Here is a 115,343-nt window from a genome sequence, read left to right as displayed (position 1 = left end):
AAACTTTCACGGGAGACTCTTCTCTGCGAGAAGGAACCAGTTTCAAAACTTGGTTGGATTCTTTGGAGGAAGTCAGAACACGAGTCGTTTCTTCCAACTCGTAAGATTGGTATTGAAAATCCAGATCTTCGAGAGGAGAAACAAACCGGTCGTCGACCAGATTTAGATTGATGAAAACCGCTAAAAGTAGGATGAACCCTGACTTCCAGAAGCGCCTAATTTTCACTGTTTTTTCCTATACTTGAGACCCAGGTTCAAGAATCGACCTGGAGACTCAAGTGAAAACCCCGGAAATATGAACTTTTTTCCATTTCCTTCTGATGACAAATACTTGTGTAGTTGCCAAAACACGAGAGTCAAACAAGACTATCCCTACCGATGAAAGACGAATCTATAGACACCATCATTAGCGACGACATTACGTTTCGCGGAACCCTCTCCTTTAACCAAACATTAAAAATCAAAGGTCAGTTCAAAGGCACGATCACATCCCAAGGCAAACTCATCATTGATGAAACAGGCGATGTAGAAGCCGATGTGGAAGTAGGAAGCCTAGTGGTTCAAGGAAATCTGAAAGGAAACGTTGACGCAAAAGAAAAGGTAGAACTTAAAAAAAATGGTAAGGTCGTTGGAGATATCAAAACACCGGGACTCGAAGTAGAATTCGGTTCCAAAATTATTGGCAATTGCATCATGTAACCAAGGTTCACTTCGGGCCATTACTTTCCGAAGTTCGAACCAAAGTTGATTCCAAACGCCCCCTCTTACGTTACTTAGTCGATAAAAGAGAGGGCCTTCGAAACATTCACCCCAAAGAACTGCTAAGTTCTGACTTTTCTTGTTTGCATTCTCCCTTCTCCCTTCCCGATCTTTCGATGGCAGTGGAACTTCTTCTTTCATTTGTAAAAGATGGAAAAAAAATCCTCCTCTATGGTGATAGGGATTCTGATGGAGTGAGTTCTACTTGTTTACTGGCATTCTTTTTAAAATCTCATCCGACCTTTTCTTCCATCAATTTAGAAGTGATGGTTTCCTCCGAAAGTGATCCTTACGGTCTTTGTAAAGAAGCACTAGTAAAAATCAAAAAAGCAAAACCTGACCTTCTTGTGACACTGGACTTTGGTTCAAGCCAAGCCGATGAAATCGAAGAACTTACGAATACAGGAATCAAGGTAATCGTTCTTGACCACCACGAAGTTCCAGTTCGTATCCCAACAAACTGTGCTTTGGTGAATCCGAGAAGGACAGACTCCCAATACCCTGAAAAAAAAATCTGCACGGCAGTGCTTTCCTTTAAATTAGTATCTGCCATTTTATTCCGACAAAGTGATGAATTTGGAAAAGTTTATAAAAAATTTGAGTTTAAAGAAGAAACCGGACAAAATCAAATCACTTACTTTCAGAATGGAATCAAACTGACAAATGAAACCTTCACCTCACTATCTTTAGATGACAAATCGATTTTCCCTTACCCTGAGGACTTTGTTACAGCGGTCCCAGTGGATGAAGAAAGAAAACTTTTCTTTTACCAATGTTCGAAGATCCCTGAGTTTTTTTCTGGATTAGAAGAAGAAACAGACCTTGCTGGGATTGGAACCATTACCGATATGATGCCTCTTGTTGGAGAAAACAGGCATTTTGTTAAACTTGCCTTAAACTCACTCACCAAACTCTATGTTGGTGATAAAAAAAGAAAAGGTTTATCGGAACTTTTAAAAGAACTAAAACTAAGCCCCCAAGGTGTTACGACAAAAGACTTAGGTTGGTCAATAGGTCCCGTCCTAAATTCGGCAGGCCGAATGGGAAAAACGGAAGAAGCTGTTTCATTATTATTATCGGAAACAACCACAGAGGCAAAAACAAAGGCCAAACAACTCCTGTCCATCAATGAAGAAAGAAAAGAAAGAACCAAACGCAATATGGACCGCGTCGAACGTTATTTTCTAAGAAAACCAGAAAGAACCTCCTACGAACTTGTGTTTTGTTATGAACCTGATATGGAACCAGGGGTCAGCGGAATTGTGGCCACAAGGATGGTGGATACTTACAAAAAACCTGCTATTTTCCTTGCACCTGACAATGGTGATGCGAGAGGAAGCATTCGTTCTTATGGTCCAGAAAATGTTTTAGAACTTTTAGAATCTCTCTCTGACCATTTCCTACACTTCGGTGGCCATCCAGAAGCGGGAGGATTTTCTATCAAAATTGATCAAATCCCTGCTTTTGAATCGGCATTGTATACGGCTGCTAAAAATTGGCTTTCCGTTGACAAAGAAAAACCCAAAGTCCATTCCATCGATACAGACTTTACTGTTCTCACCGAAGAAATCGGAGAGAGATTACTCAAAGAATGGAAAGACCTCGAACCCTTTGGCCAGGGGAATCCAGATATCAAATTAGCAATCAAAAATGCAAAGGCAATTCACCTAACACCACTCAGTGGAGGAAAACACGTTCGATTCCATTTGATTGGAAGTGGTTCTTTAAAGTATATGATTTGGAACAAGGGCGAAGAATTCCAAAAGTTTATGTCAGAACATGGAAGTTTTGATTTGGTAGGAAGTTTGGAAGAGAATTTTTACCAAGGACGGACCACTCTTCAATTTATCGTCGAGTGGTTTGGAATTACGGCAGAGAACACTGCCGTATCAAACTAAAAAAAGTATATTAAGCAAACGATTCGAAACTTTCGAGGTTTCTTTTTTCAAGTAGGAATCCCTTCAAAAAATGAAGAGATTCTTTTCTCCATCAAACGTTGATTAAAACTTTTGATTCATCGACATAAACAGGAGTCCATCCTGAATTGTCTTTGAAATAACGAACCGCTTTGATTCTTAAATTTTTGTCGAGGGTAAACCAGTGGTTGGTATTGGCAGGGATCGAAATGAAATCACCTTTACTCACATGGACTTCGAATCTTTCTCCATCAATGATGAATCCAAAAATCCCACTTCCATCAATGATATAACGCACTTCTTCATCCGTATGGATATGAAGTTTGTCAAATTTCGCTAACATGTCCTGAATCCCAGGAACTTCGTCATGTAGAACAACAAGATCATTGGCCTTATAACCATGTTCTTTCTTTAGTTGGTCAAATCGATATTCCAAGCCAGAAAGAACTTCTGCTTTTTCCGCATCATTTAAGCCCTTTTGAGCAAGGATGAGATCCAAAGTTTCAGGGGTTTTATAGAATTCATAAACGAGTCCCTTGGAACCAAGGAAATCTTTCATTGCTACGGGATCCTTTAGAGTGTCTGTCTTTCTTAGAATGGTTGCCATGCGAATTACCTACTTATGGACAAGCCTCTAGATCCCTTTGCATGAATCAATTCGTTTTTCGCTATCCTAGAAGTATTTCTGCTATAGCAGATTTACCGATCTATAACAGCGAGCCTGGTTGGAAAAAGACCCAACCCACCGTAAAAAACAAACTCAAAAGAAATACCAAAAATCCTAGGGTTGGCATAGTCGGAAGGTCACGAACACCTGCCACAGCTCCCGTTTCTTGTTTCATATAGGATTGGATGGTGATCTTCATGTAGTAGTAGAAGGCCACACAAGAGTTTGCCACTGCCCCAAAAAGAAGAATGCGATTGAATAATAAATCCGATTCAGCAATTTTTTGCAAAAGGAAAAGTTTGGTCCAAAATCCAATGAGGGGTGGAAATCCAGCAAATGCTAAAAAGATAATGGATAGAGAAAGTGCCGTTAACGGATGTTCTGCGCTCAAATGAGCAATCCCATTGACGGTCACTTCGTGTTTGCCCTGCTCCAAATAGGAAATGATAGCAAAAGCAGCCAAATTTAATAGAGAATAAGAAAATAAATAATACAAAGCTTCGAGGCCCGCGCCACAAGCAATCCCTGCAACTATATATCCAGCATGAGAAATAGAAGAGTAAGCTAACATTCGTTTGAGGTTTTCTTGTTTGAGAGCAACAATATTTCCCCAAGTCATGGAAACAAGGGCAATCACTCCCATTAACACTTTCCAAGTATCTCCCATCTCACCCACGGGGATATGATTGAATAAAACGATCATTAGCCCAAGTGCCGATGCTTTTCCTGCACTTGCCATAAAACCAGTGATGGGTGTTTGTGCACCTTCATACACATCAGGTGTCCAGGAATGAAATGGAACAAGAGCTGCCTTAAAAGACACTCCCACCAGAAATAAACCGAAACCTAACTTTGAAAAATTGGATTCATAACCTTTTAGAAACAACCCACGCAGTGCGCCGTCTAAATTGGTGGTTCCTGAACCACCATATAAAAAAGCAATTCCTAGCAACATAAACCCAGAACTAAAGGTTCCGAGTAAAAAATATTTCATAGCACTTTCTAAAGAAGACACAGAGGAACGAGCCATTCCAATCATCACATAGAGAGCAAGGGAAAGGATTTCTAATCCAACAAAGATTACAATGAAATCATATCCTGAAGTAAGAAACATCATCCCCGACAAACCAAAAAGAAGGAGGGGAAAAAACTCAGGAAACAATGTTTTGTGTTGTGCAAGAAATGGTGGTGCAATGAGTAAAGTGATAAGACCCGCAATCAAATAAATTCCACTGAGCCAAACGGTAAGGGGGCTAATTGAAATCTGTGATCCAAAAAATTTACCATACCCAGGAGATCCTGTTGTATGATACAAAGCATACATAGCACCAAGAATTCCCAAAACCGAAAGCACCCATAATGGTTTGGAATCATCCTCTTTCGGAACAAGAAATTGAACAACAAGGGAAAGTAAAGCCACTCCACATAAAATTAACATGGGAGAGATTGCTATTAAATCATTGGAAGAAGGAGTATATGACATGGGTTAGTTTCCTATTGTCTCTTTTTGGATTGGTTCCAAGTCAAAATCAGACTCAATGGACTTTTCTAAACTTTCCAAGTTTTCATTTAAATTCGGTTTGTTTTCTTTCACTGAAAGAAAAGTGGGAAGTGCATACTTCGATTGAAAAGATCCCAACCTTTCTTCAAAAGGCAAAGGTTCTTTTCCTAAACTTGTATAATCAGAAAATTGCCGACTTACATTTCCACCCAGGAAATCTTTTTGTATGTCCTTTCTTTCCGCTATGGATTGTACGGATGCTGAATTCAAATATACATTGGAGGAAGATTGTAAAATTTCTAAAAATGGTTTTGGATAAATTCCAATCCAGAAAATAAAGAAAACAAGGGGAGATAAAATTCCCACTTCTCTAAACGTTAGATCTTTATATGGTTTTGCTTGGATGGTTTTACTCACTCCAAATAGGAAACGTTTCACAAACCAGAGTAAATACAAGGCACCAAGAACCACACCCGTCGCAGCAATTCCACCAAGCCAAATATTGGATTTGATGGCTCCCATAAGGATGAGAAACTCACCCACAAATCCATTGGTTCCCGGAAGGCCTACAGAAGACAATACAGCAATGAGAAAAAAAGTAGAAAACACAGGCATCTGACCTGCAAGTCCACCAAACTCGGCAATGTTTCTTGTATGAGCTCTTTCATAAATCATCCCGATCATAAGAAAAATCATACCAGTGGATACACCGTGAGATACCATCTGCAACATCCCACCGACTACTCCTTCGTTTGTAAAAGAGAAGAGACCTAAGATACAAAATCCTAAATGAGAAAGGGAACTATAAGCAATGATCCGTTTGATATCAGTTTGGACAAGGGCTGCCATGGAACCGTACACTATGCCAATGACCGCAAGGATTTGGATCCAATTTTGAGAAAGTAAACTTGGTTCTGGGAAAAAAGGAATACAAAACCGAATGAAACCATAAGCCCCGATTTTGAGTAATACACCCGCCAAGTCCACCGAACCGACAGTAGGCGCTTGTGTATGAACATCCGGCATCCAGGTATGGAATGGGAAAAGTGGGATTTTGATAGCAAATGCTAAGAAAAAACTAAAAAACAAAAACCATTGCAGAGGTTCCGAATACATCCCTAGACTTGCTGTCGACAAAGATTCAATCGAGGTTTTCCCTGTTTTGAAATATAGGGTAAGAATACCACCTAACATAAACAAGGATCCAGCCATAGAGAATAAAAAGTATTTTAAAGCAGCTTTGGTTCTTTCTTCCCCACCCCAAATTCCAATCATCAGAACCATTGGTAATACCATAAGTTCCCAAAAAACATAATAGAGGACTAAGTTACCGGCAGCAAAAACCCCAAGGACTGCTGTTTCCAAAACAAGTAAACAAATATGGAATTCTTTGATTTTCTTTGGAATATTGGACCAAGAGGCAATACTCGAAAGAAAAAACATAAAGGCTGTTAAGGCAAATAAAAGAAGGGAAATTCCATCAAGTCCAACATGGTAGTCAACACTCAGTTTGCCAGAAAGAATCCAATCAGGAATCCAGTGGACAAATTGTAATCCCGACTTACTGGAATCAAAAAAGAAAAAGAGGCCCACAGAGAGGATGGTTGTAAAAGCAGACGAAAGCGCTGAGATGACAACAACTGCCCCTACTCGTTTTTGGAATACAATGAGTAAAGAGGAAAGAATTGGTAAAAAGATAATGATCGATAAAATTTGTTCCGGCACCTTACACCCCCCTCGTTAATAGATACACTAAAATACAAAATGTACCAATGACAACATACAAGGCGTAATCTCCAATAAATCCTGATTGGAGCCTTCGTAATCCATTGGCAATCACACCAAAACTTCCACCAATTCCCAAAAAGAATCGATCAAGGATCTTGGTATCAAAAAAGAAAGCGACCCCTCTTGATAAAAAGAGAAAGGGCCTCACAAAAAGGAAATCATAGATTTCATCGATATAGTATTTATGAAAAAGGATCTTTCGAAATCCTGTATGTTCTTCCAAAATCGGACTTGGTTTTCTTTGGTAGAGGAAAAAAGCGAGGATAAGACCAATTGTGGCAATACAGACAGAAAACCCAGCTAACGAAAGTTCTACGTCATGAACCAGACTCTTGTGTTCCGCTAAAGTTCCATGAAGAGAAGCCAATTCATACCCTTTTGACAAAACAGGAGCAAAAAATCTTTCTAAAGCATCAATATGTAAGAAAAAATGTGGGGTCTGTAAAAACCCGGCAACCACAGCACCGGTCGCAAGAATCACAAGTGGCAAGGTCATCGACCAAGGAGATTCATGAACTTTGTGATGTGAGTCCGTGTTGTCTTTTCCAAAGAATACAACAAAGACAAGTCGGAACATATAAAACGAAGTGAAAAAGGCAGCTACAATGCCCATTGTCCAAAGGATAGAACCAAACGCACCGTAGGTGTAGGCCTTTTCTAAAATTAAATCTTTTGAGAAAAATCCAGAGAAAGGAAAAAATCCTGCAATGGCAAGAGTTCCCAGTAAAAAAGTAAAAGAAGTAATTTTAATTTTTCCGAAAAGTCCACCCATATGTTTGATGTTTTGTTCGTGATGGAGGGCGTGAATCACTGAACCTGCACCAAGAAACAATAAGGCTTTAAAGAAGGCATGTGTCATTAAGTGGAAAAGTCCTGCCACATAACTCATGCTACCCATTGCAAGAAACATAAATCCAAGTTGTGAAACTGTCGAGTATGCTAGAATTTTTTTGATATCGTTTTGTAAAGTTCCAATGGTGGCTGCAAAAAGTGCGGTCACTGCCCCAATGATGGCGATGAAAAGAGAAGTTTCCGGTGCGAGTAAAAATACAAAGTTAAGCCTAGCAATGAGAAAAATTCCAGCTGTTACCATTGTTGCCGCATGGATGAGAGCAGAAACGGGAGTGGGACCTGCCATCGCATCAGGCAACCAAACATACAAAGGAATTTGAGCTGACTTTCCCATAGCCGCAACAAAGAAAAAAAGTGCTACAATGTTTGCATAATTTGCAAACTCGCCCATTTCACTTAAGTTGGTTTGGAGTTGTAAGTATTGCAAACTGCCACCTAACCAAAATAAAAAACCCGTGCCTAAAATAAAACCAACATCCCCAATTCGGTTTAGGATGAATGCTTTCATCCCCGCTTCAGCTGCCGAACTTTTATCGTAATCAAACCCAATCAGTAAATAAGAAGATAAACCCACTCCTTCCCAACCAAGAAAGGTAAGTACTAGGTTGTCACTTAAAACCAAGTTTAACATACAAAATATAAATAAATTCAAATAGGCAAAAAATCGATTATATCCCGCATTCCCTTTCATATAACCCATCGAATACAAATGGATGAGAGATCCAATGCCTGTAATGATAAGAGTCATATAAAGAGAGAGTTGGTCGATTTGGTAACCAAAAGAAGATTTAAAATTACCAACGACGATCCAGTCAAAAACAGGAACCAAATGTGGTGCCGTTCTTTCCATTGGTCGGAATTCGTTAAACGCACCTAAGGTGATGAGAAAAGGAATGAACACAGCCAAGGTCCCAATGGCACCGGCAAACCGATGAGGGATCCGATCTTTTAAAAGACCGTTGTGTAAAAAACCAAGGAGAGGAAGAAGGACAACTAACGGGAATAAATCTAACATAGGATTACCATCTCATCGATTGGAGTTCATCCACATTGGTGGATTTTTTATGCCGGAAAATGGCAATCACAAGCGCCAGTCCCACAGCCGCTTCTGCCGCAGCAATTGCCATCACAAAGAAAACAATGGTTTCCCCAGAGATATGGGATAGGGCTTTGGAAAACGTAACAAAAACTAAATTCACTGAATTTAAAATCAATTCCACTGACATAAAGATGATGACGATGTTTCTTCGGATGAGAACTCCAAGAACACCAATGGAAAATAAAATTCCAGCAAGACCTAATATGTATGCAACAGGAATCCCACTAATGAATTGGTTCATAACACGTTGTCCTTGGTTTGTTCTACTTCCGTAAGTCTTTTTTTAGCAAGGATCACTGCCCCAAGAACTGCCACTAGAAGTAAGATAGATATCATTTCAAAAGGAAGTAAGTAGTCCAAATAAGTCGAAGCACCGACAGTGGCAACATTCCCCTTTGCATTTATTGTTCCTGTCCCTTGGATGGGAAAGGAATACTCTGTAAGTTCATAACCTTTTCCTTTTTGGTCTGAATGAGGAACTCCTGTTGTGAGCGCGCTATACAACAAAAAGAAAAAACCTAAGGCAAACACAGAAAGTAAAACCAAACGGATTGGATGTTTTCTATACCGAGACAAAGTTTCTGCTCTTTGTGAAAGTAACATCAAAACAAAAACAATGAGAACCATAATGGCTCCGGCATATACTAACACTTGCATGGTGGCAATAAACAAGGCTCCCATAATTCCATAAATTCCAGCGAGTGCAAAGAAAGTAAAAACAAGAGATACTGCCGATACTACTGGATTTTTCTGGAAAATGACACTAAGGGCAGTCACCACAGTCACTGTTCCAAAAAAGATAAATAATAAAAAGGAAGGAGAAGATTCTATGTTCATATAAATAATTTCATCCATCCTTCTTTCCAATAAACCGTGTAAATGGCCGCAAACATCACAGCAAAAAGACCCCAAGGGATCATTTTTTTCCAACCCAGTTTCATCAGTTGGTCATAACGAAAACGAGGGAGGGTCCAACGAACCCAAATAAACAAAAAGGCAAAGAATAGAACTTTTAAAATGAAAAACCCTAGTCCATAAAATGCTTGGTAGGGAGAACCGGCTCCCAATTGAAACGGAACATTGTATCCACCAAAAAAGAGTAAGGTGGTAAGACAAGACATGGTAATCATATTCATGTATTCAGCTAAAAAGAAGAGTGCGAACTTAAATGCCCCATACTCAGTATGAAAACCCACAACAAGCTCCGATTCTGCCTCTGCGAGGTCAAAGGGAAGTCGATTGGTTTCGGCAAACATCGCAGTCACATAAATAAAAAAGGCAACAAATCCAGGGGGAGATAAAATATTCCACATTTCTTTTTGGGAATCGCTAATGTCAGTTAGTTTGAGTGATCCAGTCATAATCACAATCACAACAATGGAAAGTCCCATAGGAAGTTCGTAACTAATCATCTGAGCCGTAGAACGAACCCCACCGAGTAATGAGTATTTGTTGTTACTGGACCAACCTGCAATCATAATTCCATACACAGAAAGTGAAGAGATGGCAAGCATGTATAAAACCCCTGAATCGGGATTGGCAATTTGTAAATCAATGGTTGTGACACCAGTAAGAGCGGCAAGCCACTCCGGTGCCGGAAGACTTCCCCCAAAAGGAATCACAGCCCAGGCCATAATGGCACAAGTCATGGAGATGGTGGGAGCCAAAAGATACATCCCTTTGGAAACGTTTTTTGGAAAAATTTCTTCTTTTGCGATGAATTTGATTCCGTCAGCAAGAGGTTGGAAAAGTCCAAAAATTCCGGCACGGTTGGGGCCCGGACGATCCTGGATAAAACCAGCAAACTTACGTTCGGCGAGCGTGTAATAGGCTACACCCGTTAAAATGATAAAAAACAATGAGAGGATTTTAATTCCCCAAGCAAGTATTAGAGCCCAGTCCATAATGTTTCGATGACCTTTAGTGAGAGATGCTCACTTCCTTTTTCAATCGAGCCGAGAACTCTCCTTTAAACTTTGTCATCGTTGGACGGACCGCCATAACACAAGCATCCGCTAACGGACAGATGGTGGTTCCACCTTCCATATTCCTAGACAAAGAAAAAATGAGTTCTACATCTTTTTCTGTTCCTTCTCCGATTTTAATTTTATGGAGAAGATCTTTTACCCAATGTGTACCTTCACGACAAGGTGTACATTGACCACAGGATTCATGTGAATAAAACTCTGCCAATCGGTATGTGGTTTCCACAAGATCTGCAGATTCGGAAAGAATGATGACCGCCCCGGAACCTAACATGGATTTGAGAGAAGCAATCGATTCATAATCCATAGTTGCCGTCATGGCCTCTTCTGCTGTGAGAATAGGAGAAGAACTTCCTCCCGGAATCACTGCTTTGAGGGTCCCATCATTTTTTATCCCACCACAGATATCGTAAATGAGTTCTTTCATGGGAGTTCCCATTTCGACTTCATAAATCCCTGGTTTTTTCACATGTCCGCTGACAGCAAAAAGTCTTGTTCCCGGTGATTTTTCTGTTCCGATTTTTTTGTATTCTTCTCCCGTCATACGAATGATATGCGGAACATTACAAAATGTTTCCACATTGTTCACAACGGTAGGACATGCATAAAGACCAGATACAGCTGGAAAAGGAGGTTTTAATCTTGGATGGCCCCTCCTTCCCTCAAGGGAATTGATGAGTGCCGATTCTTCCCCGCAGATATAAGCACCTGCTCCAGAATACACAGCCAAATCAAAATCATAACCAAGGCCTAAGATATTTTTTCCAAGAAGGCCTGCTTTGTATGCTTCCTCAACAGCCGCTTCCACAATCCGAATTCCTTTATGGAACTCACCTCGAATGTAAATATAACCTTGATGGGAGTCGATTGCTTTGGCAGCAATGACCATCCCTTCAATGAGCATATGTGGGAATTTTTCGATTAAAAGTCGGTCCTTAAAAGTTCCCGGTTCCCCTTCGTCCCCATTACAAATTAAGTATTTGGGTTTGTCAGTTTTTGGAATAAAGCCCCATTTGTTTCCGGTAGGAAAACCGGCACCACCGCGACCACGAAGGCCTGAGTTTTTCACATCGTTTACGATTTGTTCGGCGGTCATTTCAGTTAGAGCCTTTTTTTGGCTTTCGTATCCGCCGACAGACCGGTAATGGTTTAATGTATGGGAATCAGCGGCACCAATATGTGTTGTGAGAAGAGTTTTTAATCCCATTTTATACCTGCTTTTCCAATTCGGAAAGAATGGCTTCGATAGATTCCGGTGTTAGGTTTTCATAATATTTGTCGTTGATTTGGGCCACGGGACCAAACCCACAAGCACCGAGGCACTGCACTTCATCTACCGTGAATTTTTTATCACTTGTGGTTTCACCCGGCTCAATCCCTAACTTCGAACATACATGTTCTGTGATGGAATCGGAACCAGCAAGGTAACAAGAGATATTTCCACAAATTTGAATGTGCAACTTTCCCACCGGTTTTTTGTTGTACATGGTGTAAAAAGTCGCAACCCCATGCACATGAGCAAGGGATACCGGATCACCAATCCGATCTGCAATGTATTGCATCCCTTCCTGGTCCACAAAACCTTTGTCAGCTTGTAACAAAAAAAGACATGGCAAAATTAACGAACGTTTGCTCGGAAACTGAGGAATTAACCTCTGGAATCGTTTTTCTGAATCTTGTGAAAATTGATAAGCCATTAACAATCCAACTCCCCTGCAATGACATTGAGTGAAGACATGGTGGCAATGGTATCCGCAAGTAAGCCCCCTTTGACAAGTTCAGGGAATGCTTGGTAATACCAAAAACAAGGACGTCTGACATGCACTCTCCAAGGAGATTTTTCACCTTCCGATACTACATAAAAACCTAGTTCACCGTTGGCTGCCTCGGTCGACATATAGTATTCTCCCGGAGGAACCTTCACTCCGTGCATAATGATTTTAAAATGGTAAATGAGTTCTTCCATATTGTGATACACACGATCTTTCGGCGGAAGGAAAGTGTGAGGAACATCAGCATGGTATGGTCCTTCTGGAATTCCATCGATTAGTTGTTCGATGATGCGCATAGACTGACGCATTTCTTCCATACGAACAAGAGTCCTGTCGAGTGCCGATCCATCTTCTCCCACAGGAATATCAAAATCGACTTTATCATAAAACATATAAGGATCATCTTTTCTTACGTCCCAAGGAACACCGGCCGCACGAAGGTTCGGACCAGAAAATCCATAAGCAATGGCACGTTCTGCAGAGAGACCGCCAATCCCAGCCGTCCTTTCATTAAAAATTTTATTTCGAATGAGAAGGTCTTGGAATTCATCCAAGGCAGGTTTTAAACCTTTGATGATGGTTTTGATTTCGGATTGGAACTCGGGATAAATATCACGCTCCATTCCACCCACACGACAAAAGGTAGTTGTGAGCCTAGCGCCCGTTAGCTTTTCTAAAATTTGATAAATATTTTCTCTATGATGAAATAAATGGAGTAATCCAGAAAATGCACCAAGGTCCACACCCATAATTCCATTGCAGATGATATGATCCATGATCCGAGAAAGTTCAGAGATGATCATTCTTACATAAGTAACACGATCGGGAACTTGGATCTGCATCATTTTTTCAACGGTTAGGATCCAACCAATATTATTGAGTGGAGTGGATACATAGTTCATACGATCAGTACAAACTAAGAACTGATTGTAATCGTAACGTTCTCCTAGTTTTTCAAAACAACGATGGACGTAACCAATGACGGATTCAGTGTCCACAACTCGTTCTCCATCAATTTGGATTACGTTTTGTAAAATTCCATGTGTTGCAGGGTGACTGGGTCCTAAGTTAACCAGTAAATGGCCTTCCGGTAGGTCTTTGAATTTTTGACCAAAGTGTTCGGCTGTTTTTTCGTACATTACCATAATGATTTCCTACCGCCTAACTGGCAATATCCTCGTTCACATGAATGGTGAGTAAATCTTCAATGAGATAATCTTGTCCTGGACCTTCCAGAGGATAATCTTTACGAAGTGGATGTCCAATAAAGTTATCAGGCATAATGAGCCTTTCCAACTGCGGATGGTTGGAAAACGGAATCCCCATTAGGTCATACACTTCTCTCTCAGGCCAATTGGCTGCAGGAAAAATACTGACAAGGCTTGGAACCTCTTCCCCTTCCCCCACTGGTACTCGGAGTTGCAAACGGAAATGTTTGTTTTTGGGAGAACGAAGCAAATAAACCACTTCGAACCTTGGTTCCCTTTTTCCAAGCCAGTCGACGGAGGTAAGATCATTCAAATAAGTGAATGCAAATTCCGGATGATCCTTTAACGCCTGTACGACGGTTTGAAGGGATTCCTTTTTAATCGTAAAATAAAGTAAATTGGTGTTTATGTCCCTTTGCGGGAGTAAAACTTCAGGAAACCGCGAGTTTAAGTATTCGGTAATTGTTTCTTTCATGCCACTACGAGAGGTTTGTTGCGTTCGTTGATTTCTTGGATTTTTCGCATGACTTCTTGGCGTCTCGCTTCTAATCCTTGGTTTTGTACTTTCTTTTGGAGTTTGACTAGGGCATCAAGGAGAGCTTCTGGACGCGGAGGGCAACCAGGAACATAAACATCCACAGGAAGGATTCGATCAACACCTTGTAACACACCGTAGGTGTGAAACATGCCACCAGAAGAAGCACAAGCACCTACAGAAATTACAAATTTCGGTTCTGCCAATTGGTCGTATATCTGACGTAAGACGGGAGCCATTTTATAAGTGATGGTTCCAAGAACCAAAATCATATCGGCTTGGCGTGGTGAAAAAGACGGACGTTCCGCTCCGAAACGAGCAATGTCATAATCGGCACAAGATGTACTCATGTATTCGATTCCACAACAAGCAGTGGCAAAAGGATAAGGCCATAGAGAAAAACTTTGTCCCCATTGGACTACATTGTCCAAAGTAGCAACTTGGAACATATCGCCAAACATCTCACCCGGTTTGGATAGTGTTTCTGTTAATCCCATTCCAGAGCTCCCTTTTTCCATATATAGTATAGACCCACAACGAGTATGAGTAAAAAGAAAAACATCTCCACTAGGAAGAAAGTTCCAAGACCTGCTTCTTTAAAACTAATTAAGTTTACTGCCCAAGGATAAAGGAAGACAGCTTCAATATCGAAGAGAATAAAAAGAACGGCCACAAGATAGAACTTAATATTAAAAAGTCCTCTTGCATCACCATAATATGTAACCCCACATTCAAATGTATCTTGAGGTTTCGATTTTTTCTTCGGATTGATGAGGAAGGCAAGGGTCAGGATCAGAGCGGAGAAACCGACTCCGAGCAAAAGTTGTAGAAGGATTGGCGCAAAACTATCTGGTGCAGAACCCATGTATGAAAATGCTCTCACGACTAGGTTCGCTTGTCAAGATGAGAATGAATTTCCCCTTTGTTTTCGTGTTAATTTCGACCGGTTGTAATTTTTGTGGCCGATTTGAGATAAATTCTCAATACCGGTCTCCCCAGAGACGTTTCAATTGTTCCCTTAAATTCTTTTCCATTCCCTGGTTGGTCGGTTCAAAGAACTGTGGAATCTCCGGATAAAAATTGGTTGGGAAATAACGTTCTTTCAGGAAGTGATCAGGGAAATCATGAGGGTATTTGTAATCTTTCCCTGCCCCTTCCTTCTTATGGGTGGCTGTGGGAGCATTTCGCAAGTGATTTGGAATTTGGAACTCTCGTTTCCTTTCCCGAACTAGTTGTAAGGCTTTATCAATTGCCAAATAACTAGCATTAGACTTAGGGGCAGAGGCAAGAAAAGTGGTACATTGCCCGAGGGGAATGCGGCCTTCCGGCATCCCAACACGCTCCACGGCCTGCCAAGTGGCAATCGCAAGCGGAAGGGCATGAACACTGGCGTTTCCCACATCCTCACTGGCAAAAATCACAAGCCTCCTTGCGATAAATAGTGGATCCTCTCCCCCTTCGATCATAAGAGCCAAATAAAAAAGAGCCGCATCGGGATCACTCCCACGAAGGGATTTGATAAAAGCAGAAATGATATCATAATGACTTTCACTGTTTTTATCATAAAAAATTACATTTTCGCCTAAAATTTCAGCTAACTTAGATTCGTCGATACTTCCCGTGTCTTCAGTAAAACTTAAAATTCGTTCCAGATACCCAAGGAGTTTTCTGGCATCTCCTGAACTTCTACGAAAGAGTTCTTTTTTTAAGTCCTGAGGAAAATTTCCTTTGTGATTTAGTTTCGTAAGGCAAGTTTCAAAAATTGAATTTTCTTCTTCTTCCGATAAAGTAGTGAGTCTATACACAAGCATCCGAGAAAGGAGAGCTTTGTTAACCCGAAAACTTGGATTTTCTGTTGTGGCAGCAATTAATATAATTTCACCTTCCTCCACAGCGGAAAGAAGGGCATCTTGTTGGGAGGAAGAAAAACGATGGATCTCATCTAAAAATAAGACTATGGTACCTTGTCGTTTGGCTTCATCCAAAACCTCTCGCACTTCTTTCACACCACTCGTTACACAACTCAAATAACGTTTTTGCATACTCCAACCTTGGCTTAAAAGATGTGCCAGAGTTGTTTTTCCAGTACCTGGAGGTCCATATAACAAAATAGAGGTGGGTTTTGAAATTGCCCTAAGTGATTGCACCACTTGGGTTTGTCCTACAAATTCAGACCAGTTTTTCGGTCGAACGGCATGGGCCAAAGGAACTTGTTTGTTTTGCGAAAAAAGAGAGTCCAATTTAAGTATTTTCCAATTCTTTTTTTACTGCCATATAACAATTGTATATGGTCTCATTACAAACATCACATCCTGAATTACAACAAATCAGAGACCTTTCTGATACTTTCCCTTCTACCAAATTTTTAACAAAGGCCGCAGTCCGGTCTGGCAAAAAGAAAAACCTTATCTTTTCTAAAATGACTTCATCCACTGTTTTTGGGAACAAACGTTCGTCTGACATCTATCCTCCCGTGATCCATCCAAGATACATGGCATAAAAGTAAACAGTGACCCTAACAAATCGAAAAAGAGAACCGAGTAAAAATAGCGAATAACGCATCTTAAAAGTTCCCACCGTATATGCCATCCAAGAATAGGGAATGGGAGTTAAAGCACTTAAAACAACAGCACCAAAACCATATTTACGAAGATAAGGAAGGAGTTTGTCTTCATAGTGCAAAACCATTTGCCGACCTAAATGAAACTTAGGGATTAGATACAATCCAACAAAGTATGCTAAGGATCCACCAATGATACTCCCAAAAGACATAGAGAGAATGGTTTTTAAAGGATCCATTTCTCCCGTGATGGCAAGCATTAGAAATGCATCGGGAGGAACAAAAGCAGGCAAACTATCGGATAGAATCATTCCCACAAAAAGGCCTAAATAACCAAAGATACGGACAAAGTGTTCGCTAAATCCGAGTAGTTCCTTTCGAAAGAAAAATGCAAGTCCAAATACAATCGTCAGCACAATCACAATCGATAGAATGGTTTGGAAGATAAGGCTACGAAGGTTTATAGAAGTTTCTTTGTCTTTTGTCATAAAATGTGATCTCTGGTATATTCACCATGTTTTGTTAAGAGTGAACCACCTAACCTCCATTTTCTTTTCGGATTAAATTGCGATTGGTTTTGACCCAATCTTCAATTTTAGTAACTGATTCTTTGATGAGTGCATCTAAACCGTTTTTCTCTTCGGAATTAAAATTTTGTAAAACAAAATCAGCAACTTCCATGCCACCTTTTTCTGGTTTGCCAACTCCAAACCGTAACCGGTGGAATTCTTGCGAACCTAGTTTTGCGACGATATCTTTTAGTCCGTTGTGGCCAGCCGTTCCGCCGCCAATTTTATTTTTTATCTTACCAAAAGGTAGGTCCACTTCATCCTGAACGACTAAAATTTGGGAGGGAGGAATTTTATACAAATTGGCAAGAGTTTGGGTGGCTTTTCCAGAAAGATTCATAAACTCCAATGGTTTCAAAAGATGGACTTTGTCTCCGTCCAGAGTATGAGTTGATTCCATATATTTTTTGGAATCTTTGAAAGAAACACTGAAACTACTCGCAAGAGCATCCAAGATCATAAAACCAATGTTATGGCGAGTGTTTTTATATTTATCCCCTGGATTCCCAAGGCCCACAATGAGAAAATGAATCATACGTTTCCGAGTAAAATATGTAACAATCGTTCTGTGGCTTTCACAGCTGCCACTTGTTGGTCAGAGTCAATGCCAATAGTGCGAATGGGATGAGTTTCACCTTCCACTTTCCAAGTAATGACAGTTTCAACTAAAGCATTGGTATTTCCTCCGGGAGGAATCCGAACTTCATAGTCATAGAGTTTTGGAATTTGGATTTTTAATTCTTTTAAAATTTTACCAAGGGCATTCATAAAAGCATCGTAACCACCGTCCCCTTCTCCCTTTGCCGCATAATCCTTCCCTTGGAAATTCACCTTTACATCGGCCTTTGGTTTGACTCCGATTCCACTCGTTACGGTGCAAGTCTCAATACGAAAACTTGCTTCCAAATTTTCGCCAGTGATATCAGAGATGATATAGGGAAGGTCTTCCTTGGTGACGGTTTTGTTCTGGTCACCAAGTTCAATCACTCGTTCCAAAACTTTTTTTTCAATTTCGGGGGAAAGAACCATACCCAACTGTTTTAAATTTTCTGTAATGCTTGCTTTACCAGCTAACTTTCCTAATGCGTAAACTCTAGATCGTCCAAACCTTTCTGGCAAAATGGGGTTGGCATATAAATTTCCTTTTTTGTCACCATCTGCATGAACACCGGCAGTTTGTGTGAATACATCCTCACCAACAATCGGTCGGTTATCCGAAATGCGTTTCCCAGAAAAAACCGCCACAAGCCTTGAGGCATTGGTGATTTCTTTTTCCACTATGGAAGTTTTAAATTTTGTTTTGTCATGGATTGCGGTGACAACAGCTTCTAAAGGAGAATTTCCGGCACGTTCCCCAAGTCCATTCACAGCCACATGAAGCCCACGAACACCAGCACTCACCGCTTCCAAACAGTTAGCAACTGCTAAATCATAATCATTATGTCCGTGGAATTCAAACCATAGTTTTGGGAATTCTTTTACAAGATCGGTAATGGCTGTTCGAACTTCGAAGGGAGACAGAACACCCAGAGTATCAGCCAAATAAAATTTTTGAATCGGAAACTTTGATACAACGCTTAAGTATTCCAACACATAATCCCTGGAATGGGTGTATCCATTTGACCAGTCTTCTAAATAAACGTTTACGGCGATTCCAGAAGCAGATGCAAATTCGACAGTTTTCTGGATGTCTAAAAAATGTTCTCTTGGGGTCTTTCGAAGTTGGTTTGTTAGGTGATTGAGTGATCCCTTTGTGAGAAGATTAAGAACCCGAACCCCTGTTCCCTTCATCCATTCGACAGTTTTATCGTAATCAACAAATCCTAAAATTTCAATTCGATCGTGTAGGCCTTCGGACTTGGCCCATTCCACAATTTTTTTGACTGCTTCGAATTCACCTGGAGAAACACGAGCGCTTGCGATTTCCACTCGGTCTGTTTTCAGATCCATTAACAGGTGTTTTGTGATATTTAGCTTTTGTTGCCAAGAAAATGAAACACCGTTGGTTTGTTCCCCATCTCGCAATGTTACGTCGAGGATTTCTATACTAGAGTTTGGTTCGGTCATGATTTCAATCGGTTGATGTATTCTTTGGAGGGGGCAAGAATTTCCACAATCGTTGCACCCGGGTTTGACCGAAACATCGGATCGGTCTCCACTAGTTTCAGAAAACCGCAAGACTCTACGTAGTCAATCGCCATTCGCCGAAGAATTCCCTCTCCAATCCCATGTAAAATTTCCACATAGGTCTCCCCGTCCATAAAGGCATCATGGAGTTCTCGTTCTAACTTGATACGAGCTTCTTCAAATCGGAGTTTGCGGATGTAGATGGTACGCACCTTACGTCCAGAAAAATGGACTTAGGTCAAATTGCAACAGAAACGAACTGCATCTAGCAATTCTCTAGTATTCCATGGTTTGGAAAAAATGGCGTAGGTTTTTGCTTCTTCTTTTACACGGTTGATGGCATCACGATCCGCATGGCCTGAAATCAGAATGGATTTGATATGTGGGTATTTTTGGTGGACTTGGATGAGAAATTCGTCTCCTCGCATTCCTGGCATCAGCCAATCGGAAAGGATGAGAATGACTTCCACTCCAGAACTGCAAAGGTCATCGATCACTTCCATGGCCTCTTCGGGATTTTGTGCCGTTTCATAAGTATAACCGCCACCGATTTCCCGTTTTAGTTCTTGTACGAGGGAAAGGAGAAGGATCGGCTCATCATCCACGCATAGGATTGCGTTTTTTTCAGTTTGTAGCTGCGTAATATTCAATCTCTTTCCCCTTCGATTACCTTTGGTAAGTACACCCTAAACTCAGTCCCTTGATCATCTGACGAAAATTCAATTGTACCTTTCATTTTTTCTACGATTTGTTTACAAATGTCAAGCCCAAGCCCAATCCCTTCGCCATGTTTTTTTGTAGTAAAAAAAGGTAAAAAAATCTTATCACGAATCTCTGGGGCGATTCCTTTTCCTGTATCTTGAATGGAAGTGATGACCATATCCTCATTTGAAAAAACAGAGATGGTTAGTTTTCCACGGTATTCCATTGCTTGTAAAGCATTGTTAATGATATTGATCCAAACTTGATTGAGTTTGTCCCTTTCCGCCAAACAATAGTCAGTTGTTTTATATAATTTTGTAACTTCTACATCATTTTTAATCTTTGTTTGGTATAAAGTGAGTATAGAATCTAATTCAGTTGGAATATGAACATTCTGAAAATTTGTTTCTGTTTCTAATCGATCTGTATAAAGATAATGTTTGAGTGCATTCACTACATGAGATGCTTTTTCAGTGGCGGTTTGAATTACGTAAGCCAATCGATACAAACTCCCCAAAGTTAAAACATTTTGTAAAATGATTCCTGACTTTGATCTTTTTAGAACTTTCAAAATTGATTCGTCCAGTTGGAGAATACCTAATGAAGTAAGATCTTCCATCACTTCTTCTGGATTTTCTATTTGATGAGAATTTAATATTCCGATTCTTTCTTTTTTTTCCGTACGATTGAGTAGTCCCGCATGACGAGATCCAAACGATACAGCGAGATTCAGAAAAAAATGAAAATCCTCTTTTTCTGTGATATCCAAAGATTCCAAAAAGTCAGGTAAACTTGTTATATCATTTTTTAAAATTTCGGACATTGAGTGGACACTGGAGGTGATCGCACCAAGAGGAGTGTTGAGTTCATGAGTGATCCCTGCCGCAAATTGCCCGAGTGCTGCCAATTTTTCACTCTGCAAAAGTTGTGTTTGTGTTTTATGCAAATCGATTAAGATTTTTTCTTTTGTTTCGATCATTTCAACCAAACTGCGATTACTTTCGATCAGAGCTTCTGTTCTTAGGACAATTTTTTCTTCTAAATTGGAATTGGTTTCCATAACCAATCTTTGGCTTTCTTCCACTCGTTCAAAACTTTGTCTGAGCTCCGAAGACATAAACCGAAAAGCCTCAGAAAGATCTTTAAGCTCGGCAATCATACTTTCGCCTACTGGATAATTCCAATCCCCTTTTGCTAAGGATTTGGAAGCTTTCGCAAAGGAAAGAACAGGTCTTGTTACAAATTCAGAAATGACCGCCGCCAAAATTAAACTGAGTAAAATTGCCCAAGCAAACACCATCGCTGATTCACTATTCCCTGTAAACACTCCGCTTAAATAAAATGAATAAGGAAATAAAGTGATGAGATATGTTTTTTCTTTGAGTTGCGGATGCGAATAAATCGTAACCATAGCATTCCAGTTTTCACGAGAAAGTGGCTTTTTGGTCACAACGGCAAAACTAAAACGTTTTTCGGATGCACTGATTTCGTTTTCTAATTTTTTGAGTTCAACTCTTACAACTTCTAATACCCTGGATTTATTGGCTTCAGAAGAAAGTGAAGCCAAAGGATTCAAATGGGCATCTAGTAAAAAAACCTTACTTTGCGGATTCACTTTCGATCCATCGAGTACTTCTACAAGTTTACTTTGTTCGTAATGTTTTTCAGATTTGTTGGGGATCTCAGAGAAATAACGATCCAAACTTAAATTGATATTTTTTGACCACTGCCGATGAAGGACCTCAACCATTTGGAATGCTGTTTGTTCTGCATTTTTTAAGGTAACGTAAGAAGTTATTCCAACTAGAACAAGCACCAAACAAACAAAAGGTGTCACAATAAATAATTGTAATGAAATTCCCGTTTTTATATCAGATTCTTTGTCGGATTTTTTTTGTCCATTAAGCCCAGAAATCCAAATCCAAGGTGGATCGGACAATGTGACTTCTTTGACTTGCCCCGGAACTTCGGCCCAAAAAAAACCGAAACTTCTAACAAGTGGAAAACAAACGAACATCACGAATGGAGCCAAAATCCAAGTGATCCCAGTGGTAAACAAAAGAGCAGAACTAACAGTGTGATAGGAAATTTCAGAACCAAATTGTTCCGAACATAAGTATCCCCATAAAAATGGTTCGAGAAATAAAAAAAGAAGAACAAATAAAAAATAATAAACCCAGACTCTCACCTTACGGAAATCAGGTGACTTCCCAATCATCTGATAAGACAACCAAAAGAGTGTTGGATTGATAAAGTATCCAGGCAACCAGTCCCATAAAAATTCTGGTGGGACCCCCTCAATTAAGTCAGAGAGTCCATAGGCAAATGGAACGGCAAGAAGTGCCGGATAACCAAAAAAATTCAAACAAAGGAAAACAGAAAGATCCTTGAGACTTTCTAGTGTCTGGGCTCCAGGGATTAAAACGATGGAACTTCCCAAATAACCAGTCAGGAAGATGGATACGAAGGTAATAACAAACCAATAAAAACTTGTCAGATTCCAATTCCAAACTTCTCGAGAGATTCGAAAGGTTTTTCCATTCCGGAAAGTAAAACCTGCAAAAGCAAATATCGAAAGAATAGAACCGAATAAAAAAGAAAACCGCCCCCAAACCTCAAGAATTGGCAAAGGGATATTTGCGATTACATGTTCGATCCAAACAATGATCTCGAGCATAGCCCGTGAATCGTATCGAATTATGATTCTAAGTAAAGCAAAAACTTTTTTACTTTCGAAGCGAGAGAGGAGGGAAATTCAGTATCCAGACTCGAAAGAGTGACCCACTTACTTTCTACTCCGAATTTCTTTGTCAATTTTTCGATTTCTCCCCTCACTGGCAATGGATAGGTCAAAACGGAAAAATCCAACTTATGATGGGTGATCGTATGTTTGAATGTACCGATTGTCTTTGGGTCTTTTGCGATTTCTTTCAGAGCAAGAAAAAAAGGACTTGGGGCATAGGCTTCTTCCGGGACATCACCGACCATTCCATAAGGAAGATGAAACATTTCTTTTAAAAACCGCATTTTGGGTTCACGAACGAGTAAAATTTGTTTTTGGTTCGAAAGAACAAAAATCTCTGAAACAAGTTGGATTTGTTTTTTCTCTTTTTTTCTAAGTGGGATTTCTGCGGTTTTTTGGTGGATTCTTGCAAAACAAAATTCACTGAGTGGGCATAACAAACATTTGGGTGATTCCGGCAAACATAGGGTGGCACCTAATTCCATCAATGCTTGGTTGTGATCACCCGGATGTTCTGAATTTAAAAAGAGATCCGCTTTCTCTTGTAAGTCACGATCTGCTTTAGGCCCTAAAATATTTTCAGTATACCCGTAATAACGGGACAAAACTCGTTTTACATTTCCATCTAACACTGCTAAGGGTAAATCGTAGGCAATCGAAAGTATAGCCCTTGCTGTATAATTTCCTATTCCCGGGAGTTTCAAAACAGAGTTTAGATCTTTTGGAAAAGACCCATTGTAATTTTGAACAAGAAAAATTGCTGCCTTTCTCAAATTCCGGGCCCGACTATAGTAACCAAGTCCTTTCCAAAAAGCCAAAACTTCCTCTTCTTCCGCAGAAGCCAATGATTCTGGATTTGGAAATCGTTTGATAAAAGAATCATACAAAGGCAACATCGCATTAACACGAGTTTGCTGAAGCATCACTTCAGAAATCCAAATAGGGTATGCTTGTTTTTTCTTTCGAAAGGGTAAGTCCCTTTTATGGACTTGGTACCAATCGTATAATTTTTTCTGAGGATTCAAATTTCTGAATCTTGAATGCTATAACGAAGGAAGGTATTACAACTTCCCTCTTCTGTATATCTTACAAGATCATAATCCAAACGAGTGGAACGGAAGAATTTAGAATGAGCTAATCTTTCTCGTATTTCTTGACGGATATGGTCACGAGCTTCTTGGCGTTTGTCATAATAGGCTGGTGACAGAATTTCACTTTTGTAAGACAAACTTCCTTCGCGGTAGATCGCCACAGTGACCTGCACCCGGTATTTTCGCTGTAAACCTTGTTTTACTTCCGTATTCATCGTATCAAAAAGCCCGGTATTCTTCCTAAATAGATTTTCGGTCCTGGAAGGTTGGAAATTGAAACCCACAGATTTTTTTCATACTGCTTGCCCAAAATTTCGAATTTAATTTCCTAGATAATGAGAACATAAGATTCAAATGAGCACCAAATATAACGAATCGCCATTTTTATATAAAAGACGTCCTACCCGGGAAGTGATGGTGGGTGGTGTAGGAATTGGTGGGAAAAACCCAATCCGCATACAATCCATGATTACATCTAACACAAGAGATACGGAAGCAAGTATCAAACAAATTTCCGATTTAGAAAAAGCTGGATCCGAAATCGTTCGCCTAACAGTGCCTAGTCAAGCTGACGCAGACAATTTACCAAATATACGCAAAAGAATGAAAGAACTAGGGCTAAAAGTTCCTTTGGTTGCAGACATTCATTTTACACCCCAAGTGGCATTAAAATGTGTTGAGTGGGTGGAAAAAGTTAGAATCAATCCTGGCAATTTTGCTGACAAAAAAAAATTTGAAATCATTGAATATACGGATAAAGACTACAACGAAGAGTTAGAAAGAATTGAAGAGGTGTTTACTCCTCTTGTCCTTCGCGCCAAAGAGCTGGGTGTGGCTATGCGAATTGGGACTAACCATGGGAGTCTTTCTGATCGCATTATGAACCGGTTTGGTGACACTCCACTCGGAATGGTGGAATCTGCATTGGAATTTATACGAATAGCGGAAAGAAACTCTTATCGAGACATTGTTGTATCCATGAAAGCCTCCAATCCACAGGTGATGATCCAAGCCTATCGTATGTTAGTTTCCAGGTTTTATGATTTGGGAATGGACTACCCCCTACATTTGGGTGTGACAGAAGCGGGCGACGGTAAAGATGGAAGGATTAAATCTTCCATTGGAATTGGAAGTTTGCTCGCAGATGGACTTGGTGACACCATCCGTGTATCACTTACAGAAGATGCCATACATGAAATCCCTGTGGCAAAAGAATTGGTACGAAAATACAACGATTTTTTAGATCAAAGTAAAAATACACCTTCCAAATCAGATCCAAATTCAGATTCACAACTCAAAGAAAAGGAAATACTTTATTCCGAATTTCGTGATCCATTTCAATATTCAAGATTCTATTCAAAAGAATTGGCTTTTGGGGAAACCAAAATTGGAGACAACTCTCCTGTTCGTATTGAAACATGTTTTCCTTTTTTTGGATCGGAATCAGCAGAAGAAGTTCTCCATCTCATCCAAAGAGGTTCTAAGTCCGGTCGAATCCCTGAACTCATTCATTTTACAATCAATTCAGAAATGGACCTAATCTCCCTTGGAACTAATGTTAAACGAGGATCATTCCCGCTACCAGTTTCGGTGGAACTTTCGAAAGAACTAACTTATCAATATGATAGTTTAGCAGAGGACATTTACCGTTTCCAAAAGTGGGTCATTAGTCCAAGTTTATTCTTTCAAGAATCGGAAGAGTCATGGGAAGATCTTTTGGATTTTGTCACTCGTTATGCAAAAGACAAACGAAGTGTAGAATGGAGTATCGAATCAGAAAACATTCATTTAATAGAGAAAATTGTAAAAGAATCGAAAAAACGAAAGATAAAAAATCTTCTTTTTTCTGTAAAAAATGGAGACCTCTTAACTGTCAGAAAACTGGCTTACCAATTAAGAGAATCCGACTACCCGATTGTCCTCATCCATCACTCAGAAGATAAGGATGAACTTTTATATGAATCCTCCATTCATGTCGGAGGAAGTTTGTTGGATGGGATCGGCGATGTGATTCGTTTGTCTTATGGCGATGGAGAACCAGAAGAATCACTTCATTTGAGTTTTGATATCTTACAAGCCACAAGGCTACGGCTCACCAAAACAGAATACATCTCTTGCCCATCCTGCGGACGAACGATGTTTGATTTACAGTCCACAACAGCAATGATCAAACAAAAAACAGGACATCTGAAAGGTGTAAAAATAGCCGTGATGGGTTGCATTGTCAATGGTCCAGGAGAAATGGCCGATGCCGACTTTGGCTATGTGGGCGCTGGGATTGGTAAGGTTCACCTCTACAAAGGGAAAGAGATTGTAAAAAAAGGAGTCTCCGAAACGGAAGCCGCAGACCTACTCATTGATCTCATTCGTGAAAATGGAATGTGGAATGATCCAGAATAAAAAGTAGTTCCCCTCTTTCTGCGAATATGAACCATTTCCTCCGTGGAAGAAAAAGAAACCAAAGAAATCCTGACTAGGATTCAATCGATGGAGAGGGAACTTTCTTTTTTAAAAGAAAGAGTTTTATCCCTCTCCCAAACCCAAACTCCGAAGGAATCTCCTCGCACTACTTCTGATCCAACTCCTACAGTAGACCACCAAACTGAGGTTCCATTAAACGAAGGTCCCAACTGGTTTGTCCAATGGATTGGAGAAAACCTATTTGTAAAACTAGGAGTGTTTTCTTTACTACTGGCATCCATCTGGTTTTTCTATTTAGCCATAGAAGAATATTGGATCAATGAATCGGTGCGGATTTGGATTGGACTTTTTTTGGCCATCCCAGTATTAATATATGGATTCAGAGTTCGAAATTCAAGGCCATACCTTTCGCCTAGTCTTATGGGTCTTGGAATTGCGGTTTTGTTTTCTGCCTACTATTCCGGGTATTTGTGGTACGATTTGTATTCAACTGAAACCTGTTTTGTTGGTTTGTTAATCCTTAGCTTAACAACAGTTGCAATCGCTCATTCACAAAAAAGTGAAGTGTTATTTGGATTTGCCTCTCTTGGTGCATTTTTAGTTCCTTTACTTTTGTCCACAGGACAAAACTCCTACCCGTTTTTATTTACCTATTTGTTACTCTGGAATGTCTTATTCTTTTGGGTAAGAAAAGATACAAACTGGAAAGTAATCCCGCTTCTTTTACTCGCAGCAAATCACCTAATCTTCGTTGGATGGGCAGATAAAAACCTAGTAGATGCTAAGCCGTTTTTTCCAATTGTTTTCCAACTAGGTATTTTCATTTTATTTCTCTTAAGAGAATTTCAAACTTTAGAAACCACCAAATTGAAGGAACCAATTCTCACAATCACTGCAATAGGCTTTACGTTGGGACTTGGATTTGTTCAGTCTTTTTGGGTATTTTCAGTTTTTTACCCAATCGCAAAACCATTTTTACTAACCTTATTACTCATTCTATTTTATGGTCTCTATGAACGATCCATAAGAAGAACTGTTTTGAGTTTAGATAAGAAAAAACTATATGATGTGATTGGATTATTTGGCCTTCCATTCATTGTAAGTTTAATCGTGATAGGAACCTCAGGAAAACTTTTAGCTTTTAGCCTCATTAGTTTTGCTTTTCTTGTGACCATTGCATCTACCTACTCCAAACAACTTTATATGTATTGGGCGGCCTTCCCCGTTTGGTTTTTTGCATTGTTCTATATTTTTGCCTTCACCTATCGTTCGCAAAATGAAATTCCATTTTTAAATGGTCGATTTTTAGTATTTGCGACAGGTTCGGTTTATTTAGTTCTTTCTTATCTCTATAGTAGAAAGTTCTCCGAGTTCTCCAAACTTTTCTTATATGCTGCCTATCCTTATTGGTTACTTGGCACATTTGTTGAGATATATCTTGGATTCCCAGAAGAGAAAAAATTATTCCTCTACACACTCAGTTTGATTGTGTATGGTTTGATCGCTTTATCAACTGGATTCCTAAAAAAAATCCAATCTCTCAAGTATGTTGGATTTGGCTCATTATCTTTAGTCATCATAAAATTCTATTTATATGATTTCTGGAATTTGAGCTTAGGTTATCGAATTCTCGCCGGATTATTCTTAGGAGTAACTCTGATCGTAACAGGTACGTTATACAATCACTTCAAAAAGGAAACAAAATGAAACTTCAATACTTAATTTCCATCTTATTCTTTATTTCAACAACAACACAGGTTATAAGTAGGCCTCTTGCCGTACAAAACTTCAAATACAAAAAAGATTTAAAAATTTCAGGGAACCTTTCTCCAAATGGAATTGTAAAACTAATGTTAGATGAAGATATTTATAAACATTCTTTTTACGGAGACCTAAGGATCACTTACAACGGAAATATTGTTCCTTACCATATCCAAAACGCAGAAGAAATTGCAAAAAACACCGAAAAAGTAAAACCAGAACTACTATTTTCAAAAAAAGATGAAATGGAAATCTATGTATTGGAACTTCCCAAATTACCAGAGGGTATGAATTATACAAAACTATCTGTTTCTAGTGCGTATGATTACGAAACATCCATTACATTAAAGTTTGGTGACAATCCTGATCAATTCGTAGATTCAAAAACTGTTTTTCTTTATAAATATGGAAATCAATCTTCGGGAGAAATTGATTTAAGTGGAACAAAACATCGATTTTTACGATTAGAAGCAGAACCAGGCTCTGATTTAAAATTTCCAAATGCCACCAGGGCAAAACAGAACAAAAACTTATACTGGGAAAAATCGCACGCAGTCACAAGCCCGGTGCTCGCAGAAAATCATTGTAAGTTTTTATTTCCAAACGAATCACAATCCGCATTCCAAATTTTGAAGTTAGAATTTGAAGAAACTAATTGGGAACGTAATATCACAGTTCGCGGCAAAATTAACAAAAAAGAATGGGAAACCGTATTTGAAGGAACTGTCAGCCATAACAAAGAGGATGGAGTTTTTTCAGAAATCCCACTTTCTAGAACAATCAATTCTGAATTTGAAATTGAAGTTTACGACGGAGAAAATGAAACTCTTCACCTAACAAATGCAATTACTGTGCAACCACTAGAAGAAATTTATTTTTTTGCTAACCAAGACGGAACAAAGGAAGGTTATTCACTCTATTATGGAAACCCTTACCAATGGCCCGCAGATTTTGATCCTTACTCCTATCCATCGGGAGATGAAATTAAAAATAACGAACCAAAATTAGCAAACCTTCTCGAAGAATCAGAAAATCCAGACTTTGGTTTTAGTATTTTATATCCGCCAGTTTCTGGATACATTGCCTCTGGACTATTTTACGTCGGAATTGCGGCGTTATTGTATTTGTTATTTTCGATTCTAAAATCAAAAAGGTCAGTATTACTCGAAACTGAATGAATTCTTACTGAACCCGTAAAGGTTTTCTTTGCGGGTTCATTTACTTCTGAAAAAATCTTCCAAGCAATCTTTACTGTTTCAATTGATTCTTTAATTCCCAAGATTCCAAAATAGGATTCATCATTTGAAACCAAAGCGGAGGAACCAAAGCAACAAGAATCATCAACTCATAACCAAAGGGCAATTGAGGAGCTTCTTCAAAATGGCGAAGGACTTGGTATCTTCTACCGGCATTTGCATGATGGTCGGAATGTCTTTGTAAATGAAATAAAAATGCATTGGATACAAAATAATTTTGATTCCATGAATGAATGGGTAACACTTTTTCAAATTTACCCGGACTTACTTCTTTTCGGCTTAAACCATAATGTTCTATGTAATTTGTAAGTTCCAAAAGTGAAAATGCAATCAATGATTGTAATAGTAAAAACCCAAGAATATCCCAACGAATTGTGCTCTGGGAATATAAAGAACCAAATCCAATCATAGAAATCAAAAATAGAACTGTGATTACAAAATACCAAATCATCTCATTTCGATAATGAAATGAAACTAGTCCCAACTTTTTTAAACGTTTTGTTTCCAATTCCCAAGCTGATTGATAAGCTCCTATGACAGTCTGAGGATAAAACTGATAGAAGGACTGATTCTTTTTTGAGGATGCGGGATCATTTGGAGTCGAAACATTCGTATGATGACCTCGGTTGTGTTCAATATAAAAGTGCATATAACAAACTGTCATATAAATTAATTTTGCCAAAAACTGTTCGTAACGAGTGTTTTTATGACCTAGTTCATGCCCTACAGTAATGCCAATTCCTCCCGTTACGATCCCAACCGAAATGGCAAATAAACAAAACTCAATCGCGGTATGTGGATAAAGAGCGATTCGATAAACCGACCAAATTACAAAACTAAGTTGAACATAAGCCCACACTTGCGTTAAATACCGAAAATAAGAATCATTTTGTAACTTTAGAAAATTAGGTTCTTCCGGATTCGAAAGATCTTTACCCCAAACAAAATCTAACAATGGTAAAATGACGAACACAGTCAGTGGAACGATTAAATAAGAAACACCACCCACCTCTTCGGCCAGAATCACTAAAATCGGCAAGATAAAACAAAGTAAAAAACTAAGTCTTTTGGTGAGTGTCATAAATTTATCTCCTTAATCTTTGCTTTGAAACAATACCATTAAGTTCCCCAAACCTTCAAAAAGTTCTGGCCAGTTGGTTTCTTCTGTTGCGTTATTTTTTAAAAATAAAGCTCCCAAAAAAAATGACAGAAATGCCTTTCCACTATTTGATTTTGCATTGGTTGGAAAGAATCGATCCAAAGCAGTTCGATACGAAGTAAATGAATCTTCTACAAGTTGCATAAGTTCACTCGATTCACTCAAGTGCCGCTTAACATCGACTGCCAGTAACATTAGATTGATAAAATGCCCTTCGCGTTTAGCAACAAAAGCCATTATATCTGCAAGACCCGTGTGACTTTCGGAAAGTTCCGTAATCTCTTTTTCATCGATAGCGACGAGTTGTTTTACCATGGACTCAAAGAGAATCTCTTTTGTTGGAAAGTAATGGTAAAGAGTTCCCGTGGAAACGCCAAGTTCCTTTGATAATTCACGCATCGAAACAGAGGAGACCCCTTTTGTGACAAAAATGGGCATACACTTTGCCAAAAGTTCAGCTCGGTAAAGATCGTGATCGACTATCTTAGGCATAAAAAAGAGATCCTTTTATATCGAACGATTGTTTTATAAAAATACTTTTACCATACTTTGTCCATCTTTTTTTCTTAATTCCTTTAGATTTCCACAATTTGCGAATATATTTCATTTAGTTTCGGACCTTCCCTCAGCCAAACGACATCAAAGTCAGATTCTAGGCGGAATACTCCCAAGTACGAAGCACTAAAAAGAAAGTTCAAGCGAGAAACCGGAGCCAAATTACAAAGGAAAGGGAATTCTGAATCTTAAAAAACACGGTTGGGTTTCAGTCCTTGCAGGTGGAAGGGGTGGTGTTTGGAGGGAATTTCCTTCTGAAACCGGGTTTTCATTGGGACTGTCTGTATTTGATAAGGAATACTGACTTTCCTTTGAAACTGGTGTTCTTTTGCAAGTGAGTGCAAAAAGTAACTCACTTACCTTTTATACCGACTCGCTTTTTTCCCCAATATGGGAAAGGAACAGTCCAATACAAAGAAACTCGCTTTAGGAACCGGCGCAAATGAATCACAAACTTCGAATCATCCTCTATCCTCTTTTTTTCCTCTTTGTCGGGTGCACAGGAACAAGACCGAACTACTTAGGAATCAAAACTGACAAACTCAACAATTGCCCTGCAACTCCCAATTGCATCACTAGTTTTGCTGATCCTACGGATACAGTTCACTACCGAAGCCCAGTCACTTACAAAAAACCTTTAGTTGAAGCTTATAAAATTCTAAAGGAAAGGCTAGAACAATCTCCACGGACCAAAATCATCCAAGAAAATTCCAATTACATTTATACTGAATTTACTTCTCTCATCATGCGATATGTAGATGATGTGGAATTCTATTTTGATGAAAAAAATAAACTTCTTCACTTTCGGTCAGCATCCAGATTAGGAAAGTCAGATTTGGGTGTGAACCGAAAACGAATCGAGTCTTTGCTAAAGGGTTTGGATATCTAACAAAAAACCAAACATTTGTTAGAAAATCCAAACCCTTTTAAGTTTTAATTACTTTTGTGTTTCGCGTGAATTTCTTGAAGGGAATTCACGGAAAAACCTTTATCCTTCATTTCTACCAAACCATGAATTAACGCCTTTCCCGCTTGTGCTGTTGTCAAACATGGAACTTTGTATTTAATTGCTGCTTGTCGGATTGTAAACGCATTCTCACGCGTAACTCTCGACAAAGGAGTATTAATAATCAGATGAATTTTCTTTTCTTTGATATAATCAATCACATTCGGAAAATAACCATCGTAAATTTTGTTAATTTTACTAGATAGAATTCCATTATCAGAAAGGAATTTATGTGTTCCTTCTGTTGCGATGATATTATATCCTAAGTTTGATAATGACCGAATTGATTCTAATAATTCTTTTTTAGTTTTATCATTGATGGTCACAAAAACAGTACCATGTTTAGGAGGTTCTTCACCTGCCATAATTTGAGCTTTGACAAAGGCTTCCCCTTTTGTCGTAGCAACTCCCATTACTTCTCCGGTAGATCTCATCTCTGGGCCAAGGATTGTATCAACACCAGGGAATTTACTAAATGGTAATACAGCTTCTTTCACAGTAATCATTGGCGCTGAAAAACGTTTTCCCAATTTAAAAGATGCCAATGGTTCACCTAACATCAATCGAACTGCAATTTTAACGACAGGGATACCGATTGACTTCGCAACAAAAGGAACTGTTCGTGAAGCACGAGGGTTAACTTCTAGGACATAAAGAGTTTCTTCTTTAATGGCATATTGAACGTTGATTAAACCTTTTACATTTAACTCCAAAGCCAAACGATAAGTTGCTTCTTCTATTTCCTGTAACATACGTTGAGAAATGGACTGCGGAGGCAACACACAAGCTGAGTCACCAGAGTGGATTCCCGCTTCCTCAATATGTTCCATAATCCCTGCAATGAATACATCTTTGCCATCACACAAGGCATCCACATCCACTTCGATCGCATCTTGTAAAAATGAATCTACTAGAAGTGGTCTATCTTCCGATACCTCTTCTGCTTCTTCCATATATTTATCAAGTTCCGATTCTTCGTTAACGATGAGCATGGCTCTTCCACCCAAAACATACGATGGCCTTACAAGTACCGGATAACCAATTTTCTTTGCGATCTCTCTTGCTTTATCTTTAGAAGCAGCAATTCCGTTATCAGGTGATTTTAGGTTTAGTTTTTCTAAAACTTCGGCAAATCGTTTGCGATCTTCTGCCCTATCAATGGAATCAGGACTTGTTCCCATAATGGGAACTCCTCTTTTTTCCAATGACTTTGCTAATTTTAGAGGAGTTTGACCACCTAACTGAACAATCACACCATCTGGTTTTTCTTTTTTGAAAATTGCCATTACATCTTCTAGACTTAATGGTTCAAAATACAACCTGTCGGAAGTATCGTAATCTGTAGAAACTGTTTCTGGATTGGAGTTTACCATGATTGACTCCACTCCTGCCTCTTGCAATGAGAAGGAAGCATGGCAACAACAATAATCAAATTCAATTCCTTGTCCAATTCTGTTTGGCCCACCACCAAGGATCATCACTTTCTTTTTCGAAGTGACATCAGCTTCATCCTCTTCGTCATAAGAAGAATACATATAAGGTGTAAATGCTTCGAATTCACCAGCGCAAGTATCAATTCTCTTATAAACTGGATGAATGTTTTTTTCTTCTAAGTATTTTTCGATGAGTTCTTCTTCTTCTCGAAGGGTTTTTTCTACTTTGGCCTTTGTGATTTCGATCGCTGCACCACTTCGAACTTGCGCGAGAATTTGTTCCTCTTTAGAAAGGAAAGCAAGTTGGCGATTAGAGAAACCAGATCTTTTCATTTCTTCAATGATGGTTTTTCCTTCTTTTCGGAATTTATTTTCTAATTGGTATAACTCTTCGAATTGGTAAAGGAACCAAGGATCAATTTTACAAATATCAAAAATTTCTTCGACACTCATTCCAAAATCAAAGGCCATCTTCACATAGAAAATACGTTTGTCTGTAGGTCGTTTTACCTTTGCCGTTAACCAAGTTTTTCTTTCTTCTTTCGGAACAGACTCCCATTCCAAAAGTTCTTTTAAATACCCGTCACTTCCAAACCCAAAACGGTCAGTTTCCAGTGATCTAAGTGCTTTTTGAAAACTTTCTTTGAAGTTACGTCCGATCGCCATAGCTTCACCAACGGCCTTCATCTGAACACCTAACGTTGGATCGGAACCAGGAAATTTTTCGAATGCAAACCTAGGTATTTTTGTTACAACATAATCGATGGATGGTTCAAAACTAGCTGGCGTTACACGGGTAATATCATTTCTAATTTCATCTAAGGTATATCCGATGGAAAGAAGTGCTGCAATTTTTGCGATTGGAAATCCTGTTGCTTTAGATGCCAAAGCAGAAGACCGAGAAACTCGTGGGTTCATCTCAATGACAATGACATCCCCATTTTCTGGATTCACAGCAAATTGGATATTGGAACCACCCGTCTCTACTCCAATTTCTCGAATGATATCAATCGACATATCACGAAGTTTTTGATACTCTCTGTCACTCAAAGTTTGTTGAGGAGCAACAGTAATGGAGTCACCAGTATGAACACCCATAGGGTCCAAATTTTCAATGGAACAAATAATAACAACGTTGTCTGCGAGGTCTCGCATGACCTCTAACTCAAACTCTTTCCATCCCATCACAGACTCTTCAACTAATACCTGCGAAATGGGGGAAGCAGATAGTCCTTTTTGTGTTATCTCTTCAAACTCTGTTTCATCATAACAAGTTCCTCCACCAGTTCCACCGAGAGTAAATGCTGGCCGAATGATGATTGGATAACCAATGACATCTTTTGCTTTCCTGGCGGCCTCCATGTCAGACACCATAAAGGACTTTGCAACTCGGATACCCAGTTTTTCCATTGCGAGTTTAAATAGTTCCCGATCTTCTGCTTTTCGAATGGCATCAACTTTTGCACCGATAAGTTCTACATTGTATTTTTCTAATACACCTTCACGATGGAGGGCGAGTGCCAAGTTGAGTGCTGTCTGACCACCTACGGTTGGTAAGATGGCATCTGGTTTTTCTTTTTTGATGATTTTTTCTAAAACAGGAACCGTAAGTGGTTCAATGTATGTTGCATCAGCAAGATCAGGATCCGTCATAATTGTAGCTGGATTGGAATTTACGAGGATCACTCGTATCCCCTTTTCCCTCAATGCTTTCGTTGCTTGTGTTCCAGAGTAGTCAAATTCACATGCCTGCCCGATGACGATAGGTCCGGATCCGATGATCAAAATTGATTTTAAGTCGTTACGTTGCGGCATAGTTTCCTCTTTTTTTTCCTATTTAATTTTCATTGATATCAGATAAAGAACTTGGTATTAAATACTCTCCTGCGAGAGAGGCGTCTTCCCACTTTACAACCATTTGATACAACATGTCTTTCATTTTTATGGCCATGGGGTGGTTCGGATAAAGATTCTTTGTATTGAAAGGATCCTTTTTTCGATCATAGAATTCAAAAAGCACACCTTGGCGTGTGGGAATATAAATGAGTTTGTAATTCGAATTTTGCACAGACCTATGTTTTGAAAAAGCGATTGTTTCTCTATACATTGGATCAGTGATCATAATTTGGTAATCTTCTTCAGGAACCACTTGGTGCAGAGATAAGATATTCGGATAAGGGATTCTTTGTTTTTGAAAAAAATGGTCACCCGCATCAGAAAACCAAATTCCTGTTTCTGCATATACCAATCTGTCCTCAGCCCAATTAGACTTTCCAAGGACAGGTAACAAAGATCTCCCGGGAAACTCTTGTTTGGTGAAGATTCCAAAATAATCCATTAAAGTTGGATAAATATCGACACTCGAGGTAATTCCTAAAAATTGTTGGTCGGACATTTTATGATTTGTCGATTTCGGAAATTTTATGATCAGGGGGACATGAGTCACTGCTTCCCCACGCAAATGTTCTCCATGACCTTGCCCATGTACATCTTCATACAAAGCTTCCCCGTGATCTGCCGTCAGTATGATGATGGATTCATCATAGATTCCTTTTTCCTTTAATTCGGAAATGATATCACCAAACTCAGAATCAAAAGCAAAAACGGCACTGTCAAACAAACCACGAATCTGTTTTGTTTCTTCTTCGTTCGGGGTAGTAGAATTAGTTGGATCTACAAATTTTAAATATTTATACTTACCATAATAGTTTGGATCGGTAAAAGATTTATAATAAGGATAAGCTGGGGTATAAGGAAAATGAATGACACTCGAAAAGTAAGTTACAGAAAATGCCTGATTGCCTTCTCGTTTTAAAATCGATCGGAACCGGTCAAAAATGCGACTCCCATCTCCCCAAGTAGACAATCCATCCATTTCTTCCAAATACATCCCACCAGAAAACCATGAACCAGTGAGAAAAGGCATAAGAAACAGTTGTGATTCGGCAGTTCTTTGCACTGTCATTATGCGAGCATTAAAGTTCGGAGCAAGTACCTCATCAAATCCAAAGTTGGCTCTAGGGAATATATCAGCAGCAAAACTCCCTATCGCATAACTTCGGTAACCAATCTCCTTTAACTTTTGTTGAATGGTAGAAAAAGCTGGAGACCCAATCCTTTGTTTTTCCTCCGGTGACGGGAACATATCACGAACTTTATGGCTCATTGCATATTGTCCGGTTAATAAATCCGCCCAACTAGGGAATGTGCGAGGGATGGTGGTATGATGGTCATGGAACACAAAACTATCGTTAGCAAATAAATCGATATTCGGTGTGATACTTTTCCCTTCGAGTTTAAGTCCAATTTTGTCATAACGAAGAGAGTCTGCTGCAATAATAAAAACAGGCGGCATTTCTTTTGTTTCTCTGCGCGTTAAACCTTCAATCCTTGTCCAAATACTTGGAATCAAATAAAGAAAAAGAAAAAAGATGGAAAGAAATCCATAAGACTTAATATGGATTCTCTGGTAATGTTTGCCTTGCCAAAAAAGGATAACAAAGTAAAGAATCCCTACCATGTAATAGCCAGATGTATGTACGAGTCCTAGAACTAACACATGCAAGATTGCAAAAAAACTTTCTTTGTTTTTATGAAGGTAAATTTGTCGCAAGAGAACAAAAAGAAATCCCAAAATAAGAATTCCCAATACAAAACTAAAGTAAGTAGGACTTGTGTGATCAGTAAGAAAATACAGAAACGGAGCAAAGGAAGGGTATCGAAAGAAAAAGAACTCACCATAAATTTGTGGGAAACTTACCATCGAATGGAACAAGGCAAAACATTCGATAAATACTACCCAAGCAGATAAGATATACCAAGAGACATCCGAACGTTTTAGAAAATGGTATGTTAGATAAACAAGAGAAAAGAGAGTCAGATGCAAAAAGAATGAAACTGAAAAAACTTTGAAAGTTGTAGAAAGATATACTCCCAAAAAAGCACCTAAGTACTGTTTCAGGAAGTCTCCAACGTCCACTCCCATAATGGTAAAACTAGTATTAAAGATTAGAAAAAATAGATAAAAAAAAACGGTAAACCAAAAGGCAATTTTAAGGATTCGGATGGGGAAAAGAGGGACTTGGTTCGGACCCATTAGAGTCATAATTCCAGGCCCTCTTTATCCGTAAACTTTTCCTAGTCCAGATTTTCCGAAATCCTCACAGTTTCATTCGGCCATTCCGCATGGGTCTCCGGTGAATACATAGCCTCCACCCGAGTGGAAGGCATTTGGAATGTCCCAACATGGTTCAATCGGAAGCTGTGTTCTAGGGTATGTGTTCCTTTGGGAAGATATTCAAAATACGCTCTGTACTGAGACAAAGTTTTCTCTTCAAAACTCAAATAATAAGAAGAATCCCCAGGTTTCCCGTCTTGGCTGATGATTGACTCTCGACCGAACCCTCTGCCCAAAGGTAAGGATCCTGGAGGGATCGGATCTTCCACTACCACCCAGGTTTTATCAGAATCTGCTTGGATTTCAATTTTGACTCGGATCGTATCTCCTTTTGATAGAACTCCGGCTTTTGCCACTTGCAAAGGTTCCCAAGTTCGTTTCAAACGGTAACCACTAGAGATGGGTGCTTTCAAAGGAAGGATGGATTTAACAGACCATTCCACCCATGGTTTGCCTTTTCCGTCATAACTAACAGAAACCGACTCAGGATTCGTTCCGATGCTCTGGGATACCGTTTGTTTTCCGTTAGGTTCAAGGCTAAAAGATTCTTTGGATGATTGGATATTAAGTTTTCCACCAGTCACTTTTTCTGATTCCAAAAGTTTACTCACACGATCAAAAACCAGAATGGAATATGCATTCCCAAGTGTAGTATCGTAACTTCCCTTTTTTTGCATTTTAACAAAAGCTTTGATAAGACGTGGCATATCTTTTTTATAACTTGGTTCGGAGAATGACCATAATAAAAGTTTAGCCATTGTATAATCACGGCTACCCAGAATCCACCATGGATTGGTGAAACCAGAATCTGCCACGATGAGTTCCGATCCTTGGATATTGAGTCGAGATCGTAGTGTACTTGTCAGGCGAGATTTAACAGAACTATCTCCTCCATTTACCCTTCCCCAAATTTCTGATAGATCAATGAGAGAGGCAGTTGGTAAAAATTCCATACCTTCAAAGATTGGTCTTACCTGTTCCCATTCAAAAGTTTGGTATCTCGTCAATGCTTCCCAAACAATGATCTTTCTCACAATGGAATCGGCGCCAAATTTGTATCTCTCACCTTTTACACGCCCTTCTAAATATCCTTGTAAACCCGCAATCATCCTTGCCAAAGTTTCTTCAGGAATTTTTTTGTTGGCTAATTGCGCTGATGTTAATACATAAGCCGTCAAAATTTCGCTTCCATTTTCCATACGAGCAAAGTATTTTACGAGTCCATCATAATCTAAAAAGGAATTTAAATCAGAAAATACATCATTCCACATTGATTCGGATTTGAGACCAATGGCTTTTGATACACGTTGTTCCATACAATAGTAAGGATAGTTCTGGAAATAAGTTTGAATTCCAGAAAGGCTTGTCAAAATTGTTGGAGAGGCTTTCCAAACCATTTTACCAGAGTTTGGTTGTGATCCTTCAGGAACTTGAACCGATTCTTTAATTGGTGTTTCGTATAAAAAGAGACCCGCTTGGTAAACTCTTTCTTTGTCTACCGGCAGAACCGTCTGTTCCACTGATAATTGGTCAAGGACTGTTCCATTAGGAGAAGAAACTTCCAAATGAAACTTACGTTTAGTAGTATTATCAGGAACAGTTAATTCCCAAACGATAACCTTGGTTTCTCCAGAACCTAAAATCGCAGATTTTGTTTCTAAATCTTCTTTTGATTCCGCGCCACTTTTTAAATCTGTGACGGACAAACGTAACCTTAGTTGTTCTTTACTTTCCCCAGCATTACGAAGTGTCACTTCATGCCGAAGGGTATCACCTAACCGAACCACAGGTGGGATTCCCGAAAACGATTGGATTTTTTGGGTAGTTTGGATTTTGGCCATTCCAGTTCCGAACTCTTTGACCCCCGATGTCGCAACCGCAACAATTCGAAAACTAGTCAGGGAATCATTTAGGGGAAAACTAAACTTAAGTTTTCCATCTTTTCCAACAATGGCCTTTCCCTTCCAATACACTAAGGTATCAAAAAGAGAACGAGTGGATTGTTTTCCGCCCCCTCCTCCTTCTGGTTTTGCTTTTAGACCAAAATGGCGTTTTCCTATGATCTGTGTTTGGGCGGTAGAAGTTCCCACTGAATGGGGTCTTGTTCCCATCATCACATCCAATAAATTCCATGTGGGATTTGGTGAAAGTTCAAGGAGTGCTTCATCCACAACCGCAAATGTGACTTCGGTGGATTCAGTAGGAATTTTTCCTTCTGCAGTTTTGATTTCTAATTCCACATTGGCAGTTTCTCTTACCTGATAAAGTTTTTTCTCAGGGTTCACCGATACGGACAAAGTGTACGGTTTTGATCCCACCTTTAACATAGTCAGACCTAAACGGTAACCTGGCTTTGCTAAATCTACGAGTCCTGTTGGTTTAGGATCACCTACACGTCCCCTCATAAGTAATACCGATACAAAAACATTAGGTGCATATTCCTTTTTGATTGGTATGGAAATCACAGGATCTTTTCCAGAAACTTGTGTCACAAAGTAATCAAGAACACCTTCTCTTTCTAAACTCACAAGAGCAGTTGCTTCTCGAAAAGGAGATCGAATTTGAACTTTAACCGTTTCCCCTACATCAACTAGACGTTTTTCAGGTAAAATGTCCATACGATTGTGGTCACTGACATCAAACCATGCTTCTTGTTTGGAACTCACCCAAACACTATATCCGGAATTGGTAATATTGCCGTTTGTATCTTTCGTTTCTGCAAGAAATACAATATCACCTACTGATGGAGATTTACCTTCACAAATGAGAATTCCCTTAGAATCGGTTTTACCTTCACAAAATTCTCCTAGTTTGGTTACTTCTTCATAATGTTCGTATGCATAAAATCCACCAACTAGACGTTTTCGATTGGAATAAAATTCTCTTTTGTAAGCGGTGACTTTTATTTTTTGTGAAGGCAGGATTTTATCTTTTGAATCGAGAGCCACTAACTGTAGTTTTACGTTGTCCTCTGTAAATAACCAACCATCTGGCAAAATTCCAAGATGAACATCTGCAGGAGAGACGGGGAAACTTCTGGATACAGTTTGAATTTCTCCTGAAGGATCTGCATATTCCATTTCAACTTGGAATTTTCCATAACCGGGAATTGGTTTTAAACCACTAAAGGTATATTGTAAAAATCCCTTTTCATCTGTTTTGAGTGCAGTCGATAAAACGGTTGGTTTTGTTTCTTCAACCTCTTCTTCTTCGTAACCACTAACTTTCCATTTTCCTTCTTTTAAGGTTTCTGGTGAAAAAGAAAAAGCAGAGTATTCTTCCTTCGGAGAATAAAAACTTGGAACCACTTGCGAACGTATTTTCACAGGAAAGTGTGAAGCCCCTCCTCCGGAAAGATATTCCAATCCAAATAAAACTTTAGACTCTTTCGGAGAGACTAACTCCTGTTTTTCGCCTGAAAGCTGGATATTCCCTTTGACCACCGGAAGACGAAACTCTTCCACCCGAAACTGTGTTATTGTTTCCCCATAACTTGCATCTTCATTGGAATAAGGATAATAAACAATGTACATTCCATGTTTTGCAGTTTTGGGAATTTTAAATTCGGATTCTGCTTGCCCAGGAAAAGACCAAACCAGTGGCAAAGGATAAGATTCTCCTGAACCTTCGTGTTTGATGATAACCTGTTCTGGATTGTCTTTGGGATCTGCTGCGACGAGTCCTTTATTTCCAAACCCTCGACGAATATGTTTTAGGTGAACAGTTTCTCCTTTTTTAAATAATGTCCGATCAAGAATGATGGATTTAATTTCTTTGGAATGACCTGTTGTGACGCTTGGTAGCTGGTAACGCCAACTTTCGATCCCTTTGTCCCAAGTGCTTGAGGTAAAACTAATATCATCATTTTTTTGAACAAAAATGGTAAGGCCAGAACCTAACTCATGATAACCACAATATGGAACCTCTTGAAAATTTACATTTCCGAAAAGCATAGTTCCGTCTTTTCCAGTGATTCCTGCGCCGCGTAAGTTTCCCTTACAATCTAAGATTTTAATTTGTACGCCTGTCTCTGGTAGACCTTGGTCAAGGTTTGTCACCCAAACAAGACTAGTATCTTTTCCCCATTTAAAATGAGCAGAAAGGTTTGTGACAAGTGCTGCGCTAGACACATACATCTTTCCCTTTTTTTCAAGAAGGCTATTCCCGAGGACATCACTGGCAAGTTCAACCACATAAAAACCTGGAGTTTCCAAAGGAATTCCCACAACTTCCATTGGTTTTTTCCCATTAGGTTTCGGAAGTGCAAAAGAGGAGATACCGGTGTTAGTTGGTGGATTTTGAAATACAGACTGTTCTCTTTCTCTGGTTGATAAAACTTGAAACCATTTTTGGATTTCCAATATATCCATTGTCTTCTGGGTTTTCCCACCAACACCGAGGGAGATTGATTTCAAAGGTAAATTTGCTTCTAAATTTCGGAGAGTGACAGGTAACGCTGGTTTGGCTTTCGATTCTAAAATTCCAAATTTGGCACCAAACTTTGCAAGAGGTGGGAACTCATCTGTTTTAAACTTCAAAGGAAAGGATGCTTGGTTTGATAAACTCCTGTTTGTTTCATCTTCAAGTTCGGGCAAACGAATTTCAAATTCTGTATTTTCTGGAAATGGTCCAGGAAAACTTACCCATTCATAAAACTCATTTCCTTTCTCTGCAATGGGAGACATGGGAAATTCTTTTCCATCTTTAGAAACAAGTTTAATTTTTTGTAAACTAGACCTGGATACCGGCGAACTAAAAGAAAGCGAAACAGGAAGGATGGGAATACAATCTGCTTTTGCATTCACTCTCTCACAACTAAACCGAACTGAAAATACAGGCCTTACCGTATAAGAAAGAACTTCTTCTTCACGGATTTCACCACCCCAAACAGACTTAGTTCCCTTACCTAGTACTAATTGGATTTGTTTATCCGGTAAAAATGTTTGTTTAGATTTTAAAAGGACAGTTTCTTCTTTGTCTGCATCTCCTGTAGATTTTAAAATTGATTTTCTATCTGAACCTGTGATGAGAACAATTGGAATTCGGTTTCCTAATTCCTCTGATCGAAAGTATACAAATTTTTGAAAGGAACTTAGATCTGGTTTTGCATCCAAATGCAAAATAAAAATCTGATCTTCCGTGATAGACGATCCTTGGTAGGGAGAAGAGTATTGAACAGAAGGTCCACCCGTATGGAAAGAAAATTTACGTTCTCCTTGAACTGGTTCACCACTTAAAGTTTTTGTTCCGTCTTTTAGTTGGAAGGAACATTCCACTCCACCAGGAAGTTCTTTTTCATATTCATAAACCCAGGTTGTGGAATCCAAAAATCGGCTTGTACCTGGCAATGGACAGTTGATTTGGAAGATGTCCACTTTGGGTCTGATGTCGCCAAGGGCAACCATGGGTTTGGTAAACCGAACGGTCACCTGTTTGGGTTGTTTGACAAACCCATTCGGTGTGAAAAATTCTATCGAAGCTGGTTGGGTTTGGCTGAAATCAGACTGAACCAAACCTAAGAATAGGAGAAAAAGGAAAGGATAACGAAACCGAAAGAACATGGAGAGAATTTAGGAAAAGGAATCGGTTTGGAAAGAAAAAAAAGAAAATCAGGGATACTAACCCCTCCCTGCGGGTATCATAAGGAGAAACATCTATGAACGATATTTAGACCCAAAACAAGTAGGAAAGGTTCGGTATTTGCCCTAAGTTTTGTAAAAAAAATTTAACTTTCTATTCAAACTTAATAGAAAATGCCACAAGGAAAAAATCTTCCTTCTTAGACGTTGACGAGTTGTGATATGCGAAAACAGAATCTGCTGACCTTCGATACACATATTCAAATCGAAGTAAACCTGGATCATAAGAAAGGATGTCAAAAGTCATCGTGTAACCGTTTGACATAAAACCATTCCGGGTACCCGTGTTAACCATAACTTGTTTCGGATCATAAAAACGCTCTATTCTGAAGCTCAAACGATAATCAGGTGTTAATTTATAACTAACCCAAAAGGTTCCATGATACCACTGCCTATATACATTCGATGAAGTTTCACGGTATTCCCCCAAACTTGGATCATATGTAGCCAACCAAGGTTCGTAGACAAATCGTTCTTTTGCTTTCTGAGCACCTATATCAAACTGACCTACTATACTAATATCATCAGACAATACCCACTCCAAAATTGTATTCTGATAATAACGCATTTGTTTTCTTTCATTATTTGGTGCTTCATTTCCGACAAATTGATTAAGAGTTAGAATGAGATTAGGACAAAATAAATATTTGATCTGACTTCCGAATGATTTGTCCTTATTATTATCAGTAATGTTTTGCCATCCATTCAAAACTTGAACTTGTCCACTTAATTTGTCTGTGAAGTGATGGATCAATCGTACGCCCGAAGAATAATAAGGAACGTAATCTAAAGCAAAAGCTCGAGTATAATTCACGTTGTTCTGTGATATCCAAGATTCATGTCCGATATTTCCAAAAAAAATCCCTGCATCCAACCATGTAACTTTCCCTATTTTAATTCCAACATATGCTTCTTGGATATTTTTTACCGAGTTTTGATTGGAGTATTTTTCTGTCGTAATTTCCCCCGAATAATTTGCGTTCACTGATGTTCCCCACTGGAATGCAACTCTTCCTCGGTATTTTTTCTCTTCTACTTTTGCCTCTAAATATGCCAAATTAATATTAAATTCATTATTTCTAACTGCCTGCGTAGCAAAACTTCTTTCGGTATCCTTTGGCAAATTTCGATTGTATAAATAATAAGTATCAATGAACCCTCCAACTTGGATCAAGTTTGGCAAAGACTTTTGTTTCAAAGAGGATTCTTTGTTATCCGAATTATTAGAGAACTTACCTTCGTCTGCTTCCTGTGGAGAAATAATCCCAAAACATAAAAAAAACAAAACATAGCAAGTTGTTTTAGAAATACTAACAAATATCCTTATGATTTTTAAACATAAACTTAATTGATCTAACATATTAAGATCAATTTATCATCTTTTAAGGTTTGTCACAATGTATGATGAATTATGTTTATAGATTTTATCTTAAGAACTTATTAAGATAAATTGTCTAAAATCAGATTCGAAAAATATGATGATTAGGTCACCCAACGATAACCAATACCAGGCTCCGTCATTAAGTATGTTGGGTCGCCAGGAAAATCTTCAATTTTCTTACGTAGTTGGGTGATATGAACTCTGAGTGAATTCATTTCATTTAATGCTTGGTCACCCCAAATCTTTTTAATCAGAACATCATGAGTTATGACTTTCCCTGCATTTTTAATTAAAAAAGTTAGGATCTGAAATTCCGTTGGAGTCAACCGAACCTGAGTCTGATTTTTAATGACTTGATAGTTTACAAAATCAACAACCAAACCTTCTTTTTCCCAATTGGTAGGTGTTTCTTCGATGGGTAACCTACGCAAAGCGGTTCGAATCCTTGCGAGCAACTCTCCCATACTAAATGGCTTTGTAATATAGTCATCTGCACCTGAATCAAGTAAAGTGATCTTATCTTCCTCTGAACTCATTACTGATAATACAATAAAAGGGACTTCGGAAAATGTACGGACTTCTTTGATTACCTCAAGTCCAGTTCCATCTGGAAGTTGTAAGTCGAGTAAAACCAATTTTGGAGAATTGAGTGCAATGGATTCAACTGCTTCTTTTCGAGAGATCGCCTCCAAGGTCCGATACCCCTTTGCTTCCAGTGCGATACGTAGCATCTTTCGGATGGCACCGTCGTCATCGACTAAAAGAATCAAATCCTTCAACATATACTTTTTTTCTTATTTAAAAATAGGTATGTCAATGAGAAACCTAGCCCCCCCTTCTTTCCTGTTGACTGCTTCAATGTTACCACCATGTAACTCAACGATAGATTTGGTTATGGCAAGGCCAAGCCCAGTACCTATTTTCCCAGATGACTCGCCTCTATAAAACTTTTGAAAAATCCTTGAAGAATCAATAGGAAGACCAATTCCATTATCTTCAATTATCCATTGAATTGAGCTTTCAGTTTTTTCTAATGATATCCAAATAGTTGAACCTTTTGGAGTATACATACAAGCGTTATAGAGTAAATTAAAAATAGCATGAGAAAAAAGCACTCTGTCTAGCTCAATGGGTGAATCCAAGTCATTTAATTGGATCTTTATTGTATGATTTATTTTGTTTTTCCCTAAATACGAAATCGAATCGTGTATAATTTCAGATGGATACACCTTTTCTCTTTTCAAAGTCAAATATCCGGATTCAATGCGACTAATATCTAAAAGATTTCCCAATAACAAATTCAATACCAATGAACTTTCTTGGATCTCTTCAATCAGATTTTTTCTAGCATTTATATCTGCATCAATATCTGGATCAAGAAGTGCGGATGCCGAACCCTGAATGGATGTCAGCGGAGTTTTTAATTCATGTGATAATGAATTAAAAATCAGATTGTATAATTTTTCTGATTCTTTTATTAAAAAATTTTTTCTAGAATCTTCTGAAAGAATATCTCGATCCAGAGCCAATGCGACTTGGTTCGCTACGGTATTCAAAAGTATTTCTTTTTCCAAACTCGGTTCTTCAGAAGAAATAACGTTAATAACACCAGTGATGCCACCCGGGGAAACAAGAGGATAAAATGTAGCGTTGGCAAGAGATAATGTTTCGGTATATTTTCCGGCAGGTTTTCCATTTTTGATCGTCCACGTTGCAACGGCTAAATCTTTTGTATCCTCAATAACTGGAGAAAACTCACCACCTTGGTAAAAATGAAGTTTTACGGGAAAAGGAAATATTCGTTTAAAAAACAAATCACCTGTTTTTATAATTTCCGATGACGTTGAGGTTTTAGATAAATTTTGAGTGAGCTCATAAAGAAATGATAGTTTTTCTTCTCTTGACCGGAGCTTTAATTCATTTTTCTTAAGCCTCGCCGTTAAGCCTCCATTAATAAGAGCAATCAACATAAAAATAACAAACATCAAAGCATCTTCTAACTTCGAAATGTAAAAAGTATAAAGAGGTGGAATGAACAAAAAATTCCAAAATGAAGCAGATAGAATCGCTGCAAGCAACACAGGCCCACGACTAAAAAATATCCCTATTACTGCCACAAAAAATAGATAAAGTATCGAAATGGTCCAATACCCGATATAAGAAATCAAAAACTGATTGCATAAGGTAACGATTGAAGTTAAAACAAATACAGAGATGTATTGGCGAATACCAGAAGAAGGGATTAGTTTTTTATAAAAATCAAATTGAACTGAATGATCGTCTGCATAAGGTAATACAATGAGTTCTACACCTCTAAGTTGTTTGATAAGTTTAGAAGGAATATTTCGCTGAAAAATATCCAAGAAAAAACTTTTTTTAGGTCTACCTATGACCAAACGATTAATTTGTTTTTCTTCTGCAATGGCCAAGATACCAACCACTGGATCAGATTCAAATGAATGGATAACTTCCGCACCTAATTCCTTTGCCAGCCGAATATGGGAACGAATGGAGTTTGCAGCTTCCACACTTTTATCTTCATCGTTTTCGGAAAAAAATGCATACAATTCTGAATTTCTTTCCAATGCTATTTTTTTTGCATATCTTAGCAATGTTTTTGAATTAGGGCTTGCTGAGATAGCGACCATGACCCTCTCTCTTCCTTGGGGCATTCTTTTTTCTACGTATTTTGCAGTGTATGACAATGATAATTCCCGAAGGTAAGTTAAGTTTTCTTTGCGAAAAAAATTTTCTTTTGCTGAAATTATTTTTTCCGGAATATATACCTTCCCCTCAGACAATCTCTTCAATAATTCATCAGGTATAATATCAATTAACACTAGTTCGTCTGCTCTCTCCAATATGCTATCAGGAATAGTTTCTTTAACTGAACTTTGTATTATTTTTTCAATTGAAACCACTTGGCTTTCTAAATGTTGGACATTCACAGTAGACAGAACGTGAATCCCTGCTTCTAAAAGTAAAAACACATCCTGGTATCTTTTTTTATTAACCGAACCCGGAATATTGGTATGTGCTAATTCATCCACAAGTATATAACTTGGTTTTTCTTTTAAGATACTTTCAACATCCATTTCTTCCCATAATTTTCCCCTATATTCAATTTTTTTAAGAGGAATCTTGGCTAAACCTTCAATCAAAGCATTAGTTTCTACTCTTCCATGTGATTCTACAACGCCGATCCTTATATCTTCCCCATCTTCTTTTAAATGATGTGCTTCCGTTAACATAGCATAGGTTTTTCCAACACCAGGTGACATCCCAAAATAAACTTTCAGAACTCCTTTTTTTTTGGGTTCTTCCTGATTTGCTATCGATAGAAAATCTTCTGGGCGCTTACCTTCATTCATTTATCATTTTTTTCCAAGACACATTTAATTTTGTAACATTCACACGTTCACGTCCCACAATACCCCATAGGGAATACTCTGTATTTTTATCTATCAACTCATTTAAAGTTTCAATGGGAACATTGAATTTTCGATGAAGGGAACTTGCTTGTTCCTGGGCGCAAGCGACTGATATATGTGGGTCCAATCCAGAACCAGATGTGTATAATAATTCAGGACATTTATGATAATGAATTCCTAAATTATCTAGATCTGATTTTCTTTGGTTTACGAATGCTTTTAAATCCAGGCTGGAGGGACTTAAATTAGAAGCTCCACTAGGTATCATTTTGTAATCAGCTGCACTGGGTCTATACATGAACATTGATTTAGAATTTACCTTTTGAGCCAAAAGTTCAGAACCAATTACCTTTCCATCGGATACGATCAAACTCCCATTTGCCTTCTTTGGAAAAAACAAATTGGAAATTCCAGTCACTGTCGCCGGATAAACAACACCTAACAAAAGTAAGGAAACAAATAAAAAACGAATCGAAATTTCCCATTGGCTCGATGTTTCATTATTTTTCATAAATAACCTCCAGAAATAATTAAGTCAATGAGTTTGATTCCGAAAAATGGAAATACCATACCGCCTCCTCCATAAAGGAGAAAATTTCTTAGTAGTGCTGAATCAGGTGACTTCGGCATGTACTTAACACCACGAAGGGAAAGAGGAATCAGTGCTGGAATCACAAGGGCATTAAAAATCACTGCAGATAAAATTGCATGATCAGGGCTCGACAATTGCATAATATTGAGCGGTGCTAATGGCAAAAACAAAGCAGGGAGGATGGCAAAATATTTTGCAATATCATTGGCGATACTAAATGTAGTGAGCGCTCCCCTTGTCATAAGGAGTTGTTTCCCAATTTCGACGATTTCAATGAGTTTACTTGGGTTACTATCCAAATCTATCATATTACCAGCTTCCCTTGCCGTTTGTGTACCCGTATTCATCGCCACTCCAACATCTGACTGTGCAAGTGCTGGTGCGTCATTGGTTCCATCACCGATCATCGCTACCAAATAGCCATTTGATTGTTCTTCTTGAATTCTTTTTAATTTTGCTTCAGGAGTGGCTTCCGCAATAAAATCATCTACCCCAGCTTCTGCCGCAATGGCTGCTGCTGTCAGAGGGTTGTCTCCAGTGATCATAACAGTTCGAATTCCCATCCTTCTTAAAGTGGCGAATCTTTCTTTAAGCCCTCCTTTCACTATGTCTTTTAATTCAATGATACCAAGAAGTTTATTTCCTTCTGTTACCCAAATAGGCGTACTACCCTTTCTTGATACTTCATCTGAAATCATTTGCATCGTTTGCGGAATATTTCCATCCAAAGATTCAATGTATTTTCGAATGGCATCGGAAGCTCCTTTACGTACATTCCGTATTAATTTTCCATTTTCATAAATTTCTACCCCACTCATTCTAGTAGAAGCAGAAAAGGGAATCCAGTTTACATCTAAAGACTTTAGATTTCTTTCACGAATCGCATACCTTTGTTTTGCGAGTATTACAATTGATCTTCCTTCTGGAGTTTCATCTGATAACGAAGAAAGTTGGCTTGCATCGGCAAGTTCTTCCTCCATAATTCCAACGGCAGGATAAAAACGATTTGCTTCTCTATTTCCTAAAGTAATCGTACCTGTTTTGTCTAATAATAAAACATGAATATCTCCAGCTGCTTCTACAGCCTTACCGCTTTTTGCAATAACGTTATGCCGTATCAACCTCTCCATCCCTGAAATGCCAATTGCACTCAGAAGGGCTGCAATCGTTGTTGGAATCAAACAAACGAATAAAGCCAACCAGATAGAAAAGCGAAAATTCCAATTTTGTCCAACTTGTGATCCTACAAATTTTGCGATTGGAATCAAAGAAAGAACTGTTAACAAAAAAAGAAAAGTAAGAACAACGAGAACAATGCCTAGAGCTATTTCATTAGGAGTTTTTTGTCTTGTTGCTCCTTCAATCATTGCGATCATTTTATCGAGAAAACTTTCACCAGGTTTTGTTGTGATTTTAATGTATAAATGATCCGAAATTACCCTTGTCCCTCCGGTCACGGCTGAACGATCTCCACCACTTTCACGGATGACAGGCGCAGACTCACCTGTGACTGCAGATTCATCTACACTAGCAATACCCAAAACTACCTCTCCATCACCGGGAATCATTTCTCCTGCTTTGACAAAAACAATATCACCTATTTTTAATTCGCTGGAAGTAATCTCTGTAAAGTTTAAATCTCCTACCTTATCCACTTTTTTCGACATTGTACTGGATCTTGTTTTTTTTAAACTATCAGCTCGGGCTTTTCCTCGCCCTTCCGCAATACTCTCTGCAAAATTTGCAAAAAATAATGTGATTACTAACCAGATAAAAATAAAAATTTCATTTTGAATCGGGATCCCAGATCCTATATAATAGATTATTTGTAGCATTAATATGAAAGTCCCGATCCAAACAGTTGCCATCACTGGATTAGAGAATGCATACTTTGGAGAAAATTTTTGGATTGCTCCACTGAATGATGATTTCAATAGTTCTAGTGAAATTATTTTTTTAGAATTTACCATACGTTCCTCTTAAAAGAAAATCCCCTTACTAATCAGTATTTGCTCTAATATAGGGCCTAGTGCCAAAACAGGAAAAAACGAAAGACCACAAACGATTAAAATTACGCTAAAAAGTAAAACACCAAATAGAATCGTATCTAATTTGAAATTCCCATCGAAAGCCTTCGTGGTTACCTTTCCACCTAAACTTCCCGCAACAATTACAACAGCATATATAACACTAAACCTCCCCACTAACATAGAAAACCCTAAGGATAAATTCCCCCATAAGGTATCTGCTGAAAAGCCAGCAAAGGCAGAACCATTGTTACCAGCTGCAGAACTAAAAGCATAAAGAATTTGTGACAATGCATGTGGACCTTTTGCCGAATAACCTGATTCTAATAAAACCGTAATCGTACTTCCTATGAGAATACAAATTGTAGGTGAAAAAATTCCAAACAAGGTCCATTTGATTTCATTACTGCCAATTTTTTTTCCAAGGTATTCCGGAGTTCTCCCCGTCATCAACCCTGACAAAAAAACTGTTAGTATCAAAAATAAAAACATTCCATACATTCCAGTCCCCACGCCACCAAATATAACCTCACCTAACATCATCTGAAATATGGCAATTCCACCAGCTAACGGAGAATAACTATCATGCATAGAATTCACAGAACCGTTGGAAGCGGCCGTGGTTGTTGATAACCAAAGGGAAGACTCTGTTAAGCTAAATCGAAATTCTTTTCCCTCCCAAAATCCAAGGTAGTTCTCTTCAGAAAAATAAACTCCGACAAACCCAAGGATTAAAAATGACAACATTACAAAGAAAATTACCCATACGTGACGGAATGAATTTGTGATTTTCCCATATAAAAACACACAAGAGGCTGGCAAAAAAAGGATACAAAACATTTGAATGAAGTTGGAAATAGGAGTAGGATTTTCAAACGGATGAGCACTGTTCACTCCAAAAAATCCACCTCCATTTGTTCCTATTTGTTTAATTGCAATCTGCGAAGCTGCAGGACCCATCGGTATAGTTTCTAAAACTCCATCAAGTCCCATACTTTGTATAGGACCCGAAAATGACTGAATGACACCCTGCCCGACGAGAAGTATGGAAACAAAAAAAGAAAGTGGGAAAAGAATATAAAAGGTAGAACGAAATAAATCCAACCAAAAGTTTCCAAACCGATTCGTTTTTGAAGATACAATTGCACGACTAACAAACGCTAAAACAGAAATCCCAACACCCGCACTTAGAAAATTTTGAGGAGTTAATCCAAACATTTGAGAAAAATAACTTAACTGACTTTCTCCAGAATATGCCTGCCAATTTGTATTTGTGATAAAGGATATTGTTGTATTTAGAGCAAGATCCCAGTCCATCCCAAGAAGATGCAAAGGATTGAGAGCAAAGTGGTCTTGAAATTTTAAAATCAAAAATAAAATTCCACCTCCCGTTGTATGGAAAATGAAGAGGCTACTTAAATATTGTTTTGGTGTTTGAGAGGGAGGTGAGCCTGAAAAAATAAACTGGTATATCCACTTCTCTAAAGGCAAGGTCTTTACATTCAAAATGAATGCCATATAATAACCGACGAAAGGTGAAATAAGAATCAGTAACCCAAGATAAAAAGGGAGATAAAGTAATTCGACCATAAAGAAATTTTCTCATGGTAATTCAAAATCGCAAAACGTTCTCTACTTAAGGTAAATGAGATTCATATTAAGAAAAGATTAAGATTCTTTTTCTCCTAAAACTGGAAAATAAACCACGACTGCCCAAACTAAAATTAAAAACAAAAAAAACAAAACGGAATAAATTCCTTTTGTAAACATCTCTACATCCAACGGCCCTCGCCAAACCAAAAAAAGTGAATCCTTTGCCCATGGCAACTCAGTCACATCCCAGATAGGTTCCTTTAGGACCACTCCTCCAGAAAACAACCCGGAAAGGTTACACTGAATATCTTCTTTCGAATAACAAATAGCATATAACGGAGGTTTGATTTCTTTACCAGAAATTGACCGAATTCGTTTGTATTGGAATCGAATGACCGGACCATACACGGCACCTCCCGATCTACGCCGAACCAGGAGTGGTGAACGAAACTCTCCCTTTTCCACATCATCCAAATAAAAATCTCTTAAAAATAAGTAACGGTATCCAATGTTTGTGGAAACTTCTTCAGGAAGAACATCTGCCTTGGCAGTCACCCCCAAACCATAACCAATTGAATCTCCCAAAAACAAAATAGAATTCCCACCAGCAAGTAAGGATAAAAAAATAGAGATAAGAATTTTTAGTCCAGTGCGTTTGGATAAAATGATTCCCAAAAACAAAATTGGTAAAAACAAAACTAACAGCGCCCAAACAGAAACAGAAAGAGGGAAAAAAGCACCTAACGGAAGCAATAATAATCCAAAACCCAAAATAAATGAAAGCCCAGTTAAAAAAACAAAAAACAATGGTGCGGGTTCGCCGTTTGGTTCCGGTTTCTTTCTGTTTTGATTTTCAACAAACCCAACAAACATTCCTCACTCCTTTACAACAAACGTACTTCGAATGGTTTGCCAATAGAGTTCAGCTGTTTCTTTTTCTCGTTTAGGATAAGACAAGGAAAGAAAATAACCACGAGGTGCATTATAAAGATAATACTCTTTCATCTCCATTGCAACTGAATTTCCGATTTCATCCACCTCGGTCCATTCACTCAGATACTCAGATTGGTTTTCTGTTCTTTTAAATCCTAATTTTCTAATTTGGGTTGGAGAGAGAGAACGCATAGAGTCCCAAAAACGAAAATAGCTTTTTGTATCTCGCAGAGGTCTTGATTTATCAAAACTAGAACCAATGGAGAGGAGAATTTTTGGACGATTTTTCTTTTTTTTGCCAGATGTTTGGAGAATGAAAGCTTCCTCCCATTCTGTTTGGCCTTCGGGTAAATAGTTCGAAAGAAACTGAACAAAACGAACCATCCGATAAATTGAATCTCTGTTTTCACCATAAATTCCCAATCGGTCTCCAAAAAGGCCCTCATAACGTAACTTAGATGGAAGTCGAACACGATAACGAAATGATTCTGATTCCAATACCAAGTCTTCTATTTTATTGGAATCTCCCACATAACAACCATAAGGATCGCTCACTAAATCAAGAGGAATGGTTTGGTCCGACCATTCATTGGCGGCGCGATTGGTGATTTCATTGGAACGAATAAGCCAACCAGGAAAAAAACCAGGTTCTTTTTCTTGTTTCAAACGATAACAAAGATGAATCCCTTTCCCTAAAAATACGGCTTCTTTTTCTTTACGAACATCGTACAAAGCTTCCAATTCTTTGGCTGCGATATCAGCTTCTTCTGCTACCGGAAATTCTTTATAATATTCATCATCAATGAGAAAGCGCATTTTTCCTGCAGGAGTGACCAAGTAGTTTCGTCCCAGTGAGTCTTTCTTTTTGACTGTTCCTTGTTTGTTTTTGAATTCTGATAAAAAACGAAAAAAACTCCGACTCTCCTCTTCTTCCGCATCAGGAATCCAAGGTTTTTGTAATAAGGGATCTACAATGATTTGGGATGATTGTGAAAGAAGAGATGTGAATTGAAAAATAAGAAGAATAAAAACAAAATGAAAAAGAGAGTCTCTCTCCCTTATCATGTTTATACCTGAAATTTAGATTGGATGAAATTCAGTGCCATGGTAAAGATTTTGGAAAAATCTCTTTTATGACCTTCATCGTTCACTCGAGACAAAATTCCTTTTAATATTGTTTGCACTTGTGTATAGTTAGGAACTTCGAAAAAAGCCTTTTGGATATGAGGCCAAGCCATCTTCACCATCTGCATAAACTCAGGACTTCCTTTTTTGAATTCCTGGATCATTCTGTCTAATGTTAGTTTGACGATTTGGAAGTTTTTGATTTTTTTCACAATGCCACTTAAAACATCACGGCTCAAATCAGATTTTGAACTCATCATTTGGAAAAGTGAGTTCCAATCGACAACTTCGTTTTTTTGTTCTTTTAGCACTTGAGTGCGAAGCGATACAACTGCCTTTTCAAATTCAGAAAGTCCACGTAACCAATTCTGGTATCCTACTTGGTCTGACTTTGTTTGGAAATTAGTGATGGTTTGGACGATGTCCATAAATTCTTTTACACCAAAAGCATCTAACTTTGCTTTGTTGGGGTCAACAGGAACGACTGGTTCTGATTCTTCAAAATCAACATCGATGTCCTGTGAAAAATCTAATGATTCTTCTTCACTGGAACTAGAAGAAGAAGATGATGATGAGTCAGATTCTTCGAATTCTAAATCTTCGATTTCGTATTCTTCTGATGAATTTGATTGTTGGTTGGATTGATTTGTTTCTTGGATTGGATTGTCTTTAGGATCGGGACCAATTCTTACTTCGAGGAGTTCTCCAGTCAAAGTGTCTCCAAAAGTTTCCACAATTTCCAAAAGAATGGATTTGTCTTTTTCTGGAATGAGGGATTGTTTTTTGGCAACAGGTGTGGGAGGTGCATTTGCAATGGCCAATGCATCGGTCAAAGAAACAGGCTCTTTCTCCGACTCGGCACTTGCTGGCATGGCAAGAGCGGCTTTGGCAGACTCCGCCATAAGGCCCTTGGGTTCAATGATCTCTCCCGTATCTGGGTTTTCAAGAACCATCAAAATCCCTTTTTGTGCGAATACAAAATCTTTAGGATGAGTGACTTGGAGTCGTTCGACAATCTCTTCTGCCACAGAAGAAAAACTAGGAGCTGGCGCATTCGTCAGTTTGTCCAATTCTTGTGTTTTCAGTTTTTCTTGTACTTTATTTAAGACTTCTATAAAATTCGTATTGAGGTAAGCAGAAACCTCATTTTGTGGAACACCTAACATCGTGGCAAATTGGGGGAGGTGTTCAAAAAACTGATCCGTCTTTTTGATATTCCCTGTCATGTAGGATTTGATTTGTTTGGCCACTTCTTCTACTTTGGCCGGGTCCATTTTACGGCTTTTCAGAAGTTTTTTGAAGATATCAATATGGGCGTGGAAATAGGATAAGAACTCACCGTATGCGGTAAATTCGAACTCTCCGTGCGCTTTTTTTTCTAAAACCTTTTTAGGACCGTCTGACATATAGGATCTCATCCAATGCATAGGAAAAGTCACAAGGGTCAAGATTTTTACGAACCGATTGACGAAATGCTGGGAGAACGGAGTTTAGGAATATGAATCGTTTTTTTGTTTTGGCTGTATTGTGTTTTGTCATGATCTTCTCTACATCTTGTCAAAAGAGAGAAGACAAAACGGTGGAAAGGAACTTAATGACTTTCCTAGTTACTTGTACAGGTGGAAGTTTAGAAGCTTGTAATGCTGGTTGTGCCGGAAAATATCCTGATGTTACTGGTAGCAATTACCCAGCTGCTTCGGCTTGTTTTACTGCTTGTTCTACCAACTGCAATCTTTCCACAACCCTTCTTTTACTCACCAATAAGTAAGAAAGATTCTTATATCTAAGTTCCGTACACAAGGAAACTTGCAGCCACAATGCCTGCAGTTTCTGTACGGAGCACCCCACCAGGAAGAGTGAGTCTTGGAATTTTGTTTTCTTCCATCCAACTTTCTTCCTCTGTATGAAATCCTCCCTCAGGCCCTACCACCGGAATTTTTCCAATGAGTTTGTTTGCTTGAAAAATTTCTGACCTATGTGGGTGTAAGACCACCAAACTATCTTTATGTGATTTCATCCACTCAGATGCCGGTTCAATCGATAGAGAAAGTAATTCTGTTTGTTTGGACTGGGCCGCTGCTTCTTTTACTATTTTTTCAGCACGTTCTAAATTGAATTCTTTGCGAATGGAATGGCGAAACACCAAAAAAACAACGGCATCAAGGCCGATCTCTGTGACCTTTTGTAAAAAGAAATCAAAACGGTTCCCTTTGGGAAGAGCAATGGCTATGGTTTTGTGTTCTGTTTTTTTCGGAATATGAGCTTCACTTAGAAACTTTAGTTCTTTGGAAAGCGGAGAAAACTGATAGTTATACAAACCACCAATCCCATCCCGAAATTGGATGACTGCCTCTTCCTTACTGAGTCTTAAGGCACGAAGGTGGGCCATCTCATCATTTGATAGAACAATGGATGGTTTTGGTGTAAATCCAGTTCGAAAAAGGATAAGCCCAGGATCTAACAAAGGTTTAGCGACTTAAATTATCAACAGCGAACAAAGACGCATCAGGATTTACGGATTTATCCACTTCTTGAATTTCCCAAACCGTAATGCTACCTGTGTTCAAATCTAACATCTCAAGCCGAGAAGCTTTTTGAATTTCTTCCACCTTTCCCGAAACTTCTTTCACTTTCACAGGACCATACTTCAAGTTCAAAGTTTTGAATAAAATTCCGTCTCGATCGTGAAAGTCCACGCGGTAAGGTTTTAGATCTTTTTTCCCAATGAGTAATACTAATTTTTTATAAAAATAAGGTAAGATTGGTTTTAGAGAAACTCGGTAATAAACTTCTCCACCAATTTCCAAATCCGTATTCACTAACGGATTGTAATTGGCCTGATAAGAGTATCCAGAAAGATCGACGTAAAAAAAACCTGTCCCCATAAGAGATTCATATTTTTCATCATCTGTTTTTCGAAAGAGTTTGGCACTGAGAACGTTAAAGAAAAAAACATTTTCTCCTTCGTCCTTAGTCAAAAGTTTGGATTCAAGCCCTCTTCCTTTTCGATCAAAAAGAAGGAGAGCATCCTCACCATTAAAAAACCGATTGATCTTCCATGTTTCCGAAGTTCCGTTTCTGCGAATGAGAACGTAAGTTCCTTTGACAAGGCCTTTTCCGAAATCCATTTCTCGGTCAAGTCTTGCCAAAAGTTCCTGTGCCGACAAACTCGAATCAGGTGCCCCTTGCGCATCTACCGAAACGAAACTAAAAAAGAATATGAAGATCCAAAGGTATCTCATTAAAAATTGTTATTCCGCCCTCATGGAAGGTTTTGTGTAAGAATACAAGCCATGCACACTACCTTGTGCTTGTGCCGATTCTGTTCTTCTTTCAAAACGAAGTTTTCCTTCTCGCAATGCTTTGTGTAAGTCGGGAATATTTTTAAATCCCATATCTTGGAAACTTTGTCTGAGTCCTTGCACAAGATAAGGAATGAGATTCAAAACAGATCCTTTGTCCACAACATATCCAGAAACACCTTGTGCGACTTTGATCTTTTGTGATTCAGAGAAATACCGTTTGTCCCCACCCTTACTCATCGCCTCCAAACTGGCCATTCCTCGATATTTTTTTAGACGAATTCCATTTTCATAAAAATACTCACCCGGTGCTTCTTTTGTTCCCGCAAACATGGAACCCATCATACACATAGAGGCTCCAATCGCTAGGGCATTGGCAATGTCCCCAATATTGGAAATTCCACCATCGGCTATCACCGGAACTCCATGTTCTCTTGCATACTCAGCAGTTTTAAATACAGCAGTGGCTTGTGCACGACCCACTGCCATCGTATCTTGAGTGATACAAATAGATCCAGGTCCCATTCCAATCCGAAGGCCATCGGCACCAGCTGCAATCAGGTTTGCTGCTTGTGCTTTTGTGACTACGTTTCCACCAATTACATCGATGTTTGAAAAATTAGATTTGATCCATTGGATCATTTCCATTTGGTAACTTGAGTTTCCTTGTGCCGAATCAATGATGATCGCATCCACGCCTACTTCGGCAAGTGCTGCCATACGATCACGTGACTCTGGTAAGGTGGAAAGAGCTGCACCCACTCGCAGTCTCTTTTGGTCATCTTTGGAAGATTGAGGAAATTCTTTATTTTTTTTCAGGTCACTGCGGCAAATCAGAGCCACAAGTTTTCTTTGTTTATCGACAATAGGAAGTTTTCCTTTTTTACTAGTGCGAAGGATGTTGTTTGCTTCTTGTAAACTAATCCCAACATTTGCAGTGATAAGCTCCGTTGTCATTACCTTCCCAAGTTTAATGTCACGGTCTCTTTCAAAATCTACATCTCGATTGGTAACTATACCTACTAACTTTGTACTGGCGGTTCCATCTTCAGTGATGGGAATTCCACTGAATCCATATTTTTCCTTAACTGCATCTAAATCTGCAAGTGTATGTTCAGGAGAAAGAAGGATCGGGTCTTTGATAAATCCATTTTCGTATCGTTTTACTTTGCGAACTAAATCCACCTGTTCATCGATACTATTGTTATAATGTATAATTCCGATTCCACCCATAAGAGCTTGAGCAATTGCCATTTCTGACTCTGTAACTGTGTCCATAGGAGAACTCATAAGAGGTCTTTTGAGTGAAATGTTTTTGGAAAGTTTGGTTTCGAGTTCTACATCGCTTGGGTTAAAGTCGATGTATCCGGGTAAAACTAAAAAGTCCCGATACGTGAGTCCCATGTTGACCGAGAAGAGCTCTTGTCCACTGACTCCATCGAAAAGCTCAGATCCTGGTAGGGGTTGATTTGACATAATTATCCTTCCTTTTTCTACTTTAGGCAAGAAAACTCTCCGTGCAAGAGAATTTCAGGAGAAATTCGTCCGATAATAGTAAGTAACACGACCTTTTATGGAAACACTAGAAAGAAGTAAGCGATCTTTGGATGTTTTTTCTGACAAAGAAAAAAAACTCCATGTTTTGACGAAATTTTTATTAAACCAGGAATTGAGTCTAAAAGACAATATCCATTCTGGCGAAAGTTGTTTTTTAAAAAAAGTCTCTGCGGATGGAAACAAGGTCCTTGTGAGTGTTCGCCCCACCTTGACCCTCTCTGTGGGCCAAAAAATCACCCTTTATAAAATTTTAGGCCGTTACCTGCATCTGGAATGTACGGTAGAACAAGAAAAAGGGGAATCGCAGTACGTCCTTCATTTAGATAAAATTGCCATAGCGAAAAAAGATAGGGAAAGTTCAAGGATCCCTGTCCCACCTGGGTCTGCCTGGATCACCAACGTGGTTTCCAGTAAGGCAAAAATTGAAACCGATATGTTTCATGTCCCAACAGCTGTCAAAGTGAACTTCCAGGACTACGAAACCAAACTCAAAAACTCGGTGGATTTTATTAAAATTTCCACGTTTAACTCCAGCGAAGACTCAGAAATCATCCGCCAAATCAAAAAAACAAAAAAGGGTTTGTTGTTAGAAGATGCGACCGATCGCAAATCCTATGAAACGGCTCCCAACGAAGACTTTTTGGTTTTTTCAGAAGAAATCGAAGAAGATATTGATAAAGAAATCAATAACAAACGAAACCAAAAAATCAAATCCGAACTCATCCTTCCCATTCTCTATTTAACCGATGAAGAAGAATCCATTCCGATTGGATACATCCAAATGCAAAGCAAAACAGAAACCTTTGATTTGCTGAAAGCCATGGAAATGAAAACTTTATGTTTTGAAATGGTAGATCGGATTCGTCATTCGAATATGATCAAGTCAGATGGAAAATTTCCAGTGATTGATATTTCGGAAGGTGGACTTAAGGTGATTGTCGACCATCCAGATCTTATCCAAAGTTTGCCAAAACTATCGGGATTCCAATTTGATATATTTTTTAAAATGCAATCCCCTCTCACTGCGTTTGGGACAATCAAAACCATCACAAAAAATCATGAAGGCCACCTAACCGTTGGCTTAGCAATTGCGGGACATTCTTCTCGTTCTGGTGAGAAAAAAAGATTTTTGGAAAATGTGGAATTCTTTCGAAAACAAAATCACAAATCCTAATTTAGAGTTCTCCGTAACCTAATACTTCCATGGACCATCTTTCTTCTAATTTTCTAGAGGAAAAGGTAATGGTCTCTGGATCCATATTTTGTTTTAAAAATTCAAAATCCTTTGGATCAATTTCTTCTCCATCCACCAAATAAAAAGATTCTTCAGAAGGATCCAAACTTTTGATTTTACTGGTGGGGAGTTTTTCATAAATCAAATAGGCACTAGATTCCAGTTCTTTATCTCGCCAATTTTTTAGTTCCAACTTTTGTCCATCGATCACAAAGACCAGTCGGTGTTGGAGGTTTTCTCCCCGATGCGCCAAAGTTCTGGATAAATATGAATTTCTGTTGGCCTCTAGTGTCGAAACAAGATTTTCCACTTCCTTTATTTTGGGAACAGAGACCAAAGGAATCACAAAGTCAATGGTTGAAAAAGGTTCGGAACTAATTCGTTCTTTGATGAATGTTTGGATCTGGGAAAGATCCTTTCCTAAGTTTTGTGTATGAAACCAAACACTGTGATGGCGACTCCCCGACCAATCCTTTGCCTTTGCAAATGAATTCTCAGACCCAGAACTAAAAAAACGAATTCCTGAACTTAAAAACTCAAAATCCATTCTGTCATTTTTTAAAGAATCTGGTGCACATAAAAAAGGTCTTGGGAATTCATCCAGTCGTCTTTCTAGTAAATCTTCTGCGAAGTACAAAGACTCTGTTAAGTCCCTCGGGCTAAAGGTAGGTGTTTCAATGATCCGGTAAGGCGGTGATGGCATAAAAGAAAGTCCTTCTTTTTCTGCATCCCGGCGCATGGCCGTCCCTGGCAAAACGGACAATGGAAATGCTTGGACCCATTCCCCTAGACCATGTTCCAAAAAGAAATGAACTCCTCTTTCCACATCATCCGGTTTGTCACCAGGAAGACCAATGATGAGATCAAGAAGTAGTTCCATTCCTTCACCAGCTAACATCTTTGCAACTTCTGCTACTTTGTGTGGGCTACCATACCGCTTCACACGTTTCAAAGTTTCTTCGTTTACGGATTGAAGCCCTAGTTCCACTCGAGTGAATCCCGCCTTACGAAGTTTAGTTGCAATTTTTGGTGTCACACCTTCTGAACGTAACTCGGCAAACATGGACATCTGGCCATCGGAGTTTACTTCAGCAATGGCATCTAAAAAGTTTTCGAAACCAGGTCTATGGTTGAAAGTTGGATCTAAAAAAACAAGTTCCCTTGCTCCTTTTTCCTTTAAGTCAGAAATCAATCGAATGGTTTCTGGAATGTCAAGAGTCCGAAGATTTTGGGAAGACTTAGGATAAAAACAATATGTACACTGCGATTTACAACCGCGAACAGTTTCCAAATACGTGGAACGTCTGGGATCTACTTTTAAATGGCCCGTGGTATAAGGAGATGGAAAGTCCGTGAGAGGAAAATTTGCAGCTGCCTGTTTTCCAAAGGAAGTGAGTGTTCCGTTTTCTTTCCGATAGGCCACATTTTCGAGTCCATCTAAAGATGATTGGGATAAGATGGTTCGCATAAGATTCCGAAAGCTATGTTCAGCTTCTCCCGAGACAGCGATATCATAACCCTCTTCCCCCAAAACATAAGGGTTGTCTTCATTGACCTCTGGCCCACCTATAAGGATTTTTGTTTCTGGATTTCGTTTTTTAACTTCTTTTGCTATGTAAAGGCTACGTTCCGTATTCCATAAATAAAGAGAGAGGCCTAAAAAATCAGGTCCTTCTTTGACGATCCTTTCAATGAGTTCAAGGTCTCCCAAAGAATCTGTATCTTCCGGAGGAATGACAAAGGGTTCGATGCCTAAAACGGGATCTTCTTTGGACTCGAGACAACTTGCCAAACTAGCAGCTGCTAGGGGAACGTTTCCCGTGGCTGCATAGTAGGAAGGAGGAGGCACCGGTAATTGCAAAAATTGTATTTTTGCCATATCGATTGACATGATCTCAAATGAGAGGGATTTTCGCAAAACCTTTCAGGATCTTGAAACCACTACATCGATGAATAAAATCAAATTTTCCGAAAGATTTCTAGCAAATGTCCGTAACATCATTCGTTCAGAGATATCATGGTACATTTGGGAGAGAGTCCAGGCATCCCGGCTGGTTTTGGATTTATGCAAATGTTCAAAAAAATAAGGACGAAAGGACCAGTTTTTTCCAAGAAAGGAATAATCCGGTTCGATTGTTCCCGTTTTGTCACGAGAATAATTGGGAGAAACCTGGAACCCAAGTGGGTTTGTGATGTACATCCGAAAAAAATCCCCATCTCCGAAAACATTGGTTTCAAATCCACCCTTCCATTCCCAAATTCCATTCTCTTCGGTAAATCCCATCATGATTTCAGACAATTTATCTTTCCAAATGGTCTCCCATTCGATTTGACGATTCATCTCTGATTGTTTGCGTGCATGAAAGTATTCTAAGGATGATTGCATTTCGGTTCTATAATCAAATCGTTTTGCAAATAGTGGTTCGGGTTTGGCAAAATAAAAACCTTGGATGTACCTTGCCCCATAATTTAAGGCATTGTAAAGTTCATCTTCCGATTCAATTCCTTCAAATAGTAAACTACTTCCCAAAGACTCACCCAACTTTGATAAGTTTAGTAAAATTTCTTTGAAGTTTCTAGAGAAGGTTGACCTTCGTAACATCTGTAAGTCGACCTTAATGATCTCTGGATGAAAGAGCCCGATTCGATCTAAATTACTGGCCTCCGATCCGGCATCATCCACAGCAATGGAGAATCCTTCTTGACGATATAAATTCAGAACGGGTCGTAATAATTCTAAATTATGTGGAAATCTTTCTTCCGTAATCTCAATGACAATTCGTTCTGGATCCACTCCAACTTCTCTCACCATTTGAATGGTTTGTGGAAGGGTCGTTTCCAATTGTAATAATGTATGGTACATTACGTTCGGTGAAATGTTTAAAAATAACTTGGTTTCAGCTGGAGCTTCTTTTGCAAATTTTTGTAAGGCCGAAAAACGAATCTCTTCATCGACTTTCTTTTTTAAGAAAAAAATTTCATCATAACCAAAGGTCTGGGATAAAAAGAATTCGCCGAGGCTTACCAGTCCTTCCGGTGTGGAAAGTCGACCAAGGAGTTCATAACCGTAAATGCCAGTGGATTCTGACGAAAGGATGGGTTGGAAAACAGGGACAAGGGTTCCGCCAGACAACCATTCTTTCCAATCGCGCAGAAGCTGATGACTTTCTCTTTCTGTAATCATAGATGGATACAATCATTTAATGCAAGATCGGTACCAATAAGCATTGTAGGGAATTTTACTGCAAATTGCCCAAAGAAAAGGCAAGTGGGAAAAAGTGTTGGAGAAAAAAGTTAAATTTGCTTATTAATTAAGCGGAATGGTAAAAAAAAAACCACCCAAGTTGCCCGGGGTGGTCCTTATTTTGAGTAGAAATTATTTAATATCTCTAGCTCTAGTTTTGAATGAATCATCCAATTTTGGTTTTTTGGAAGGTTTTGGTTCTTCCACAACTGGCGTTTGTTTAACTTCTTCAGAGGCACAGTTAATCATAAATACAGCCAAAAAAGCAATGATCAGCATAGACGAAATTTTTTTCATGTTTTTGCTCCTTAGACTAAATTGCCGAGTTTAGTAAATAAGTCGAGGAAAAAACGACCATTCTTAAAATGGAGGGGATATGCCCCAAAATAATCAGTTCTTTGTCTTTGAAGGGATCGATGGATCCGGGAAAACCACCGTCTCTCGAATGGTATCGGAAGTACTTTTAACAAAATCCATACCAAACCTATGGCATAGAGAGCCAACAGACAGTGTGCACGGAAAAAAAATCAGAGAGTTCCTACAAGGAAAACTCAAACTGACAAAAGAAGAACAAATAGAAACCTTTATTGCTGATCGTGAATGTTCTGTTAATGAAGTCATCTTACCAACGTTAAAGAGTGGTAAATCAATTGTACAAGATCGTTATTATTTTTCCACTGCCGCTTACCAAGGTAGAGACGAAGAACATGCAGCCGATATCTTATATAAAAATGAAGATAGAGGATTTCCTGAACCCAACCGAGTTTATTTTTTAGACCTATCGCCAGAAGAAGCACAAGAACGTAGAACAAGCCGAGGTGGAAAAGAAGAAGTTTTTGATGTAGATTCGGAACAGACCCGCATCTACCAAAACTATTTGGCTATTTTACCTGAGTCTACAATCTTTGTAGATGCTACAGCAGAACTTGAGGAAGTGGTGGCCTTCTGTGTTGAGGATATATTAAAATCACTCGAAGGTTAGTCCATCTTCCTTACCATATACACCATCATATCACCTAACTGAAACCATTTGACAAGTTGGTCCATCACACGTTTCCGGAGTTTGAAAAATAAACTTGCTCCGGCGCGTGAGGTCATTCCACTTCCATAGGTAAAAGAAACTGGTTTCACAAAACCCAAACTCAGTAGTAAATTTTTTAATCCTTTATAAGAGTAATAATATAGATGTTCAGGGACATTGAGATACCGCCAATTTTTCCCACCCAGTTTTGCCAGTAACCCATAACGACAAGTGGATAAAATCAGCACCCCACCCGGTTTTAAATGTTTTTGAATTTTTTCTAAGGTTTCCTTAGGTTTGTGAAGGTGTTCGATGGTTGCCCAAAGTGTGATGACATCGAATTGTTTTTGGAACTGATTGTCCCAATCCAAAAAGTTCTCTTGGAAGATATTTAGTTTTAAGGTTTCTCTCGCAAAACGAACAGGACCATCGGCAATTTCAATTCCAAAGGCTTCGTAACCACGATCTTTTTGGTATGCCACAAAGTAACCGGCAGCACATCCAATGTCCAAAGAGGAAAGTTTTTCACCTGGTAACAAAAAAGAATTACGATCTTTCTCCCAAGAAAAAAAATCCAAATCCTTTAGATTGAGTTGGAACACTCGAGAAATTTCTGTTCGAAGTTTATCAGAATAATAATTGTCATACCCTCGTTCTGTCCTTTGGGTAAAATAAGAATCGTCGTAATACTTTTTTACCGCCAAAAAATCCGGTTGGGGATTTACTTGGACAAGGCCGCAACGAACACAAGAGACAATGGAAAAAGATTCACCCAGAGGGCTTTCTTTAGTCAAAATAGGACGGAAACGATTTTCACCGCAACTATTACAAGGGATTAGTTCCACATAGTATCTATCGGACAGATTTGGAAAAAACGGAAGTGAATAGAAACCGAACGAGATGGAGAAAAAATGCAAGTCCGCAAAGAACAAGGATGATGCTGGAGGAAGTGGGGAAATAGATCAACTCTCCATTTCTTTCTATTCCCACAAGAGAAATTAAAAAACCAGATACAGTTGCAAATACCGAAAACAAAACACATACCACAGTTAATAGTTTTAAGGACCGAATGATTGGTAACAGGGCAAATACAGGTAAAATGAGATGGGCAATGCTATAAAAAGTTCCGAGTAAATTAACGGCAACGGTAAGAGAGGCTGCCAAAATAATATAAAACAAAAGATCAAATGGAAGAGGATTGCCCACTTGGATTTTGTATTCATCCCGATCAAAACTGATAAAAAGAAAACGTCTGAAAAAACTGAGATAAAGAATAAAAAAGAATATTGCGATGTAAATTCCAAAGGAATCGGCCCTTACTTGTGAAGTTAAAATATCACCAAAAAAAGCAGCCATCAAATGGTTTTGAACATTCCCACCAAGGGCCAACATGAATTGCGAAGCGGCAGAAAAGAATACAAAAAGAATTCCAAGAATGACCTCTTCTTTCATCCCTCTTAGTTTTCTGACATACAATAGTGGAAAAACTAAAACGCATGAGAAAAGAATAGGAAAAATTTCTCCCGGCCATTCCATAAACAAGGATAAGGCGACAGAAAAAGTAACCGCTTGGGACAATGTGACACCAAAAAAAGTCATACCTCGTAGTACGATTAATATTCCGAGAACTGATAAAAGGGCACCAACAAGGCTACCCACAAGGATTTGTGGTAAAAATAAAGTCCAACTAGAAAGTATATTAGTCATGGTGGTGGCAGTTTGGTGGCCTTTCTCCACTGGAGATATTGTAGAGTTTTCCTTCGTCTATTTCAAAAATTTCATCAAATCCAAATCCCCAATCATGTTCTAAACTATGAGTGATAAAAAATAAGGATCTATTCCCTTCTTTTAGGTATTCGGACAAAACAGTTTGAAATAGTTCTCTTGCATTATGATCCAAAGAATCCATTGGTTCATCTAAAAAAATCAAATTGGCTTTGGTAAGAAGGGAACGTAGGATTAAAACTTTTTGTAACTGTCCCCCACTACAAAGTGAGATTTGTTTTTTTAAATAAGAACTAACACCTGTTCTTTCAATGAGTGCCAAATCTTCAGTTGAAAATTTCTTTTTTGGTAAAAAACTAAGGCCAATATTTTTTGGCATCAAAAGTACATCTTCAACTCGCAAAGGGAATTCTAAGGACATACGTTTGGCTTGGGGTACATAAGAAGTAGTAAATGCTTTGGAAAAAGATATAGAACCAGAGAGTGGAGGCAAAAGTTCTGTCAACGTACGAAAGAGTGTCGTTTTTCCTGCACCATTTCCACCGACGAGAGCGTATGTTTTTCCAGAATGGATCTGCAAATGGATATCGGAAACCACTGGAAATTCCTTTCGATATCCGACTGAAAGTGCGTCAGTATGAATCATTGAACCGTAAGTTTCTAGATTATTTGGTTTTATCGCTTGCATCTCGTATTTTTTGTAACATCAATCGCAGGGTATCTTCGTAAGTGAGAGCCTCTGGACTTCCTCCGACAGAAACGGGCAAAGTGACAACCACACTCCCCGGAACCTTCGAAGATACATACTCAGCATACTTTGGATTGTGATAGGGACCAATCAAGATAATTTTTATCTTTTCTGCGGTCATATAACTAATCACCTGATCCATATAACGGACAGAAGGTGGAACTCCCGGCCTTTCCTCTATGGTTAAATTTGCGTTAAATTTAAACCGGGATGCCAAATATACAAATTGATCATGAAAAACGGCCACCTTCAAACCAAAATACGGTTCCATTTTTTTCATCTCTTCTTTTGTGAGTTGGATGAGTCGTTTTTTGAAGGCATTAAAATTCCCTTCGTAGTATTCTCCGTTCAAGGGGTCCACACGAGTGAGGGCATTTTTTATATTTTGCGCCATCTGGATGGCATTGATGGGATCATTCCAATAATGTGGGTTCCCATAGATATGCATATCTCCCATAGAACGATCCATCATGACTGTTGGTTCTCCAAGGATCTTCACACCAAAGGAAGTGTCACAATATCCCGGTTGGCCTTTTTGGATTTTCATATTTCTTGACTGTTGTTGGAGATAAGGAATCCAACCTACTTCTAAATCAAGACCAACAACACAAAGAATATCAGCTTCACTAAGTTTGACTAGGAAATCGGGTCTCGTCATGACAAAGTGCGGGTCATCTGTTCCGCGAATCATCCCGGAAACTTCTGCTCTCTCACCTGCTATTTGTTCGGCGATATATTTGATATCTGAAACGCTTGTGACAAGGGAAACTTTAGCAGAAATTGGAAAGGTAAACAGAAATACAAAGAATACAACTGCAGTGGAGGAAAAAAAATCTATTTTGCGATTCATCGTTGTCGTGTTTGGTAATTGTAACATAATGATTTTTCCTCTTAATAACTATGTGCTGGGTGAGAGCCTAAAATGGCAACTGCTTGAACATAAAATCGCCATTCCCTTTGTTCCTGAAATTCTGTTTTGGAAAAGTCTTGGATGTATCGTCTTTCTATCGACCCACGAATCCTACCAAATTCAGAACTATGGAAAGTAATTTGTGCAGAATGGGCTTCGATTGCATTGTCCGCTAATTTTCCATTTTTGTCGACAAGGGATTTATCTGTAAAATAATCATAACGGTATCCAAAAGACCAAAGTTGGTGAAATTTATAATCCACAAAGAAGTAATATCCCCATTGGTCCCTGGATGGTGCTTTGGATTTTTGAAAAGTGCTCGGATCCATTTGTTCAGGAAAGATTTCTTGTTGGTACCACCCCTCCGACATAATCATAAGCTCTCTTAAATTGGATCGATTCCAACGTAAAACAGCATCCATTCCATATAGATACCTTTGATTTCTTCGATCGGTTGTTGGTTCAAATCTAACGCCTGAAAATCCAAATTGAGACCCCCAGTTATTTCCAAAATAATAAAAATGTTTTAGGTGGGCGTAACCCATTGGATTATTTTTTTGTGGTCCCTCCGAATGTGAATGTCCCCACTTTTTACCATTCGTGGCACCTAATACAAGTTCCTGTGTAATCCATTTCCAAGGAAGTAACACACTAAATTCTGCACCGGTATCCATGATTGATTCAAAACCAATAAATTTTTCATGGACGATCGGATTCATCGTAAACGGTCGATCGTGCAAGTGGATACGGTTCAATCGACCAATATCAACAAACATCTGTCCCACTTTTAAAGAAGTATTAAAAGGTAAAAAAGGAAAAAGAACATTGGCTTCATGGACTTCAAAATTATACTTTCCGTCTTCGCCATGGGCAGCACCTAAAAAATTTGCCCGCATCCATTGGTCAACGGCAGCAGTGAAACCAAACTCGGCAGATCTTACATCTAGTTTGTTATCGATTCGTTCGCCTGTACCTCTGGGTTTATTCCTGTCCCAAGCTCCAACAATATCGATGGCTGCGGATACATCCATCATCAAATTTTGAGCAGATCTGTTGATTTGGTTTGGTTGTTGCACATTCGAAGTAACCCCACGACTACCTTCAGTTGATTTACTTCTTGTTTCTTGGTCTTTTAAATCTTTATCTAATTCTGCTTCCCAATCAGTTTCAATTGTATCTTTATTTACCTTAGGCGATTTTGGCTTTTGATTTGATTCTTCTTTCGTTGAATCAAATAATTCTTTTTCCCACTCAGATGACTGAGACCAAATGGAAACAGAAAAAACTATTACCACCAAAAGTGGAAATAGTTTTCTTTTTGTTAGTTGATTTATTCTGAGAAGATACAATCGAAATCCTTTTAATTAAAGAAAAGAACCTGCCGTACCAATGGATTGATTATAAATTGTCATATTTTTAATCGTTGCTCCATTGATTCGTAGCGCCACTCTATCCCCGGACAAAATTACGATGACATCTTCTTCTTCAAACTGGTATGCACTACGATCCACTGTAGCACAAGCACCTTGCCATCCAAAAATATGCGCACCGGCGCCTTCCTCATGAATTTCCAAACAAAGCGTTTTTTCTTGGCCTACAGAAGATGACCATGGAGCTCCAGCTGTTCCAAAAGCAGAAGATGTTCCATTTACAATTTTATCTGCTCTTATATCCCTAATTAAAAAACCTGGTCCACCAAACGATGTTGTGGAAGGTAAAATTGCGGAGATAGTAGATGAAGCAGAGTTCAATTGGTATACAATTTCAATCGATGCTTTTTTGTTACCACCAGAATTAGAAAGACTGGAAGCATTTGTAATGATTGTCGAGTTGTTACTTGTTCCAACAATTCCACCGCTTAGTGTTACGTTACTTGCTTGGAAACCAGAGCCTGCGAGGGCAAGGTTAGCGTCACCTGTACAATTCGTAAAATCGAACCGAGTTCCCACAGTAGGAGTGGAGACAGATGTTGTCGGACAACGAGCTCCCACAAGTAATGCTAGGATGAGTTGGTCATCATTTTGATCCTCTTTTGAGGAAAACAGTTCTGCACAATTCAAAACAGAGAGTGTGAAAACAGAAAATAGGAAAAATCGAGTCAATTTCATAAATACCTCTGTTGGCCTATCATTTGCAACGCTGTTGCAAATGCAACCACGTTTCATTTAAAAAATAAGTTTTCTGCGTTCTTGTAGAGAATTTTTTGTTTGGCTAAGTCACTGATGGGTAAATCCAAAATCTTAGTGATGGGGTGGTTTAGGTTATAAGGAATGTTTGGAAAATCCGATCCAAAGTATATTTGGTCCTGGTATGTCTCTAAATAGGAAACGGCCGCATCCACCTCTTCTATTTTACCCGTAGCAAGAAAGTCCACAAAGACCATTGTGGTATCAAGAGCCAGGTTTGGATAAGCAGAAAGTAACGAAGCATAGGCGGAGATCTCATGGGCGCCCATATGAGCGACTATGATTTTTAATGTAGGATAGGTTTCGAGAAAGGGTTTAAAAAATTGGATCCCTGTAAACTCACCAGGTAGGGGTGCCGTTCCCGTATGGATCAAAATCGGAATTTGTTTTTCCAACAAATACAGAAATGTTTCAGCAAGTTCAGGATGATTTAAATTGAGTTTGGAGACTTCACAGTGGAGTTTGAATCCTTGGAATTTATACTCATCCACTGCCTGTTTCACATAACTAAGGACACCCTCTTCTGGATAAAACGTTCCAAAGGGAATAGCTCCTTCCCAATTTTTGTAATTGGCATAAGTCCAATCATTTAATGAAGAAGCCATACCTACTTTATGAGCATAATTTAAAGTAGTAAATCGTTTGATCCCATTATGGTGGAGCCTTTCCACTCTTTCTTTTTCTGGCAGTCGGTATCCGATGGCCCAGTTCACATTGTCAAACCAACGCCAAATGAGTTTCATCACCGTCTCTGGAAAAAAATGAGTGTGGATATCGAAGATATAAGGAATTCCTAAATCACGAATGCGACTTAAATGATCGGGAGATTCGGAATCTAAAATGGGAGGGAAACTTTCTCCCCTCCAAGAAAATGGAGAAGAGAGGCGAATGTCAGGTTGATTGGAAGATTTTACACCTTCCCCTTCTTCCATAAAACAGGCGTAACAAGGAAGAAGAGGATTTGTATCGACTGGTTTATGCAGTGACTGGTGCTTTTTTCTTTCCACGAATTTTGGTTAAGTTTGCCGCAAGGATCGCTGAACTATCAAGGATGTAGGCATCCGTGATCGACTTACGATAGTTTCTTCTTTCTACCTTAGAACGACCAATGCTTCTTTCGAGTAACAAACTATTGTGGAAACGAGCCGCAGACTCTACCACTTCAAAAGCCAATTCTTCCCGAAGAGGAGTAGAATCAATTTCTGCAAATTCAGCCACAACCGATTCAAATTGTTTGAATAGATCATTTAGTCCTTGGCTTGCTGCAAAAGTAACCATTTCCGATTTTAAGTATTCGCGGTAAATTCCTGTTTCTGTCATTCCAGAGACAATCCCACCAATACAAGCTACCGTTTGGAGTTGAGTGGTTCCTTCATAGATATTGGTGATACGAACATCACGATAAAGTCTTGCGACATCATAATCTTCTGTATAACCAGATCCACCGTGGATTTGCATCGCATCATAAGCCACAAGGTTAGCCATTTCTGTGATGTAGTATTTAGAAAGTGGAGTAAATAGGGAGGCAAGTTTTTCCCATTTTTTGAAAGATTCATCTTTTTTAATGTCTTTCTCGGAAAGACCTTTCATCTTTCCTCGTTCTTCTTTCCAACGATATTGGTCTACGGCAAAACTTGCTTCGTATAAAATACAACGCATAGCAGCCACTTCTCGTTCCATTCGTTCCAACATCTTTTTCACTGCAGTGATGTTATTAATGGTTTTACCGAACTGCACTCTTTCTTCTGCATATTTTTTTCCTTCGAAATAAGCAGCAGTCGCAATCCCCATTGCTTGGGCCGCAATGTTAAGACGGGCTTGGTTCATCATGGCCATTGAGTATTTGATAAGCCCTTTGCCTTCATCACCGATAAGAATTCCAGGAGAGTTTTCAAATACAACTTCGCAAGTAGGAGAACAGTGAAGTCCCATTTTCTTTTCGATGGAAGCCACAAATACATCTTTCGAGTGCACTAAAAAGAAAGAAAGCCCACGAGCCCCACTGGTTGTGGTTCCTGTTCTAGCAAGAGTGAGAATGATGGAAGGAGCCGATCCAAAACCACAAGCGTGGGTAATGAAACGTTTGGTTCCTGTGATCTTCCAAGTTCCATCTTCACCTTTCACTGCTTTGGTTTGTAAATTAGGAAGGTCCGATCCGTAGTTTGGTTCGGTGAGAGCCATCGCTCCACAAAGTTCACCAGCTGCCATTTTTGGAACAAATTCATGGATCATTTCATCTGTTCCGAATCGTTCTACAGTTTCTGCAAGGTTCATACAACCAAGAGTGATGGCAAGAGATCCGTCCCCACGAGAAACACATTCGGATAACATTGATTGTACGACAGATGGTAATCCCAATCCACCGTAATGTCTGTGGATTCCGTAAGGAAGAAGTCCCGCCGATTTGATTTTTTCAACGACATCTAACATAGGTTTTGGGAAACTTACTTGGCCGTCTTTGTATTTGAGGCCTTCTTCATCCATTTGTTTGGAAACTTGGGAAATATCATTTCCTGCAATGTCCCCACCAGCTTCTAAAGTAGAACGGTAGAATTCAATGGCGTCTTCATAGTTTCCAGGAGCGAACGCGAGTTCTTCCTTTCCCGATTTTTGGTATTCTGCAAAGTCTTCAAAACCTTGTTCGTATTGGTCAACTACCTCGTTCCAAGGAGTAAGGGAATCAAAATGATCAATTAGGTCATCGTTATCGTTAAAATAGTTATTGGATATCATACAGTCGGCTCCTTAAGCAGGACTTTCACTCAAAGATCAAAGAGGGGAAAAGAATTACAAATAGTTTTCCCCTCTCACAACCTGAACGAAACGGACAGCCGTTAAGTTAATGGTGTTAGACAAGGATCACTTGATCCGGTTGGCCAAACTTTGGATGTCTTCGATATGTTCGGAAAGCACTCTGGTATTTTCGGCCACCACTTGGATGGCATCTTCGATACTTTGTGCTGCCCGCATCACTTCCTGATTTCCAAGAGATTGTTCTTTGGCGATGGTTTCTAATTGGGAAGACAATTCTTTGAGTTCTTTTTGAGAATCCAAAACACGAGCATTTAACCTTTGCAAGTCGACAAACTTTTCATTAAAGCTGATTACCTTATTTTGGATTTGGTTCATTTCATTTTTTTGATTCAAAGCCATTTCATTGGCTTCTTTTGCTGAGGAATTTCCTTTGAGTAAATCTGATTTGGACTTAAGAATGGTTTTGGAAATGATACTTGCGTTAGAGGCCGAATTTTCAGCAAGTTTGGCAACCTCTTGGGCCACAACGGCAAACCCACGTCCATGTTCCCCTGCCCTTGCGGCTTCGATGGATGCATTGAGCGCCAGTAAATTGGTTTGGTCTGCAATTTCTTTCATGATTTGATTGACATCTTCTACTTTTTGGAAACTAGAACTCACTTCATTTAAAATTGAGTTTAAGTTTTCCATAGAATGAGTCACTAAATTACTAAACTTAGATGATTCATTAATTTGGCCTGAAATAGAATCAATCTCCACTCGCACTGATTTGACAATACCTTCTAAGGTTTGGCTTTCTTCATTTAATGTTTCGATTCGATAGTATTGGTCTTTAACAAAGGAAAAAGAGTTTTCTGTGGATTGTGCAATTTCTGTTAATGAAGCAGAGATTTCTTCAATGGAAGCGGCTTGGTTTTGCACCAGTCCATTCAAATCATTGGCAAAAATTTTCAGTGAAGAAACGGACTCGTTTAGACTTTCTCCTGTTTCTACCATTGCTTCTTTTTGTTTTTCCATAACTTTGGAATGTGTTTCCGAAGTATTTTTTCCAAGGATGGCTTCATCCCGAATCGAAATAAGAAGTCCTACCATTTTTGCAATGGTTACTGTTGCCATCATCAGAAAAAAAACTTTTACAATTTCTACAGGTAAAGAAATGGAATAAGCAAATTTATGTGTATCGTTTCGATCGACAAATTCCATTCCGGCGATCCCCGCTAACACGAGAGAACCAATTTGTACAAGAGTCAAAAGACCCCCAATCACATAAGTTTGCCTCGAAGAAAAAAGAAATCCCGAATATAATAAAATAAAAAAAGATATGATGTAGTTCACTCCATCTTTCAAAGCAGAAGAGGCAATGTCCAAATCAATGATACTTTGTCCGAGAGTATTGGAACCAATGAGAAGGATATCAATGAGAACAAACCAAAATGCATGTGGGTCCTTTTGTTTTTTTAAAAGTAGAAACTGAGTGAAGGCCACTAACCCATAAAAGAAGGTAGTGGCGAGCATCATGATGAGTTGGTCTCTGTGGAGAGAACCAAGACTCCCAAGGATACCTAAGATAAAAATAACAAGTAGAGTAGAACGGATGGAATTAATCGTTTTGGTAGCTTTTAGGTAATACGGATCCAATTGCATTTCTAAAGAATTTGAACTTAATTCATAAAAAGCAAGGATTTCCCTAGAATACGGAGAAATACTGAGAAAAACTCAAACCGTAGGCAGATGCAACAAAATTGCATTAATCCTTGACAGAATTTCCTTCTCGAAACAAATGCAACTATATTGCATTAAGGAGATTCATCCATGAAAGAAAAAATCCCTGTGACCGTCCTCTCCGGTTTTTTAGGAGCCGGCAAAACCACACTACTCAACCACATCCTATCCAACCGAGAAGGACTTCGAGTGGCAGTCATCGTTAATGATATGAGCGAAGTGAATATTGACGCGAGGCTTGTGGCCTCCGGTGGGAGTCTCAGTCGCACCAATGAGAAGTTAGTGGAGATGTCCAATGGTTGTATTTGTTGTACCCTTCGGGAAGATTTACTGATCGAGATCACTAAACTTGCCAAAGAGGGAAAATTTGATTCCATCCTAATTGAATCCACCGGAATTTCAGAACCTCTTCCCATTGCAGAAACCTTTACCTTTGAAGATGAAACAGGAGTTAGTTTGTCTAATTTGGTCACTCTAGATTCGATGATTACAGTTGTTGATGCGGTCAATTTTTTAAAGGACTTTCAAAGCCTAGATTCTTTAAGAGAACGAGAATTAGGTGCAGGAGAAGAAGATGACCGGGACATTGTCGATTTACTTGTAGACCAAGTAGAGTTTAGTGACACCATCATTGTCAATAAAATCAGTTTGTTATCGGATGAAAAAAAGAATCGGCTCCTTACCATCTTACGTTCGCTGAATGCAGATGCCGAAATTATACCCACTGATTACAGTAAAGTGCCTTTATCCAAAGTATTAAACACGGGGCGGTTTGATTTTGAAAAAGCAAGCCAGTCTCCCTTATGGTTAAAAGAACTTCGAGGGGAACATGTTCCCGAAACAGAAGAATATGGAATCAAAAGTTTTGTGTATGGAAATAGGCGCCCCTTCCATCCAGAACGATTTTACAAATGGTTGCATTCGGAAAAACCGGGAGTGGTCCGCGCCAAAGGATTTGTTTGGCTTGCCAGTAAAATGGATTGGGTGGTGTTGTATTCACAAGCGGGAAACTTATCTTCCTACAAACCAGAAGGGTATTGGTGGGCCAGTATTCCTGATGAAGAAATTCCAGATGATCCAGAAGTATTCAAAAATCTACAAGCACATTGGTTGGAACCTTGGGGAGACCGGCGCCAAGAGATTGTCCTCATAGGACGGGATATGGATGAAAAGAAACTACGTGCCTCTCTCGACAAATGCCTGCTAAGTGACAAAGAATACAAGGAAGGACCCGAAGTTTGGGCAAAGTTCGAAGATCCTTTTCCAAATTGGGATGCGATGATTGAAGAATCGGAAAATTCCGAAGAAGAAGCAACAAAAATATGAAAGTTTATTTAGGAGACGTGCCGGTGGAACTTACCGGCAAAAGACCCAAAAATGGATCTAAATGGAAGGAAAATTTTCAATTAACACCTGTTTTAAATACAGATTCAAAATTTCCAAACCTAAGACGGAGTAGAGGTATTTTTTTTATCTCAACCTTACCAAACGTAAGATCCTTTGCTTGTTCGACTCAAGTTTTAGATTTGGAAGTAGAAATCAAAAAAAGGAAAATTTCAGCGAAAATCATCCATCTTGCTTCCGATGGTAAGGACTCTTGGTTTGAAATTAAAAAACTTCATCCCCAATTAAAGGCTCATGGTTATAGCCTAAAAGACTGTGACCAAAATGAGATAAAAATTTTAAAAACAATGTTAGGTGTTGGTGTTGTCAGTTCGAATCGATTAGCTCATGGTCTCTTTGTTATAAAAGATGGAATCATTATCTCCAGTTTAATTCCAAAACAACAATACGGAACCCCGAATATTAAAAGATTTTTAAACAAACTACAAAGTTCAAAGCATTTCAACAAAACATGAACACAATTTACGAAACATTAGAAAATTTCAGCATATCAAACAATAAAGAGGTATTATTTGATATACTAAAAATTTGTAAGAATCGATGGAAATTGACGATTGTCTTTCCATCTAAACGATAGTAAAATTCATTCCTTTATCTGCCTCTCCACCTTGGATAGATGTTTCCATCCCGTCAATCCAAGGACAAACACTGCAAATACAACGAGTAAAAACCCAGTGATGTTCATTATATTTGGTTCAATGGAGTCGGAAGTAAATACGATATCGATGGTTCCGTGAAAAAGAGCAGCCATCAGGATACTGCCTCTTGAGGAATTATAAATCCAGGTCAAAAGAATGGCGCCTGTAAACAAAGACATAAACCATCCGAAAATTCCAAACACATCCATTGCCATAAAACCGGGACGATATAAAAAAAGTGGAGCATGCCATAAGGCCCATAAAAACGTAAGGATTACCGTTGAAGACAATGCGTTCCATTTTTTTTGTAACTTAGGTAAGGCATACCCTCTCCATCCAGTTTCTTCTCCAAATCCGTAAATGATAACACTGTATAAAAAGAAAGAAACAAATCCAAACTCTGGAAATTCAGAACTCACTCCCAATCCATCAAAACTAAGTTTCGAGTTATTGAAATAATTGATAATGGTAGCGAAAACAAGAAGGACAAAAGGAATAAAAATCGCAATGAAATACCAAAACCAATTTACCTTCCATTGAAACATTCGGGAAAGTAAATTTTTGATACCAACATTCCCCTCTTCTAGTTTGCTTACAATCAGCGCAGCAGTCAAAGGACCAAGTGCCCCCCATGCATGATGAAAGGGCAACACTGGTAAAAAATGAATCCCAAACTTAGGCAAATACAAAGGAAGCCAAATGGTCCAAGAGATAAGGTATGCCAAAAAAAAATACAAAGTTAACGATTTCAAATGATCTTTCCTATAATCCTAAATGATAAACAAATTATCTCGAAATTATTAATTCCTTTTGGCCCATTCATTCCATTCTTTTGCTGTACGAAATTTTTCTCCCGTCACTGCCGTGAGGGCATAATAACTGAGTTTTCTTTTTTCCGAATCATCTCCGTTGGCATAAGTTAACAAAAGAGGAATGGATTTTTTATCTTTTCGTTTGGCAATCTCTTCCATTGCTGGCCTATATACTTCGGCATTTTTTGATTTCGTTGCTTCTTCTATCACAAGCCGAGCTTCTTCTGTGGGAATGAGTGCCACTGTTGAAAGAATTTGCGGAGCCATTTTCGGTCTATCGGCTAACAGACTTTTGAGTTTGGGAAGGCTTGTTGGATCGGCGATAGAACCAAGTGCTTCCAAGGCATATACCATTAGTTTGGCATCTCCTAGATCAAGAGCTTTGATGAGATCTGGCACTGCTTCCTTGGCCCCAAGGATTCCAAGTGCCCATGCAGAACCATAAGGTCCTTCAGGAGCGCCCGATAACAAAACTTTTCGAAGCACTGGCACAGAGGCTTTGTCTCCAATCCAACCAAGGGCTTCTGCAAAACTATCCCGCTCCGGCGTAGATGATTTTTCGAGTAATTCTTCGATACGAATTCGTCCTTCTTGGTATCTTTGTCTGCCAACAATCTTTGCAGCGCTCCCCCAATTTTTAGTATCCTTTCCATTTAACAGACCAAAGGCTAACTTGGCTGCTTCTTTCGAAGGGATCGAACAAAGTACATCCGTTGCATATAGTTTCGTTTCCGCATTTTCAGAACTAAGGGATTGAAACACTTTTGAAACCACAGAAGGATTTCCAATTTCAATGAGAGCCATGGAAGCATTTTCTTTTCCCTTGCTATAAGGAAGGTTCAGTGCATTTACAAGCACTTCATTGGCATTTTTTGCTTTGATTCTACCAAGTGCCAAATAGGCAGCGGCAAGGGTGGGAGTTTCATCTTGGATTTTTGTCAGACTTAATAAATAAGATTCCGCGGCCGAAATTTTTAGTTTTCCTAGCGCCATCGCATAGGTTTTGTCTTTTTCCCGATCTTTATTTTTAAAAGCCAAACTCAAAATTTGAGATCCTACAGAACTTGCTCCTATTTGAACAAGTGCATCGACAACTTGCAAACGAAGGGTAGGATTATTATCATCTAACAAAGGATAAATTCGATTTCCCACAGAGGGATCTTTCATACGAGTGAGGGCATCCAAATATACATCTTTCGGATTTTCAGAATCGGACCACATCAGGTTGGCAATGACCGTAGAAGATGACTTGTCTTTTAAATCACCAAGTGCAATGGCTGCCCCTGCACGAACACCTGGTTCTTTATCTGATAAAAGTTTTTTTAATTTTGGAATGGCAGAACGGACTTCCCGACTCCCCAATTGGATTGTTGCTTGGGACCTTGTAAAAGGATCAGAAGAATTAAGAGCTTCCAAAAGTGATTCTGTTGGTTGTTCTTCTGACACTGATTCCATGACAGGATTTGTATCCTCTTTTGTAGGAACCGGATCACAATTCAAAAAGAGGGTCAGGGTGAAAAAAAAAGAAAGAAAAATCCAAGTCTTTTGCATGCCAGACAAATTTAGAAATGGAAAACCTAACCTTCAAGTGTTAATTCAACAGAAAAGTGTAAATTTTAAGGTTCACACTTTTCTTTTTCTCTTTAATCCTTGGGTTCGTTTTATAATGATAACAAAAATCGAATCATACTAGCACGTTCCGATACATTCAGAGCTAAAAAATAATTTTTGCTTTTTTCTGCTTCCCCACCATGCCAAAGGATCGCTTCATCCAAAGTTTTTGCTCTCCCGTCATGTAAATAACGTGCCCTTCCGTTTACCGTTCCAAAAAGCCCGATCCCCCAAAGTGGAGCTGTTCTCCACTCCGTTTCAGTTGCTTCACCATCTGATTTTCCATCGCTTAAAGCCTCACCCATATCATGCAAAAGAAGGTCTGTATAGGGACGAATCGTTTGGTTGGAAAGTTGGGCAAACGGAGTTTGATTTCCCGTTACCAACTTTTCCGTATGACATTTGTTACATCCTGCGAGGAAAAAATGTTTTTTACCATTTAAAATTGTCGCTGTATTTGGGTTACGACGGACAGGTACAGCAACTAATTGCATATATTTAGTAATGGCGATGATTTTATCTTCGGAAACCTCTGGGTTACCTCCGCCTATTGCGCTGGCACATGAGGTCTGTGTAGAAGAACAATTTTCAGAACCTAACATGGGACTTGTGATTCCAATATCACCAGAAAAGGCAGCTGAATTTTGGCGTTTGAGGCTAGGAGCATTTGCTTTCCATCCAAACCTTCCAAGAGACTTTCCACTTCCAGAAAGATCCCAAATCCAATTGGGTCTTCCGGAAATTCCATCTCCATCTAAATCCAGTGGATCAGAACGGCTAAGGATATTTTCCTCTGGAACCGACTCCAAAAGGCCAAGACCAATGACTTGTTGTGTCAACCGAACAGATGTTTTGTGATTTGGATGAAATGGACCATAACCAAGTCCACTAAATACCAAATTTGGTTTTCGAAGAGAATAAGAACTTCCGTCCTGGTATGTCCCATGAATGGTATCATATTCAAAATGGGCAGTTCCTTCGGGAGTCACACCGGCAACAGCATTGGGTTGGAACTGCGTTCCATAAACTGGCTCAGGATCATTTCCTTTTGCGCCGACACCTAATCTTACCAAGGTGAAAACCAAAGGATCTCCATCATCTTCCACTGCTCTTCCGTTTCCAACATGGCATCCCAAACAAGAATTGGTATGAAAAAAAGGTCCAAGCCCATCCCGATCAGGCAGGCTTGCAGAAAAACCAGCAGTCCATGGAACTTCAAATACGGCTTGGCCCACAGTAAATTCGGAGATTGTACTTAGTGGTGAATTTTTTCCGAACTGAAGAAAGGCACGTGCATCCGTCACAAAACTTGTCATTGCCTTTCCACCCGAAAATTCCTCTCCTTCTTCATAATCCCAGGAGTTTCGATTGGTTTGGACCAACCCAAGTAAGGCCAAACAAGAACCATCTTCACATAACTTTTTTTCTTTCTCACATCCCATAACAGATGAAGGACTAACAAAGTCAGATAAACCTACTCCCGTAGGACATGTATTCGTTTCTACAAATGCACACCCAAAATAAAAAGAGAATGATAGAAAGGAGAGAATTAAAAATTTATTCATTTGTAACAAAAGGAATCAAACATCAATTAGTCGGGAATGGTAAGAAAAATTGGTGTTGTGGCTGCCCAAGTTTCTTGGAGGTCTGCACGACCGATGGAACCTTTAAAGTTCCAACCCCAACCATACAAAGATCCTGACTTTAAAATTGCAAAATTATGAAGTGCTCCACATCCAAAGTATTGGATGTCCCTAACACCAACAACAATGTCTCCCGGGGTATACAACTTTGCCGGAGTGGTAAGACCTGTTCCTAAATTTCCACTGGAATTGGCTCCCCAACCTTTTACCGTTCCGTCACCTAGGATGGCAAAACTTTGAGTTCCGTTTGCCCATACAGAAACCACATTGTAAAGCCCTGTCACAAGTGTTGGGGTTGGAACTGGTGCAGGAGATCCAGTCCCACCAATACCTAATTGACCACTCGCAGCAAGTCCCCAAGAATAAACAGTCCCATCAGTTTTCAGTGCGAGGATATGGTCTCTACCATTAGCAATATGAACAATCCCCGATAAGGAAGAGACTTTTTTAGGAGTTGAGTTTACTTCTGTTGATGTGCCGACCACTCCATCTCCTAAATTCCCATACTGGTCTCTACCCCAAACATATACGTCACCTGACTTTGTTAAGGCTGCAGAATGTTCTGCACCTGCGATGATTTGGATCACATCGTTAGGAAGTCCTATCACAGTAACTGGATTTGCAGAATATGTTCCAGTTCCGCCGGCTCCATTACCTAATTGACCAACAGAGTTCAATCCAAAACTAACAACCGTTCCATCTGACTTTAAGACTACTGCATGGTCGTAACCATAAACACCCATTACTGCATTGGTAATTCCAGGAACTTTTCTTGGAGGATTTCTTGGTCCTGCATCTGCCGCTGCTGCCTGTAAGTCTCCAGTATTTCCCATACCCAATTGGCCACTGCTATTGGCTCCCCAAGTCCAAACAGATCCGTCTTCCGTGATAGCGAGAGAATTGTTTTGATTGAATCCGATGGAAGCGACACTAGAAATAGTCGAAAGTTTCGTGATAGTCGGATTGGTAAGATCACCAGTAGAGGTTCCGGTTCCTAATTGTCCAAAATTATTTCTACCCCAGGTGTATAGGTTTCCATTCACCACATAACCAGAGTGAGACCCTCCAGCCGCAATTCTATTTCCAAAATATGTTAGAATTGTTTTTTTAGCAGATACTCCATTTTCGTTTGTACAATGGATTTGAATTTTGTTTGCACCAAGTACTGGTTTGATGGAAAGAGAAGAAGTGACCTCCCCTTTACCAACATTGAAACTATTCTTTTCTGTTTTATTTTGTAAAACTTGGCAAACAAGAGAATCAGAAGTTTTTAAATTCAAAGTTAGATCATAAGTTTTGACAATACTTCCATCTTTCGGAGAAAGGATTTCAAATTTCGATCCGACTTGGCGTTCGTTGGCAAGAGCTACTAGAAAAATTTTCTCTGTCAAGTGAGAGACATCTTCAATGGAAGGTTCTAAGTTTTCGCTAGAAGAAATCTTAAACGATCCCAGTAGTTTCCCACTAGAATCCTTTACTAAAATCTCATAGGTACCGGAGCCTAATGATAGTTGCCAACCTCCCGTATCCGAAGTACTCGCAAGAGAACGTGAAGAAGAACCACGAAGATTTGTCGAAGAGGCAATCTCCAAACTTGCATTGGGAATGGGAATCCCGGCCCCATCGGTAAGAGTCCCTGAAATTGTGGCAAGGTTTAGGCTAAAACCAAGTAAAGCAAGAGCACTTTGGTCAGCCTCTTTCGATTTGCACTGAGTTACCAAAGTTAAGCTGAGACAAACAAACAAGATGGATCTGAGGAAATTTCTGTTTTTGTTCATAGAATCTGTTCTCCTGGGAGGGTTGACCAAGTACTGATACCGAGTCTCAAATTCATCTATTTTTTGAACGTCGTTCCTGTCAAGCACAGAGAGAAATTTCACTTCGAAGGGTGAGGATAAAAAAAAAGAGGACGGTCTGTCCTCTTTTTAGAATTCATTTTGGATAGGAGAGAGATTTATGAGTTCGGAACTTGGCTTCTCACCTCTTTCAGATTTGTGAGTTCTTTCTTCCAAAGTTTTAAATCATTCTCAGCAGAAACTTTCACATCACCAGAAGGATGTTTGTTTTCCATCCAATACTCAACCATTTGGATTCTGGATTCCAATTCGTTGATCTTAAAATCGAAATAAGCTTTTTGAGTTTTGGCGGAAGGTCTTTCCGTAGCACCCGGTTCTTCTGTTGATGGTTTCTCGGACCATTTTTCTTTGGAAATGGAAGCTGAAATACTCGCATCCATTGCTGTGAATGAATCTAACATTTCCAAATGTTCCTTCTCTTCCGACTCAGTCATTCGTGATCTGATTTCACGAGGAATGTAGAAATTTTTTGGATATTTGGCCGCAAAATCCCTCCATTCTTCTTTGATCTCTTCTTTACGATTTGGTTTTTTCTCCAAAGCAAACGGCCAAAGTACCTCAGCCTGTGCCAATTCCAATTCTTCTGGATTGGGAGCGTCGGCAAACTCCGGATCGTCAAACAACGACTTGGCGTGACTTTCCGAATTTCCGAAATCGGAATCGGTGACCTCTACTTGTTTGTTTGTTTTATGAGCTGAAAATTTCCAAACTACAAAAGCAAACACTACCAAAAGAAATCCACAAACCGAAATGATACCTATAAACCGTTTACTCATCGTTTAACCTCTTATGTAAAGATTGAAATTACCCAAGAAATTGCCTGACCAAAGATATTTTCTGTCAGGAATTTTTTCAAGTCCACTGGGTTTCTGTTGAGTGAGTCATAATACCATGCAGTGTATTCACTTACTTGTGGGATTGAGTATCCGTAACGAGTGTTAATTGCTTTGATCAACTCGTTAGCAAATAGTGAATGTCCATACATATTTGGGTGAACACCATCTAAACCGAAAACACCAGGTTGGTTAGGAAGTGGCCAATTTGCTCTTGCATTTCCTGGAGACCAACCAGATTCACTACGAATCGGTCTTCCGTTTTCTTTTAAATCGTCAAAAATCACACGCAAATCAGCAACAGCAAATCGCATTGTTGCAGCTTGTGCTTTGATTTCATTGTTCAACATATTGAGGAAGGTAGAAATTGTTGAGATCTCATTTGCATCCAATACTTGGTTTGGATCAGATACAGAGTTTCTAAAGAATGCTTTGAGTCCTGTATAGTTAGCACGTCCATTTGGATCTTTGTAGTTTTCCAAAAATGCAATAGCAGTTACGTTTGGAACAGTAAAGAGAACCCCACCTTGTAAACTTCCCATAGCAGACATTCTGCGGAAAAATTCACGGATATCTCTTTTGAATCTAGTTTCATCCAAACAATCAGTGGATGTATGAAGTGCAGTACAAAGAACATGGTTAGCGCCAGCAGATCCAAATAGGAAAGTAGGTTTTACTTTTTCCATTACTTGGGCTTGTGTTCCTGCATCACGAAGACCAAACCTGTGAAACTTGTCTGGTTCTTGACAATCTGCTACTGTCACCCAACGGTATGTATACCAATACCACTTTGCCCAGTACCATTCTTTTTCTTGTTTGGTCGCAGTGATGTCTTCACATTTACCGGAAGTTTTTAAGAGACTAGTGTATTCTGCTCCTGTAATCCCTGCATGTGTTGGCAAAGAAACTGTGGAGCCATTTCCCCCAATGATACTTTCTGCAATACAGAAAATACCGCAGTCCCACTTCAGAACATCTTCTAAGTTAACGAAGGGTCCTTTCAAAACATTGTAAGAAACGGAAGCACCTGCTTGTTTGCTCACAAGGACTGGATAAGCCCAATCTTGTGTTTTTTTCTCTACGGTGACACCGAAGAAACCTTGGCTCAGGGAATCCCCTACGACTCCTACACGTTGGAACATTTGGCTTTGTGTCTGCGCAGAGAGAGATCCTGCGAAAACCAAGGACAATGCCAATCCTAGAATTCTATTTGTGTTCATATTTCCTCCCAATCGGAACATTTTTAACATATTTTAAACAATTGCCACATAATTAAGGCTTTTTGAACAAGTGTCAAATAATTTATTTCCGAACCATTGAGATTTTTTGAACAAAGTTCATCAACTGATCAGAAGTTATTACTCTGATAAATATCAACCCAAGATAAAAATAAAACCGTTTGCTCTCGACACTGGCTTTACGAACGTTGTTTAAATGACAATGAGAACTAATCTCATTCGCAAGGAGATATACCCTTAATGACGTCGATGCGAAATCTTACATTCGTACTTTCACTTGGCCTTGTGCTAAATTATTGTACTCCTGAATCCGAAAATTCGGAAGCCGGCATTCTGGCTGCTCTAGCACTTGCAGGCAGTTCACCGAGCCAATCAGCCTTCCTAGAAACCTACTCGCAAATCGCATTTCAAAACTACAGTGATGCATATACAGATGTAGTGGCACTAAGGCAAAAAGTGACAACTTTCACAGCAAAAGCCTCCCCTACTCTTAGTGAACTCAATGAACTAAAAACACTTTGGAGAAAGGCAAGACGGAGTTACTTACAAACGGAGATCTTCCGTTTTAGCCAAGGTCCAATTGATAACCCTAGTCTTACCGGAGGGCTGGAACTAGAGCCACTCATGAATGCTTGGCCTTTGGATGAAGGTTATATCGATACTGTAGTTTTAGCCGGAACTATCACTAAACAAGGATTAATCGACGCAAATGAAGGAGATTGTTCTGGTGGGAACTGTCCTGATGGAGATACAGCAAAAAATATTTCTGTAGGTTGGCATGCCATTGAATATCTGTTATGGGGTGCGGATGCAGCAAATAACTTCACTCCAGGAAATACCATCACCCAAACCAACTTCACAACTGCCAATGGAGCAGGAAATGCAGCGGCAAAACGATCAGCCTATCTTTTGTTTGCCACGGAAATTATGGAAGCGCAACTTCTCCAGTTGAAAAATGCCTGGGATCCTAGCGTCTCGAACGCCTATGTCACAAAATTCAAATCAGGCGCAAATTCTTTTGAAAATGTTCTACGAGGCATTGCAAAATTTGCTGGTGGAGAATGGGGTGGAGAAAGAATGACGGGTGTATTCGGCGGAGAGCAGGAAGAAGAACACTCATGTTTTTCAGACAATACAAAAGCCGACTTTTACTACGATGCGAAGGGTCTCGATAATCTTTTTAACGGAACCTATACTGGATCAAAGACCATCACAGGATATGGACTAAAAAATCTACTTGGAAAAGAAACAAGCTATATTAACGAACGAATTGGTACAGCTGAACTATTTTGTTTGAATGAATTCACTGAAGATGTTTCCCTTAACCAAGCTTGCAATAGTTCCATCATTTCCAGTCGTTTTGATCGTATGATTGCTACAGTCAATGTATCTGGTTCAGCAACTGAAAATGCAGACTACAACATCTTTCGCTATCAAATCCAACCAGCAGTCCAGGAAATTGCAAAAGCAATGCAAAGAGCAGCTGCAAGCTACGGAGTCTCCATTGGAGATGATGGATTAGTCCTCGAATAAACAAAAATATAAAAATGAAATCAAAACACCTTATCCTACTGACAAGTATCATCCTGATTTTTTCTTGTAAAAAAAAATCAAATGATGATGAAACCAACGCTCTTATACTTGCCGCACTTATATCTTCTCCTCAATGTTCTACTGGAGATCTTTTAAACGATCCTTGCGAACAGTTCAGTGGTGGAGACACCACAACATTTGATTCTACTGAGTCAGCTTTTGATTTAGAAGCAGCCAATGTCACAGATTCCAAAAGATCCATCGACTTCCAAGATGGAAACGCCAACTTCAATCGCACTTGGCTTCCTTCCGGAAACTCTTCTGTTGCAGGACTTGGACCTGTATTTAACAATCGTTCTTGTCAAGGTTGTCATGTCAAAGATGGAAGAGGAAGACCACCAGCTGATGGAACTAGTTTATCATCGATGCTGATTCGATTGAGTATTGCCGGTACCAATCCTACGACAGGTGGACCCGTTGCGATGACCAATTTTGGAACCCAATTGAATACAGAAGGAATTTTGGAGTTTGGATCGGGAACACAAATTCCAAAAGAAGGGACTGTCACCATTACGTATACGGAAGAACCTGGAAGTTTTCCCGATGGAGAAACGTATTCACTTCGTAAGCCAAGTTATACGATCACTTGGAACGTGGGAGGTGGAGCGACACAAATCAATGTCGCAAATCCTGGCCAACCCTATCACCCAACGAGTAACCCATCAGGGTCTTATTTTATTTCTCCAAGGACTGCACCAATGGTTCCCGGACTTGGACTTTTAGAAGCCATTCCCGAAGCCACCATACGTTCGTTTGCTGATGTTTCCGATTCCAACGGAGATGGAATTTCAGGAAGACCCAATCTTGTTTGGGACACAACCCAAGCCAAATCATTCCTAGGGCGATTTGGATGGAAAGCGAACCAACCTAACTTAAACCACCAAAATGCAAGTGCTTTCCTCGGTGATATTGGCCTCACAACTCCAGTGTTTCCTTCGGAAAATTGTGCCACAGGACAAACACTTTGTTCTGCCAGTCCGACTGGAAATGGAACGAATCCAGAAATTTCCAGTGATCGTTTGGCGCGTGTGACTTTCTATACAAGTTTAGTCAGTGTTCCAGGCCGTCGCGGTTGGAAAACGGAAGATGTTAGAAAGGGAAAAGAATTATTTATACAAATTGGATGTTCTTCTTGTCATATTCCAAGAATCAAAACAGGAGACCATTCTATCCCAGAAATTGCAAACCAAGAAATACGACCATACACCGATTTACTTTTGCATGACATGGGAGATGGCCTCAGTGATTCTAGATCCGATTTTTTAGCAACAGGTAATGAATGGAGGACAACTCCTCTTTGGGGGCTTGGCCTTATCGAAAGAGTCAATGGCCACGAACTTTTGTTACATGATGGTAGAGCAAGAGGAATTCAGGAAGCAATTCTTTGGCATGGCGGCGAAGCGGAACAAAGTAAAAATAATTACAAAGCTTTACCAAAAGAATCTAGAACCAAAATCATTAGTTTTCTCAAATCATTATGAAGCGAATTAAAAGTTTTCCAAAGTTTTTTATTTATGGGTTCTACATATTTTTATTTAATTGTGGAATCCAATCAGATGGTGCTTCCGAAAAAGCACAAATTTTAGGTTTAGTTGACAGTTACCTAAGAACCTATACTACTTCTAGTTTGCTTCTGGATATTTCTAATAACTTAATTATCCCAAAGTATACAAACTTAGATAACAAAGTATTGGCCTTACAAACTGCTGCGACCGCATATGTTGCCACAACAGATACCACAAACTTAAACCTAGTTAAAAATGCTTGGATTGATGCGGATTTAGCCTACCGGCAAATTGAATGGGCCTATTTTGGACCAGCATACATCCCCTATAATGTGTATCTGTATTTGGATAGTTTTTCAAAAGCTTTCCCGATTGATCCAACATCCATAGAATCAAAAATCACATCCAACTTAGCTCCGAATGGTCTACGAGTGGATGGATTGGATGCAGTGGAATATCTTCTTTTTAAAGACAATGCGACAACCACCAATGCAGCATTTGGTGATGCCAACAGAAAAATCTACTTAACCAAACTGATCCAAGACATTAAAACACAAACAGGGTTACTTATTTTCCATTGGGACAAATCAAGAAGTTCATCTTTTTATTACTCTTTTACCAATGCAGGGAAAGGAAGCAGAGAGTACCCAAATACAAAAGATGGACTAACCGAACTAACAAACCAAATGGTATTTTTTTGCAATACCATAGTTGATATCAAAATTGCGGAACCATCAGGATTAAGGGTAACCAATTTAGGAGTCAAAGATATTACGAAAGTAGAAACACCATACGCAAATTTATCTTTAGATTCTTTATTACAAAACCTCCAAGGTTTTTCTGATATTGGGGATGCGGGCTTGTATAAATTTTTAGCCCTAAGAAGTGACACTGTAGTTCCGAGACTACAAGAACAAATTAAAGTCACTACCTCTTCTGTAAACTCTGTAAAAACAAAATATGGAACCTTACAAAATGCAATTACTACAGGAAACCAAGACGTTGAACTGATGCTAGGTGATTTTAAGAGACTAAGAGTAATCATTAGTACGGAACTCATCAGTGCACTTGGTGGAACCATTGGAGTTAGCTCAAATGACGGTGACTAAATATTTATCCAAACCTGTTCCTTCATTATCTCTCCATTTTTTTCGCATTGGGTATGGTTTTGCAACGACCATCTTAATCATTCGATATTTTTATTTTGGATGGATTCATTCTTATTTTATTAAACCAACATTTTACTTTAAACACTTTGGTTGGGAATGGATCCACCCACTACCTCCTGTATTTACTTATCTATTGTTTGCAATTTTACTTATTTCTGCCCTTGGGATTTTCCTTGGGTATTTTTTAAGATTCAATCTGTTCGTTTTTACGATTGGTTTTACTTGGTTTCATTTTTCAGATGCAACAATCTATTTAAACCATTATTACCTAATTTCCTTACTTGGCTTTTTACTTTGGTTATCTCCTGTTTCCAAATCCAATTTGCCTATCCTTCAATGGAAGAAATGGATCCAGAATGTAGATCCCATACCTAAATTATGGTTATATGCTTTTCGAATTCAAATGGGACTTGTTTATTTTTTTGGAGGAGTTGCCAAACTCCAACCAGATTGGTTGTTTGAAGCTCTGCCTTTAAAGTTATGGTTGTACCAATCTGAAGGGAAATTACCTATCCTTGACCCCATCCTTGGACTTCCGGTCACTGCATTTTTATTTTCTTGGATTGGAGTTATATTTGATTTATCAATCCCCTTTCTTTTGTGCACAAAAAGATTTCGTTTTTATGCATGGCTTGTTGTATTATTTTTCCACTCCTTCACATCTTTTCTTTTTCCCATTGGAATCTTTCCGATTGTGATGAGTCTTTCGTCTCTGATATTTTTTGAACCAAATTGGCCAAAAACTTTCTTAACAAAATTTCTGAAACTGAATTTAGGAACCGATAATTCGAAATCTTCCATAATATCCAAAGAAACAGAATTACAATTTGGTTTTAAAGAATATCTGCTAATCACCTATCTAACATTGCAGGTCACAATTCCTTTTAGACATATTCTTTACCCTGGACAAGTCATTTGGACAGAGGAAGCAATCAAATTTTCATGGCAAGTGATGGTGGCAGACAAAGTTGGCCGAGCTGTCTTTTTTGTTCAGGACAAACCAATCTATCCCAAAGAAGAACTAACGGAATACCAATACAGAATGATGGCCATCCAACCAGAACATATCTTGCAGTATGCCAAACACTTACAAAAAAAAGAGATGGAACTCACCGGTGCCAAAGATGTGCCAGTGTATGTTCAATCGGATGTATCAATCAATGGGAAGCCTGCTAGGCCACTTTTCCCACCTAACGAAGATTTAACTAAAATCAATGTAAATTTTTTCCCTTTAAAAGGACTCCTTCGATGAATTTCTTTCACTTACGCACAATTTTACTTTTATATCTGATCTTAACTTGGAACTTTGCTATTTTTTCCCAAAACAATACGGAAGAACAAGAATCAAAACCTCAAAAAAATGAGGGGATTCATGTCATTGGTAACAAAAAAGAAGACTTAAAAAAAATTCCAGGTTCCGCCTACATCATTGATAAAAAGTATTTAGAAGAAGCATCACCCACTGATCCCATGGAGGCTTTACGAAGATCCCCCGGTGCCAGTGTTCGTTTCCAAGATGCGGCTGGACTCACACCAAACATTGGTTTTCGAGGTGTGAGCAATGAAGAGTCTAGAAAAACTTTAATTTTGGAAGATGGAATCCTCACATCACTTTCACCTTATGGGCAACCAGAAAGTTATTACTCTCCATCCATCGAAAGAATGGAACGAATTGAAATCATCAAAGGTTCAGGTTCCATTTTATTTGGACCAAACACAATCGGCGGGATCGTAAACTTTGTCACCAAACGTCCGCCAGTCGAATCAACCTTTTATACCAGAAATGTGGGTGGAGAAAACGGATACCTTTCCACTTACAATTCTTATGGAAAAAGTTTTGGATCCAGTGCTTTCGAAGTATCTTTACTCAGAAAACAAGGGAATGGATTTCGTAATTACCAAAATTTTGATGTGACGGAAGGAAACGTAAAGTGGATTCAAGATTGGAACGAAAACCATAGTACAACTATTAAGTTAGGGTATCATGTCCAAAATGCACAATCAACTTATTTAGGACTGTCGCAAGGACTCTTCCGGATGGATCCTAAAATCAATCCTGCCGAATATGATGAAAAACAATTAAACCGAAGCCAATCCATCATTTCCCACAATTGGAAACTTTCTGATGATCATACACTCATTATACGAGGATACTTTTCACAAGCAGAACGAAACTGGGCTAGACAAGATTTTTCATCTGGAAAATCAGCTACAGGTGGTTATCTGAATGCCCCTCTAGATACACTTCGCACTTATTCTCCTGGAATCATCGGGAATCGACCTGGTGATACAATTTATATGCGTGAATCGTATATTAGCCGCGATCAAGCTTTTATTGTTGGAGGGGTGGAAACAAAACTAGAATCTAAGTTTTCTACGTTCGGAATCAAACATGAAACAGACCTTGGTGTTAGAGTCCATGGTGAAAATAATTTAACCCAAACCAATGTAAAAAAAACTGATGATCCATTAGGTTATCTTTCTAAAGCAATCATCCAAGAAGAATCTATCATAACAAATTTGGCACAAACTTCCTTACCAAACTTCAATCTCAATCGACAAGAAAGAAAGATAGAAGCTTTTTCCACTTACTTTCAAGACAGAATCCAAATCTCTGAAAACTGGAAACTCATTCCAGGCGTACGTTATGAAGAAGTGAGACAAAAAGCCATTACCACAAGAAGACAAGCAACCCAAGAAGATTACCGACTCGGGGCCGTTTTGCCAAATGATGTCTCCGTGAATCGCCGAAGTTCCAGCGAATCAAGAACTCATATCATCATTCCTGGGCTTGGGATTACCTATGATATTACAAAAAAGTTAATTTGGTTTTCAGGTGCCCACAAAGGCTTTTCACCACCTACATTTGGAACCTCTTTTAGCCCCCAAGGGAACGATTATCGCCTAAAACCAGAAACATCTACAAATTATGAAACCGGGATTAGAGGGGATATCACTTCCTATCTATACACAGAACTTGTTGGATATAAAATGTATTTTCGCGACCAAATCATCAACGTAAATGAAGTTGGCGGTGAAAATGGGATAAGACCAGCAAACACTGGTTACTCAACTCATACTGGAGGGGAATCCGTCATTGTCTGGGACCCAGCAAAAATGCAAAAGTCAGAATGGAGAGTCCCTATCGAGTTTATTTATTCTCGTATTGAAGCAAAGTCGAGAAGTTTCAATCCATTCCCAGTTTCGCAAACAAGTGATGGAAAAGAGACAATTGAAATTTTGCCTGCTTATACCACAAACAACTACCAGTACATTCCAACAGACACAACGGGAAATTATTTGCCTTATGTACCAAAAGAAACAATTACTACTGCCGTAAGTGTGTCCTCTCCCCAAGGTTATTATGGTCGATTGGAATACCAATACATTGGGAAACAATACTCCGATTTACTTAACACTAAAGATGAATCAGAAGATGGTAATAAAGGAGTCATACCCAAGGTAGAATTATGGAATACTAGTTTAGGATATCGATCCCCAGATAAATGGTCGGTGTTTATCAATGCAAAAAACATCCAGGACAAACAATATGTATCAGGGCGTTTGCCAACAGGAATTCAACCAGGACCTTTCCGTCAAATCAATGTTGGATTCACTTTGGAGTTATAAACTTCCGCAACATCCATTACGTTTGCTTGTGGATAATTGACAGGACAAGAAAGGATAGAGGAAAAATTAGTTTCGATTTTTCCATTTGAATCAGACAATCCAACAAATTGGCAGATAATTTCCATTTCTTGTTCATCAACTATCACCTCTCGAATCATTAGATATTCAATAAAATCAAGTCGATCCGAAACGTCTGCGATAAATAACCCGTCTCTGAGTATGTCCGTCAATCGATTGACATTTCTTCGACTTGGAGTTTTTTCCCTTTCTTCTTTCGGAGAGAATTCTCGTAACTTCGCATTGGCATACTCTTCCCATCTATGGATTGTTTTAAGATTACTTTCCAATTGAAATAAAAATCCAGGAACCGATTCTTTTTTATCAAAAACCACTAACATACGTAAGTATTGATATAAATTTGGGTTACGATACAAAAGACGTTTACAATGAATCGAATCAATTTTTTCAAAGATACGAAGAAAAGAATCTGTATTTTGGTCTCCAGACTCTGCAATTGAAGATTCAAAATACTCTTCCCATTGTTTAGCATTTAGATTACTGAGTAAGTTTAATTGAAATGTTACGTCCTTTTCAACCATCGGTTCATTCAGCAACAATTCCAAACTTTTCTCTGAACTAATAATTTTTGCCCAAATAGAAAAATAATAATCGGGAGTGATATTTCCTTTTTTAATGTATTTTCCAAATCCATAGTATACGGCTTTACAAATCAAGTTGACCGGCATGTCAGAATGATTGATTAAATCTTTTAAAACGTCTTCTTCACGAAGTATCCAACAATAACTGCAAAAATATTCTACTAGTTCATCTACTTCAAAAAGGATTTCTAAATATTCATGTAGATTTGGCGTCGTTAATAGGAATTCAAACGATTCCTTAGCGTGTTGGGGTGAGCTCTTTTTCCAAAAATCGTAAACCAAAACTTCCATTAAACCACCCTTAAACCCTCACATACCAAGTGACGAAAGAAAAAGAAGACTTTTTAAAAAAGAAACTTTGAATTAGAAGAAAAAAAAGAAATTTTTTAAAAAATGCAAAAATCGACTTAAAAACCGATAAACTGGAATGGTTTTAAATTCTAAGGCTAAAAGTATTTCCCCACCCGATCGTAGTTTGCGAGAGCAGAAAGGATGGTTGTTTCTTCCCAATCATCAAGAACAGCCCCATTTCCACTCAAGTAGGCCAAAACATCCGCGCGGTCTGGCGAAGGGAGTTTTTTTAGCTCTCGCAAAACGAGAGATAAACGATCGGGATTTCTTTTATTTGGTGCAAGTTTTCCTTCTGATTGAAAATCAAACTGTTCACCCAATTGTTGGCAAAAGGTTTCCCAAACATGAATTGAATCCAAAATCGACTCCAATCGAATTCTGTTTTCTTTTTCTTTGGGAGATTGTTCTGCTAATTTTCTTTTACCAGAAACCATCATCATTCTTAGGTAATAATAGAGTGTATGGCTGTTCAAAAGTATTTTTCTGATTTCATTTTCCCGAAGATTCGAAAAAATACCAAGTAATGCCTGCATTGTCATATTATTTTCTTCTAATATATCAAAATAGGCTTCCCATGTTTGTGGATCTAAATTAGACAATAAATGAATTTTCAGAGTAGGATCTCTGTCCATTTCCTCTGCGAGAGATAAAATTCGTAAACTTTGCGCAGAATCAAACAAAGATCTAATTTGCAAAAAATAAGCATTGGAATCAAAATTTCCGGTTAAAAATTGTTTTCCATAGCCGAAATAAATAAACCTCATTAGAAGTTCTGGTGTTAGGTTGTCGTCATTTAAAAAGCGTCTTGAACCTTCTTCAGAACGAAGAAGCCAGAGATATTCGAAAACTAAATCGCAAAACCCTTCTTCTGCCATCATATGGTCAGCCAAAGATTTTAAGTCGGTTCCCTGCTCTACAGATTGAAAGAAATCTAATAGTTCTTTTGGTGATGCATTTTTCCAAAATTCAGATGCCTTCCATCGCATACCAATTTATAGATTTTAAAAACTAAGTGTCAATTGAAATTTAGAAAGATTCAAGTTTCAGTATATTAATACACATTCCAGTAACTACTTCGTAACAAATTGCCACAGATCTTACCATTAGTGCCCGGATCAATGACGAATATTTGATTTTCTGTATGTGGTATTGTATATATTTTTCCGTTAGGTGACAAGACTGCATCGCCCCATTTGTTTCCACCGGCAATACCTGAATTAAAGGTTGTGGAAACAAAGGTATCTGGATCAAAAGCAATGAAATCGGTGATATCAGCAGGAATTGTATAGATCCTTCCATCGGCAGCTAAAACACCACCCCTCCATTTTGCCGAAGCAACGACAGGGGATACCCATAAATTCAAAGCATCAGAATTGGGATCGATAATCAAAAATTCCGTGTCGTTGGAAGGGATACCAAATATTTTTCCGTTAGGTGCAAGGACTCCATGCCTCCACTTTCCAAGACCGGCTTTTGGACTTGGGATCACATAACTTTTTTCAGAAAAAGGATCCAATACAAAAATATAATCGATATCAACTGGAAATGCATAAATTTTACCATTGGGGGCCAAGATAGCACCTTCCCACATATTCGTAAGAGAAAGTGGAGAAGGAATTGTTCGAATAGCATCCGTTTGTGGGTTAATCACAAGAATTTTATTGGAGCTCATAGGAATTCCATAAATCATTCCATTGGGTGCAAGCACTCCCCCTCTCCATTTCCCAAGCCCCAATTCTGGTGAAGGTAAAAAATAAGTTCGGCTGTTGAATGGATCAACCACAAGAATGGAATCAGCATCCCTCGGTATAAAATAAATTTTTCCATTAGTTGCATAAACACCTCCTTCCCATTGAGCAGTGCCACTTGCCCCCGTTGCCAAAGTAGCGGTTTCATTTGTCAAAGGATTGATCACGAGAACATCGGATTGATTGTATGGTGCTGAATATATTTTTTGGTTATCGCCAAGAACCCCACCTAACCACTTCGCAGTACCTGCATAAGGAGGAGTAAAACTACTGAAGGTGACTCCTGTTGATCCAAGAGAGATTTGTTTTCGCATCTCTTCTGAAACATATTTCCATCGCCTGGGTTGGATGATGGCCAGTGGATCCATTTCACAAATGGATCGATTCGGTGCCCGAGATCCACAGAACTCTCGATCGTCGTCAACAAGGATCCTTGCTAAGTAAAAATCTCGAAAGGATTCCGATTTTGGATCACAACCATTCTCTAAATTTGGAAATTTGCAGGAATAAAATAAGAAGCCCGCGATACATCCAAAGTAAAATAAAACTGTTGTTAGAGATGGTTTCAATTTGGTCGGTCTCTGTTGGAGATAAAAATAGGAAGACACTGATAAATTGTCAAACGAAAGAAATTTCCAAGGACTTATGCAGAATCATTTTATAGATTTAAGTTTCTAATGGAAACATATGTTCACTTGCACTGGATTCTCTTGCGTAGAACCACGTAAAATCTTCTTGTCATCAGGGGAGAAAGATTCTAAGCTTTGAAAGGATCGTTTGCACTCCCGTTGCCAAGAATGAAGATATTTACCTATTTTCCGACTGCTATGTTACTTCCCTTTGTGCAAAAATATCTCATCATCGAATCAAAAGATGGGATTGAAAATCGAATTTTACCTAACCCAAACTTAGTTTTATCCTTTCAACTACGAGGGAATCTTCGTTCATTCGAATCAAATACTGTTTATGATTTGCCTCGCACAGGGATTGCAGGCCTCAGAAAAACGGCAAGAAAGATCATCTATCCAAAAAATTCATCAGCTTTGTTAGTCATTCTTACGGGAATCGGTGCAGCAGGTTTTTTCGGAGAACCAATTTCTGAATTTTATGGAAAAACAATCGCTTTAAATAATTTCATTTCCAATCGTTTGATAGAAAATTTGGAAGAACAATTATTTTTTGCAAAATCAAATGAAGAATGTATACTGTTAGTTGAAGATTTTTTAATTCGAAACAAAAAGAATAGAACGATTGATCCAAGTATCAATACAACTCTTCAGAAAATTAATTTGTCAAAAGGACAAATTAAAATGAACGATATCAAACAAGGATTACCAATTAGTCTCGACTCACTCGAAAAAAAATTTAAAGAAAGTATTGGGACCACTCCAAAACAATATGCGAACCTTCTTCGAATTCACACTCTGATCAGGTCATACACAAACGAAACCAATTTGACAAATCTTGCTCAAAAAGCCGGTTATTTTGACCAGTCCCATTTCAATAAAGAGTTCAAACTTTTCACAGGAGAATCGCCTAAACTTTTTTTCAAAAAACCGCAAATTTGGTAATCCAACCCCTTTTCTGATTTTTTACAAGTTTTGAGATCCAATTCCTTGTAATATAAAAAAAGGATACAATCCAAATCTGAGGAAACCATGAACCAAATTCTAATTGATCGATTCCAATTGCCTGTTGAATCCAAAGGAACATTTTTAGAAAGAGCCAAAATCAATCGTGATTTTATCAAATCATTAGAAGGATTTTGTGAAGACCAAGCGTTTATCCGAGAGGAAAATGGGATGATCCAATTTGTGACCATCGCCATTTGGAAAGACAAACAATGTTTAGAGAAAGCAAAAGAAATGGTCTTTTTAGAATACAAAAAACAAGGATTTGTGATGCCAGATTTTTTAAAAACCAACTCGATCCAAATTGAACGAGGTATCTACGAGATGATGGAATAAACAACAAAATGATTCCATATTTTTTCATTAAACAACTGTTTTATGAATGACAAAAATTTGGAATCGAATACATACAATACAACAATGTTGTTTTGCAATAATCAAAAATCAGCAAGACGTTTACCTCATACATTCATTAAGCAATTATTGCAAATTTTTCTAATACTAATTTGCTCTACTCGTTGCAACAATCTTAGTGAAAAACCTGACAACTACGAAGAACAATTTTTGATTCAATTTAGTATTTTTATTTTACCTATTTTTGTTGATCATTGCCCACCCGCTGAATTTGAAATTAAAAAGAACATTGAATATCCCATTACTCTACAGAAAGGAAATTCAACTTGGTTCAAGTTTTCACCTGAAGGAAATGTCGCTCCCCCTGAAGAATCAAAAGATTACTACTTTACAGTCACCAAGGACACCAATACTTCAGTCACGTTAAGAAGTTGGATTTCTTGCAGAAATTTTTCATCTCCGTCAAGAGATGCTATATCACCCTTTTCCGAAACTGCAACAGAGATAAAATACAAAATTGATCGCTATTCGTTGCAATTTGCAGGTAATAATCGATATAGGCTAGAACTAAATTCCGAAAACCAAGCGACCATTATTGTGAAACAAAACTAATGAATATTGAATCTATATTTTCCACTCGTTTCTTGTTTTTTACATTAAAAAAAATTGTACCTATTTACTTCTGCATATTGACTTTATATACTTGCGGTGAACGTTCAGACGAGGTAAAGGCAGATCCTCTCGTACAATTGTTTATGATTGATTTTGCAAGTAAATATTACTCGAACTCTTGTCAACACCCAGCACTAACATTGAAAAAAGGAGAAAAATACCAAATTAAATTAAAGTTAGGTGAGGAAACCTGGTTTCAATTTTCACCAGAAGGAACGACTCCCCACGCAAATACCCCAAGCCCAACATCAAATTACTCATTTTTCATTCAGAAAACACAAGAAACACAAGTTATATGGATCACTAGTAATTCCTGCCTGACTTCAACATCTTATACATATGAACGAACTCCCATTTCAAGCATACAAACTGAAATTAAGTTTGAACTATGGAACTCAGATTTCAATAACTACAAAAACCCACCTCCATCAAAAAATGGATACTATGTTAAATTCATATCGGGAAATCCAGATATCACGATTCGATTTGAATAAAAAGAAACAGGTATTTACATTTTTATGATTAAGTAGAAAAATTGAACAATAACTTGGATTTTAATTCTTTATAAAACTCTCTACCCATTTTGAGTTTAGTTCCAGTTTTTAGTTCTACTTGGTAAGAACCTCCTGCGGAAGTAATAATGGTTTTGATATGTTTTTCATTTACAATGAACGATCTGTGAATTCTGGAAAAATGTGTCGGTAAAACCTTTAATAGAGATTCAAGACTTTTGTTATGTACAATCATCTCTCCATTTTTTCGATAAACTTTTACTCGTTTGTCAAAGGATTGTAAATACAGAATGTCCTTAATTGCAACTAACGACAAACTGTGATCTTGTTTTACACCAAGATACTTTGTTTTTGTTTGCCCATTGTTAGTTTGGAACTTACCGAGTGCTTTCGTAATTCTTTCTTTATGAATTGGTTTGGGCACAAAGTCGAGAACTCCATACTCAAAAGCCTGGATTGCTTCTGCCGTATTTCCCGATGTGATGATCGTCAAAAAGGAGGCAGCAGAAGTTTCTTTAAGCAAATCAAATCCAATGTCACCATCCAAATTTAGATCCAAAAACAGAAGATCAATTTCATTTTCCTGAATGAAACATTGAGAACCAATCAAAGTTTTTTCAATACGTAAGGACGAAATTTTTGATCCAAGAACTTCACGCAAAATACGTTCCAATCCTCTTGCCGCCACAATTTCGTCCTCAACGATTAAAATTCTCAAAACTTAAAACCTACTCCTAATACTGTTCCAGTCGATATTGAACATTTGATAAATTGACAAATACTCCTACCATTGCTTGGTAAGAATTTAGCGTACGCATTGAAAATTGGTCAGCCTTTAAAAACTCTCTATAATAATCAACTTCCGCCTTAATTCCAAAATAACGTCCTAAATAAATATTAAGTCCAGCACCCAATCCTACAATACTCCCAATTCCACTTGTGATTTGGTTGCTATAAACAAACCTGTCATGTGAATTTCCTGAATGGGCTTCGCCTGTAAAGGAAACAACCCCTGCCCTTGCCGCAAGATATGGATCAAAAAAGTTTTTTGGGATGGGATGGTAGGTAGCAAGGAAACTCATCGAATTTCCCCGATAAATCGTTCGTTCTCTCGGAAATGGATCCACATATTCTTTGTAATATGATAAACCAGGAATTACATCTTGTCTTTTTGCTTTCATTGAATTTTGCATGACAGTAAATCCAAGGCCAATTTTTTCTTTCCATCCATATTCAAAATCAAACTGAGAAGCAACACCGGGAGTGTATGTGGGTTTAAAATACAATCCTGGCTGGTCATTTCGAATCAATCCTTGAGGGTAATAATCCTGGCTTACTTCTTTTGTTACAATCTTATATTGTAAAGTGCTATCATAGTTTTTTTCATGGCTGATAAAAGATCCACTAGGTGCAAGTGTCCCTCCTCCCATAAAACTAATCAAAAAAGCTCCTTCATAAAAACCAGGTGGATATTTTAGTTTTGCATAATATTTTTCTAATTCTGAATTGGTCTTTGTTGTTTCCTCTGGGACTTGTGTAACAAGAGGTTTATCATCTTTTTTATTCACAGGATCTGCAAAACTAATATTTGCAGCAAACAGAAGAGAGGTGATTGTTAATATTTTTGTATTCATCTTTTTATCCTTTTGGGTAGGATAATGAAGATAAAAAAAAATGCAAAGATACCGGAGCGAAACGCACTATATCGGTGCGAATGACACTGTTTATTCTATTAGTGTGATTGTATTTTCCCAACCTCCCATTACGACCTTTGAATTAAAATCCCATTTATTGGGAAACGCTTCCTGCAACCTGGACTTTATGTATTTGATCCCTGTTCCTAATGAATCCGATTTTGTTGTTGGTAAACCATCATTGAACAAAATGTATTTGGTTTTGTTTTTATCTTTCTTTTTCTTTAAAGTAAAGGTTCCAGAATTTTTTCCTTGGTAACCGTGTGTCACACCGTTTTCCACTAATGTCAACAAAACAATAGGTGGAATTACATCTTTGGAACTCACCCCTTCTGTTTTGAATTCAAATTTCGATTCTTTCCGTAAACTCATGATTTCTAAGTAACGTTTACAAATTCCAACTTCTTCGTTTATAGAAATAGTTTTTCGATTGGTTAATTTTAAAATCGCTCTCAATTCATCAGACAAAGCAGTTAATAATTGTTTTGCCGTTTCTGGATCTTCATCCAACCAAATGATGGTCGCGTTGATTGAATTTAGTAAAAAATGCGGATGGATGTTGTTTTTTAATAATTCCACCTCTAACCTAGAAGAAACAAGTTTTGCATCCTGCAATTTGGCCTTGTATGTGACCATCCTTCTCTCTGCTTTGTTCTTTTCGGAATTAGCAAGTTTGATTTTATAAGCAAGGCCCAAAGATAACAAACACATCTCGATCGCAGAACCTGCTTGCAAACCATATTCTGTGACTATGTTTGCAGGTAATATTCCAAATCCTTTTAGAGAATAGATCCCTACACCAAATAGAAGTGCCACCCATGCGATTAAAAAATACCTTGCAGGTTTGTACCCTTTGTCCCAACAAACAACGGCTACAAGAAAAACCGATACGGCAAATGACATAACTAAAGATGCTAATAAATAAATATTCACATAATAGGAAAAGATGAAAGAAGATAACATTAGAAATAACATCATCCCCATTAAGATAAAAATTATTTTATCCCAAGTCGGAGTATTTTTTTTGGTATTTAAAAAACTCCTTGTGAATTGAAGACCCCAAAATAAAGAAAAACCTCCCACAAAGGGTAAACTTACGTTTGCCCAATACGGCGAATTAGACCAAAAAATCTGAAACGCCAAACCATTTAATACTGATTGTGACAATCCATATAAACTAATGTACAAAAGGTAATACAAATACCCCAAGTCCCGTAACATAAACAAAAGGATTAAATTATAAATGACGAGAACAAATAAAATTCCATAATAAATCCCAAGAGATAAATTTTCTTTTTCTTTGAGTTTTAGAAATCGTTCATGCGAATACAAAGTGATGGGGAATTGCACCGTCCCTTCACTTTCGAACCGAAAATAATATGAATTACTTTTTTTAGTTTGGAGTTTGATTGGGAAAATAAAACTTTTTTCTTCTAAAGGCCTTTGAGAGAATACATAAGAATCTCCAGTTACCGTTTGTTTCCAGGTTTTATCTTTTTGTTCGTAAAAATCAATTTTATCCAACAAAGGATAGGAAACATGAATGAACCAATCACGTTCATTTGCTTCATTTTGTAGTTCGAACCGAACCCAATATATATTTTTTGTAAAACCAAAATTGGGAGAAAGAGACTTACTCTCATGAAAACGATTTGATTTTCGCACTTCTTCAAAAGTTAAATTTTCATTTGGCGGAAGTGTTAGAATTTCCATATGAAAACCTAACGGATACTCACCGACCCCGCTTTTCAAAATAGTGGAATACCGGGACTGCATAGGTGACGCCAAAAGAGGACTAACACTAATAAAAAGAAAAACCAAACCTGCCAAAAGTCGAAACATTGCTGACAAAGTTTGGTTTTATTAATATTTAATGTAAAGTAAAAGTTTAATATTCTTTAATTTCTATATTAAATTCATAGTTTAATTTCCATTAGTGGGCCAAATATTCATCAAAATACTGATTCTTATTTTTGGTTAAGAATTCTTTCCTGATGGCCTGGATACACAAACTTTGGTTTGTTTGTCTCTGCCAATTTTTTCAAAAATTCTAAACTTTTGCGGTTGAGTTTTTGATCAGTGGTAAATCTCCCTGGAACAACAGATTCTTTCCAACCCCATTCCGTATGACAAGAATCACCCAGAATCAAATGAGAACCATCTTTCGTAGGGACAAAAAAGGCCAAACTACCAGGGGTATGACCTGGGACTGCGATGACAAAAAAACTTTGGTCTCCAAAAAAATCCAAAACTCTAATTTGATTTTTTTCTAAATCAAGTTGCACCAAGTTTGGATTTTCTCCTAACAAACGATTCGTGGAACCTTGTACAAATAAATTTATAAACTGGCGAGTTGTCACTTCCCCAGGCCCAACATAAAATGGAACAGATCGATCCAATTCATAGGCACCCAACACATGATCCAAATGCAAATGAGTGTAAAAAACTCCCTTGAGATCAATTTTGTTTTTAGAAAGATACACATTTGTTGTTTCGTAAACTTTTAATCGCTTCAAGTTCATTTGAGATTCCACAATTGAACTCACGTAAGCTCCTGCCTCTCCCTTAGAGAAGCTTTCTCCTATCCCTGAATCAATTAGATACGTTCCGTATATAGGATGTTTAACGACATAGAAGTATATAGAAATAGGTTCTAAACGATCCTTTAATCCAGCCATCTTAGCCTTTGGATCATCCAGATCCAAAAGTCCTGCAAGAGAAGCTTCCCAATCAGCCACTTTGACAACTTTCAATTCCACCCAATGTTTCGGTTGTGGAGATATCGGAACTCTTTCAGTGATTTTGTCAGATGTATAGGGTTTTACTTGATGCGAAGTAACCTGACAAAATAGAGTCAGAAGAGAAATAAGGACAGAAAAAACAGAACCTAGGTGTTGAAACAAATTTTGACTCCTTCTTCATATTTCACTAACAATTAATTGAAAAATTAATTACCATTTTCAATGAAACTTTTGTAAAAGCTCTTAGCCTTTTTCCTGTCAAATTCTAACCAAAGTTCGTAACAACTCAACTAAAAAACGCTGATCCAAAATCTCCCAAAGTTCGGTTTCAATTCATCTATCTACAAAGACAAATTCAGAAGAAAACAAATTTAGGAAAACCGTATCCAACATGGACACCTAGTGTTCCGCAAACGTTTCGAGCGGCACAGTGATTAGAAAAACTACATCTCCGAAGTCATTTTGTGTTCTAGAGGAGGCTGATTTTCAAAAGAAGTTAACCCAATCCTCCAGGGCTTTTCTTGACTTTTCTTCTGACAGCTGGTTTATTTGGCATCGAATGGCCCAATTTTTAACATTTGTTCGCTCCTTATTTCAATCTCCAGCTAACGTAGAACTTCGCTACCAAAGGTACTACGTCGCAACCAACTCCATTTATGTTTTAGCCGGCCTCATCCACTTTGTTTTCATTTTTTTCTTTAGTGCTGTTGGTGCTTTGGAAATGGCACTCTTTAATCTAGGAAGTGTGATTTGGTTTGCGTTTACAATCTGGATCAATCGCAAAAAATATTTATTCACTTCTTTGTATCTTTGTTTTTCAGAGGTCTTTCTCCATGCTTTAGCGGCAACTTACTTTTTTGGTTGGGGGGCAGGTTACCAGTATTATATGATGCTTTTTGCAACGGGAATTTTTCTCCTACCTCCTGGAAAAAACTTTCTCAAATTTGGAAGTATAGTCCTCGGCTGTTTACTCTTTGCGTCGACTTATTATTATTCAATGTCCTATCCACCAATCTACCATTGGACACCAAATTTTCTGGCACTCATCAATGTATCCAACATCATCTTCTCTACTCTATTCCATGCAGGGTTTGCTTATTACTTTACCCTGGCAGCAAACATTGCCGAGGATTCTTTAGAAAGCGAAAACAAAGCCCAAACTGCATTTTTCCAAAACATATCCCATGAATTAAGAACCCCTCTCACTTTAATTGCAGGGCCTTCAGAATCTGCGTTAAAACGATCAGAAGGACTGTCTCCTTCAGAAGTGAAAGTCATCGTAAACCAATCAAGACGTCTCACTCGTTTGGTGAATCAACTTCTTGATTTACAAAAAATTACTTCAGGCAGAATGGAACTCAGAAAATCTACTCTTCCGTTAGGTGATTTTTTACTTCAAGTTTCCGAAAATTTTACCGCTTACGTAAAAAGAAAAAATATAAGTTTCGAACTCTCATTATGTGAAGAAACTTTATTTGCCAATATAGACCCTGAACAAATTGACAAATGTATTTTCAATTACCTTTCCAACTCGATTAAATTTACGGGAGAGGGTGGAAAGATCCATTTGGAATTACAAAGAAAAGAAAACGAAGCCATTGTTTCTGTTCGAGATTCTGGGATTGGAATGGAAGATAATCAAATCCGAAGGTTGTTTTCGCGATTTGGAATCAGCGAAGCATCTCTCACAAGGGAACAAGAAGGAACCGGTTTAGGCCTAGCATTAGTTAAGGAATTAGTGGAACTCCATGGAGGAAAAGTTGGTGTAGAAAGCGAATTGGGCAAAGGTTCACATTTTTATTTTACTTTGCCTTTATGCGAAAATCACCATAAAGACCAACAAACAAATATTCAACGTTACTTCCCTACCCGACACGAATATATACCGGAAGAAGTTTCACATCCACTAGTATTTTCAGAAATAATAAATACAAAAAATACCATCAAACTTTTGATAGTTGAAGACAATCCTGATTTGCGGTCTTATTTAGGATCAATTTTGACTCGAGTAGGTTTTCATGTTTTGGTTGCAGCAGATGGTTTGGCTGGACTCGAAACCGTATTATCCGAATCTCCAGATTTAGTCATTACCGATTTAATGATGCCAAAATTGAGCGGACTTGATTTAATTCGTGAAATCCGAAAAAAAGAGCACCTCCACTCTCTTCCAATCATTTTACTCACTGCCAAAGCAGACGAAACTACAAGAAAAGAAGTTCATGGAGAAGGAGCAGATATTTATTTATCCAAACCATTTTTAGAATCAGAACTTTTGAGTGTGATCCGAAATGCTTTACGTTTAAAAGAAAAAGAATTTTATCTCAGTGAGGAACTTACCCGGGGAATCCGAATTCAAAAAAAACTTTTGCCTGAGTTACAATATGATCATACTTTGATCTCTACCGAATTAAAATTCCTGCCTAGTGATGGAATTGCAGGTGATTACTATATTGTACAACAATTAGGTGAAGGAAAAACTTTCTTATTCCTAGCAGATGTTTCAGGACATGGTTTTGCAGCAGGTATGATTTCTGCCATGTTACACTTTGTACTCAAACTTCCAGATACACCAAAAAATAACCCCTCCGCCTGTTTGGAATGTTTAAACACTTATTTATTTGGAAACACAGCTGGTTTATTTGTCACTGCAGTTGCAGTAGTTTTAGATTCGAAACATCACAAAATAATTTGGTCTAAGGCAGGCCATGAAGATATTTATTTGGGAACAAAAGAGAAGGTTTCGCCTTTGATAGGCAAAGGAAAACCTTTAGGGATCCTTCCTAAATGGGAAGGAGAAAACAACGAAGTAAATTTTTCGTTAGGTGATAAACTATTCTTATTTTCTGATGGGATTTTTGATGTTCGCTCCAAAAACCAAACTTTGTTTAGAGATTCTGGATTTTTGGAATGGAGCAAACAAAAGGAACTTTGGAAAGAAAAATCTTCTCTTGAAATATTAACAAATATGGCAAAAGAACACCAAAGTGCAGAGAAATTCGAAGATGATGTAACTCTTCTCTCAATCGAATTTTTAAGGTAATGCTTCGCAACTAAAAAGGACTGAGTTTTCTCTGGAACCAGTTGACTCGTTTTCCGTAATCGAAAATAAAGGCACAAGTCAATGATGAACCCTGGTTTAGATCTCACATTATTCACGTGGAATAACACTATTGCAATTCTAGTCGTAATGTTTGTTTGTTACTTGGCAAGTTTTCGCCAAACCATTCTTTTTATATTTGTGCTTGTCTTTACTTTGTTAGCCTGCATTCAGTTTACATTTTATTCACAACACGATTCAATTAAAATCATGAGTTTCATCAAACTCATCTTCCTTCTTCCCTTTGGTTTGGGAGCAGTGCTCACCTTTGCTATTTTTTCCGAAACCATAAAACCAAAATTCCTGGTTTGGTTTTCCCGTTATATCAACTTTGCTGTTGTGGCGAATATCTTTGTGATGGTTTTTTCTCCCGACGGTGGTACCTATCGTGGGTTCTTAAGTCGCTTTGTATGTCTCGCTCTCCTCATCTGGTTGATTCAGGAAATGGCAAAAAAACGTTTCCAGACAACACAGTTTGATCAAGGATTTTTCATCTTTCGATCCTCACCATTACAATGGATCTTTTGCCACGCTGCTTATCGTATTGCACTTTTATCGCTACCAACCTTTGATAGCCTACATTACCTTCTTCTTGAACCTTTGAGTCTATTGGTTATGTTTGTCCTCTATCGTTTGCACAAAAAACGTTATCCTCTCCATTATTATTTTGGTTTTTCCGACACACTCGTAGCAACAACACTAACAGTACTTATGTGGTTCCCGATTTTGCACCCGTTCGAATACAATGGGACCTATGTAACCAAACTACAAGAAAACTTTTGGGATATGATTTTTATCCCAATTCAGCTTGTCGTAATCGGGTGTGCCTTAATAGCGATATTCAAAAACATCAATAATCTTTCGGATCAACAATCATCCGTGAATACAAGCAGGGTTCCCCAGTATAAATAAAAGACAATCTTTGAATCAGAAACATATTTTAAAAAAGTCGATCAGATAAAGTAGTAGTAAATTTTTGATTGCATCCGTTCCAACAACGACAAAAAATTACTTATGCATGTTTTAGAAAAAAACAAACACATCGTTAAACGATTCAACGAGGAAGTCATTCAAAACTGTAATGAAGATAGCTTCAAAGAACTAATGCACGCAAACTTCGTCAATCGTTCCGCACCTGAAAACGCAAATGATTCGAATGCAATGTGGAATACATTCAGTTCAGTGTTAAAACCGGCCTTTCCCGATCTAACCGTAGAAGTTTTTGATCAAGTCGCCGAAGGAGATAAGGTGACAACACGTAAAGCCATCACAGGAACTCATAAAGGTGTTCTCATGGGGATTGCTCCCACACAGAAAAAAATTAGAATTGATGTCATTGATATTGTACGTTTGCAAGAAGGTAAATATATCGAACACTGGGGGCTCAATACATTACAAACAGTTCTCGCCGAACTAAGGTCAGCATAAAATCTACCTTTCAAAAGCCAGGGCTTCGGTCGCAAATCCACCGCTATGCGACCTTTCTATCTATCTCTCAAGAACTAAATACCAATCCAAAGTGATTACCAATACACTTCCAAAAAAGATTTTTCTTTTCTACGGATCCGTTCGAATTCCAAGATTTCTTTTGAATTTTTTAAAGTGATATCAATATCATCCCAACCGTTTCGAATCCGATTGATAGAAGCAAAATCCAAATGGAAGTGGAATGTTTGGTCTCCAGCTTGTACTTCTAAATTTTCTAAATTGATTCGAATTTGAGAACCTGAATTTTTCGAAACCCAGTCATTGATAAAATGAATCTCTTCTTCTTTCAAACGAACGAGAGCAATCCCATTCTTTGCCGAATTAATGGAGAATATATCAGCAAAAGAAGGAGCCAAAATCGCACGGAAACCAAAATCAGAAAGTGCCCAAGGTGCATGTTCTCGACTCGAACCACAGCCGAAATTTTTTCCAGCTATGAGCACACTTGCATTTTTAAATTCTTCCTGGTTCAAAACAAATTCAGGATTAGGAATCTTACCTTCAAAATCTAAATACCTCCAATCAAAAAATAAATGTTTTCCAAAACCTTTTTTATCGATCAATTTCATAAATTGTTTGGGAAGTATTTGGTCCGTATCAATATCCTCTCTTGGGATTGAAACAGGAACTCCTGTATGGATTGTCCAATTTTTTGAATTCATTTTAATTTCCTCACATCTATCAATTTTCCCGCTACTGCGGCAGCTGCAGCCATTGAAGGACTCACTAAATGAGTTCTTCCTCCTCTGCCTTGTCTTCCTTCGAAATTACGATTGGAAGTAGATGCACATCTTTCTCCCGGTTTTAATACATCATCATTCATCGCAAGACAAAGGGAACAACCAGGCTCCCTCCATTCAAATCCAGCTTCTTTGAAAATTTGGTCCAAACCTTCTCGTTCTGCCTGACGTTTGACTGAACCTGATCCTGGAACCACCAATGCTTGCACTTTTGGATGGACTTTTTTTCCTTTCGCAACTTCTGCTGCTGATCGTAAGTCTTCTATCCTTGCATTGGTACAAGATCCAATGAACACCTTATCGATGTTAATTTCAGAGATAGGAGTTCCTGGTTTTAAATCCATATATTCCAAGGCGTTCTCTGCTGTTTCTCTTGCCCGTTTCTCCTGGTATTCATTTGGGTCGGGAACAACTCCACTGACGGATAAAGTCTGAGATGGATTGGTTCCCCAAGTCACCTGTGGTTCTATATTAGAAATATCTAATTCAATTATCTCATCAAAAACAGCATCTTTATCTGTAAAAAATGTTTTCCAGTATTCAACTGCTTCTTCAAAACTTTTTCCTTTAGGGACTAACCTTCTATCTTCCAAATAATCAAAGGTGATTTGGTCTGGAGCGACGAGACTTGCCCTTGCACCAGCTTCAATACTCATATTACAAAGAGTCATTCGACCTTCCATAGAAAGAGAACGAATCCATTCACCTGAATATTCTAAAGTATAACCCCTTCCACCTGCTGTTCCCATCTTGGCTATGAGTGCAAGAACTACATCTTTTGCAGTGATTCCAAATCCAGGTTTACCAACAAATCGAACTAACATAGATTTTGTTTTTGCCTGTTTTAAAGTTTGAGTCGCAAGCACATGTTCTACTTCGCTAGTTCCAATTCCAAAAGCCAATGCACCAAAGGCTCCATGCGTTGCTGTATGAGAATCGCCACACACGATTACAGATCCAGGAGTGGTAAATCCTAACTCTGGACCAACTACATGCACAATCCCTTGTTCAGGATCTTCCGGACCAAACAAATGGATTCCAAAATCTTTGCAATTTTTCTCCATTGTATCAATCTGCAATCGGGAGACTGGTCCTGCAGCATCTCTGTTTTTACGATCTCTTGTGGAAACATTATGATCCACAACTCCAAAGGTAAGATCTTTCCTTCTAACATCTCTATTCTTCGTTCTTAATCCTTCGAATGCTTGGGCAGAAGTCACTTCATGGAGGATATGACGATCCACATATAAAATTGTTTCAGAATCTGCATTCTCTAAGATCCGATGACTTTCCCAAATTTTGTCGTATAGAGTTTGTCCCATATTTCCCTCTTGGTAATAAAGATATCAAATTAATTGATATAATGCAAATAAATTGGTTTTATAAAATATATAACTAAAAGTTATAAGTATATATGGAATTCAGACAGATCGTTTATTTTCTAGAAATTGCAGATTCAGGTACTTTCCAAAAAGCGGCAACTAGGCTTGGATTAACTCAACCTGCACTCTCCAAACAAATTTTTCTTTTGGAAAAGGAATTAGGAGTCGCAGTTTTGGAAAGAGGAGGAAGGTCTGTTCGACTAACACACGAAGGTGAAAGATTCTATCAGTATTCAGTGCGTATGAAAGAATTATGGGAAGAAATACAAATTGGTTTTACTAAGGAAAAGGAACTAAAAGGTAACTTTTCCATTTCGGCTGGAGGTACAGTTTCTGCTTGGATCTTACCTCAGGTCTTAAAGGAAATTTTAAAAAAAAGACAAGGACTTTCACTTTCCGTAAGAGAAGGAGATGCCAAGGAGACTAAGGATGCAGTATTAAAGGGAGAAGTAGACCTTGGGATTTTGACTGGTCCCATTTCTGAGCCTAGTCTGAACGTTCTGGAATTTTTATCCGATAGAATCTTTCCTGTGGCTGCGAAGGACCATCCAATCTTTCTTAAAAAGAAAATTAAAATCGAAGATCTAAAAAAACAATCCTTTGTATTTTTCCATCCAGGTTCTGCTCTTAGAAAGGCAGTGGAGAAGAAGATCAAATCTTTTTCGAAAGAATTCGGACCAAATATTGCGATGGAACTCAGAAGTGTAGAATCCGTTATCAAATCATTGGAAGCGGGACTTGGAATCGGTTTTTTATCAGAGTATTCCATTAACCCCAAATTAGAAAAAATTAAATTTGAAGAATGGAACACCGAAAGGAAATTTTATCTCTGCTATCGCAAAAAATCGGGACCTGCACTTGCGATGCTCGCAGAAGAAATTTTAAGATCCACAGAAAAATGGAGAAGTGAAAGAGAAACCTTCTCCAATTAACTAAAAAAAGGTGACCATATTTATATTCTATTAAAATATCCAATCACTGAAAATATTTGATTCAGTTTGAATCCTTGTTTGGATTGATAAATGATCCAAACAAGTTTGTGAATTCAAAAATTAAAACGATAATTTGCACCTACCTGAACATAACTCAATATCGTCTTCGAATCATAGAACATCGGAATTAATATTTGTGGCCCATACACTTTTAGCAAAATTTGGGAAGGATCCGAATTTCCTCCACCTCCTCCTTCATTTTCTGTGATATAACCTGACTTTAATTTGTTATTTAAGGTCATGTTACTTGCTTCCACAAACAAACTGAAATCACCTTTGATCTTTGTTGAGAATTTTACATTCACTTCAGTTCCAGTTGATTTCCATTGGTAGTCTAAACCATTTTGACTGTATCGAAAAGGAGAAGAATCCAATCGAAATTCGTTGCTTCGAAAAGAGGATGGGCCCTGCATATCCAAATGCAAAATCTGTCCTTGCAGAGTAAACCTTTCTAAAAACTTCCATTCGAATCCAATTCCTAAACTATAACCTTTAAGCGAATTGGTTGTATCTCGATAACTCACTCGATTGGGATTGATACCTGTAGCGGTAATTCCACCGAGACTATCTACCTCTTGGTTGGTCTTTGTCCAAATTCGTTCCACCCCTCCTAAAATTTGAAGGTCTAGCTGCGGAAGCGGATAAGGAGTAAAACCGATCCGAGAAGAGACTTTTTGAAACTTTGTATCGCCGTTTCCAAGAAGAACATTTGCAGTTTTTTCAGAAGAGGAAGAAGAGCCACTCCCACTTCCATAAGCAAGCGTCTGAAATCCACCAATATCGAGATTTCCCTTTGCCTCCGTTCCTCGAAACTCAAAAGTGAATCGGTTCCAAGCGTAAAACAAACGTGCGGTGGCATTATGATTTTTTGTTTTGTATGGGGTGGACTGTAGCTCTGCTTGACCACCACTACTAAAAAGAAGACCTGCAACCTGGATGGTTTGAAAAAAAGGACGGAGCTCTGATTGACTCTCACCACTTCCAATTCCAAAAGAACCTTCTAGATAGTGACGTTTGGCATTGGAAAGTTGTTCCTCTCTTTTTTTCTGTTTATCTTCCTTGGCTTTGAGATTTTCTTCTTCTTGTTTTTGTTTCTCTGCTAGTTCTTTGTCTTCTTTGATTTTCTTCTCCTTCTCGGAAACTTGAGGTTCGATTTTTGGAGAAGAGGATTCAGACTTTTTCGCAAAAGATACTTTTCGGATCAGCGATTTCGAAAGCACTTTTGTGTTACCGTCTGTAAGTTTGATCGTCACAGAATCTTTGTCTTGGGTTAAGATGGTACCTTCCCATTTTTCTCCGGACTTGAGTTGAATCGTTTCACTATGAATAGATAAATTTGCGAAAAGAAAGATTGGAAACAATAAGGGAACAATTTTTTTCATAACTTTTGCCAGTTCAAAACTAGTATCGGAGAATTTTAACAGATCTCTTAAATTCTGCAATTCGATTAAACATTTTATGGATGAATTTATAAAGAAAAAGATCCATTCAAAGGAAGAGAATGATTCTAGAAAATCAATGTTACAAAACGCCCTTGTCCGGTTTTCAATGTACCATGATAAAATCGTAAGAGTGTAATACCGAAATAAAACAACTTTGTGAATGCAAATTCTTTCCTTCACAAAGTGCTTGCGAGAAACCATCCTCATCATAAAAATCAGCGAATGCGCAGGAAACTTTGGATTTTCGTATTTATTCTCAGCATTCTCTTTTCATTGGGAGCTGAAGTCATTGCAGGGCTTGGTGGGTTTGCCAGTGCCTTTTCTTCTATCGAATTGGGATCAGGCTCACTGCCTGCTGCGCGAGTCGGGGGACCATTCATCCTGACAATCCTTCTTGTATTCCTCTTCCTTGTTCTTCTGTCGTTTTTTTCCTTACTCACTGCCTCTGGAATATTGGGACTGATCAAAGGTCTATTTCTGGGAGTGACATTAGGCCTGTTAGTTGACTATATCGTGGTCCGAAAAAAAATCGAACCAGGTGATCCTGCCATCATACGTCGTTGGGCAGGGCGAGGTGCCGCATTTATGTTCGTGTTTGTGCTCTGGGTCGGAATCCTCAATCCCTTAGTTTCCCAATTCGGCAAAAATCCCATCGAAGTTTTCAGCCCAAAAGATATCGTTGGGATTTTTTCTACCACCGGGATTTTTGTCTGCGCTTTCTTTGCTTGTATCGGTGTCATACAGTTTTACTGGACACGCGGGAAGAAAGCGAAGGTCTGATCATTTTACATCCAACCTATATAAAATGAAAAAATCAATCGTAGATGAGATTTTAATCTCAAGAGAGATGAAAAACGAGAAAACTGTAGCAGTCGTTAGATTCGTAATTTTCTCTATCGCTTCTATTTTGGATTATTTATCTTATTTCCAAGTGATCAACTATACAATTGTCACACCCACTTTGATCACTCTCTTGTTGGACACTGTAGTTTTGGTATTTGCGGGTATTGTGCTTCTTTTCCTAAACCTATATTCATATAATCCTTATTTGAAATTTTTTACGATCACTTTAGATTATTTCATAATTGGACTAATGTTATTTTTTGATCCAACAGTGCAAAAAGGCCAAGGTGTTATTTATTTTATCGCAATGATTAGTGCGATTTTCATTTATCAATTTAACCTACTCCGACATTCAAAAATAGGTACAATATATGGTGCTTTTTTAGCCTTTGTTTTTCTTCTCGTAATTTCAATTGGATTAGGTGAAGGACATCCTGTCGATTTTATTCCAATGATGATAGGACTCGGGATGATACTTGCCATAGGTTATGTAACAACAGTATCGAATATTGAAATGGTTAAAGAGGCAAATGCAAAGCAGATGATGGAAAGATACCTTCCCTCACAACTAGTCAGCGAATTTTACAAAAACAAAGCACAATTAGAACCTGGTGGCGAAAACAAAGAAGTAACAATTCTATTTTCCGACATTCGGTCTTTTACCAAATATTCAGAAAATCGATCAGCAGAGGAAGTTGTACAATTTTTAAATGAATATTTATCTCGCATGACTGATGTCATATTTCGATTTAATGGTACAATTGATAAGTTTATCGGTGATGCGATCATGACCATATTTGGTGCTCCATTCAAACAGGATGATGATGCTCTCCGTGCCGTTAAATCCGCTGTGGCAATGATTCATGAATTAGAAAAGTTAAACCAAAAAATGGTTCATCCACAAGATAAATTACATATGGGAATTGGAATCCATACAGGAGAAGCAATCGTTGGAAATATTGGCTCAGACCGAAGATTGGATTATACGGTCATTGGTGACAATGTAAACTTAGCTTCTAGGATTGAAGGATTAACCAAACACTATAATTGCCCGATTTTAATATCGGAGACAACTTACAAACAAATAGAAGGAAAATATTCATTGTTCGATGGCTTTGAAATTCGAGAAATTGATAAAGTGACCGTTAAAGGAAAATCAAAACCTATCACAGTGTATGAAGTGATTTGTTTAGATATTTAGGTATTATATTAAAAACCAAAATACCACATACTGCCAAAAATCCTTTATACCTACGCAAAGACGAGCCAACCGTATTCCCAAGGTTTCCCGTTTTTATACCTTCCAAAAACCGGCCTTGTTTCTTTATGATCACATTTTTTTTCTGCAAGTCGATTTAACTTTCGACCACGATGATTCTAAATTAGAATTAAGTATCACCGTTGATTCCTGATTGATCATGTTTAAATTTTCTATCATAATCTAATTTCAAAGACCAAACCACCCATACTACCTTCGAATTCACCTTCTTTTACGGAGAAAAAAGCATATATTTTTCTTCATGAATTTGATTCCTTTTTTTAATATAAGTTTGCATTTCTAGAAATTGATCTTATATCTTTCCAACATATGGCTATCAATGAGAAATTATTGGATCGTGTTCGGAAGTCTATGGAAGGACAAACGGATGTGGTAGAGAAAAAAATGTTTGGCGGTATATGTTTTATGGTAAACGGCAAAATGTGCGTCTGCATTAGAACTGATGAAATCATGTGCAAAATTGATCCTGAAACTGTTGAATCCATTCTATCGAAGAAAAAGGCTCGCCCAATGATCCATAACGACACCTGATGAAAGGATTTGTCTATGTTAAGGAAGAAGATATAAAAACAAAAAAAGAAATTGAATATTGGATTCAATTATCTCTCGATTATAATAAAAAATCTCCACCAGCTAAGAAAAAGGCCAAGAAAACGAGTTTAAAAAAGACCATTCCCAAAAATAACAAGAAATAGATTTTGGATTTGTAAGAGTCCAGTTGTTTTCTCGCGATCAATTTTCGATGAACAACATTGAATCTAGAAAACAAAGGATTCATTCTGTAACATTCGACCTTAAAAAATCACTCACATCACAATCAGTCTACGGTTATTCGCAAGTATCAGTTATCACTCTATTTGTATCATTTTGAAACTCTACCGTTGAGTAATGGCGATATAAGTAATAAATTGAGTGCATTATTTTTTCATTTTTAGATCGAACAAAATATTGATTTTTAGCTTTGGATTCCTAATCGATCGGAATCTGCATTAGAAAACGAAAAAAATATCCTTCCTTTTA

The 115,343-nt window shown here is 38.4% G+C and carries 97 protein-coding genes (1 of these 97 only partly in view); 28 read left to right on the top strand and 69 right to left on the bottom strand.

The genetic code is table 11. From position 1 onward, the window contains the following. A protein-coding gene (locus tag EHR01_RS02005; protein WP_135692948.1) for a hypothetical protein crosses the window boundary here: on the bottom strand, positions 1 to 226 show its 5' portion. Its footprint begins 101 nt before the window's first position; the window shows 226 of its 327 coding nt (coding positions 1–226); its start codon is at positions 224 to 226; the stop codon falls past the left edge of the window. A gap of 152 nt (positions 227 to 378) precedes the next feature. Here EHR01_RS02005 and EHR01_RS02000 point away from each other — a divergent pair, with 152 nt between their 5' ends. Further along, on the top strand, positions 379 to 699 hold the full coding sequence (locus tag EHR01_RS02000; protein ID WP_135692947.1) for a bactofilin family protein: 321 nt from the start codon (positions 379 to 381) through the stop codon (positions 697 to 699). Then, positions 687 to 2,657 (top strand): single-stranded-DNA-specific exonuclease RecJ, encoded by a 1,971-nt coding sequence (gene recJ, locus EHR01_RS01995; RefSeq protein ID WP_135692946.1) that lies wholly within the window; start codon positions 687 to 689, stop codon positions 2,655 to 2,657. The genes EHR01_RS02000 and recJ overlap by 13 nt, the downstream gene beginning before the upstream one ends. Positions 2,658 to 2,748: 91 nt before the next feature. On the opposite strand, the gene EHR01_RS01990 is transcribed toward recJ, so the two are convergent. The 23 genes from EHR01_RS01990 to EHR01_RS01880 form a co-directional block, all read right to left on the bottom strand. Further along, positions 2,749 to 3,282 (bottom strand): cupin domain-containing protein, encoded by a 534-nt coding sequence (locus tag EHR01_RS01990; RefSeq protein WP_135692945.1) that lies wholly within the window; start codon positions 3,280 to 3,282, stop codon positions 2,749 to 2,751. 100 nt (positions 3,283 to 3,382) lie between these two features. Further along, positions 3,383 to 4,825, bottom strand: coding sequence for an NADH-quinone oxidoreductase subunit N (locus EHR01_RS01985; RefSeq protein ID WP_135692944.1), 1,443 nt, complete (start codon positions 4,823 to 4,825; stop codon positions 3,383 to 3,385). Positions 4,826 to 4,828: 3 nt separating this feature from the next. Beyond that, a complete protein-coding gene (locus tag EHR01_RS01980) occupies positions 4,829 to 6,568 on the bottom strand; it encodes a complex I subunit 4 family protein (RefSeq protein ID WP_135692943.1) in 1,740 nt (579 codons plus the stop codon). A 1-nt stretch (position 6,569) separates the two neighbouring features. Beyond that, positions 6,570 to 8,498, bottom strand: coding sequence for an NADH-quinone oxidoreductase subunit L (gene nuoL, locus EHR01_RS01975; RefSeq protein WP_135692942.1), 1,929 nt, complete (start codon positions 8,496 to 8,498; stop codon positions 6,570 to 6,572). Between the two features lie 4 nt (positions 8,499 to 8,502). Beyond that, positions 8,503 to 8,823 carry an NADH-quinone oxidoreductase subunit NuoK gene (nuoK, locus tag EHR01_RS01970; RefSeq protein WP_135692941.1) on the bottom strand — a complete coding sequence of 107 codons (321 nt, stop codon included), beginning with the start codon at positions 8,821 to 8,823 and terminating at the stop codon, positions 8,503 to 8,505. After that, positions 8,820 to 9,437, bottom strand: a complete 618-nt coding sequence (locus EHR01_RS01965; RefSeq protein WP_135692940.1) for an NADH-quinone oxidoreductase subunit J family protein — start codon at positions 9,435 to 9,437, stop codon at positions 8,820 to 8,822. Before EHR01_RS01965 ends, nuoK begins: the two co-directional genes overlap by 4 nt. Then, on the bottom strand, positions 9,416 to 10,486 hold the full coding sequence (nuoH, locus tag EHR01_RS01960) for an NADH-quinone oxidoreductase subunit NuoH (RefSeq protein WP_135692939.1): 1,071 nt from the start codon (positions 10,484 to 10,486) through the stop codon (positions 9,416 to 9,418). The genes EHR01_RS01965 and nuoH overlap by 22 nt, the downstream gene beginning before the upstream one ends. Positions 10,487 to 10,502: 16 nt before the next feature. Then, on the bottom strand, positions 10,503 to 11,774 hold the full coding sequence (gene nuoF, locus EHR01_RS01955) for an NADH-quinone oxidoreductase subunit NuoF (protein WP_135692938.1): 1,272 nt from the start codon (positions 11,772 to 11,774) through the stop codon (positions 10,503 to 10,505). 1 nt (position 11,775) lies between these two features. Next, complete coding sequence (locus tag EHR01_RS01950; protein ID WP_135692937.1) at positions 11,776 to 12,264, bottom strand: NADH-quinone oxidoreductase subunit NuoE family protein; 489 nt, start codon at positions 12,262 to 12,264, stop codon at positions 11,776 to 11,778. Further along, positions 12,264 to 13,484, bottom strand: coding sequence for an NADH-quinone oxidoreductase subunit D (locus tag EHR01_RS01945; RefSeq protein WP_196795764.1), 1,221 nt, complete (start codon positions 13,482 to 13,484; stop codon positions 12,264 to 12,266). The genes EHR01_RS01950 and EHR01_RS01945 overlap by 1 nt, the downstream gene beginning before the upstream one ends. Positions 13,485 to 13,500: 16 nt before the next feature. Next, the gene (locus tag EHR01_RS01940; RefSeq protein ID WP_135692936.1) at positions 13,501 to 14,022 is read right to left on the bottom strand and encodes an NADH-quinone oxidoreductase subunit C; all 522 of its coding nucleotides are present in this window, start codon (positions 14,020 to 14,022) and stop codon (positions 13,501 to 13,503) included. Further along, positions 14,019 to 14,579: an NADH-quinone oxidoreductase subunit B gene (locus tag EHR01_RS01935; protein WP_135692935.1), complete on the bottom strand. Its 561-nt coding sequence runs from the start codon at positions 14,577 to 14,579 to the stop codon at positions 14,019 to 14,021. Before EHR01_RS01935 ends, EHR01_RS01940 begins: the two co-directional genes overlap by 4 nt. After that, on the bottom strand, positions 14,570 to 14,947 hold the full coding sequence (locus EHR01_RS01930) for an NADH-quinone oxidoreductase subunit A (RefSeq protein ID WP_002981657.1): 378 nt from the start codon (positions 14,945 to 14,947) through the stop codon (positions 14,570 to 14,572). The genes EHR01_RS01935 and EHR01_RS01930 overlap by 10 nt, the downstream gene beginning before the upstream one ends. Before the next feature lie 115 nt (positions 14,948 to 15,062). Further along, positions 15,063 to 16,322: a replication-associated recombination protein A gene (locus EHR01_RS01925; RefSeq protein ID WP_135692934.1), complete on the bottom strand. Its 1,260-nt coding sequence runs from the start codon at positions 16,320 to 16,322 to the stop codon at positions 15,063 to 15,065. Position 16,323: 1 nt separating this feature from the next. After that, positions 16,324 to 16,545, bottom strand: coding sequence for a hypothetical protein (locus tag EHR01_RS01920; RefSeq protein ID WP_135692933.1), 222 nt, complete (start codon positions 16,543 to 16,545; stop codon positions 16,324 to 16,326). Then, positions 16,546 to 17,130, bottom strand: coding sequence for a YqaA family protein (locus EHR01_RS01915; RefSeq protein ID WP_135692932.1), 585 nt, complete (start codon positions 17,128 to 17,130; stop codon positions 16,546 to 16,548). A 49-nt stretch (positions 17,131 to 17,179) separates the two neighbouring features. Continuing rightward, positions 17,180 to 17,746, bottom strand: coding sequence for an aminoacyl-tRNA hydrolase (gene pth, locus EHR01_RS01910; RefSeq protein ID WP_135570280.1), 567 nt, complete (start codon positions 17,744 to 17,746; stop codon positions 17,180 to 17,182). Beyond that, positions 17,743 to 19,278, bottom strand: coding sequence for a (R)-citramalate synthase CimA (gene cimA / locus EHR01_RS01905; protein ID WP_135692931.1), 1,536 nt, complete (start codon positions 19,276 to 19,278; stop codon positions 17,743 to 17,745). The genes pth and cimA overlap by 4 nt, the downstream gene beginning before the upstream one ends. Then, on the bottom strand, positions 19,275 to 19,550 hold the full coding sequence (locus tag EHR01_RS01900; RefSeq protein ID WP_004788326.1) for a Smr/MutS family protein: 276 nt from the start codon (positions 19,548 to 19,550) through the stop codon (positions 19,275 to 19,277). Before EHR01_RS01900 ends, cimA begins: the two co-directional genes overlap by 4 nt. Before the next feature lie 21 nt (positions 19,551 to 19,571). Then, entirely contained in the window at positions 19,572 to 19,988 is a 417-nt protein-coding gene (locus EHR01_RS01895) for a response regulator (protein ID WP_100717340.1), read from the bottom strand. Continuing rightward, positions 19,985 to 22,717 carry a sensor histidine kinase gene (locus EHR01_RS01890; RefSeq protein ID WP_135692930.1) on the bottom strand — a complete coding sequence of 911 codons (2,733 nt, stop codon included), beginning with the start codon at positions 22,715 to 22,717 and terminating at the stop codon, positions 19,985 to 19,987. The genes EHR01_RS01895 and EHR01_RS01890 overlap by 4 nt, the downstream gene beginning before the upstream one ends. A gap of 20 nt (positions 22,718 to 22,737) precedes the next feature. After that, a complete protein-coding gene (gene mutY / locus EHR01_RS01885; RefSeq protein ID WP_135692929.1) occupies positions 22,738 to 23,808 on the bottom strand; it encodes an A/G-specific adenine glycosylase in 1,071 nt (356 codons plus the stop codon). Next, a complete protein-coding gene (locus EHR01_RS01880; RefSeq protein WP_004788885.1) occupies positions 23,805 to 24,089 on the bottom strand; it encodes a hypothetical protein in 285 nt (94 codons plus the stop codon). The genes mutY and EHR01_RS01880 overlap by 4 nt, the downstream gene beginning before the upstream one ends. 139 nt (positions 24,090 to 24,228) lie before the next feature. Here EHR01_RS01880 and ispG point away from each other — a divergent pair, with 139 nt between their 5' ends. The 3 genes from ispG to EHR01_RS01865 are packed head-to-tail and all read left to right on the top strand — an operon-like array spanning position 24,229 to position 29,234. Further along, positions 24,229 to 26,274, top strand: coding sequence for a (E)-4-hydroxy-3-methylbut-2-enyl-diphosphate synthase (gene ispG / locus EHR01_RS01875; RefSeq protein ID WP_135692928.1), 2,046 nt, complete (start codon positions 24,229 to 24,231; stop codon positions 26,272 to 26,274). 42 nt (positions 26,275 to 26,316) lie between these two features. Beyond that, positions 26,317 to 28,002 (top strand): DUF2339 domain-containing protein, encoded by a 1,686-nt coding sequence (locus tag EHR01_RS01870; protein WP_135692927.1) that lies wholly within the window; start codon positions 26,317 to 26,319, stop codon positions 28,000 to 28,002. After that, positions 27,999 to 29,234 carry a hypothetical protein gene (locus EHR01_RS01865; RefSeq protein ID WP_135692926.1) on the top strand — a complete coding sequence of 412 codons (1,236 nt, stop codon included), beginning with the start codon at positions 27,999 to 28,001 and terminating at the stop codon, positions 29,232 to 29,234. The genes EHR01_RS01870 and EHR01_RS01865 overlap by 4 nt, the downstream gene beginning before the upstream one ends. 70 nt (positions 29,235 to 29,304) lie before the next feature. Here the strand turns inward: EHR01_RS01865 and EHR01_RS01860 are convergent, their stop codons facing one another. After that, positions 29,305 to 30,393 carry an alkane 1-monooxygenase gene (locus EHR01_RS01860; protein WP_135692925.1) on the bottom strand — a complete coding sequence of 363 codons (1,089 nt, stop codon included), beginning with the start codon at positions 30,391 to 30,393 and terminating at the stop codon, positions 29,305 to 29,307. Between the two features lie 12 nt (positions 30,394 to 30,405). Continuing rightward, positions 30,406 to 30,909: a TetR/AcrR family transcriptional regulator gene (locus tag EHR01_RS01855; protein WP_135693873.1), complete on the bottom strand. Its 504-nt coding sequence runs from the start codon at positions 30,907 to 30,909 to the stop codon at positions 30,406 to 30,408. A gap of 559 nt (positions 30,910 to 31,468) precedes the next feature. Here EHR01_RS01855 and EHR01_RS01850 point away from each other — a divergent pair. Then, positions 31,469 to 31,915: a DUF1499 domain-containing protein gene (locus tag EHR01_RS01850; RefSeq protein WP_135692924.1), complete on the top strand. Its 447-nt coding sequence runs from the start codon at positions 31,469 to 31,471 to the stop codon at positions 31,913 to 31,915. Positions 31,916 to 31,959: 44 nt separating this feature from the next. Here the strand turns inward: EHR01_RS01850 and carB are convergent, their stop codons facing one another. The 12 genes from carB to EHR01_RS01790 all read right to left on the bottom strand — a co-directional run bounded on the left by carB (position 31,960) and on the right by EHR01_RS01790 (position 55,769). Further along, a complete protein-coding gene (gene carB, locus EHR01_RS01845) occupies positions 31,960 to 35,280 on the bottom strand; it encodes a carbamoyl-phosphate synthase large subunit (RefSeq protein ID WP_135692923.1) in 3,321 nt (1,106 codons plus the stop codon). 22 nt (positions 35,281 to 35,302) lie between these two features. After that, positions 35,303 to 37,561, bottom strand: a complete 2,259-nt coding sequence (locus EHR01_RS01840; protein WP_135692922.1) for a sulfatase-like hydrolase/transferase — start codon at positions 37,559 to 37,561, stop codon at positions 35,303 to 35,305. 41 nt (positions 37,562 to 37,602) lie between these two features. Then, positions 37,603 to 43,203, bottom strand: coding sequence for an alpha-2-macroglobulin family protein (locus EHR01_RS01835; RefSeq protein WP_135692921.1), 5,601 nt, complete (start codon positions 43,201 to 43,203; stop codon positions 37,603 to 37,605). Between the two features lie 172 nt (positions 43,204 to 43,375). Next, a complete protein-coding gene (locus EHR01_RS01830) occupies positions 43,376 to 44,641 on the bottom strand; it encodes a porin (protein ID WP_135692920.1) in 1,266 nt (421 codons plus the stop codon). Between the two features lie 122 nt (positions 44,642 to 44,763). Then, entirely contained in the window at positions 44,764 to 45,441 is a 678-nt protein-coding gene (locus tag EHR01_RS01825; protein ID WP_208721734.1) for a response regulator, read from the bottom strand. Positions 45,442 to 45,456: 15 nt separating this feature from the next. Then, a complete protein-coding gene (locus EHR01_RS01820) occupies positions 45,457 to 48,033 on the bottom strand; it encodes a sensor histidine kinase (protein WP_135692918.1) in 2,577 nt (858 codons plus the stop codon). Beyond that, positions 48,026 to 48,604 (bottom strand): potassium-transporting ATPase subunit C, encoded by a 579-nt coding sequence (locus tag EHR01_RS01815; RefSeq protein ID WP_135692917.1) that lies wholly within the window; start codon positions 48,602 to 48,604, stop codon positions 48,026 to 48,028. The genes EHR01_RS01820 and EHR01_RS01815 overlap by 8 nt, the downstream gene beginning before the upstream one ends. Next, complete coding sequence (kdpB, locus tag EHR01_RS01810) at positions 48,601 to 50,655, bottom strand: potassium-transporting ATPase subunit KdpB (protein ID WP_135692916.1); 2,055 nt, start codon at positions 50,653 to 50,655, stop codon at positions 48,601 to 48,603. The genes EHR01_RS01815 and kdpB overlap by 4 nt, the downstream gene beginning before the upstream one ends. Positions 50,656 to 50,664: 9 nt before the next feature. After that, a complete protein-coding gene (gene kdpA, locus EHR01_RS01805; RefSeq protein WP_135692915.1) occupies positions 50,665 to 52,302 on the bottom strand; it encodes a potassium-transporting ATPase subunit KdpA in 1,638 nt (545 codons plus the stop codon). A 78-nt stretch (positions 52,303 to 52,380) separates the two neighbouring features. Then, a complete protein-coding gene (locus tag EHR01_RS01800; RefSeq protein WP_135692914.1) occupies positions 52,381 to 53,178 on the bottom strand; it encodes a hypothetical protein in 798 nt (265 codons plus the stop codon). A 3-nt stretch (positions 53,179 to 53,181) separates the two neighbouring features. Then, complete coding sequence (locus tag EHR01_RS01795; RefSeq protein WP_135692913.1) at positions 53,182 to 54,303, bottom strand: LIC10775 family protein; 1,122 nt, start codon at positions 54,301 to 54,303, stop codon at positions 53,182 to 53,184. Positions 54,304 to 54,305: 2 nt separating this feature from the next. Then, positions 54,306 to 55,769 (bottom strand): hypothetical protein, encoded by a 1,464-nt coding sequence (locus tag EHR01_RS01790; RefSeq protein WP_135692912.1) that lies wholly within the window; start codon positions 55,767 to 55,769, stop codon positions 54,306 to 54,308. A 92-nt stretch (positions 55,770 to 55,861) separates the two neighbouring features. On the opposite strand from EHR01_RS01790, the gene EHR01_RS01785 reads away from it, so the two are divergent. Continuing rightward, complete coding sequence (locus EHR01_RS01785) at positions 55,862 to 56,131, top strand: hypothetical protein (RefSeq protein WP_135692911.1); 270 nt, start codon at positions 55,862 to 55,864, stop codon at positions 56,129 to 56,131. 15 nt (positions 56,132 to 56,146) lie between these two features. Here EHR01_RS01785 and EHR01_RS01780 read toward each other — a convergent pair whose 3' ends face one another. From EHR01_RS01780 to guaB, 3 genes are read right to left on the bottom strand one after another with little or no spacing between them, the layout of a single operon-like run. Next, positions 56,147 to 56,827, bottom strand: a complete 681-nt coding sequence (locus EHR01_RS01780; protein WP_135692910.1) for a 16S rRNA (uracil(1498)-N(3))-methyltransferase — start codon at positions 56,825 to 56,827, stop codon at positions 56,147 to 56,149. Positions 56,828 to 56,831: 4 nt separating this feature from the next. Further along, positions 56,832 to 57,605: an outer membrane lipoprotein-sorting protein gene (locus EHR01_RS01775; protein WP_135692909.1), complete on the bottom strand. Its 774-nt coding sequence runs from the start codon at positions 57,603 to 57,605 to the stop codon at positions 56,832 to 56,834. A 9-nt stretch (positions 57,606 to 57,614) separates the two neighbouring features. After that, positions 57,615 to 59,141 (bottom strand): IMP dehydrogenase, encoded by a 1,527-nt coding sequence (gene guaB, locus EHR01_RS01770; protein WP_135692908.1) that lies wholly within the window; start codon positions 59,139 to 59,141, stop codon positions 57,615 to 57,617. 97 nt (positions 59,142 to 59,238) lie between these two features. Here guaB and EHR01_RS01765 point away from each other — a divergent pair, with 97 nt between their 5' ends. Further along, positions 59,239 to 60,396 (top strand): DUF1577 domain-containing protein, encoded by a 1,158-nt coding sequence (locus tag EHR01_RS01765; protein WP_135692907.1) that lies wholly within the window; start codon positions 59,239 to 59,241, stop codon positions 60,394 to 60,396. A gap of 1 nt (position 60,397) precedes the next feature. On the opposite strand, the gene EHR01_RS01760 is transcribed toward EHR01_RS01765, so the two are convergent. The 3 genes from EHR01_RS01760 to EHR01_RS19180 all read right to left on the bottom strand — a co-directional run bounded on the left by EHR01_RS01760 (position 60,398) and on the right by EHR01_RS19180 (position 63,997). After that, the gene (locus tag EHR01_RS01760; protein ID WP_135692906.1) at positions 60,398 to 62,335 is read right to left on the bottom strand and encodes a B12-binding domain-containing radical SAM protein; all 1,938 of its coding nucleotides are present in this window, start codon (positions 62,333 to 62,335) and stop codon (positions 60,398 to 60,400) included. Positions 62,336 to 62,380: 45 nt separating this feature from the next. After that, entirely contained in the window at positions 62,381 to 63,640 is a 1,260-nt protein-coding gene (locus EHR01_RS01755) for an EAL domain-containing protein (protein ID WP_135692905.1), read from the bottom strand. A gap of 192 nt (positions 63,641 to 63,832) precedes the next feature. After that, positions 63,833 to 63,997, bottom strand: a complete 165-nt coding sequence (locus EHR01_RS19180) for a hypothetical protein (protein WP_002973824.1) — start codon at positions 63,995 to 63,997, stop codon at positions 63,833 to 63,835. Between the two features lie 79 nt (positions 63,998 to 64,076). Here EHR01_RS19180 and tmk point away from each other — a divergent pair, with 79 nt between their 5' ends. Beyond that, positions 64,077 to 64,682, top strand: coding sequence for a dTMP kinase (gene tmk, locus EHR01_RS01750; RefSeq protein WP_135692904.1), 606 nt, complete (start codon positions 64,077 to 64,079; stop codon positions 64,680 to 64,682). On the opposite strand, the gene EHR01_RS01745 is transcribed toward tmk, so the two are convergent. The 9 genes from EHR01_RS01745 to EHR01_RS01705 form a co-directional block, all read right to left on the bottom strand. Beyond that, positions 64,679 to 65,566, bottom strand: coding sequence for a class I SAM-dependent methyltransferase (locus EHR01_RS01745; protein WP_135692903.1), 888 nt, complete (start codon positions 65,564 to 65,566; stop codon positions 64,679 to 64,681). The genes tmk and EHR01_RS01745 overlap by 4 nt on opposite strands. 7 nt (positions 65,567 to 65,573) lie before the next feature. Then, positions 65,574 to 66,428 carry a metal ABC transporter permease gene (locus EHR01_RS01740; protein WP_135692902.1) on the bottom strand — a complete coding sequence of 285 codons (855 nt, stop codon included), beginning with the start codon at positions 66,426 to 66,428 and terminating at the stop codon, positions 65,574 to 65,576. Beyond that, on the bottom strand, positions 66,421 to 67,134 hold the full coding sequence (locus tag EHR01_RS01735) for a metal ABC transporter ATP-binding protein (protein WP_135692901.1): 714 nt from the start codon (positions 67,132 to 67,134) through the stop codon (positions 66,421 to 66,423). Before EHR01_RS01735 ends, EHR01_RS01740 begins: the two co-directional genes overlap by 8 nt. Continuing rightward, entirely contained in the window at positions 67,112 to 68,044 is a 933-nt protein-coding gene (locus tag EHR01_RS01730) for a metal ABC transporter substrate-binding protein (protein WP_244309993.1), read from the bottom strand. Before EHR01_RS01730 ends, EHR01_RS01735 begins: the two co-directional genes overlap by 23 nt. 41 nt (positions 68,045 to 68,085) lie before the next feature. Continuing rightward, positions 68,086 to 69,402, bottom strand: coding sequence for a TonB-dependent receptor (locus EHR01_RS01725; protein ID WP_341866988.1), 1,317 nt, complete (start codon positions 69,400 to 69,402; stop codon positions 68,086 to 68,088). A gap of 66 nt (positions 69,403 to 69,468) precedes the next feature. Continuing rightward, positions 69,469 to 70,212 carry a hypothetical protein gene (locus EHR01_RS01720; RefSeq protein WP_135692899.1) on the bottom strand — a complete coding sequence of 248 codons (744 nt, stop codon included), beginning with the start codon at positions 70,210 to 70,212 and terminating at the stop codon, positions 69,469 to 69,471. Between the two features lie 53 nt (positions 70,213 to 70,265). Continuing rightward, entirely contained in the window at positions 70,266 to 71,222 is a 957-nt protein-coding gene (locus EHR01_RS01715) for an amidohydrolase family protein (RefSeq protein WP_135693872.1), read from the bottom strand. Positions 71,223 to 71,265: 43 nt separating this feature from the next. After that, complete coding sequence (locus EHR01_RS01710; RefSeq protein ID WP_135692898.1) at positions 71,266 to 73,023, bottom strand: acyl-CoA dehydrogenase family protein; 1,758 nt, start codon at positions 73,021 to 73,023, stop codon at positions 71,266 to 71,268. A gap of 126 nt (positions 73,024 to 73,149) precedes the next feature. Beyond that, complete coding sequence (locus EHR01_RS01705) at positions 73,150 to 74,688, bottom strand: methyl-accepting chemotaxis protein (protein WP_135692897.1); 1,539 nt, start codon at positions 74,686 to 74,688, stop codon at positions 73,150 to 73,152. 168 nt (positions 74,689 to 74,856) lie between these two features. Between EHR01_RS01705 and zigA the strand changes: the two genes are divergently transcribed. Together zigA and EHR01_RS01695 are read left to right on the top strand one after the other, a co-directional pair. Next, positions 74,857 to 76,092 (top strand): zinc metallochaperone GTPase ZigA, encoded by a 1,236-nt coding sequence (gene zigA, locus EHR01_RS01700; RefSeq protein ID WP_135692896.1) that lies wholly within the window; start codon positions 74,857 to 74,859, stop codon positions 76,090 to 76,092. Further along, positions 76,089 to 76,625, top strand: coding sequence for a hypothetical protein (locus EHR01_RS01695; protein WP_135692895.1), 537 nt, complete (start codon positions 76,089 to 76,091; stop codon positions 76,623 to 76,625). Before zigA ends, EHR01_RS01695 begins: the two co-directional genes overlap by 4 nt. A gap of 128 nt (positions 76,626 to 76,753) precedes the next feature. Here the strand turns inward: EHR01_RS01695 and EHR01_RS01690 are convergent, their stop codons facing one another. The 6 genes from EHR01_RS01690 to EHR01_RS01665 all read right to left on the bottom strand — a co-directional run bounded on the left by EHR01_RS01690 (position 76,754) and on the right by EHR01_RS01665 (position 84,813). Continuing rightward, positions 76,754 to 77,560, bottom strand: coding sequence for a type II CAAX endopeptidase family protein (locus tag EHR01_RS01690; RefSeq protein WP_135692894.1), 807 nt, complete (start codon positions 77,558 to 77,560; stop codon positions 76,754 to 76,756). Between the two features lie 48 nt (positions 77,561 to 77,608). Beyond that, positions 77,609 to 79,171 (bottom strand): HEAT repeat domain-containing protein, encoded by a 1,563-nt coding sequence (locus EHR01_RS01685; RefSeq protein WP_135692893.1) that lies wholly within the window; start codon positions 79,169 to 79,171, stop codon positions 77,609 to 77,611. A 110-nt stretch (positions 79,172 to 79,281) separates the two neighbouring features. After that, entirely contained in the window at positions 79,282 to 80,796 is a 1,515-nt protein-coding gene (locus EHR01_RS01680; RefSeq protein WP_135692892.1) for a di-heme oxidoreductase family protein, read from the bottom strand. A 26-nt stretch (positions 80,797 to 80,822) separates the two neighbouring features. Further along, on the bottom strand, positions 80,823 to 82,652 hold the full coding sequence (locus tag EHR01_RS01675; RefSeq protein WP_135692891.1) for an RCC1 domain-containing protein: 1,830 nt from the start codon (positions 82,650 to 82,652) through the stop codon (positions 80,823 to 80,825). A 176-nt stretch (positions 82,653 to 82,828) separates the two neighbouring features. Further along, positions 82,829 to 83,506 (bottom strand): hypothetical protein, encoded by a 678-nt coding sequence (locus EHR01_RS01670; protein ID WP_135692890.1) that lies wholly within the window; start codon positions 83,504 to 83,506, stop codon positions 82,829 to 82,831. An 11-nt stretch (positions 83,507 to 83,517) separates the two neighbouring features. Next, positions 83,518 to 84,813 carry a hypothetical protein gene (locus tag EHR01_RS01665; protein ID WP_135692889.1) on the bottom strand — a complete coding sequence of 432 codons (1,296 nt, stop codon included), beginning with the start codon at positions 84,811 to 84,813 and terminating at the stop codon, positions 83,518 to 83,520. Positions 84,814 to 85,041: 228 nt separating this feature from the next. Between EHR01_RS01665 and EHR01_RS01660 the strand changes: the two genes are divergently transcribed. From EHR01_RS01660 to EHR01_RS01640, 5 genes are read left to right on the top strand one after another with little or no spacing between them, the layout of a single operon-like run. Continuing rightward, the gene (locus EHR01_RS01660; protein ID WP_135692888.1) at positions 85,042 to 86,334 is read left to right on the top strand and encodes an imelysin family protein; all 1,293 of its coding nucleotides are present in this window, start codon (positions 85,042 to 85,044) and stop codon (positions 86,332 to 86,334) included. 14 nt (positions 86,335 to 86,348) lie between these two features. Beyond that, positions 86,349 to 87,875, top strand: coding sequence for a di-heme oxidoreductase family protein (locus tag EHR01_RS01655; protein ID WP_135692887.1), 1,527 nt, complete (start codon positions 86,349 to 86,351; stop codon positions 87,873 to 87,875). After that, a complete protein-coding gene (locus EHR01_RS01650) occupies positions 87,872 to 89,008 on the top strand; it encodes an imelysin family protein (RefSeq protein WP_135692886.1) in 1,137 nt (378 codons plus the stop codon). Before EHR01_RS01655 ends, EHR01_RS01650 begins: the two co-directional genes overlap by 4 nt. Then, positions 88,995 to 90,320, top strand: a complete 1,326-nt coding sequence (locus EHR01_RS01645) for an HTTM domain-containing protein (RefSeq protein ID WP_135692885.1) — start codon at positions 88,995 to 88,997, stop codon at positions 90,318 to 90,320. The genes EHR01_RS01650 and EHR01_RS01645 overlap by 14 nt, the downstream gene beginning before the upstream one ends. After that, positions 90,317 to 92,698 (top strand): TonB-dependent receptor family protein, encoded by a 2,382-nt coding sequence (locus tag EHR01_RS01640; protein WP_135692884.1) that lies wholly within the window; start codon positions 90,317 to 90,319, stop codon positions 92,696 to 92,698. Before EHR01_RS01645 ends, EHR01_RS01640 begins: the two co-directional genes overlap by 4 nt. On the opposite strand, the gene EHR01_RS01635 is transcribed toward EHR01_RS01640, so the two are convergent. The 3 genes from EHR01_RS01635 to EHR01_RS01625 form a co-directional block, all read right to left on the bottom strand. Beyond that, complete coding sequence (locus EHR01_RS01635) at positions 92,665 to 93,648, bottom strand: LBF_1199 family protein (protein ID WP_135692883.1); 984 nt, start codon at positions 93,646 to 93,648, stop codon at positions 92,665 to 92,667. The two genes, EHR01_RS01640 and EHR01_RS01635, sit on opposite strands and share 34 nt — an antisense overlap. Positions 93,649 to 93,803: 155 nt before the next feature. Continuing rightward, complete coding sequence (locus EHR01_RS01630) at positions 93,804 to 94,694, bottom strand: LBF_1199 family protein (RefSeq protein ID WP_135692882.1); 891 nt, start codon at positions 94,692 to 94,694, stop codon at positions 93,804 to 93,806. A 65-nt stretch (positions 94,695 to 94,759) separates the two neighbouring features. After that, positions 94,760 to 96,025 carry an NHL repeat-containing protein gene (locus EHR01_RS01625; protein WP_244309946.1) on the bottom strand — a complete coding sequence of 422 codons (1,266 nt, stop codon included), beginning with the start codon at positions 96,023 to 96,025 and terminating at the stop codon, positions 94,760 to 94,762. A gap of 195 nt (positions 96,026 to 96,220) precedes the next feature. Between EHR01_RS01625 and EHR01_RS01620 the strand changes: the two genes are divergently transcribed. The 4 genes from EHR01_RS01620 (at position 96,221) to EHR01_RS01605 (ending at position 98,607) form a co-directional block, all read left to right on the top strand. Continuing rightward, a complete protein-coding gene (locus EHR01_RS01620; protein ID WP_244309945.1) occupies positions 96,221 to 97,027 on the top strand; it encodes a helix-turn-helix domain-containing protein in 807 nt (268 codons plus the stop codon). Between the two features lie 87 nt (positions 97,028 to 97,114). Continuing rightward, the gene (locus tag EHR01_RS01615) at positions 97,115 to 97,423 is read left to right on the top strand and encodes an antibiotic biosynthesis monooxygenase (RefSeq protein ID WP_135692880.1); all 309 of its coding nucleotides are present in this window, start codon (positions 97,115 to 97,117) and stop codon (positions 97,421 to 97,423) included. Positions 97,424 to 97,465: 42 nt separating this feature from the next. Next, positions 97,466 to 98,053 carry a hypothetical protein gene (locus EHR01_RS01610; RefSeq protein WP_135692879.1) on the top strand — a complete coding sequence of 196 codons (588 nt, stop codon included), beginning with the start codon at positions 97,466 to 97,468 and terminating at the stop codon, positions 98,051 to 98,053. Continuing rightward, positions 98,053 to 98,607 (top strand): hypothetical protein, encoded by a 555-nt coding sequence (locus tag EHR01_RS01605; protein WP_135692878.1) that lies wholly within the window; start codon positions 98,053 to 98,055, stop codon positions 98,605 to 98,607. Before EHR01_RS01610 ends, EHR01_RS01605 begins: the two co-directional genes overlap by 1 nt. A 28-nt stretch (positions 98,608 to 98,635) precedes the next feature. On the opposite strand, the gene EHR01_RS01600 is transcribed toward EHR01_RS01605, so the two are convergent. From EHR01_RS01600 to EHR01_RS01585, 4 genes are all read right to left on the bottom strand, one after another. Then, positions 98,636 to 99,343: a LytR/AlgR family response regulator transcription factor gene (locus tag EHR01_RS01600; RefSeq protein WP_135692877.1), complete on the bottom strand. Its 708-nt coding sequence runs from the start codon at positions 99,341 to 99,343 to the stop codon at positions 98,636 to 98,638. 16 nt (positions 99,344 to 99,359) lie between these two features. Further along, entirely contained in the window at positions 99,360 to 100,259 is a 900-nt protein-coding gene (locus EHR01_RS01595; protein ID WP_135692876.1) for a hypothetical protein, read from the bottom strand. A 90-nt stretch (positions 100,260 to 100,349) separates the two neighbouring features. Beyond that, entirely contained in the window at positions 100,350 to 102,071 is a 1,722-nt protein-coding gene (locus EHR01_RS01590) for a 7TM diverse intracellular signaling domain-containing protein (protein WP_208721723.1), read from the bottom strand. A 215-nt stretch (positions 102,072 to 102,286) separates the two neighbouring features. Next, positions 102,287 to 103,222, bottom strand: a complete 936-nt coding sequence (locus EHR01_RS01585; protein ID WP_135692874.1) for an MBL fold metallo-hydrolase — start codon at positions 103,220 to 103,222, stop codon at positions 102,287 to 102,289. 397 nt (positions 103,223 to 103,619) lie between these two features. Between EHR01_RS01585 and EHR01_RS01580 the strand changes: the two genes are divergently transcribed. The 3 genes from EHR01_RS01580 to EHR01_RS01570 all read left to right on the top strand — a co-directional run bounded on the left by EHR01_RS01580 (position 103,620) and on the right by EHR01_RS01570 (position 107,585). Beyond that, positions 103,620 to 106,100, top strand: a complete 2,481-nt coding sequence (locus EHR01_RS01580; protein WP_135692873.1) for a SpoIIE family protein phosphatase — start codon at positions 103,620 to 103,622, stop codon at positions 106,098 to 106,100. A gap of 147 nt (positions 106,101 to 106,247) precedes the next feature. Continuing rightward, a complete protein-coding gene (locus EHR01_RS01575) occupies positions 106,248 to 107,069 on the top strand; it encodes a hypothetical protein (protein WP_244309944.1) in 822 nt (273 codons plus the stop codon). Between the two features lie 102 nt (positions 107,070 to 107,171). Then, positions 107,172 to 107,585, top strand: a complete 414-nt coding sequence (locus tag EHR01_RS01570; protein WP_135692871.1) for an ester cyclase — start codon at positions 107,172 to 107,174, stop codon at positions 107,583 to 107,585. 95 nt (positions 107,586 to 107,680) lie between these two features. Here the strand turns inward: EHR01_RS01570 and leuD are convergent, their stop codons facing one another. Next, complete coding sequence (gene leuD, locus EHR01_RS01565) at positions 107,681 to 108,307, bottom strand: 3-isopropylmalate dehydratase small subunit (protein ID WP_135692870.1); 627 nt, start codon at positions 108,305 to 108,307, stop codon at positions 107,681 to 107,683. Continuing rightward, positions 108,304 to 109,707, bottom strand: coding sequence for a 3-isopropylmalate dehydratase large subunit (gene leuC / locus EHR01_RS01560; protein WP_135692869.1), 1,404 nt, complete (start codon positions 109,705 to 109,707; stop codon positions 108,304 to 108,306). The genes leuD and leuC overlap by 4 nt, the downstream gene beginning before the upstream one ends. Positions 109,708 to 109,799: 92 nt before the next feature. On the opposite strand from leuC, the gene EHR01_RS01555 reads away from it, so the two are divergent. Beyond that, the gene (locus EHR01_RS01555) at positions 109,800 to 110,699 is read left to right on the top strand and encodes a LysR family transcriptional regulator (RefSeq protein ID WP_135692868.1); all 900 of its coding nucleotides are present in this window, start codon (positions 109,800 to 109,802) and stop codon (positions 110,697 to 110,699) included. A gap of 113 nt (positions 110,700 to 110,812) precedes the next feature. Here the strand turns inward: EHR01_RS01555 and EHR01_RS01550 are convergent, their stop codons facing one another. Next, positions 110,813 to 112,141: an LA_0442/LA_0875 N-terminal domain-containing protein gene (locus EHR01_RS01550; protein ID WP_135692867.1), complete on the bottom strand. Its 1,329-nt coding sequence runs from the start codon at positions 112,139 to 112,141 to the stop codon at positions 110,813 to 110,815. A gap of 216 nt (positions 112,142 to 112,357) precedes the next feature. Here EHR01_RS01550 and EHR01_RS01545 point away from each other — a divergent pair, with 216 nt between their 5' ends. The 4 genes from EHR01_RS01545 (at position 112,358) to EHR01_RS19275 (ending at position 115,018) form a co-directional block, all read left to right on the top strand. After that, the gene (locus EHR01_RS01545; RefSeq protein WP_244309943.1) at positions 112,358 to 112,981 is read left to right on the top strand and encodes a hypothetical protein; all 624 of its coding nucleotides are present in this window, start codon (positions 112,358 to 112,360) and stop codon (positions 112,979 to 112,981) included. Between the two features lie 25 nt (positions 112,982 to 113,006). Beyond that, positions 113,007 to 114,245: an adenylate/guanylate cyclase domain-containing protein gene (locus EHR01_RS01540; RefSeq protein WP_135692866.1), complete on the top strand. Its 1,239-nt coding sequence runs from the start codon at positions 113,007 to 113,009 to the stop codon at positions 114,243 to 114,245. 387 nt (positions 114,246 to 114,632) lie between these two features. Further along, a complete protein-coding gene (locus tag EHR01_RS19410; RefSeq protein ID WP_341866987.1) occupies positions 114,633 to 114,854 on the top strand; it encodes a TfoX/Sxy family protein in 222 nt (73 codons plus the stop codon). After that, on the top strand, positions 114,854 to 115,018 hold the full coding sequence (locus EHR01_RS19275) for a hypothetical protein (protein WP_244309942.1): 165 nt from the start codon (positions 114,854 to 114,856) through the stop codon (positions 115,016 to 115,018). Before EHR01_RS19410 ends, EHR01_RS19275 begins: the two co-directional genes overlap by 1 nt. Positions 115,019 to 115,343: the final 325 nt, after the last annotated feature.

It is taken from the genome of Leptospira mtsangambouensis (assembly GCF_004770475.1).
GTDB classification, from domain to species: domain Bacteria; phylum Spirochaetota; class Leptospiria; order Leptospirales; family Leptospiraceae; genus Leptospira_A; species Leptospira_A mtsangambouensis.
The sequence above is the reverse complement of the archived record's forward strand: the minus strand, read 5'-3'. Positions and strand labels throughout refer to the sequence as shown.

Excerpts from the sequence above, each read along its gene's own strand:
- EHR01_RS02000 (WP_135692947.1), top strand. The coding sequence starts at position 379 with ATGAAAGACGAATCTATAGACACCATCATTAGCGACGACATTACGTTT.
- EHR01_RS01990 (WP_135692945.1), bottom strand. The coding sequence starts at position 3,282 with ATGGCAACCATTCTAAGAAAGACAGACACTCTAAAGGATCCCGTAGCA.
- EHR01_RS01985 (WP_135692944.1), bottom strand. The coding sequence starts at position 4,825 with ATGTCATATACTCCTTCTTCCAATGATTTAATAGCAATCTCTCCCATG.
- nuoL (WP_135692942.1), bottom strand. The coding sequence starts at position 8,498 with ATGTTAGATTTATTCCCGTTAGTTGTCCTTCTTCCTCTCCTTGGTTTT.
- nuoK (WP_135692941.1), bottom strand. The coding sequence starts at position 8,823 with ATGAACCAATTCATTAGTGGGATTCCTGTTGCATACATATTAGGTCTT.
- EHR01_RS01965 (WP_135692940.1), bottom strand. The coding sequence starts at position 9,437 with ATGGATGAAATTATTTATATGAACATAGAATCTTCTCCTTCCTTTTTA.
- nuoH (WP_135692939.1), bottom strand. The coding sequence starts at position 10,486 with ATGGACTGGGCTCTAATACTTGCTTGGGGAATTAAAATCCTCTCATTG.
- nuoF (WP_135692938.1), bottom strand. The coding sequence starts at position 11,774 with ATGGGATTAAAAACTCTTCTCACAACACATATTGGTGCCGCTGATTCC.
- EHR01_RS01950 (WP_135692937.1), bottom strand. The coding sequence starts at position 12,264 with ATGGCTTATCAATTTTCACAAGATTCAGAAAAACGATTCCAGAGGTTA.
- EHR01_RS01945 (WP_196795764.1), bottom strand. The coding sequence starts at position 13,484 with ATGGTAATGTACGAAAAAACAGCCGAACACTTTGGTCAAAAATTCAAA.
- EHR01_RS01940 (WP_135692936.1), bottom strand. The coding sequence starts at position 14,022 with ATGAAAGAAACAATTACCGAATACTTAAACTCGCGGTTTCCTGAAGTT.
- EHR01_RS01935 (WP_135692935.1), bottom strand. The coding sequence starts at position 14,579 with ATGGGATTAACAGAAACACTATCCAAACCGGGTGAGATGTTTGGCGAT.
- EHR01_RS01930 (WP_002981657.1), bottom strand. The coding sequence starts at position 14,947 with ATGGGTTCTGCACCAGATAGTTTTGCGCCAATCCTTCTACAACTTTTG.
- EHR01_RS01920 (WP_135692933.1), bottom strand. The coding sequence starts at position 16,545 with ATGTCAGACGAACGTTTGTTCCCAAAAACAGTGGATGAAGTCATTTTA.
- EHR01_RS01915 (WP_135692932.1), bottom strand. The coding sequence starts at position 17,130 with ATGACAAAAGACAAAGAAACTTCTATAAACCTTCGTAGCCTTATCTTC.
- pth (WP_135570280.1), bottom strand. The coding sequence starts at position 17,746 with ATGATTCATTTTCTCATTGTGGGCCTTGGGAATCCAGGGGATAAATAT.
- cimA (WP_135692931.1), bottom strand. The coding sequence starts at position 19,278 with ATGACCGAACCAAACTCTAGTATAGAAATCCTCGACGTAACATTGCGA.
- EHR01_RS01890 (WP_135692930.1), bottom strand. The coding sequence starts at position 22,717 with ATGCTCGAGATCATTGTTTGGATCGAACATGTAATCGCAAATATCCCT.
- EHR01_RS01880 (WP_004788885.1), bottom strand. The coding sequence starts at position 24,089 with ATGAATACGGAAGTAAAACAAGGTTTACAGCGAAAATACCGGGTGCAG.
- ispG (WP_135692928.1), top strand. The coding sequence starts at position 24,229 with ATGAGCACCAAATATAACGAATCGCCATTTTTATATAAAAGACGTCCT.
- EHR01_RS01865 (WP_135692926.1), top strand. The coding sequence starts at position 27,999 with ATGAAACTTCAATACTTAATTTCCATCTTATTCTTTATTTCAACAACA.
- EHR01_RS01860 (WP_135692925.1), bottom strand. The coding sequence starts at position 30,393 with ATGACACTCACCAAAAGACTTAGTTTTTTACTTTGTTTTATCTTGCCG.
- EHR01_RS01855 (WP_135693873.1), bottom strand. The coding sequence starts at position 30,909 with ATGCCCATTTTTGTCACAAAAGGGGTCTCCTCTGTTTCGATGCGTGAA.
- EHR01_RS01850 (WP_135692924.1), top strand. The coding sequence starts at position 31,469 with ATGAATCACAAACTTCGAATCATCCTCTATCCTCTTTTTTTCCTCTTT.
- carB (WP_135692923.1), bottom strand. The coding sequence starts at position 35,280 with ATGCCGCAACGTAACGACTTAAAATCAATTTTGATCATCGGATCCGGA.
- EHR01_RS01840 (WP_135692922.1), bottom strand. The coding sequence starts at position 37,561 with ATGGGTCCGAACCAAGTCCCTCTTTTCCCCATCCGAATCCTTAAAATT.
- EHR01_RS01835 (WP_135692921.1), bottom strand. The coding sequence starts at position 43,203 with ATGTTCTTTCGGTTTCGTTATCCTTTCCTTTTTCTCCTATTCTTAGGT.
- EHR01_RS01830 (WP_135692920.1), bottom strand. The coding sequence starts at position 44,641 with ATGTTAGATCAATTAAGTTTATGTTTAAAAATCATAAGGATATTTGTT.
- EHR01_RS01820 (WP_135692918.1), bottom strand. The coding sequence starts at position 48,033 with ATGAATGAAGGTAAGCGCCCAGAAGATTTTCTATCGATAGCAAATCAG.
- EHR01_RS01815 (WP_135692917.1), bottom strand. The coding sequence starts at position 48,604 with ATGAAAAATAATGAAACATCGAGCCAATGGGAAATTTCGATTCGTTTT.
- kdpB (WP_135692916.1), bottom strand. The coding sequence starts at position 50,655 with ATGGTAAATTCTAAAAAAATAATTTCACTAGAACTATTGAAATCATCA.
- kdpA (WP_135692915.1), bottom strand. The coding sequence starts at position 52,302 with ATGGTCGAATTACTTTATCTCCCTTTTTATCTTGGGTTACTGATTCTT.
- EHR01_RS01800 (WP_135692914.1), bottom strand. The coding sequence starts at position 53,178 with ATGTTTGTTGGGTTTGTTGAAAATCAAAACAGAAAGAAACCGGAACCA.
- EHR01_RS01795 (WP_135692913.1), bottom strand. The coding sequence starts at position 54,303 with ATGATAAGGGAGAGAGACTCTCTTTTTCATTTTGTTTTTATTCTTCTT.
- EHR01_RS01790 (WP_135692912.1), bottom strand. The coding sequence starts at position 55,769 with ATGTCAGACGGTCCTAAAAAGGTTTTAGAAAAAAAAGCGCACGGAGAG.
- EHR01_RS01785 (WP_135692911.1), top strand. The coding sequence starts at position 55,862 with ATGAATCGTTTTTTTGTTTTGGCTGTATTGTGTTTTGTCATGATCTTC.
- EHR01_RS01775 (WP_135692909.1), bottom strand. The coding sequence starts at position 57,605 with ATGAGATACCTTTGGATCTTCATATTCTTTTTTAGTTTCGTTTCGGTA.
- guaB (WP_135692908.1), bottom strand. The coding sequence starts at position 59,141 with ATGTCAAATCAACCCCTACCAGGATCTGAGCTTTTCGATGGAGTCAGT.
- EHR01_RS01765 (WP_135692907.1), top strand. The coding sequence starts at position 59,239 with ATGGAAACACTAGAAAGAAGTAAGCGATCTTTGGATGTTTTTTCTGAC.
- EHR01_RS01760 (WP_135692906.1), bottom strand. The coding sequence starts at position 62,335 with ATGGCAAAAATACAATTTTTGCAATTACCGGTGCCTCCTCCTTCCTAC.
- EHR01_RS01755 (WP_135692905.1), bottom strand. The coding sequence starts at position 63,640 with ATGATTACAGAAAGAGAAAGTCATCAGCTTCTGCGCGATTGGAAAGAA.
- EHR01_RS19180 (WP_002973824.1), bottom strand. The coding sequence starts at position 63,997 with ATGAAAAAAATTTCGTCTATGCTGATCATTGCTTTTTTGGCTGTATTT.
- tmk (WP_135692904.1), top strand. The coding sequence starts at position 64,077 with ATGCCCCAAAATAATCAGTTCTTTGTCTTTGAAGGGATCGATGGATCC.
- EHR01_RS01740 (WP_135692902.1), bottom strand. The coding sequence starts at position 66,428 with ATGACTAATATACTTTCTAGTTGGACTTTATTTTTACCACAAATCCTT.
- EHR01_RS01735 (WP_135692901.1), bottom strand. The coding sequence starts at position 67,134 with ATGCAAGCGATAAAACCAAATAATCTAGAAACTTACGGTTCAATGATT.
- EHR01_RS01730 (WP_244309993.1), bottom strand. The coding sequence starts at position 68,044 with ATGAATCGCAAAATAGATTTTTTTTCCTCCACTGCAGTTGTATTCTTT.
- EHR01_RS01720 (WP_135692899.1), bottom strand. The coding sequence starts at position 70,212 with ATGAAATTGACTCGATTTTTCCTATTTTCTGTTTTCACACTCTCTGTT.
- EHR01_RS01715 (WP_135693872.1), bottom strand. The coding sequence starts at position 71,222 with ATGGAAGAAGGGGAAGGTGTAAAATCTTCCAATCAACCTGACATTCGC.
- EHR01_RS01710 (WP_135692898.1), bottom strand. The coding sequence starts at position 73,023 with ATGATATCCAATAACTATTTTAACGATAACGATGACCTAATTGATCAT.
- EHR01_RS01705 (WP_135692897.1), bottom strand. The coding sequence starts at position 74,688 with ATGCAATTGGATCCGTATTACCTAAAAGCTACCAAAACGATTAATTCC.
- zigA (WP_135692896.1), top strand. The coding sequence starts at position 74,857 with ATGAAAGAAAAAATCCCTGTGACCGTCCTCTCCGGTTTTTTAGGAGCC.
- EHR01_RS01695 (WP_135692895.1), top strand. The coding sequence starts at position 76,089 with ATGAAAGTTTATTTAGGAGACGTGCCGGTGGAACTTACCGGCAAAAGA.
- EHR01_RS01685 (WP_135692893.1), bottom strand. The coding sequence starts at position 79,171 with ATGCAAAAGACTTGGATTTTTCTTTCTTTTTTTTTCACCCTGACCCTC.
- EHR01_RS01680 (WP_135692892.1), bottom strand. The coding sequence starts at position 80,796 with ATGAATAAATTTTTAATTCTCTCCTTTCTATCATTCTCTTTTTATTTT.
- EHR01_RS01675 (WP_135692891.1), bottom strand. The coding sequence starts at position 82,652 with ATGAACAAAAACAGAAATTTCCTCAGATCCATCTTGTTTGTTTGTCTC.
- EHR01_RS01670 (WP_135692890.1), bottom strand. The coding sequence starts at position 83,506 with ATGAGTAAACGGTTTATAGGTATCATTTCGGTTTGTGGATTTCTTTTG.
- EHR01_RS01665 (WP_135692889.1), bottom strand. The coding sequence starts at position 84,813 with ATGTTAAAAATGTTCCGATTGGGAGGAAATATGAACACAAATAGAATT.
- EHR01_RS01660 (WP_135692888.1), top strand. The coding sequence starts at position 85,042 with ATGACGTCGATGCGAAATCTTACATTCGTACTTTCACTTGGCCTTGTG.
- EHR01_RS01655 (WP_135692887.1), top strand. The coding sequence starts at position 86,349 with ATGAAATCAAAACACCTTATCCTACTGACAAGTATCATCCTGATTTTT.
- EHR01_RS01650 (WP_135692886.1), top strand. The coding sequence starts at position 87,872 with ATGAAGCGAATTAAAAGTTTTCCAAAGTTTTTTATTTATGGGTTCTAC.
- EHR01_RS01645 (WP_135692885.1), top strand. The coding sequence starts at position 88,995 with ATGACGGTGACTAAATATTTATCCAAACCTGTTCCTTCATTATCTCTC.
- EHR01_RS01640 (WP_135692884.1), top strand. The coding sequence starts at position 90,317 with ATGAATTTCTTTCACTTACGCACAATTTTACTTTTATATCTGATCTTA.
- EHR01_RS01635 (WP_135692883.1), bottom strand. The coding sequence starts at position 93,648 with ATGGAAGTTTTGGTTTACGATTTTTGGAAAAAGAGCTCACCCCAACAC.
- EHR01_RS01630 (WP_135692882.1), bottom strand. The coding sequence starts at position 94,694 with ATGCGATGGAAGGCATCTGAATTTTGGAAAAATGCATCACCAAAAGAA.
- EHR01_RS01615 (WP_135692880.1), top strand. The coding sequence starts at position 97,115 with ATGAACCAAATTCTAATTGATCGATTCCAATTGCCTGTTGAATCCAAA.
- EHR01_RS01610 (WP_135692879.1), top strand. The coding sequence starts at position 97,466 with ATGAATGACAAAAATTTGGAATCGAATACATACAATACAACAATGTTG.
- EHR01_RS01605 (WP_135692878.1), top strand. The coding sequence starts at position 98,053 with ATGAATATTGAATCTATATTTTCCACTCGTTTCTTGTTTTTTACATTA.
- EHR01_RS01595 (WP_135692876.1), bottom strand. The coding sequence starts at position 100,259 with ATGAATACAAAAATATTAACAATCACCTCTCTTCTGTTTGCTGCAAAT.
- EHR01_RS01580 (WP_135692873.1), top strand. The coding sequence starts at position 103,620 with ATGGCCCAATTTTTAACATTTGTTCGCTCCTTATTTCAATCTCCAGCT.
- EHR01_RS01575 (WP_244309944.1), top strand. The coding sequence starts at position 106,248 with ATGTTTGTTTGTTACTTGGCAAGTTTTCGCCAAACCATTCTTTTTATA.
- EHR01_RS01570 (WP_135692871.1), top strand. The coding sequence starts at position 107,172 with ATGCATGTTTTAGAAAAAAACAAACACATCGTTAAACGATTCAACGAG.
- leuD (WP_135692870.1), bottom strand. The coding sequence starts at position 108,307 with ATGAATTCAAAAAATTGGACAATCCATACAGGAGTTCCTGTTTCAATC.
- leuC (WP_135692869.1), bottom strand. The coding sequence starts at position 109,707 with ATGGGACAAACTCTATACGACAAAATTTGGGAAAGTCATCGGATCTTA.
- EHR01_RS01555 (WP_135692868.1), top strand. The coding sequence starts at position 109,800 with ATGGAATTCAGACAGATCGTTTATTTTCTAGAAATTGCAGATTCAGGT.
- EHR01_RS01550 (WP_135692867.1), bottom strand. The coding sequence starts at position 112,141 with ATGAAAAAAATTGTTCCCTTATTGTTTCCAATCTTTCTTTTCGCAAAT.
- EHR01_RS01540 (WP_135692866.1), top strand. The coding sequence starts at position 113,007 with ATGAAAAAATCAATCGTAGATGAGATTTTAATCTCAAGAGAGATGAAA.
- EHR01_RS19410 (WP_341866987.1), top strand. The coding sequence starts at position 114,633 with ATGGCTATCAATGAGAAATTATTGGATCGTGTTCGGAAGTCTATGGAA.
- EHR01_RS19275 (WP_244309942.1), top strand. The coding sequence starts at position 114,854 with ATGAAAGGATTTGTCTATGTTAAGGAAGAAGATATAAAAACAAAAAAA.